Origin of the sequence: Halobacillus sp. Marseille-P3879 (assembly GCF_900240285.1) — a bacterium.
Classification (GTDB): Bacteria; Bacillota; Bacilli; order Bacillales; family Halobacillaceae; genus Halobacillus_A.
In genome coordinates, this window is the sequence record NZ_OESS01000001.1 from 113912 (window position 1) to 229254 (window position 115343).

General features: G+C 42.4%; 116 protein-coding genes and 1 riboswitch (2 of these 117 running past the window's edge). Of the genes, 80 read left to right on the top strand and 36 right to left on the bottom strand.

Annotation, left to right across the window (positions count from 1 at the left end; genetic code table 11):
- Positions 1–207: 207 nt before the first annotated feature.
- Entirely contained in the window at positions 208–393 is a 186-nt protein-coding gene (locus C1A12_RS00675; protein ID WP_101841930.1) for a hypothetical protein, read from the bottom strand.
- Between the two features lie 1059 nt (positions 394–1452).
- On the opposite strand from C1A12_RS00675, the gene C1A12_RS00680 reads away from it, so the two are divergent.
- The 8 genes from C1A12_RS00680 to C1A12_RS00715 all read left to right on the top strand — a co-directional run bounded on the left by C1A12_RS00680 (position 1453) and on the right by C1A12_RS00715 (position 15795).
- Positions 1453–1698, top strand: coding sequence for a TIGR04540 family protein (locus tag C1A12_RS00680; RefSeq protein WP_101841931.1), 246 nt, complete (start codon positions 1453–1455; stop codon positions 1696–1698).
- A 30-nt stretch (positions 1699–1728) separates the two neighbouring features.
- The gene (locus C1A12_RS00685; RefSeq protein ID WP_101841932.1) at positions 1729–4953 is read left to right on the top strand and encodes a helicase-related protein; all 3225 of its coding nucleotides are present in this window, start codon (positions 1729–1731) and stop codon (positions 4951–4953) included.
- 8 nt (positions 4954–4961) lie between these two features.
- Positions 4962–5726, top strand: coding sequence for a DUF4391 domain-containing protein (locus tag C1A12_RS00690; RefSeq protein WP_101841933.1), 765 nt, complete (start codon positions 4962–4964; stop codon positions 5724–5726).
- Entirely contained in the window at positions 5727–7562 is a 1836-nt protein-coding gene (locus C1A12_RS00695) for a site-specific DNA-methyltransferase (protein WP_101841934.1), read from the top strand. It begins immediately after the preceding gene.
- 18 nt (positions 7563–7580) lie between these two features.
- A complete protein-coding gene (locus C1A12_RS00700; RefSeq protein ID WP_101841935.1) occupies positions 7581–10565 on the top strand; it encodes a type III restriction-modification system endonuclease in 2985 nt (994 codons plus the stop codon).
- A gap of 228 nt (positions 10566–10793) precedes the next feature.
- Positions 10794–12803: an ATP-dependent endonuclease gene (locus C1A12_RS00705; RefSeq protein WP_101841936.1), complete on the top strand. Its 2010-nt coding sequence runs from the start codon at positions 10794–10796 to the stop codon at positions 12801–12803.
- 29 nt (positions 12804–12832) lie between these two features.
- Positions 12833–14785, top strand: a complete 1953-nt coding sequence (locus C1A12_RS00710; RefSeq protein WP_101841937.1) for a UvrD-helicase domain-containing protein — start codon at positions 12833–12835, stop codon at positions 14783–14785.
- 290 nt (positions 14786–15075) lie between these two features.
- Positions 15076–15795, top strand: coding sequence for a UTRA domain-containing protein (locus tag C1A12_RS00715; protein WP_101841938.1), 720 nt, complete (start codon positions 15076–15078; stop codon positions 15793–15795).
- Between the two features lie 46 nt (positions 15796–15841).
- On the opposite strand, the gene C1A12_RS00720 is transcribed toward C1A12_RS00715, so the two are convergent.
- Positions 15842–17563 (bottom strand): amylo-alpha-1,6-glucosidase, encoded by a 1722-nt coding sequence (locus C1A12_RS00720; RefSeq protein WP_101841939.1) that lies wholly within the window; start codon positions 17561–17563, stop codon positions 15842–15844.
- A 119-nt stretch (positions 17564–17682) separates the two neighbouring features.
- Between C1A12_RS00720 and C1A12_RS00725 the strand changes: the two genes are divergently transcribed.
- Positions 17683–19101 carry a PTS transporter subunit EIIC gene (locus C1A12_RS00725; protein ID WP_101841940.1) on the top strand — a complete coding sequence of 473 codons (1419 nt, stop codon included), beginning with the start codon at positions 17683–17685 and terminating at the stop codon, positions 19099–19101.
- Between the two features lie 461 nt (positions 19102–19562).
- Entirely contained in the window at positions 19563–21179 is a 1617-nt protein-coding gene (locus tag C1A12_RS00730) for a DUF262 domain-containing protein (RefSeq protein ID WP_101841941.1), read from the top strand.
- Positions 21180–21518: 339 nt separating this feature from the next.
- On the opposite strand, the gene C1A12_RS00740 is transcribed toward C1A12_RS00730, so the two are convergent.
- The 3 genes from C1A12_RS00740 to C1A12_RS00750 form a co-directional block, all read right to left on the bottom strand.
- Complete coding sequence (locus C1A12_RS00740) at positions 21519–23291, bottom strand: glycoside hydrolase family 3 protein (protein WP_101841943.1); 1773 nt, start codon at positions 23289–23291, stop codon at positions 21519–21521.
- A gap of 2 nt (positions 23292–23293) precedes the next feature.
- Positions 23294–24166, bottom strand: coding sequence for an endonuclease/exonuclease/phosphatase family protein (locus C1A12_RS00745; RefSeq protein ID WP_235001497.1), 873 nt, complete (start codon positions 24164–24166; stop codon positions 23294–23296).
- A 371-nt stretch (positions 24167–24537) separates the two neighbouring features.
- On the bottom strand, positions 24538–27243 hold the full coding sequence (locus tag C1A12_RS00750) for a gamma-glutamyltransferase (protein ID WP_101841944.1): 2706 nt from the start codon (positions 27241–27243) through the stop codon (positions 24538–24540).
- Positions 27244–27527: 284 nt separating this feature from the next.
- Here C1A12_RS00750 and C1A12_RS00755 point away from each other — a divergent pair, with 284 nt between their 5' ends.
- The 8 genes from C1A12_RS00755 (at position 27528) to C1A12_RS00790 (ending at position 36503) form a co-directional block, all read left to right on the top strand.
- The gene (locus tag C1A12_RS00755) at positions 27528–27935 is read left to right on the top strand and encodes a hypothetical protein (protein WP_101841945.1); all 408 of its coding nucleotides are present in this window, start codon (positions 27528–27530) and stop codon (positions 27933–27935) included.
- Positions 27936–28292: 357 nt separating this feature from the next.
- Positions 28293–29318 carry a restriction endonuclease gene (locus C1A12_RS00760; RefSeq protein ID WP_101841946.1) on the top strand — a complete coding sequence of 342 codons (1026 nt, stop codon included), beginning with the start codon at positions 28293–28295 and terminating at the stop codon, positions 29316–29318.
- Between the two features lie 137 nt (positions 29319–29455).
- Positions 29456–30514, top strand: a complete 1059-nt coding sequence (locus tag C1A12_RS00765; RefSeq protein ID WP_101841947.1) for a LytTR family transcriptional regulator DNA-binding domain-containing protein — start codon at positions 29456–29458, stop codon at positions 30512–30514.
- 207 nt (positions 30515–30721) lie between these two features.
- On the top strand, positions 30722–31570 hold the full coding sequence (locus C1A12_RS00770) for an ABC transporter ATP-binding protein (protein ID WP_101841948.1): 849 nt from the start codon (positions 30722–30724) through the stop codon (positions 31568–31570).
- Positions 31570–32271: an ABC transporter permease gene (locus C1A12_RS00775; protein WP_101841949.1), complete on the top strand. Its 702-nt coding sequence runs from the start codon at positions 31570–31572 to the stop codon at positions 32269–32271. Before C1A12_RS00770 ends, C1A12_RS00775 begins: the two co-directional genes overlap by 1 nt.
- Positions 32272–32402: 131 nt before the next feature.
- Positions 32403–33047 carry a LytTR family DNA-binding domain-containing protein gene (locus tag C1A12_RS00780; RefSeq protein WP_101841950.1) on the top strand — a complete coding sequence of 215 codons (645 nt, stop codon included), beginning with the start codon at positions 32403–32405 and terminating at the stop codon, positions 33045–33047.
- A gap of 132 nt (positions 33048–33179) precedes the next feature.
- Positions 33180–34694, top strand: a complete 1515-nt coding sequence (locus C1A12_RS00785) for an acetyl-CoA hydrolase/transferase family protein (RefSeq protein WP_101843239.1) — start codon at positions 33180–33182, stop codon at positions 34692–34694.
- A 303-nt stretch (positions 34695–34997) separates the two neighbouring features.
- The gene (locus C1A12_RS00790; RefSeq protein ID WP_101841951.1) at positions 34998–36503 is read left to right on the top strand and encodes a malate:quinone oxidoreductase; all 1506 of its coding nucleotides are present in this window, start codon (positions 34998–35000) and stop codon (positions 36501–36503) included.
- Positions 36504–36551: 48 nt separating this feature from the next.
- Here C1A12_RS00790 and C1A12_RS00795 read toward each other — a convergent pair whose 3' ends face one another.
- A complete protein-coding gene (locus tag C1A12_RS00795; protein WP_101841952.1) occupies positions 36552–37253 on the bottom strand; it encodes a DUF421 domain-containing protein in 702 nt (233 codons plus the stop codon).
- An 85-nt stretch (positions 37254–37338) separates the two neighbouring features.
- Positions 37339–37653, bottom strand: coding sequence for a hypothetical protein (locus tag C1A12_RS20900; protein WP_145997022.1), 315 nt, complete (start codon positions 37651–37653; stop codon positions 37339–37341).
- A 95-nt stretch (positions 37654–37748) separates the two neighbouring features.
- Positions 37749–37854, bottom strand: a riboswitch (SAM riboswitch).
- 233 nt (positions 37855–38087) lie between these two features.
- Between C1A12_RS20900 and C1A12_RS00800 the strand changes: the two genes are divergently transcribed.
- Genes C1A12_RS00800 through dnaB form a run of 3 tightly spaced genes read left to right on the top strand, consistent with a single transcriptional unit; the run spans position 38088 to position 40404 of the window.
- Positions 38088–38828 carry a DnaD domain protein gene (locus C1A12_RS00800; RefSeq protein ID WP_101841953.1) on the top strand — a complete coding sequence of 247 codons (741 nt, stop codon included), beginning with the start codon at positions 38088–38090 and terminating at the stop codon, positions 38826–38828.
- Positions 38825–39151, top strand: a complete 327-nt coding sequence (locus C1A12_RS00805; protein ID WP_101841954.1) for a hypothetical protein — start codon at positions 38825–38827, stop codon at positions 39149–39151. Before C1A12_RS00800 ends, C1A12_RS00805 begins: the two co-directional genes overlap by 4 nt.
- Positions 39148–40404, top strand: a complete 1257-nt coding sequence (dnaB, locus tag C1A12_RS00810) for a replicative DNA helicase (protein WP_101841955.1) — start codon at positions 39148–39150, stop codon at positions 40402–40404. Before C1A12_RS00805 ends, dnaB begins: the two co-directional genes overlap by 4 nt.
- 93 nt (positions 40405–40497) lie before the next feature.
- Here the strand turns inward: dnaB and C1A12_RS00815 are convergent, their stop codons facing one another.
- From C1A12_RS00815 to C1A12_RS00825, 3 genes are all read right to left on the bottom strand, one after another.
- Entirely contained in the window at positions 40498–41856 is a 1359-nt protein-coding gene (locus tag C1A12_RS00815; RefSeq protein ID WP_101841956.1) for a GntP family permease, read from the bottom strand.
- 14 nt (positions 41857–41870) lie between these two features.
- On the bottom strand, positions 41871–42989 hold the full coding sequence (locus tag C1A12_RS00820; protein WP_101841957.1) for a glycerate kinase: 1119 nt from the start codon (positions 42987–42989) through the stop codon (positions 41871–41873).
- Positions 42990–43108: 119 nt separating this feature from the next.
- Positions 43109–44164: a sugar diacid recognition domain-containing protein gene (locus C1A12_RS00825; protein ID WP_101841958.1), complete on the bottom strand. Its 1056-nt coding sequence runs from the start codon at positions 44162–44164 to the stop codon at positions 43109–43111.
- A gap of 152 nt (positions 44165–44316) precedes the next feature.
- Here C1A12_RS00825 and C1A12_RS21470 point away from each other — a divergent pair, with 152 nt between their 5' ends.
- From C1A12_RS21470 to C1A12_RS00850, 6 genes are all read left to right on the top strand, one after another.
- On the top strand, positions 44317–44448 hold the full coding sequence (locus C1A12_RS21470; RefSeq protein ID WP_255408369.1) for a hypothetical protein: 132 nt from the start codon (positions 44317–44319) through the stop codon (positions 44446–44448).
- A 447-nt stretch (positions 44449–44895) separates the two neighbouring features.
- The gene (locus tag C1A12_RS00830; protein ID WP_101841959.1) at positions 44896–45144 is read left to right on the top strand and encodes a hypothetical protein; all 249 of its coding nucleotides are present in this window, start codon (positions 44896–44898) and stop codon (positions 45142–45144) included.
- A 61-nt stretch (positions 45145–45205) separates the two neighbouring features.
- On the top strand, positions 45206–45937 hold the full coding sequence (locus C1A12_RS00835) for an ATP-binding cassette domain-containing protein (RefSeq protein WP_101841960.1): 732 nt from the start codon (positions 45206–45208) through the stop codon (positions 45935–45937).
- Positions 45888–47252 (top strand): hypothetical protein, encoded by a 1365-nt coding sequence (locus tag C1A12_RS00840; protein ID WP_101841961.1) that lies wholly within the window; start codon positions 45888–45890, stop codon positions 47250–47252. The genes C1A12_RS00835 and C1A12_RS00840 overlap by 50 nt, the downstream gene beginning before the upstream one ends.
- The gene (locus C1A12_RS00845) at positions 47239–47514 is read left to right on the top strand and encodes a hypothetical protein (RefSeq protein ID WP_101841962.1); all 276 of its coding nucleotides are present in this window, start codon (positions 47239–47241) and stop codon (positions 47512–47514) included. Before C1A12_RS00840 ends, C1A12_RS00845 begins: the two co-directional genes overlap by 14 nt.
- Before the next feature lie 2 nt (positions 47515–47516).
- On the top strand, positions 47517–47900 hold the full coding sequence (locus C1A12_RS00850) for a metalloprotease family protein (RefSeq protein WP_101841963.1): 384 nt from the start codon (positions 47517–47519) through the stop codon (positions 47898–47900).
- A 47-nt stretch (positions 47901–47947) separates the two neighbouring features.
- Here C1A12_RS00850 and C1A12_RS00855 read toward each other — a convergent pair whose 3' ends face one another.
- The 3 genes from C1A12_RS00855 to C1A12_RS00865 are packed head-to-tail and all read right to left on the bottom strand — an operon-like array spanning position 47948 to position 49373.
- Positions 47948–48298 carry a hypothetical protein gene (locus C1A12_RS00855; RefSeq protein WP_101841964.1) on the bottom strand — a complete coding sequence of 117 codons (351 nt, stop codon included), beginning with the start codon at positions 48296–48298 and terminating at the stop codon, positions 47948–47950.
- Positions 48299–48325: 27 nt separating this feature from the next.
- A complete protein-coding gene (locus tag C1A12_RS00860) occupies positions 48326–48826 on the bottom strand; it encodes a methylated-DNA--[protein]-cysteine S-methyltransferase (RefSeq protein WP_101841965.1) in 501 nt (166 codons plus the stop codon).
- The gene (locus C1A12_RS00865) at positions 48813–49373 is read right to left on the bottom strand and encodes a bifunctional transcriptional activator/DNA repair enzyme AdaA (RefSeq protein WP_101841966.1); all 561 of its coding nucleotides are present in this window, start codon (positions 49371–49373) and stop codon (positions 48813–48815) included. The genes C1A12_RS00860 and C1A12_RS00865 overlap by 14 nt, the downstream gene beginning before the upstream one ends.
- A 124-nt stretch (positions 49374–49497) precedes the next feature.
- Between C1A12_RS00865 and C1A12_RS00870 the strand changes: the two genes are divergently transcribed.
- A complete protein-coding gene (locus C1A12_RS00870; RefSeq protein WP_159462114.1) occupies positions 49498–49653 on the top strand; it encodes a VOC family protein in 156 nt (51 codons plus the stop codon).
- A 228-nt stretch (positions 49654–49881) separates the two neighbouring features.
- The gene (locus C1A12_RS00875; RefSeq protein WP_159462115.1) at positions 49882–50199 is read left to right on the top strand and encodes a DUF3139 domain-containing protein; all 318 of its coding nucleotides are present in this window, start codon (positions 49882–49884) and stop codon (positions 50197–50199) included.
- A 228-nt stretch (positions 50200–50427) separates the two neighbouring features.
- Here the strand turns inward: C1A12_RS00875 and C1A12_RS00880 are convergent, their stop codons facing one another.
- The 5 genes from C1A12_RS00880 to C1A12_RS00900 all read right to left on the bottom strand — a co-directional run bounded on the left by C1A12_RS00880 (position 50428) and on the right by C1A12_RS00900 (position 56363).
- A complete protein-coding gene (locus tag C1A12_RS00880; protein WP_101841969.1) occupies positions 50428–52089 on the bottom strand; it encodes an alpha-glucosidase in 1662 nt (553 codons plus the stop codon).
- 28 nt (positions 52090–52117) lie between these two features.
- Positions 52118–52942 (bottom strand): carbohydrate ABC transporter permease, encoded by an 825-nt coding sequence (locus C1A12_RS00885; protein WP_101841970.1) that lies wholly within the window; start codon positions 52940–52942, stop codon positions 52118–52120.
- Complete coding sequence (locus C1A12_RS00890; RefSeq protein WP_101841971.1) at positions 52942–53802, bottom strand: carbohydrate ABC transporter permease; 861 nt, start codon at positions 53800–53802, stop codon at positions 52942–52944. Before C1A12_RS00890 ends, C1A12_RS00885 begins: the two co-directional genes overlap by 1 nt.
- A gap of 71 nt (positions 53803–53873) precedes the next feature.
- Positions 53874–55145, bottom strand: coding sequence for an ABC transporter substrate-binding protein (locus tag C1A12_RS00895; RefSeq protein ID WP_101841972.1), 1272 nt, complete (start codon positions 55143–55145; stop codon positions 53874–53876).
- 225 nt (positions 55146–55370) lie between these two features.
- Positions 55371–56363 carry a LacI family DNA-binding transcriptional regulator gene (locus tag C1A12_RS00900; protein WP_101841973.1) on the bottom strand — a complete coding sequence of 331 codons (993 nt, stop codon included), beginning with the start codon at positions 56361–56363 and terminating at the stop codon, positions 55371–55373.
- A gap of 203 nt (positions 56364–56566) precedes the next feature.
- Here C1A12_RS00900 and C1A12_RS00905 point away from each other — a divergent pair, with 203 nt between their 5' ends.
- From C1A12_RS00905 to C1A12_RS00935, 7 genes are all read left to right on the top strand, one after another.
- The gene (locus C1A12_RS00905; RefSeq protein ID WP_101841974.1) at positions 56567–56839 is read left to right on the top strand and encodes a hypothetical protein; all 273 of its coding nucleotides are present in this window, start codon (positions 56567–56569) and stop codon (positions 56837–56839) included.
- Between the two features lie 43 nt (positions 56840–56882).
- Entirely contained in the window at positions 56883–57146 is a 264-nt protein-coding gene (locus tag C1A12_RS00910; RefSeq protein WP_101841975.1) for a hypothetical protein, read from the top strand.
- 64 nt (positions 57147–57210) lie between these two features.
- Positions 57211–57585, top strand: coding sequence for a DUF3221 domain-containing protein (locus C1A12_RS21610; protein ID WP_159462116.1), 375 nt, complete (start codon positions 57211–57213; stop codon positions 57583–57585).
- Between the two features lie 97 nt (positions 57586–57682).
- Entirely contained in the window at positions 57683–58105 is a 423-nt protein-coding gene (gene fosM, locus C1A12_RS00920) for a FosM family fosfomycin resistance protein (RefSeq protein ID WP_101843240.1), read from the top strand.
- Between the two features lie 567 nt (positions 58106–58672).
- Positions 58673–60232 carry a BCCT family transporter gene (locus tag C1A12_RS00925; RefSeq protein ID WP_101841977.1) on the top strand — a complete coding sequence of 520 codons (1560 nt, stop codon included), beginning with the start codon at positions 58673–58675 and terminating at the stop codon, positions 60230–60232.
- Positions 60233–60407: 175 nt separating this feature from the next.
- Positions 60408–60623 carry a hypothetical protein gene (locus C1A12_RS00930; RefSeq protein WP_101841978.1) on the top strand — a complete coding sequence of 72 codons (216 nt, stop codon included), beginning with the start codon at positions 60408–60410 and terminating at the stop codon, positions 60621–60623.
- A gap of 133 nt (positions 60624–60756) precedes the next feature.
- Positions 60757–61323: a GNAT family N-acetyltransferase gene (locus C1A12_RS00935; RefSeq protein WP_101841979.1), complete on the top strand. Its 567-nt coding sequence runs from the start codon at positions 60757–60759 to the stop codon at positions 61321–61323.
- Between the two features lie 156 nt (positions 61324–61479).
- Here the strand turns inward: C1A12_RS00935 and C1A12_RS00940 are convergent, their stop codons facing one another.
- Complete coding sequence (locus tag C1A12_RS00940; RefSeq protein ID WP_101841980.1) at positions 61480–62016, bottom strand: DUF2179 domain-containing protein; 537 nt, start codon at positions 62014–62016, stop codon at positions 61480–61482.
- 363 nt (positions 62017–62379) lie between these two features.
- Here C1A12_RS00940 and C1A12_RS00945 point away from each other — a divergent pair, with 363 nt between their 5' ends.
- From C1A12_RS00945 to C1A12_RS00955, 4 genes are all read left to right on the top strand, one after another.
- On the top strand, positions 62380–62823 hold the full coding sequence (locus tag C1A12_RS00945) for a GNAT family N-acetyltransferase (protein WP_101841981.1): 444 nt from the start codon (positions 62380–62382) through the stop codon (positions 62821–62823).
- Between the two features lie 89 nt (positions 62824–62912).
- Complete coding sequence (locus tag C1A12_RS20970) at positions 62913–63062, top strand: hypothetical protein (RefSeq protein WP_159462117.1); 150 nt, start codon at positions 62913–62915, stop codon at positions 63060–63062.
- A 154-nt stretch (positions 63063–63216) separates the two neighbouring features.
- Positions 63217–63660, top strand: coding sequence for a hypothetical protein (locus tag C1A12_RS00950; RefSeq protein WP_101841982.1), 444 nt, complete (start codon positions 63217–63219; stop codon positions 63658–63660).
- 145 nt (positions 63661–63805) lie between these two features.
- Positions 63806–65230 carry an SLC13 family permease gene (locus tag C1A12_RS00955; RefSeq protein WP_101841983.1) on the top strand — a complete coding sequence of 475 codons (1425 nt, stop codon included), beginning with the start codon at positions 63806–63808 and terminating at the stop codon, positions 65228–65230.
- Positions 65231–65542: 312 nt separating this feature from the next.
- Here C1A12_RS00955 and C1A12_RS00960 read toward each other — a convergent pair whose 3' ends face one another.
- Complete coding sequence (locus C1A12_RS00960) at positions 65543–66187, bottom strand: glycosyltransferase (RefSeq protein ID WP_101841984.1); 645 nt, start codon at positions 66185–66187, stop codon at positions 65543–65545.
- A 197-nt stretch (positions 66188–66384) separates the two neighbouring features.
- On the opposite strand from C1A12_RS00960, the gene C1A12_RS00965 reads away from it, so the two are divergent.
- The 5 genes from C1A12_RS00965 to C1A12_RS00985 all read left to right on the top strand — a co-directional run bounded on the left by C1A12_RS00965 (position 66385) and on the right by C1A12_RS00985 (position 70015).
- Positions 66385–66780: a VOC family protein gene (locus tag C1A12_RS00965; protein WP_101841985.1), complete on the top strand. Its 396-nt coding sequence runs from the start codon at positions 66385–66387 to the stop codon at positions 66778–66780.
- A 21-nt stretch (positions 66781–66801) separates the two neighbouring features.
- Positions 66802–67173, top strand: a complete 372-nt coding sequence (locus C1A12_RS00970; protein ID WP_101841986.1) for a VOC family protein — start codon at positions 66802–66804, stop codon at positions 67171–67173.
- 237 nt (positions 67174–67410) lie between these two features.
- A complete protein-coding gene (locus C1A12_RS00975; RefSeq protein WP_101841987.1) occupies positions 67411–67659 on the top strand; it encodes a hypothetical protein in 249 nt (82 codons plus the stop codon).
- 139 nt (positions 67660–67798) lie between these two features.
- Entirely contained in the window at positions 67799–68428 is a 630-nt protein-coding gene (locus C1A12_RS00980) for a LysE family transporter (protein WP_101841988.1), read from the top strand.
- 225 nt (positions 68429–68653) lie between these two features.
- A complete protein-coding gene (locus tag C1A12_RS00985) occupies positions 68654–70015 on the top strand; it encodes an amino acid permease (protein WP_101841989.1) in 1362 nt (453 codons plus the stop codon).
- Between the two features lie 7 nt (positions 70016–70022).
- Here the strand turns inward: C1A12_RS00985 and C1A12_RS00990 are convergent, their stop codons facing one another.
- On the bottom strand, positions 70023–70922 hold the full coding sequence (locus tag C1A12_RS00990; protein WP_101841990.1) for an SDR family oxidoreductase: 900 nt from the start codon (positions 70920–70922) through the stop codon (positions 70023–70025).
- Positions 70923–71326: 404 nt separating this feature from the next.
- Here C1A12_RS00990 and C1A12_RS01000 point away from each other — a divergent pair, with 404 nt between their 5' ends.
- The 4 genes from C1A12_RS01000 (at position 71327) to C1A12_RS01015 (ending at position 74355) form a co-directional block, all read left to right on the top strand.
- The gene (locus C1A12_RS01000) at positions 71327–72037 is read left to right on the top strand and encodes a hypothetical protein (RefSeq protein ID WP_101841992.1); all 711 of its coding nucleotides are present in this window, start codon (positions 71327–71329) and stop codon (positions 72035–72037) included.
- A gap of 117 nt (positions 72038–72154) precedes the next feature.
- Positions 72155–72784 carry a histidine phosphatase family protein gene (locus C1A12_RS01005; RefSeq protein WP_200816533.1) on the top strand — a complete coding sequence of 210 codons (630 nt, stop codon included), beginning with the start codon at positions 72155–72157 and terminating at the stop codon, positions 72782–72784.
- A gap of 104 nt (positions 72785–72888) precedes the next feature.
- The gene (locus C1A12_RS01010; protein ID WP_101841993.1) at positions 72889–73620 is read left to right on the top strand and encodes a GDSL-type esterase/lipase family protein; all 732 of its coding nucleotides are present in this window, start codon (positions 72889–72891) and stop codon (positions 73618–73620) included.
- A gap of 117 nt (positions 73621–73737) precedes the next feature.
- On the top strand, positions 73738–74355 hold the full coding sequence (locus C1A12_RS01015; RefSeq protein ID WP_101841994.1) for a CoA pyrophosphatase: 618 nt from the start codon (positions 73738–73740) through the stop codon (positions 74353–74355).
- 57 nt (positions 74356–74412) lie between these two features.
- Here C1A12_RS01015 and C1A12_RS01020 read toward each other — a convergent pair whose 3' ends face one another.
- The 4 genes from C1A12_RS01020 to C1A12_RS01035 form a co-directional block, all read right to left on the bottom strand.
- Complete coding sequence (locus C1A12_RS01020) at positions 74413–76356, bottom strand: ABC transporter permease (protein WP_101841995.1); 1944 nt, start codon at positions 76354–76356, stop codon at positions 74413–74415.
- On the bottom strand, positions 76346–77107 hold the full coding sequence (locus tag C1A12_RS01025) for an ABC transporter ATP-binding protein (RefSeq protein ID WP_101841996.1): 762 nt from the start codon (positions 77105–77107) through the stop codon (positions 76346–76348). The genes C1A12_RS01020 and C1A12_RS01025 overlap by 11 nt, the downstream gene beginning before the upstream one ends.
- A gap of 100 nt (positions 77108–77207) precedes the next feature.
- A complete protein-coding gene (locus C1A12_RS01030) occupies positions 77208–78215 on the bottom strand; it encodes a sensor histidine kinase (RefSeq protein WP_101841997.1) in 1008 nt (335 codons plus the stop codon).
- Entirely contained in the window at positions 78212–78901 is a 690-nt protein-coding gene (locus C1A12_RS01035; protein WP_101841998.1) for a response regulator transcription factor, read from the bottom strand. Before C1A12_RS01035 ends, C1A12_RS01030 begins: the two co-directional genes overlap by 4 nt.
- Before the next feature lie 174 nt (positions 78902–79075).
- On the opposite strand from C1A12_RS01035, the gene C1A12_RS01040 reads away from it, so the two are divergent.
- Positions 79076–79492 (top strand): thioesterase family protein, encoded by a 417-nt coding sequence (locus C1A12_RS01040; protein ID WP_101841999.1) that lies wholly within the window; start codon positions 79076–79078, stop codon positions 79490–79492.
- 81 nt (positions 79493–79573) lie between these two features.
- Here C1A12_RS01040 and C1A12_RS01045 read toward each other — a convergent pair whose 3' ends face one another.
- Positions 79574–80845 (bottom strand): OFA family MFS transporter, encoded by a 1272-nt coding sequence (locus tag C1A12_RS01045; protein ID WP_101842000.1) that lies wholly within the window; start codon positions 80843–80845, stop codon positions 79574–79576.
- A 196-nt stretch (positions 80846–81041) separates the two neighbouring features.
- On the opposite strand from C1A12_RS01045, the gene C1A12_RS01050 reads away from it, so the two are divergent.
- Positions 81042–82751, top strand: a complete 1710-nt coding sequence (locus C1A12_RS01050; protein WP_101842001.1) for an ABC transporter ATP-binding protein — start codon at positions 81042–81044, stop codon at positions 82749–82751.
- Between the two features lie 401 nt (positions 82752–83152).
- A complete protein-coding gene (locus tag C1A12_RS01055; RefSeq protein ID WP_101842002.1) occupies positions 83153–83635 on the top strand; it encodes a YjdJ family protein in 483 nt (160 codons plus the stop codon).
- Between the two features lie 167 nt (positions 83636–83802).
- Here the strand turns inward: C1A12_RS01055 and C1A12_RS01060 are convergent, their stop codons facing one another.
- The gene (locus tag C1A12_RS01060) at positions 83803–84459 is read right to left on the bottom strand and encodes a permease prefix domain 1-containing protein (RefSeq protein WP_101842003.1); all 657 of its coding nucleotides are present in this window, start codon (positions 84457–84459) and stop codon (positions 83803–83805) included.
- Positions 84443–84802, bottom strand: a complete 360-nt coding sequence (locus C1A12_RS01065; RefSeq protein ID WP_101842004.1) for a PadR family transcriptional regulator — start codon at positions 84800–84802, stop codon at positions 84443–84445. The genes C1A12_RS01060 and C1A12_RS01065 overlap by 17 nt, the downstream gene beginning before the upstream one ends.
- 161 nt (positions 84803–84963) lie before the next feature.
- Here C1A12_RS01065 and C1A12_RS01070 point away from each other — a divergent pair, with 161 nt between their 5' ends.
- Both C1A12_RS01070 and C1A12_RS01075 read left to right on the top strand, forming a co-directional pair.
- Entirely contained in the window at positions 84964–85992 is a 1029-nt protein-coding gene (locus C1A12_RS01070) for a DUF2332 domain-containing protein (protein ID WP_101842005.1), read from the top strand.
- Between the two features lie 77 nt (positions 85993–86069).
- Positions 86070–86600: a GrpB family protein gene (locus C1A12_RS01075; protein WP_235001498.1), complete on the top strand. Its 531-nt coding sequence runs from the start codon at positions 86070–86072 to the stop codon at positions 86598–86600.
- A 52-nt stretch (positions 86601–86652) separates the two neighbouring features.
- On the opposite strand, the gene C1A12_RS01080 is transcribed toward C1A12_RS01075, so the two are convergent.
- Positions 86653–87222 carry a DNA-3-methyladenine glycosylase I gene (locus C1A12_RS01080; RefSeq protein WP_101842006.1) on the bottom strand — a complete coding sequence of 190 codons (570 nt, stop codon included), beginning with the start codon at positions 87220–87222 and terminating at the stop codon, positions 86653–86655.
- Between the two features lie 180 nt (positions 87223–87402).
- Between C1A12_RS01080 and C1A12_RS01085 the strand changes: the two genes are divergently transcribed.
- Positions 87403–87954 (top strand): alpha/beta hydrolase, encoded by a 552-nt coding sequence (locus C1A12_RS01085; RefSeq protein ID WP_101842007.1) that lies wholly within the window; start codon positions 87403–87405, stop codon positions 87952–87954.
- Between the two features lie 340 nt (positions 87955–88294).
- On the opposite strand, the gene bglA is transcribed toward C1A12_RS01085, so the two are convergent.
- Positions 88295–89761, bottom strand: a complete 1467-nt coding sequence (bglA, locus tag C1A12_RS01090) for a 6-phospho-beta-glucosidase BglA (protein WP_101842008.1) — start codon at positions 89759–89761, stop codon at positions 88295–88297.
- A gap of 13 nt (positions 89762–89774) precedes the next feature.
- The gene (locus C1A12_RS01095; RefSeq protein WP_101842009.1) at positions 89775–91685 is read right to left on the bottom strand and encodes a beta-glucoside-specific PTS transporter subunit IIABC; all 1911 of its coding nucleotides are present in this window, start codon (positions 91683–91685) and stop codon (positions 89775–89777) included.
- 174 nt (positions 91686–91859) lie between these two features.
- On the opposite strand from C1A12_RS01095, the gene C1A12_RS01100 reads away from it, so the two are divergent.
- From C1A12_RS01100 to C1A12_RS01170, 15 genes are all read left to right on the top strand, one after another.
- Positions 91860–92570, top strand: a complete 711-nt coding sequence (locus tag C1A12_RS01100; protein WP_101842010.1) for a GntR family transcriptional regulator — start codon at positions 91860–91862, stop codon at positions 92568–92570.
- A gap of 107 nt (positions 92571–92677) precedes the next feature.
- Positions 92678–93118, top strand: a complete 441-nt coding sequence (locus tag C1A12_RS01105) for an RDD family protein (RefSeq protein ID WP_101842011.1) — start codon at positions 92678–92680, stop codon at positions 93116–93118.
- 21 nt (positions 93119–93139) lie between these two features.
- Positions 93140–93334 (top strand): PspC domain-containing protein, encoded by a 195-nt coding sequence (locus C1A12_RS01110; RefSeq protein WP_101842012.1) that lies wholly within the window; start codon positions 93140–93142, stop codon positions 93332–93334.
- Positions 93335–93548: 214 nt separating this feature from the next.
- Entirely contained in the window at positions 93549–93941 is a 393-nt protein-coding gene (locus C1A12_RS01115; protein WP_101842013.1) for a hypothetical protein, read from the top strand.
- A 167-nt stretch (positions 93942–94108) separates the two neighbouring features.
- Positions 94109–94540 carry a hypothetical protein gene (locus tag C1A12_RS01120; protein ID WP_101842014.1) on the top strand — a complete coding sequence of 144 codons (432 nt, stop codon included), beginning with the start codon at positions 94109–94111 and terminating at the stop codon, positions 94538–94540.
- A gap of 168 nt (positions 94541–94708) precedes the next feature.
- The gene (locus tag C1A12_RS01125; RefSeq protein ID WP_101842015.1) at positions 94709–95686 is read left to right on the top strand and encodes a glycerophosphodiester phosphodiesterase family protein; all 978 of its coding nucleotides are present in this window, start codon (positions 94709–94711) and stop codon (positions 95684–95686) included.
- Between the two features lie 106 nt (positions 95687–95792).
- On the top strand, positions 95793–96728 hold the full coding sequence (locus C1A12_RS01130) for an ornithine cyclodeaminase family protein (protein WP_101842016.1): 936 nt from the start codon (positions 95793–95795) through the stop codon (positions 96726–96728).
- Between the two features lie 16 nt (positions 96729–96744).
- Positions 96745–96966, top strand: coding sequence for a hypothetical protein (locus C1A12_RS01135; protein ID WP_101842017.1), 222 nt, complete (start codon positions 96745–96747; stop codon positions 96964–96966).
- Between the two features lie 14 nt (positions 96967–96980).
- A complete protein-coding gene (locus C1A12_RS01140) occupies positions 96981–98414 on the top strand; it encodes a sodium:solute symporter (protein ID WP_101842018.1) in 1434 nt (477 codons plus the stop codon).
- A gap of 5 nt (positions 98415–98419) precedes the next feature.
- On the top strand, positions 98420–99007 hold the full coding sequence (locus C1A12_RS01145) for a hypothetical protein (protein WP_101842019.1): 588 nt from the start codon (positions 98420–98422) through the stop codon (positions 99005–99007).
- A gap of 154 nt (positions 99008–99161) precedes the next feature.
- Positions 99162–100049: a glycerol kinase gene (locus tag C1A12_RS01150; protein ID WP_101842020.1), complete on the top strand. Its 888-nt coding sequence runs from the start codon at positions 99162–99164 to the stop codon at positions 100047–100049.
- Between the two features lie 23 nt (positions 100050–100072).
- Positions 100073–100720: a restriction endonuclease gene (locus C1A12_RS01155; protein WP_101842021.1), complete on the top strand. Its 648-nt coding sequence runs from the start codon at positions 100073–100075 to the stop codon at positions 100718–100720.
- Between the two features lie 266 nt (positions 100721–100986).
- Positions 100987–101643, top strand: a complete 657-nt coding sequence (locus tag C1A12_RS01160; RefSeq protein ID WP_159462118.1) for a sigma-70 family RNA polymerase sigma factor — start codon at positions 100987–100989, stop codon at positions 101641–101643.
- Positions 101644–101666: 23 nt separating this feature from the next.
- Positions 101667–102251, top strand: a complete 585-nt coding sequence (gene clpP, locus C1A12_RS01165) for an ATP-dependent Clp endopeptidase proteolytic subunit ClpP (RefSeq protein ID WP_101842023.1) — start codon at positions 101667–101669, stop codon at positions 102249–102251.
- A gap of 98 nt (positions 102252–102349) precedes the next feature.
- Complete coding sequence (locus tag C1A12_RS01170) at positions 102350–102562, top strand: hypothetical protein (RefSeq protein ID WP_101842024.1); 213 nt, start codon at positions 102350–102352, stop codon at positions 102560–102562.
- Positions 102563–102888: 326 nt separating this feature from the next.
- Here C1A12_RS01170 and C1A12_RS01175 read toward each other — a convergent pair whose 3' ends face one another.
- Positions 102889–103878 carry a LacI family DNA-binding transcriptional regulator gene (locus C1A12_RS01175; RefSeq protein WP_101842025.1) on the bottom strand — a complete coding sequence of 330 codons (990 nt, stop codon included), beginning with the start codon at positions 103876–103878 and terminating at the stop codon, positions 102889–102891.
- A 277-nt stretch (positions 103879–104155) separates the two neighbouring features.
- Here C1A12_RS01175 and C1A12_RS01180 point away from each other — a divergent pair, with 277 nt between their 5' ends.
- From C1A12_RS01180 to C1A12_RS01195, 4 genes are all read left to right on the top strand, one after another.
- A complete protein-coding gene (locus tag C1A12_RS01180) occupies positions 104156–105436 on the top strand; it encodes an ABC transporter substrate-binding protein (RefSeq protein ID WP_101842026.1) in 1281 nt (426 codons plus the stop codon).
- Positions 105437–105575: 139 nt separating this feature from the next.
- Positions 105576–106289, top strand: coding sequence for a sulfite exporter TauE/SafE family protein (locus C1A12_RS01185; protein ID WP_101842027.1), 714 nt, complete (start codon positions 105576–105578; stop codon positions 106287–106289).
- Positions 106290–106302: 13 nt separating this feature from the next.
- Complete coding sequence (locus C1A12_RS01190; protein ID WP_101842028.1) at positions 106303–106854, top strand: GNAT family N-acetyltransferase; 552 nt, start codon at positions 106303–106305, stop codon at positions 106852–106854.
- Between the two features lie 91 nt (positions 106855–106945).
- A complete protein-coding gene (locus C1A12_RS01195; protein ID WP_101842029.1) occupies positions 106946–107845 on the top strand; it encodes a DMT family transporter in 900 nt (299 codons plus the stop codon).
- 35 nt (positions 107846–107880) lie between these two features.
- Here the strand turns inward: C1A12_RS01195 and C1A12_RS01200 are convergent, their stop codons facing one another.
- Both C1A12_RS01200 and C1A12_RS01205 read right to left on the bottom strand, forming a co-directional pair.
- Complete coding sequence (locus tag C1A12_RS01200; RefSeq protein ID WP_101842030.1) at positions 107881–108516, bottom strand: LysE family translocator; 636 nt, start codon at positions 108514–108516, stop codon at positions 107881–107883.
- 55 nt (positions 108517–108571) lie between these two features.
- Positions 108572–108901: a helix-turn-helix transcriptional regulator gene (locus tag C1A12_RS01205; RefSeq protein ID WP_145997023.1), complete on the bottom strand. Its 330-nt coding sequence runs from the start codon at positions 108899–108901 to the stop codon at positions 108572–108574.
- 129 nt (positions 108902–109030) lie between these two features.
- Between C1A12_RS01205 and C1A12_RS01210 the strand changes: the two genes are divergently transcribed.
- From C1A12_RS01210 to C1A12_RS01220, 3 genes are read left to right on the top strand one after another with little or no spacing between them, the layout of a single operon-like run.
- Complete coding sequence (locus tag C1A12_RS01210) at positions 109031–109210, top strand: hypothetical protein (protein WP_101842032.1); 180 nt, start codon at positions 109031–109033, stop codon at positions 109208–109210.
- 35 nt (positions 109211–109245) lie between these two features.
- The gene (locus tag C1A12_RS01215) at positions 109246–109848 is read left to right on the top strand and encodes a bifunctional 2-polyprenyl-6-hydroxyphenol methylase/3-demethylubiquinol 3-O-methyltransferase UbiG (protein WP_235001499.1); all 603 of its coding nucleotides are present in this window, start codon (positions 109246–109248) and stop codon (positions 109846–109848) included.
- Positions 109845–110297, top strand: a complete 453-nt coding sequence (locus C1A12_RS01220) for a hypothetical protein (protein WP_101842034.1) — start codon at positions 109845–109847, stop codon at positions 110295–110297. Before C1A12_RS01215 ends, C1A12_RS01220 begins: the two co-directional genes overlap by 4 nt.
- Positions 110298–110304: 7 nt before the next feature.
- Here the strand turns inward: C1A12_RS01220 and C1A12_RS01225 are convergent, their stop codons facing one another.
- A complete protein-coding gene (locus tag C1A12_RS01225) occupies positions 110305–110958 on the bottom strand; it encodes a YdeI/OmpD-associated family protein (protein WP_101842035.1) in 654 nt (217 codons plus the stop codon).
- A 173-nt stretch (positions 110959–111131) separates the two neighbouring features.
- On the opposite strand from C1A12_RS01225, the gene C1A12_RS01230 reads away from it, so the two are divergent.
- The 3 genes from C1A12_RS01230 to C1A12_RS01240 form a co-directional block, all read left to right on the top strand.
- Positions 111132–112070, top strand: coding sequence for an LCP family protein (locus C1A12_RS01230; protein ID WP_101842036.1), 939 nt, complete (start codon positions 111132–111134; stop codon positions 112068–112070).
- Positions 112071–112340: 270 nt separating this feature from the next.
- Complete coding sequence (locus C1A12_RS01235; protein ID WP_101842037.1) at positions 112341–113027, top strand: DUF3153 domain-containing protein; 687 nt, start codon at positions 112341–112343, stop codon at positions 113025–113027.
- Between the two features lie 395 nt (positions 113028–113422).
- Positions 113423–115343: the 5' portion of a DNA mismatch repair protein gene (locus tag C1A12_RS01240; protein ID WP_101842038.1), read on the top strand. 5 nt of this gene lie beyond the right edge of the window; the window shows 1921 of its 1926 coding nt (coding positions 1–1921); it begins with the start codon at positions 113423–113425; the stop codon falls past the right edge of the window.
- On the bottom strand, positions 115341–115343 hold the 3' end of the coding sequence (locus tag C1A12_RS01245; protein WP_101842039.1) for a hypothetical protein. It continues 186 nt past the right edge of the window; 3 of the gene's 189 nt are visible here — the last part of the coding sequence; the start codon falls outside the window, past its right edge; it ends in the stop codon at positions 115341–115343. The genes C1A12_RS01240 and C1A12_RS01245 overlap by 8 nt on opposite strands.

The following is a 115343-nucleotide window of genomic DNA, read 5'->3' on the forward strand; positions in this document are numbered from 1 at the left end:
GGTAGATTCTTCTTTTGTACAAGGGCAAGTATAGTGGAACTTAAAAGATGTATACCAGAGAAAAAAACAAAGCGGGACTTGAATCAACAAGAGCAAGAAGTCATAAAAGTGGAAGAGCAAAGAAAGATAAAAAGGAAATGGTTTAGACACTCATTATTTAAGATGAGTGTCTTCTTCTATTGGGGGCGCACGACAACAAAAGCTAAATTAATTTGTAAAGAATACTACCACAGGTGCGAAAACAAAAAACAAAAATGCAAAAAATACCATACCATATGTCACTTCAATATTCATGATATCTTGAATTAAACTTTTCTTCATTTCCTTCACTTCTTGGACAAGATTTTTTTTCTTTTTACATTGACGTCTGGTTATTTGATGTGGGTTTTCCATTAACATATTTCTCCTCTCTATTAGTGGGATTTTTATATCATTACCAAGGATAATTCCTAATTATACATTATTTTCATTTGAAAGTACCATTTAAGATTAAATAAATGGTAATGATGACCTACTCGACATGGCACAGCTGAAGAAAGGAGCTCTTGGTACATCCCCACAACGTCCTGAAACCTTATGGCTCCTCCCCGAAGCATCGACACTCGTCTCCAAACCTCAGTATTCACTTCTTTCAACATCTCCTCTAGAAACACAGGGAATGAGGTATTTTTGAGGTGACTTTCATAAAAGGTATGGGATGGAAGCGGCTTACGAAGTGATGTGGTCTAATCAAGTGGGCATAAACTGTGCTTTTGGTATGTGTGATTATTCCTAAACTATACAATTGGTGATGCTATAGTAGGTAAGTAAACGGCAAATGACCTAACTTTTTGATTATGGTCTTTACCTAGGTTTGCTTGTTTTAGAAGTTAAAGATTATATCTTACTCACCGCCTTAATCACGATGAATATATGATTAATAGCAGTACTAATAAGCTAGTAACAGTAATATCTCCTTTAAAACAATCAAGGGATTAACATGTTTCATATTCATGATTTGCTTAAGAAAGACGGAAAGCTAATTAATCAAGAAGGGAAATATCTAGGTAAGTTAAAATTCCCATGTGGTTTTGGAACTGTACTTACACATCTTAGCCAGAAGCAATGAATAAAAGTGCCTGCCCCCTATCTGTTAAAGCGATAAAGCGGTGGGGTAAGGGCCTTTAAAGGTAAGCCGTACACCAAAATAGGGCACTTACGGTCTGATAGGGGCGTTCCTCTCACCACGCAAGTCGTCTCTGTCAAACATAAAAAGACGTCGTTTATCCTTAATGGACAAACAACAGCTTATTCAAAGGGGTGGGGATGAAACGGAAGGGTACCCCTCTTGTTATATAAATGCAGGTACCTAGAGAATTTATATACTATTTTTTCCTTTTCTATTGTGTTACTTCAGTACTATCTATAAAATAAAAAATAAGTATAAAAAAAGTAAGAGTAGGTGACTTCAACGTGGAAGTTAAACTGTTTCAAAGAACACAAAGGGATTTAGCGGCGTCTATTAATCTAGTAATCGATAAATACTGGGAAGATTCTATTAGTGAAGAAGACATGGTTAAGTTGATTAATAAATTGTACATAAATAATGAAGAGAAATTTAAGAGAAATGGAAATTACACAACAGTACTTCGTCAACAGTGTGGGAAAAGAAGGTTATCTGTTGTCAGTAAAGTCCTTCAACCAAAAGAAGTATCGTAAGGGAAACTAATGGCTTAGGAGTTGTAGAAAATGCAAAAAGTATTAGACAACAAAAGCTTGGGATTGATAGGGGATACGTTAAAAGAAGATATTCGTTCAAATTCTAAATTAACTATTATGTCAGCGTACTTCTCCATCTATGCATTTCAAGAGCTAAAAAAGCAATTGTTAAAAGTAGATAGTGTGAAATTGTTATTTACCGAACCTACTTTTACAAATACAAACGAGAAATCAGAAATGCAAATGTTTAGAGAAAAGGGTATTGCAGGATTTGAAGATGAAGCCAAGTTTAGAAATCAGCTCAACCAACATAAAATTGCAAAAGAATGCGCAGAATGGTTGAGAGATAAAGTCGAAGTCAAATCAATGAAACACAGTTCTCCAATGAGTATGATAAACATTTTAAACCCAAGACATAATGACGTGAATTTATTCGGAAGTACTCATTTTACAAGTGGTTACTTAGGTTTCACATATTCTAACGTACCTACTGCCGCCAATTACACAAATGATAATGTAGCGACCGAACAGTACGTTAACTTATTTGAATCTCACTGGAGTGATCCGGTGCATTTAGAAGAGGTGAAAGAAAGCCTATTAGAACACCTAGAAGTATTACATAAAGATCATTCTCCAGAATTCATATACTTTGTAACGCTATATCATATATTCAAAGATTATTTAGACGAGCTTGATGAAGAGGCGATTGTTAAGTCGAAAACGGGCTTCCAGGATACGTCAATATGGAACAAACTTTATAAATTTCAGCGTGATGGCGTACTTGGAGCTATCGATAAATTAGAAAAATATAATGGTTGCATCATTGCAGATAGTGTTGGACTTGGGAAAACCTTTGAAGCACTAGCTGTCATCAAATATTACGAACTAAGAAATGATAGAGTGCTCGTCCTAAGCCCGAAGAAATTACGGGAAAACTGGACAATTTATACACAAAACGATAAAAGAAATCTATTGGCTGATGATCGTTTCAATTATGATGTATTGAATCATACCGATCTAAGTAGGTATCAAGGGATGTCTGCGGATATCAATTTGGAAACGGTGAATTGGAGCAATTATGATTTGATTGTTATAGATGAATCTCATAACTTCCGTAATAATGAAGCACGGAAAGACAGAGAAACAAGATATCAACGTCTGATGAATAAAGTTATTAAATCAGGGGTTAAAACAAAGGTTTTAATGCTTTCAGCTACCCCCTTGAATAATCGAATGAATGATCTGAAAAACCAAATGGCATTTATCACTGAAGGTAAGGATGATGCTTTGGAGAATGCAGGTATTAGTAGTGTTGAATCATCATTGAGAAAAGCACAAGTGGCTTTTAATAAGTGGCTTAAGTTAGGTGATGAGGAACGAAATACCGATAAACTATTGGAGATGTTAAATACAGACTATTTTAAGCTATTAGATTCTCTAACAATTGCAAGATCTAGAAAGCATTTAGAAAAATATTATGACCTTAAAAAGATTGGGAAGTTTCCGAAACGGCTAAAACCGATAAACATTTATCCCCCAATCGATAATAAAAATGAATTTCCATCGATGGAGCAAGTGAATAAAATTATTAACCGATTGAATCTCAGTGCATATGCACCATTAAGGTACTTACTGCCAGAAAAAAGAGCTGAGTATAGCAAGAAATATGACACTGTGGTTAAAGGTTCTACCATATTAACTCAAGCAGATAGAGAAAACAGTCTTATTCATTTAATGAGAGTTAATTTACTTAAAAGAATGGAAAGTTCAATTCATTCTTTTGGTTTAACGGTTTCTAAGTTATTGCAATCAATTGATAACTTATTAGATAAACTTGAGCATTACAAAGACTATTCTGCTCAATCAATGTCTATTTCTGATATTGATTTAGAAGATGATGCATTTGAAGATATGTTGATTGGCGCTAAAGTAAAAGTTCTTATCCAAGACTTAGATCGTATCAAGTGGAAACAAGCTCTAGAAGATGACAAAGAGAATCTTGAAGAAATTTTAAGAGAGGCATTTAAGGTTCAACCTGATCGGGATGAAAAGCTACAAAAGTTGAAAACACTCATTCAAGATAAAGTAAACAATCCTATAAATAATAACAATAAGAAAGTTATAGTATTTACAGCATTTGCAGATACCGCTAAATATCTATATGACAATATTGCGGATTGGTCAAATTCGAACCTTGATGTCCACTCAGCTATTGTTACAGGATCTGGGCAAAATAAGTCGAATATGAAAGGTGTGAGAGCGAAAGACATAAATGGTGTCTTAACGCATTTTTCACCTAACTCAAAAAATAGAGATACCTTATATCCAGATATGAAAGATGAGATTGATATTCTTATTGCTACTGACTGCATCTCAGAAGGGCAAAACCTTCAGGATTGTGATTACTTAATAAACTATGATATTCACTGGAACCCTGTACGAATTGTTCAACGATTCGGACGTATCGATCGTTTAGGTTCAACTAATGAGCAAATACAGTTGGTTAATTTCTGGCCAAATATAGAATTGGACGAGTACATTAATCTGGAAGCTCGTGTCACTGGTAGAATGGCCCTGATGGATGTTTCTGCTACGGGAGAAGAGAATGTAATTGAAGGTAAAAGCGATAATATGAATGATTTAGAATATCGTCGTAAACAATTATTTCAATTACAGGATGAGGTTATTGATTTAGAAGAAATGTCTGGTGGTTTATCTATAACAGATTTAACTCTAAACGACTTTAAAATGGATTTAGTTTCATATATGGAAGAGAATAAGGAACTGATAGAACAAACACCAGCAGGACTACACGCATTAGCTAAGATTAATTCAAATGAGATTGATGGTATAGATCCAGGAATCATATTCTGTTTACGTCAAATTAAAGGCGAAAAGGATATTAAAGAACAAAGTGCTTTGGAACCATATTTTTTAGTCTACATTACAGAGGATCGAAGGATTGAGTTTAGTCATGTGAAAAGCAAGCAAATCCTTGATTTATACAGGCATTTGTCGTTAGGAAAAAACCATGTTTACGACAATCTAGTTGATGTATTTAAAGATGAAACAGATGATTATGAAGATATGGAAAAGTATCAAGCCATGTTAACAAGTGCTATTAATTTTATTGTTGGTAAAAATGAAGAAATGGGAATGGCTTCATTATTTAGTATTGGAGAATCTAGCTTGTCCAATGATTCTTTTCAAGAAGCGGACGATTTTGAGCTCATAACGTATCTCGTAGTTAAGTAGGTGAGAAAATGAGAAAGGAATTGATTGCAAAACTGCAAATGCCTAAAAGGACTGTGTTGAACCGAAACATTCCAAAGAAACAGTTTTACGAACAGGCTGAATTATCCAATCAAGAGAAAGAGCTTATAAAAGATGATATAGAAAGCATTTACTTACTATCAATTTGTCGTCAGGATACATTAAATGTACCTAAATATGTGGAGGAAGATCTACATTACGAGGAGATTTATTGGGTATTTGTATCACTTAAATCAACGAAACGCTTTGAAAAAGTTTGTAAGGCGATACATCGAGCATTTCCAAACCCAGTGGTTCTGGTTTGTTCTAATGCAGGACAAGAAATTGCGGTAAGTACTGGACATAAACGATTGAATCAAAACGTTTCTAGTAAGTCTGTGGTAGAAGAATTAAACTTATCACCTTTTATTGATCCATATAGTCATGATGAAGGAGTAGTCAGGTTTATTGAAAGGTTGAGTTTTCCATCTCTTTCTCATCAAAATTTGTATCTATTCTATGATGATTTGTCAAAAGCGACTGAGGCTAGTCAAATTATAAGTCTCATAGGAAGTTACCCTAGCAAAGAACTAAGTCTTCTTGATTCCACAAGGGTTATTAAAGAGATTAATTTAAATGCAGAAGAATTGTTACGTTTGAAAAAAGAACATGATGACCAAACAGATTTTGGTGAAAAAATGAACACTCATATAAAAGTTAAACAAGAAGAAACAAAAAAAGAAAAACTGATTAACCAGTTGAAGGAGTTGTGTTAAGTGGAAAAACTAGATGGAAAAACATTTAATGTTATTAACGACAATATTGAAAAATTAAAAGAGATATTTCCAGAGGTTATAACCGAGGAGAAAATTGATTTTGAAAAACTTCAACAAGCATTAGGCGAAAACATAGAAAAATCTAAGGAACGCTATGACTTTACATGGAACGGAAAATCTGAGGCGATCAACATGGCCCAAAAACAAACAACTGGGACATTAAGGCCCTGTAAAGAAGAAAGTGTCAATTGGGACACAACTCAAAACCTGTACATTGAAGGGGATAATCTTGAGGTATTAAGGGTACTCCAAAATTCTTATAGAAATAAAGTGAAAATGATTTACATTGACCCACCTTATAATACTGGAAATGATTTTATTTACGAAGACGATTTTAAAAATAATGTAAAAAATTACTTGGAAATGAATTTTGAAAATCTAAAATCAAATGCTGAAACTAGTGGGCGTTATCATACAGATTGGTTGAACTTAATGTATCCTAGACTAAAAATTGCTAGGAACTTATTAAAAGATGATGGGGTCATATTTATGTCTATTGATGATGTAGAGGTAAATAATCTAAAAAAGATTTCCGATGAAATTTTTGGTGAGTCAAATTTCATATCTATAATTACAAGAGAGGCTATAAAAGGTGGATCCCAATCCAGACATATTCGTGTAACACATGATTATATTTTAATATATTGTAAAGATATTAACTCTGTTAATTTAACAGGCATAGAGACTGAGGGAATTAAATTAAACCTTGAAGATGAAAAGGGTAAATATGCTAAAGGAAGAGAATTGAATAAATGGGGAGCTGGTTCTCGAAGAGAAGATTCTCCTAGTATGTGGTTTCCAATACCTGGCCCAAATGGTGAAGAGGTTTATCCTATTAGAAATGATGGATCAGAAGGAAGATGGCGGTTAGGAAAAGCAAAAATGCAAAAGTTAGTAGAGGAAAATGATGTTTTATTTGAAAAAAGAGATAATGGTACGTATATCGCTTATCAAAAGATTCGTGATGATTCTCCAAAAATAAAACAATTTACTACGCTATTTACTGATAAGTATATAAACGCTAGAGGTACTGAAGAGATAAAGTCCTTATTTGAAGTGGAACGAACATTATTTGATTATGCGAAACCAGTTGAATTAATAGAAGATCTTATAACAATGTCGAACTTGAACGAACACGATATTGTACTCGATTTTTTTTCAGGGTCTGCAACCACAGCACAAGCATGTATGAAAAAAAGTTTGGAGGATAATAAAGCTATTAAATATATCCTAGTTCAACTTGATGAGTCAACAGGAGAAAATTCAGAAGCAAGAAAATTAGGGTATAGCTTAATACCCGAAGTCGCAAAGGATCGAATTAGAAAATCCGGGAATAAATTACTTTCTAGTGTGTCTGGAAACGATAATAAATTGGATATCGGGTTTAAAGTGTTTAAATTAGATGAAACAAATTTACATACATGGGACTCGGAGAAGGACAATTTAGAACAAAATCTCATTGAGCTAGTCGAGTCCTTAAAAGATGGTAGAACTCAAGAAGATGTTGTATATGAGGTTCTACTTAAATTTGGTGTAGATTTAACTGTTCCAATTAATGAGAAGGAAATTGCAGATAAGACAGTATATGATGTTGGAATGGGATACTTGTTCATTTGCTTAGAGAAAAACTTAGAATTATACGTAATTGAAGAAATAGCGAAAGTAAAACCTACTCGAGTGGTTTTTTATGATGAAAGTTTTAAAGATGATACTGTACGAACTAACGCCCAACAAATATTAAAACGTTATGGTGTAGAGGATGTTCGTGTTATTTAAAAGGAAGGAGGCGTAATTTTGAAAATTAAGTTTGATGAACAACAATATCAATTAGATGCAATTAATTCCACTGTAAATATATTCGAAGGACAACCTGTTAAAGTATCTAATTTCTCAGTAAGCGCTGAAGAATTTTTAGGTCAAGAACAGACTGAATTAGGTATTGGAAATAAACTTGAGTTATCTGATATAGATCTATTGGAGAATGTTCAAGCTATACAAAAAAGAAATCGTCTGACAAAAAGTCAAGATTTACAAGATCGTAACTTCACGGTCGAAATGGAAACAGGAACTGGTAAGACATATGTTTATACAAGGTCTGTTTTTGAATTAAACCAAAGATATGGTTTTTCGAAATTTGTTATTGTTGTGCCAAGTGTAGCAATACGTGAAGGTGTTTATAAGTCATTTCAAATGACAGAGTCACACTTCAAAGAATTATATCCTAGTCAGCACTGCAATTATTTTATTTATGATTCTTCAAAGTTAGAAAAAGTTCGTGAGTTTGCAACTAGTAGTAATATCGAGGTTATGATTATTAATATTGATGCCTTCAAAAAGAGTTTTGAAGACCCTGAAAAAGAAGACAAGGCTAACCTAATTCACCGCGAACGAGATACGATGAATGGGAAAAAACCAATAGAATTTATACAGGAAACGAATCCAATTGTTATTATTGACGAGCCTCAAAGTGTCGACAACACTGATAAAGCAAAAGAAGCAATTGCATCTTTAAACCCTTTATGTAAATTACGTTATTCAGCAACACACAGGGATACTTATAATTTGATGTATAAATTAGATCCTGTGGCAGCATATGAAGAACGGCTCGTGAAGAAAATTGAAGTATTGTCTGTGAAACCTGAAGATGACTTTAATGATCCTTACATTAAGTTAAAGAATGTTTCGAATAAGAACGGCTATCAAGCCACGTTAGAAATGGATGTTCAACAGAAAAACGGTGTAGTTAAACGTAAAAACATCAAGGTTGATCCGAACAAGCGTAGCGATTTGTATGTCTTATCAGGAGAGAGAGACATATATCAAGGTTATTATGTTGAAGGAATAGATTGTTTACCTGGAAATGAATCTATTGAATTTGAAGGGAAACAACCTCTATACCTTGGAGAAGCCATCGGAGAAATGAATGATGCAGTATTAAAACGTTATCAAATTCGAGAAACAATTCGCGCTCACTTAGATAAAGAACTTCAATTGATGCACAAAGGCATTAAAGTATTAAGTTTATTCTTTATTGATAAAGTAGCCAACTATCGAATTTATAATGATGATGGTACTTGGAGTCACGGATCGTATGCGGAGGTTTTTGAAGAAGAATATCTAAATATGATCAAAAACCAGAAATATCAAACGTTATTTAAAGAAGACAGCCCTATTGCAAATTTTAACGTTTCAGAAGTACATGGTGGTTATTTCTCACAAGACAAAAAAGGTCGCTTTAAAGATAGTAATCTTAAAAAAGATGGAACACTGCGTTCGAATAAAGACGATGAATCGTTCTTTGAGTTAATCATGAAGAAGAAAGAAGAGCTTTTAAGCTTCGATACACCATTGAGATTTATTTTCTCTCACTCTGCTTTGAAAGAAGGTTGGGACAATCCTAATGTCTTTCAAATTTGTACACTAGTTGAAACCAAAGATACGTTAACGAAGCGTCAGAAAATTGGTCGAGGTCTGAGGTTACCTGTTAAGGATGACGGTCGTCGTCATTTTGATGAAAATGATAACGTTCTGACTGTAGTAGCGAATGAATCGTACGAAGAGTTTGCTGATTCACTACAAAAAGAAATGGAATCAGAAACGGGTGTGCGATTTGGATTTATCGAGAAACATACATTTGCACCGATCACTTATACGAATGAAGACAATGAAAAAGAGGCCCTTGGTTCAGATGAGTCCGAGAAAATTTATAATTATTTTGTTGCTCAGAACTATATAGATAGGAAAGGTAAAATCAAAGATTCACTCAAGCAAGATTTAGCTCAAGGAGTTATGGAAATACCAGAGGAATACAGTGTAGTTAAGAAAGATATTGAAGAAACCTTAAAGAGAGCTATCAAGAAGCTACCAGTATTTAATTATGATGATAAAGTTAAAGTCCAACCTGATAAGCAAGTTTTACTTAGTGATGATTTTAAGCAATTATGGAATCGCATTAAGCATAAAACCACTTATTCTGTTGACATTGACACCGAAACACTGATTAAGAAGAGTGTGGAGGAAATTCAAAGACTCCCAAGATTTCGAGCGCGTAAAATAAGGCGTGAAACAGCTAACTTAGACATTACTGAAGCTGGTGTTAAAGGTGAAGGCGGGGGAGTAAGATTCTATGAAGCTGAAGAAGAAACCAGACAACTACCAGACATCTTAAGGTACTTACAAGATCAAACGAATTTAAAGCGCCGTACAATAGTCGATATACTCATTAAGTCTAAACGCTTGGATGATTTTAAGAAAAACCCACAATCATTCATGGAAGAAGTCATGAAAATTATTAATAAAGAAAAACGTAAATTAATCATTGATGGCATCAAGTATGAAAAGATCGGAGACCATGAATACTTTGAGCAATCATTGTTTGAGAGTGAAGAATTGATTGGTTATTTGAAGAAAAATGCAATTGAAGTGGGTGAACACAAATCTGTTTATGATCACATTGTGTATGACTCAAATATAGAAAAAGAGTTTGCTGAGCGGTTAAATAGTGATCCGGATGTTAAGCTCTTTGTTAAATTACCTAGCTTCTTTGTGATAGACACCCCTCTTGGCAACTATAACCCTGATTGGGCTGTTTTAATAGAAAGCGATGGTATAGAGCAGCTATACTTTGTGGTTGAAACTAAAGGAAGTACTGACCAAGAAGACCTGAGGATAGCCGAAAACGGTAAAATTATCTGTGGTCGTAAACATTTTGAAGCACTCGAAGATGGTGTCGAGTATAAACTAGCTAGTACTTATGAAGAGTTAAAACAAGAAGTATAGTCACCTAGATAAACCCCCCTATATCATTTGAAATGAATAGGGGGTTTTAAAAAATTCTTCACGAGCTTGAATACTACAAATAATTTCCATAAGTTACTTAGCTCACAACTTTTATAAAGATGTTTCTTGTTTAGTTCCAATTTAAAAGAGTTTTAATTTCTTGGTAAATATTCATTTGTTTCTACCCCTTTAGTCAAATTTCTTGGATTGAATAGAAGGAGAGTTGTTATGTATTTAAGTAGATTAAAAATATGGAACTATAGAAAATTCAGTCAACACGAAAATAACACTCCTGGGATAATTGTACCTTTCCATAGAAACTTTAATTTACTAGTTGGAGAAAATGATTCTGGTAAGACAGCTATTATTGATGCAATAAAAATAGTATTAGGAACAACAAGCTCTGAATCGATATCTATTGATGAGGATGACTTTTTTATTGATGAGAATGGTAATAGGAGCAGTACCTTTTCTATCGAATGTTTATTTAAAGGATTATCTTCTCGTGAGAAGGGACTTTTTTTGGAATGGCTTACTTTTAATGAAGATGGGAGCTTGGAACTGAGAGTTATCTTGAATGCTGAAAAAACATATGACTTTTCAAAGAAAAAACAAATTATAAATAAAACTATAAAAGCTGGAACTGTCGGAAGTGAAAAGACGTTGGATAATGAAGCGAGAATCCTATTAAACACAACTTATCTAAAGCCTTTGAGAGATGCTGACAATGAATTGAGATCTGGAAGGCAATCTAGATTTGCGCAGATTTTAAAGAATTTGGAGGAGTTTAATCAAGACGATTCCGAAGCTAAGGACAGAGTGGAAAGTGCATTTAACGAGGCAAATGATGTTTTAGAGCAGTTTCTGAAAGAACCAGTTATAGACAAAATGAAGGAGATTGTAAAAGACTTTTTTATAGAAGGTGCTGTAGATAGAGAAGAGTATTTACCAAAAGCAACACCTAAGAAAATGGAACTTTTAGAAATATTACGCAAGCTCGATTTAAGCATTTCTGAACCTTCATCAGGTTTAGGGAGTTCTAATTTATTATTTATTGCTGCAGAGTTATTACTTTTAAACACTAGAGATTTTGGAGCAAACTTAGCACTAATTGAAGAAATAGAATCCCATATTCACCCTCAAGCGCAGCTAAGGCTAATTGAATATTTTACTAATGATCAAGAATTAGGTCAGTACATTTTAACAACACACAGTACAGTCTTGGCTGCCTCTACACACTTAGAGCATATTACATTATTGCATGATAATAAAGCTTTTCCTATGGGGGAAGATTGGACAAAACTTACTTCAGAGGATTATGCATTTCTAGAAAGGTTTTTAGATGCTACGAAGTCAAACTTATTCTTTGCTACAGGTGTAATATTAGTCGAAGGTGATGCAGAAAACCTATTATTGCCTACGTTATCAAGGGCTATTAACAAACCCCTACATAAATATGGAGTTTCAATAGTTAATATTGGAAGCACAGCTTTTAACCGCTATTTACCGATATTTCAAAGATCAGAAAAAAATAGTGAACTTAATATTAATCAACTTACGCTACCTGTTTCGGTAATAACTGATGTCGATATTAAGCCATATGAATATTATGTCGAGGAAACACAAGCTCAAAATGCAATTGTTCTTTCAGAAGAGAAAATAAGTTCTATAAAAGAAACTTTAGAGTTAGAAGACAATTTTGATTTTACTAGTTTAATAGGTATATATGATAAAGAAAGAGACTTTAAAGATAAACTAATGACATATGGGATTGACCCTAATACTTGTATAATCAATTCAATCATTGAAGATATAAAACAAGATTTTAACGAACAAGATATTCAGAACCTAATAGATAGAAAGATTACAAAGTTGAAGGACAAATACAATACAAGTGAAAATGTTTATGTGAGTGTGTCGCCCACTTGGTCGCTAGAACATTGTATCGCAATGAGTAATTTACAACCTTTACTTATGGAATCAATAGTACAAGTTCACTATAAATCAGATCGTTATAGACATATGAAAATAGAAGAATGGAATGACATTGAGGATCATGGGCTCCGTGCTTATAAAATTTATAAATTTATGCTTGATCAAAAGGTATCAAAAGCAATGGTAGCTCAATTTCTAGCTACTAAAATAAATGAAAACATGAGTGAAATTTCGAGTAATATTAGAGATGACAGTTACTTGAATTATATTTTTCAATCAATCTACCACACAACTAATTCTTAACCTAATGATATGCTGAGGTGAATAATATTATGGAGGAGTTCGGAAATGAAGAAATAGCTAAAGTTGAGAAGGTGCTTTTAAAAGGGGGAAACTTTAATGAAGAGCAGTTAGAATTCATTAATTTAATGAGGTCTAGCAACATTTCTGCCTGTCCTGGCTCAGGCAAAACAACATCATTAGTTGCAAAGGTTATCCTTTTGATGAAGAAATTAAAAAATGAAGAAAAGAGTGGTGGCGTATGTGTAATTACGCATACAAATGTAGCTGTGAATGAGATAAACTCTGCTTTAACCAAACTGGGAATGGCATCAATTACATACCCTCATTTTATTGGTACAATCCATGAGTTTTTTAATTATTACATATCAATAAATGCATATGTAAATTACACTTCAAATCCCAGTTCAAAAGTGATTTTCCTTGATGATGATTATTATGATTTGTTCGCTAAAGAGTTTTTAAGAATTCACTCTTGGTGGGATTTTAATCCACCTACATCAATAATAAAGAACTCAAAACTTATAATAAATTCAAACTCAGAATCACCATTGGAATTAGTACCAACTAAAGAAGACCCCGAGTTTTTAGAAAAATTCACAAGGAACTATAATAGGGTTTTAGAGGTTGTCGAACACTTATATAATAATGGGTTTCTGCGTCACTCTGATACTTTTTCTTTAGCTGAGTGGTATTTAGAAAGCTTCGAGGACGATATAACAGATGCTTTGAACAATAGGTTTGATTATGTATTAATTGATGAAGTCCAAGACACGGATGCTATGGCTATACAATTGTTAAATAGATGCTTTCATAACAGTGATACTATTTTTCAAAAAATAGGTGACCCTTACCAATCAATTTACTTTTTTGAGGATGAGTTAGACAATAATGATATTTTTGAAGATAGCAGAGAAATTCTCACTTTACCTAATAGCAATAGGTTTGGAAATAGTATTGCAAGTTTGCTAAACAATGTTATTGATAACAATATAATAGGAAATGATGAGGTTAATTCGCTCGATCCTATTTTAATTCTTTTTTCGAATGAAGTTAGTCAAGATATCCTTAACGTGTATTCGGAGATAATAAACTTCTATGACTATAATAATGCTGAATTCAAAGGAATCAGCAAAGAAGATTATTTAGTTTGTCAACATAAAAATCAAATCATAGCACATTATTATAATGAGATGATCACTCAAAAAAACCTTCCCAAGGTTGAAGGTGTGGGTACAACTTGTTATAAAATGTCTTTAAAGTGGATTAATAAACTTTTAACTTATAAGCTGAATACTAGAGCTCTAGAGGAATTATTAAAAACTAATTCAACATATGAATGGGAAGATTATAAAATCAACCTCGCAAGTTTTATTTCAGATGTCTTGACTGGTAACGAAGACAATGAAGAAATTAGACTAGCAATAGAAGCGGTTATAAATGATTTGCAAAATTTTGTTCTACTAAAAGAGATGAATGAAGAAGAAAAAAGTAGTTTTATTAATTCTTTTATTGTGAATTTAACTAGCATTATTAAACAATTTAGTTCAAACAACAATGAATCCATTAATACATTTAATCATGAGGACTTAGGTACAAGAGTTAGAATTGGTACAATACATTCAGTGAAAGGTGAAACACATAGGTCGACATTATTAGTTGAATCATTTAATCGCTGGGGTAGAGACCTTCCTGAAAAAGATCCACAAATTACTCCTGTAGTCAAATCAATCATTTCAAACCCCGAGGTTGCAGTAGAAGACGCTACAAATCAGATTAGTTATATAGAAAAACAAATATATGTAGCACTTAGTCGCCCAACACATTTAGCAGCATTAGCATTGCCAGTCGAAGAATTCAACACTAATGATATTGAGGTTTTAGAAAATATGGGGTGGCGTGTTCTAAACCTAAATGAATTTAGCTCATACGAGAGTTTTGGTTATAGCTGTAATGATTGGATAAGTGAAAAACTGGGTAGTTAGATTTGAAATTCGATGTAGGGTTATTGCTATTAATAATGGTGAATATAATTTAGAAAATACTCGTAAACCTTCTAATGGAATACGAGTATTTTTGCATAAGTGACGTTATCCCGCTGATAATTTATTTTACCCTAAAAACCGGTACGGTGAACCGTACCATAAATAAACGTAACTGTTAACCAAAAGTGTTTTTACCTCATTTATCCCCACATACCACAGGTTGCAGTTGGACAAGATCTAATTATATGATTATTGTATACGTACGTCAGGTTTACATATAGGAGGCTGTCATGCCTAGAACTAAATTTATGGACATTTACGAAGATCTAAAGGACAAAATCGAACGCCATGTATTTGAGTATCAGCAGCTGATTCCCTCAGAAAATATGCTTGCGAAAGAATATAATTGTTCACGGAACACGGTAAGGCGGGCGATCGCAGAACTTGTTTCTAAGGGGTATCTTCAAACGAAACATGGCAAAGGGGTCCGGGTTATTTATCAGGAATTTAAGCAGAATGAATATATGTTTGGAGAAACGGAAACCTTTAAACAGTTTGCTCAGAGAAACGATAAGCAGCATCGCACAGAGGTTGTCCTTTTTGAAGAAGTCACAGCGGATGAACAAATCCAGGAAATCACTTCAATGCCGCTAGGAACAACGCTTTATCATTTACAGCGGGTGCGTTATCTTGATGGAAACCCGGTGATTATGGATCATAACTATTTTCGGGCCGATGTGGTCAAAGGGTTAACAGTGGAGATTGCTGAAGATTCGATCTATGAATACCTGGAGAAAGAATTAAATCATCGGGTGGTAACGGCGAAGAGGCAGATGATTGTTGAGAAAACAACGCCCCTTGATGAGAAATATCTTAATATGGATGGGTATAATTGTGTGGTTGTCGTGACGAGCTATATTTATAACGAGAACGGCGTTATGTTTGAACGGACACAATCGCGCCATACGCCAGGAAATTTTGTGTTTTTTGATCAAACGCAGCAAAGATAAAAAAAGTGTACGGGAATCCCAAAGGGGGAAACTCGTACACTTTTTTTTATTGTTTCTGTCTAGCCGCTAAATGGATGAATACACTGGAGGCCCATGTATGGGCTAAGTCTCTTAACCCTTCGCCGGTTTCTGCATGGAATACCTCTGCAAATCCGCTTTGTTTACACATTTTCAAAAATTTCTCCGCCACTTCTGCTGCTAATTCATGTTCGCCGCATTCCTCAAAGGCATCAACGAAAAGGAGAGTGGTTGGAGCCCAGATTGGTCCTCTCCAGTAAGCGTCTTCTTCATAAAGGGGACTGTTTAAGGCCTCTGAGGCGATTCCCCAATCCGTTAAATACTTATCGCTGCTGAGTACGTTAATTATATTGTCTCTTGCTTGTTTTGGCAGCTTGTCCGCCAGGATGATAGAGACGAGCGGCAGGATGCTCTGGCTCTCGATAATTTCACCTGTTCTCATGAAACGGGCTACAGGGAGGTCGTCCACGAGGAAATAGTCGCAGAACTTTTCTGTGACTTTCTTCGATTCTTCTTCCCAGTACGCTTTATCCTTTTGTCGATCCAGCTTGTCAGCTACGACGGCAAGCATATCCAAGGATTTAATTAAAAAGGCGGTTAAATCCGGGGAGTCGATCACGTCGGCATTTCGGAATACCGTACTGTTATCCTGTCCTGAATCGTTGCCGTGATGATATTCGCAAATGCTGTCTCCATTGGAATCTTTATAAGTGAAATAGTAGCTGACATGTGCCTGAATTTGGTCATACATCTGTTCTAACTGCTCCGTCGTCAGCTCCATGCGTTCCATCAATTTTAATATAAAAAATCCTTGAATGGGAGGCTTGGAAAAATTCCAGCGGATGGTTGAATCACTGACGGATCCAGGGATTTGCCCTAGTTCGTCCTGATGATCAAAGAGCAGCTGAAACTGGTCCCAGGCGAGCTGGTTGTCAACACCTGCTAGTGCTAAACCATTAAACGCGTTGTCCCAGCTCCATACGCCAGGGAAGTTGCTGTTGGACATATAAACGGCTTTTCTTTTTAGAAGCCCCTCTGCGTTAACCGTACACGTCCAATTGAGATAAGCCGCTTCTCTTAATGTCTGCTCATACTCTTGTGGAACAGACGGCTGTTTTGATAAAAATTTTTCAAAATGGCTCGTGCTCTTCTCAAGTGCTTTTTCAAAGCTGTATTCCCGATCGATCGGTACTGCACCGTTAGTAGGAATATCTTCGATGACACATAAGAAATCGTCACGGTCAGATTCAATCTGGAGGCTGGATAAATTATCGGCTTTATTTGTGCTGCCGGTGGTGTCCATAAAGACATTCTGCTTTAAAGAAACCGATCCTTTTGGAGCAAAAATCATATACTTTGTCAGGTTTTTGTAGCTGTTGACAATGCAATATTCTTCGCCGGGTTTTCCAAGCAGATAATTATATTCAAAGTTGTAAACAGGCTGGGTGTCTAAAGAAAGCCCGACACCTTCCCCGCTTCCTTTTACAAAAATCCTTCGATCATCTTCAAAACAAACTTTAATTTCTCCATTTTCAAAAGAAATGGAAATCTGGAACTCGTCTGCTTGATACTTGTACTCCACGGGTTCTCCATTTTTTGTAGGAATAATCTTCAAAGCATTCTGGTGCTGCTTCGATTTACCTCTAACAGCGTTTACATACAAACCATTTTTTTCGGCCTTCTCGCTTACCTGATAGGTCAGCGCCATATAAGAACCGAAGTGGCTCATAGGGGTCGTAATTATATCCAAATGACAACACTCCTTACTCGAAATATCTTGACAACAATTTATACTGTACTATAATGAACTTGTTTAAACAAGTGGTTCATATCTTTTTCAAAGCGATTAAGGAAGTGGGGGATTTTTTTATGAGTTTTAAAGAAAACGTTACCAAAATTATAGAAAATGTCGGTGGCGCCAGTAACGTAAACAGTGCCACACACTGTGTAACGAGGCTGCGTTTAATGCTTGAAGATGAAAGCGCTGTAGATGTGAAGAAATTAGAAGAAAATGATTTAGTCAAAGGGGTGTTCTCTGCGAGTGGGCAATTTCAAATCATTATCGGCCCCGGCACGGTAGAAAAAGTATACAACGAATTTATGAAACAGACGGGTGCGGATGAAGTCAGTAAAGATGAGATGAAAAAGAAGAATGTGGAAAAGGGGAACCTCCTCCAAAAAGGGGTGCGCATTCTGGCGGATATCTTTATTCCAATCCTGCCGGCAATTGTAGCGGCTGGTTTGCTGCTCGGGTTAAACAACTTATTGGCAAACCCGGGGATCTTTTTTGAAGATCGGTCTTTATTGGATGTTTATACCGGATGGACAGGATTTGCTGAATTTATAGCTGTTGTGGCCAACACCGCCTTCACCTTCCTGCCCGTATTGATTACCTGGTCGGCAGCCAGGAAGTTTAACGGGAGCCCGCTGCTCGGGATCGTGCTTGGCCTGCTGTTAGTCCACCCTGACTTAATGTCCGCTTACGCTTATGCTGAGAACCCAGGAGACGTAGAGTATTGGAACATGTTTGGCTGGGAAGTTGCAAAAATTGGTTATCAGGGACAAGTGCTTCCCGTTATCTTTGCTACATGGCTGTTAGTCTGGGCGGAAAGACATTTGAAGAGCTTTATTCCAGGAAACCTGCAAATGATCTTTGTCGCACCGCTTGCCCTTATTTTTGCAGGCCTGCTGACCTTTATCGTTATTGGACCAATTACGATGACAGGATCGAATTGGATTACAGATGGAATTCTATATCTATTTGAAGTATCTCCAGCATTCGCCGGAGGAGTTTACGGATTTATTTCCGCGCCTCTTGTTATTACAGGTATGCACCACATCTTCCTTGGAGTCAACCTGCAGATGGCCGGATCACTAGGCTACGTTACGCTGTGGCCGGTAAGTGAAACGGCTACACTTGCGCAAGGTGCAGCTACGTTGACGATGTTTTTCCTTCTTAAACACAATGTAAAACTGCGAGGGGTATCGTTAACAGCAACAATATCAGCTTGGCTCGGGGTTACAGAGCCGGCGATTTACGGGATTAACCTGCGTTTTCGTTACCCTTTCATTGCCGTCATGGTCGGGAGCGCACTCGGAAGTGCCTTCATCGCCTTTCAAGGAGTAAAAGCAACTTCAGTGGGAGTAGGGGGAGTTCTCTCCTTCCTGTCTGTCTATCCTGAACACTGGGTTTATTATTTCATCGGGATGGGCATCACGTTCGTGGTTACTGTAGGATTAACGTTGTTCTTCTCTAAAGCTAAAATGTTTCACTCTAAGAGTGAATAGTTATTTGGAAGGGGTTACTACACTACATGAGCCAGGAATAATGGGATAAAAAAGCTTTATGCAGAGACTTTGCTAAGAATAAACCAATGAACTTTACGGAGAAACTCTTCAAAGAGAAGATGAAGAAGCAGAATATAATATAAGTGCTTGGCCCCGCTCTGGTAAAGCGATAACGCGGTGGGGGTCAGGCATTTTTTTAGTTTCAACATATAGTCACTGGTGAAAGTGGTGTTCGAAAAGAAGAGAAAGATTCAGATTAAACCTAGCGGCACTTAAAAGTCAGGTGAAATAAGACATGAGAAGGCCCTAACAAGCATAGACAGATACAGGAGATTACGTATTGACTGAAGAACAGATTTGAGAGATATTCAGGATGAGACATATATTTATAAGACTAAAGCACTTAAGTTATTGATTTATTCAAATTATCGAAAGCTTTGTTTTTAAAGGAGGCAATTAATTTGTATCAACCTGAACCGCAGTCTATCATATTTTCAACTTTAATTAGTGATATAGATAAAGGGATTATAAAGATTCCTCAATTTCAAAGAGACTTTGTGTGGTCTCTAGAACAGTCTGCTAAACTTATTGATAGTATTGTCAAAGGTTTTCCGATAGGCACATTTATCTTATGGGAATCTGATGAAGACCTACGTTCCATTAGAAATATTGGAGGTGCAAACCTTCCGTCTACACCTCCAGGGTCAATGTGTCAGTATGTTTTGGATGGTCAACAAAGAATGACAAGTTTATATGCGAGTCTAAAAGGATTGAAGGTAAATAGAGATAAAAAAGAAGAGGACTTTTCTAAGATTTATATAGACCTCATGGCAGGTTCAGAAGAATCTATAGTGATTACTGATATAAGTGATAGAGATCAGAGTGAATTTGTATCAATACAAAAACTATTATACGGGGGATTTGCTGAATTAGGAGCATATCCTCCATCTTTGCATGATGCTTTGCAAAAATATAAGGATATACTGACAACCTATCGTTTTTCTACTATTTTATTACGTGGTGCTTCTCTGGACGTTGCCACGGAAGTGTTTACCAGATTGAATATAGGGGGGAAAAGTCTGACTGTTTTTGAAATTATGGTAGCAAAAACTTACGATGCAGATAGAGAATTTGACTTAGCGGAAAAATTTGAAGAATTTATTACTGACTTAGAGCAAGTAGGCTATGAAACAATTTCTGCAAGTACAGTTTTACAAACGATCTCAGTGTTATTAAAAGGTGAATGTACCAGAAAAGACATATTAAAACTTGATAAGAAAGCGTTTATAGATATTTGGGAAGAGGCTATAAATTCTATCCATAAAGCCATTGAGTACTTTAGAAATTCCTATAGGATTCCTGTTTCAAAAATATTACCTTATAATGCATTAGTTGTTCCATTTGCTTATTTCTTTTATAGGCATCCCAATAAACCAGTAAATGATATGAAAAAATATTTGGATGATTTCTTCTGGCGAGTCTCTCTTTCAGAAAGGTATTCAAGTTCATTAGAGGGGAAAATTGCTCAGGATATAAAAAGAATTGATCGAATACTAAAAAGTGAATTTCCTAGATACGAGCATCAGTTGGATATCAGTAAAGAATCTATAATAGAGAATGGTGGTTTTAATGCAAATAGAAGCTTTATAAAAGCTATTTTATGTATAATGGCTTACCAGGAACCTAAATCTTTTAGTGATAACTCTATTGTAAGAATAAATAACGACTGGTTAAAGAGAGCCAATAGCAAGAATTATCATCACTTTTTCCCTAAAGCTTATTTAAGAGGAGAAAAGGAAGATTTCTATATTAATCATATTCTTAACATCACCATAGTTGATGACTTTCTCAATAAAAACAGAATTAGAGCTAAAGCGCCTTCTAATTACATGGGTGAGTTCAAAAAAGAGAATAATGAGTTAGATAAAACTATGGAGACCCATTTAATCAATGATTTAGAAGAATTCGGTGTCTGGGAGGATGATTATGACCTATTCTTTGAGAAGAGAGCAGAAGTTTTTAAAGAAGAGTTTAAGAAAAGAACTATAAGTATGAGAAATGTAAAAAGTAAAAGTTAAAATTAGTTGGTTTTTAAGAATGAGTTGAGTTTAAAATCTTATTCAGCCAAGAGAAGCCTAAATGATTTAGTGATTGTATTCCTAATTCATTTAGGCTTAATATTCTAATGGTTTGTAAAGGGAGGAGAAAACACTGTCTAATATAGAGTGGCTATTGCCAGAAGTATCTAAACTTCTGTTTAAAGAGTCTTACCATGAAAATTTTTATAAAAGAGCTCTTCGCTCCTTCTTGTACATGCTCAATGTTATACATAACTGGCTGTTTAAGGAGTTTATGAAGATGGAAAATCTAAAAAATGAACCCTCTCAAGAATTTACTGAGAGGGTTCATTTATTAAATTAGTAGGATAGGCCGTGACCATATTCGTATAACTCTGGGATGGTCACCGGCAGTTTTCCTGCAGGGTTAACTTCTCCGGTCAATACTTTGGCTAATGCTTCTACTGAAATTTCTTCGAATCCGTAGGTCAGAACGTTCGCTTCAATATCAGGGAAAGCCATAATATCATAGGGATTTCTCATAGAAGTAACGATGACCTCCTTGCCTGTGCTTTGCAGCTCTTCCACAAGTCGCTGCTGGGCTTCATTTGTATTAGCTGTATATGCGGTAACGATCACTTTGTCTGCTCCTTCAGCTTGCTCCACTGCATGTTCGATCTCACTGGAAGTGGGACTTGTCCCTGTGGCCAGTAAGCGGGAGTCTACCCCTTCATTGTTCAGCAGATCGGCTAGTAAATCCGGACTTCCTATCGAGGGGCCAGTGATAAACATTTCGTCGTCAGCTTCCAATGGCAATACGTCTTCATTTTTTACAAGTGTAATACTGTCTTCTGTCATTTGGTCCGCTAGGGCCAGGTTTTCTTCCAGCCCAATATTTTGAAGGGCGTCCTCTGAAACACTTGGATCATCAAACAGACCTCGTTTAAATTTCATTTCTAATATACGGAATACGGATTCATCGACTCTTTTCTCTGAGATTTCTCCTTCTTCCACAGCTTCAAGCATAGCGTCGTAGGCTAGAGGTACATTTGGCGGGTTGAGCAGGATATCGGCGCCTGCCTTGAAGGCTTCGACGGGCACTTCTTCCGGCGGAACGACATTCGCTCCTGACATTCCTAAGCTGTCCGTGATGATCACTCCTTCAAAACCCATTTCCTCCCTGAGTAAATCGGTCAGAATAGGCTTGGATAGAGTGGCAGGAAGTCCTGAATCATCCAGGGCCGGTACGACAATATGGGCGGGCATGATGGAGTCGATTCCTGCATCGATAGCGGCTTTAAAAGGTTTTAAATCCACTTCGTGAAGTGTTTCTAAATCATGGTTAATAATAGGCAGACCGTAATGAGAGTCTACGTTTGTATCCCCGTGTCCAGGGAAGTGTTTGGCGGTGGCTGATACATTTTCACTTTGGAATCCAGATACTTGAGCAGAGCCTAGTTCCGCAACTAAATCGGGATTTTCTGAATAGGAACGCACGCCGATGACAGGATTCTCTGGATTAACGTTTACATCTAAATCGGGTGCTAAATCCATGTTGATGCCAAGGCTTTTTTGTTCCATTCCCATGATTTCAGCGGATTGCTTTGCATATTCTGCTGAACGTGTGGCGCCTATGGCCATGTTACCCGGGAATACGGTCGCAGGTTCCGTCACACGGGCTACGACACCGCCTTCCTGATCAGTAGCGATCATTAAAGGAATAGGCATTCTTTGCTCCATGGCGATGTCCTGCAGGCCGTTAGACAGTGATTGAACCTGCTCAAAATCAATCGGGGTGCCGATGTTATCTGTCCAATTAAAGTAAATCACTCCACCTATGTGATATTTTTCAATGGCTTCTTCAAAGTTTTTTGCCCCACGGTTTTGGTTGATATTCGTTTCCTCATAATTCGGGTCCGTGGGGGTTTGTCCATAAACATGGATCATGAATAATTGGCCGATTTTCTCTTCAAGAGTCATGTGCTGGATTTTGCTTTGAATCCATCCTCTTTTTGGTTCTTTGCCTTCCCATCCGGGCTTGCTGCTATCATTCCATGAGGCTTGTGTGACACTAGGAAGTACAAGGAAAAGAATCATTAAGCACATCCATGAACGTAACAAATGCTTTTTCATAGTTAGTCACTTCCTTTTAAGATTTTTCCATTATTTCCGCGCTCTACGGATAAATCTGCAATTACAGGTAAGTGGTCTGAGGCTTCGGATTGGATAAGGTGTGCATCCAGTACTTCGATATCATCAGAAGCATAAATGTGATCAATTCGATTGTTAGGACTAAGGGAAGGATAAGTGTAACCGGGAGTAGTGTTCACAGTGTTCCAGACGTCTGTAAATTTTTCTGAAAGAGGACGGAGTTCATTCGCTTCAGGAGAAGCATTCATGTCTCCCATCAATACTTTAGAGCCTGGCTGTTCTTCAAATATTTGCAGCATATCATCTACTTGCATTTCACGGATGTATGGATCCCCGCGGTAATCTAAGTGTGTGGAATAAAAGGGAATGAGTGATCCTTGAACGTTAATAATCGCTTCTGCAAATCCTGGGGTAAGTTTAGGTTCTGGTGAGGCATCCTGGGTGGAAAGTCTGGTGATTTCTTGATTGGTTTCTTTTAGAATGGGGTACTTGCTCATGATGGCGACGCCGAATTGCTGTCTCGGACCGTTTTCTTCCAGAGGGGCATTATCATAAATCGGAGCAAAGGTGTAGTTCATATCTAGTTGGTCAGCTAATCGGTCCACCACGTTTTCAAATTGGCTGCGCGCGCCCCAGTGAACATCAACCTCCTGTAAAGCGACGACCTCAGCCTGGCTTTCTTTAATAACGTCTGCGATGTGGTCAGGATCGTATTGACCGTCAGCTCCCATCCCTGCCTGAATGTTGTAAGTCATCACACGAACATCTACAGATTTACCATCTTCAGCAGCAACAGGTAAAGCAATTGAAACGAACACGAAAACCACTGCGATAATAAAAAACCAGCGGATTTTCAAATCATCCTCTCCTTTCAAATTATTGTTTTTCTCTCATTAAGCATAATGCAGAAGGTATATAGTTGTCTATACAACAAATTACCTTAATTACCCATCTTATTATTTAAAATGAGTCTCTTTTCCTCTCTTTTTATACTAATGACTAACTTTTGGGCTGAGTATAAGGAACTATTTAAAATAACAATCATAGGAAGGATGATTCTTATGCCAGACTTTTTCAATAACAGCTCCAGAAATGTAAAGAATGGTTAGGATAAAACTCTGCCTAAACGAAAAAACACATGAAACCAGATGTAAGAATCTTGGTTTCATGCGTTTTTTTTATCTTGAGTCTCTGACAATTAATACTTATGCCAGAGCATCTTTCTCTTTTAATTACCTCTCTTATTCTTCCCTGGCACATCATCAGGCGGGCCATTGCCCGGTTTATTGCCGCCTTTTATAGGCTTATCGGATTCTACTACAGCACTTCCGCCGCCTCGTCGTACAGCTTCTGCGGTCGGAGTGACTTTCCCATTTTTATGAAATGCTATGCCGGTCGCTGCACCAATTCCTTGGACCGCTGTTGCAGGAGAGAAACGGTGGCCCATTTCTTCCCATTCATTCTTCATACTTTCAAACTCTTCATTCCAATAATTCACCTCATAATCAGCCCTGCTGTCAAAATTATTCCTCTGGCTGACTCTTGGTTCCGCAAACGCTTCTGGCAGAGGCATATTGAAATCCAGATGGCTCATCATAATCTGTGATACTGTTGTTAAAATAGTATCACTGCCAGGGGCTCCAAGGGTCAGGACGGGCTTTCCTTTTTCCATAACCAAAGTAGGGGACATACTGCTTAACGAACGCATGCCCGGTCTAGGATAGTTAGGGTGGGAAGGATCTTCGGACGGTATACGTCCGTACAAAGCGTTATTTAATAAGAACCCATGATCAGGGACCACCATTCCATTTCCACCAATAGAGACGATCGTCGTTGTATAGCTTGCAATATTTCCATCTTTGTCCGATACAGAAGCGTGGATAGTGGATTCATCTGCTTCTAGTGTTTGTTCAGTGTGCTCTTCTAATCGTTTTTGTTCCTCTTCAATTATTTCTTCTTCTTCCTCAATATTAGTTGATGGATTCGGGGAAGAGTTAAACAGTTGAGCATTTGCTTCTGCTGGCTCTGCAGGTTCCTCTTTGTTTTCCCACTCCTGGACATGAATGTTCTCCATAAAGAAGTCAATATCGGAATTGGACTCAAAATTGATGCCGCTCAGCAAGAGTTTCCCTTCCGAATAAGAAAGTTGATCTTCTTCACTCAATGGGTGTACAGCGAGCCATTCACCTGGTTCTTCTTCGCCTTCTTCCCAAATGCCTACTTTTAAGTTATTGTCCTCTTCTACAAAACGGACATTATGCCACTCTGTGGTCAAAGGAAAATCCAAACGTTTTAGAGTAGTAAAACTTGAATCCTTTGAGCGAAGCAGAACGGCTTCTTCTGTTTCTGTGTTAATTTCTAAGCCATACCCATTTTCAGGAATGGAACTGCCTGATCTCCAAACGTCTCCCTGAAGCCAAATTCTAAGCCGCTGATCATTGCCTATATTTGAAGCTCGAAAGGACATCGTAAGTTCTGGATTTTCAAATGTGTCCATGTTTGCTGTAGCACGTCCGTACGCACTGCCCCTTCCTTCTTTCTTCTGTTTGAGAGAAAGCTTTCCTGTATTATTTTCCAGGACAAGGGAAGCATCATCCGGGCTGCTTTGTGGTCCGGTATCCAGGCGGTGAAACTTTTCTTTGCTCCATAGGTCTCCGTCATTTCCATTGAAATCATAGGAGAAATCCGTTTTTTGAACAGGCTTGCCTGGTTTCCTATTAGGATTCTTTTCGTAAGGCCACGGATTTCCAGGTGCAATTTGCCCGTGGGCGGCTCGGTCATCTTTAATTTGCTGATTTCTTTCCTGGGCAAAGCCTTTCGACAGCAATCCTTGGGTTGGAACATAGGCTTTTTCCGGATCTCCGATATATTCGCGGCGGTCCGCAACAGCAAGCCGCGTTGCTTCCATAAAATAGTGGTACGCTTCGGTTTTAGACATTTTACTAATGTTGTACTGGTCTAGAATGTTAAACGTTTCTCCTATAGTGATGCCGCCGCTTGAAGATGGCGGGACGCCGTAAATATCATACTTTTTATACTCGGAATGCGTAGCATCATAGGTTCTTGTTTCATAATCAGCCAGATCTTGAGGGGTTAGGTTTCCCTCTATGATGGTTTCATCTGTCCAGAGAGAGCTGACATCAGTGAAGTCAGGGTTTTCTACTAGCGGTGGCTGGTTAATAGTCTCTATGATTTCACCCGCTATGTTCCCTTCATAAAAGGCGTTGCTTCCTTCTTCGGCTATGGAACGGTACGTATTGGCAAGGTCCTGATTTTTTAGAATATCTCCTTGTCCAGGCGGGTTGCCTTCTTCATCTAAAAATAGTTCACGGGTGGAAGCGAAAAGCCGAAACCTTTCCACATTTTCTTCTACTTCTCTCACGAAGTTCGCATCGATCTCAAATCCTTCTTCCGCGACCTGGATAGCGGGGGCCAATACCTCTTTTAGAGACATCGTCCCATAAGAATCTAGAGCCTCTTCCCAGTTCTTCACAGTGCCGGGGATGGAAAAGGCAGCTCCACTGGAGATGCGCTGGGCGGAAGGAGCGATCAATCCTGTCTCTTCATCCGTATAGGCTGTCTCATCAAAAGCCTGGGGAGAAATAGAACGACTGTCGATCGCCACTGGATTTTCTTCTCCCTCCATATGTATAAGCATCATGCCGCCCCCGCCAATACCGCCTGAAAACGGGCGGGTCACGCCTTGAACGGCTGCAACTGCTATTGCAGCATCCACCGCATTGCCCCCCTGCTCAAGAATGTGCATACCCGCATGTGAGGCTTCTGGATCCTCAGAGGCCACCGCCCCTCCATAACCAGTCACAGAAGAACCCTGCTCCTTCATCCCTGATGCCTGGCCATGTCCGGGAAGAAAAAAAGCCGAACTCAGCATAAGCACAGCGGCTGAGGATGATATCCATTTTTTATATTTCAATAAACCTTCCTCCTCTTTTTTCTTAATATTCTTACATTTTATAACTAAAATTGAAATATATGAAATAATAAGTAGTGATATATTTATTTGCCGAGCTTATATAAGCCTAAGGTCTTGTGTCTATTGGTCGGGTATTTTGTTTTGAATTTTAGATCTTTATTTTTTATTGATAATAAAGAACTATTTGATTAAGTGGTAAACAGTATTAAAAAATCACTTATTTTAAATTAATTGTGGTAAAAAAGAATTGATTTTTGTATAATAATGGATAAACAGCTAATAAGTTGAATTTACCACTAGGTAAGGATGAAGAAGTAACTAGTTCTGAGAAATTCACAACGAATCTTGTTCTATCTTGGTTAAAGACTGATTTTTCCTTAAAGAGATTAGTTGGTTTGCAACCTAACACCCTATTGGGAGTTTTTCCTTTTGGGAAAAGTAAGGTTTCATATCCATTAAAAAATGTAGCAAGCGTAGGGGTTTCTACAAAATTACATTTGAGAAGACTGGGAGACTCTTTCTTAGGCGGGCTCATACTATTAGCTATCGGTTCATTACCACTTCTCAATAGCTATACTAGTAGGATGATCACCCCAAATAATGCTGGGCATCCGGTTCGAATAGAAATTTCTATATTAGAAAAGGATAAAGTCCAACAGTTTGTGAACAAAGTGATCTCCGATGTAGCATAGGAAAAAACCACTTGGCATCAAGTGGTTTTTTTATTGGGTGAAAGTGCCAGGCTTCGGTCTGCTAAAGTGATAAACGGTAGGAGTGAGGCCGCTTTGTTAAGTACGAAAGAGGGTGGTGCGCAGTAATTAGGAACAACAAGGATATGTGTAAAAGCCTTCGGTTGCCTTATGAAAGCTGACAATTATGAGAAAACCCCATTTGAAAATGATAATTAGAAGCTCTTGAATTGAGAGAAGAAGCGTATTTTGTGATTGAACCTGAAAATATCAAACTCGGATAAGAATTTCTCTGAGGGAACGGAGCACGATAAGTACTTGTGATAAAATGGAAGAAATGATTGAAAGAGGAGGAAACAGATGAGTATATGGTTGTTCCGTGCTGGGAGGCAGGGGGAGTACGAGAACAAGTTTTTAGAGGATAATCGAGTGTATTTGACCTGGGACGATCTAAATACAGATTTATCCATGATCAGCGAAAAGGGAGAGCTTTATCAGGCACTTATTAACCTCTATGATCTTGAAAAAGAAAAAAAGGCGGTAAACTGGGCTTCACAGATCTGGCCGATTGCTCACCGGATGGAAATTGGAGACTGGGTCGTTCTTCCTTCGAAAATGAACCGAACGATACATATTGGGGAGATTACTGGTAATTATCAGTACGAAGAATCAAATGGGAGCCCTTATTATCATTTTCGTGATGTAAGGTGGTTCGCGAAGGATATTCCGCGGGACCGCTTTGACCAGGACTTGTTGTATTCATTTGGCGCCTTTATGACAGTTTGTAAGATCAAACGAAACGATGCGGAGAAAAGAATACGTGAGATGTATCGGAACCACTGGCATATCAAAAAAGACAAAACGATCGAGGATCTGGTTGACGAAAATGAAGACCAGGTTACGTTTGATTTAGATGAGTACATTTATGATCAGATCTCCAAGCGCATCATTCAACGGTTTAAAGGACATAACATGGAGACATTAATTGAAGAATTACTTAAGGCAAAGGGGTTTACCACTTATCGAAGTCCGGAAGGAGCAGATCACGGTGTTGATATCCTGGCTGCCTCTGATACGCTCGGCTTCGGGCATCCGAGAATATGTGTACAGGTGAAAACGTCAGATACTCCTCTTGACCGACCTACATTAGACCAGTTAATTGGTACGATGAGTAACTTTAGTGCAGGTTTTGGTTTACTGGTTTCATGGAGTGGCTTTAAAAATTCTGTAATGAGGGAAGTTCCTAAGCAGTTCTTTAAAGTACGCTTATGGGATTCGAAAACGGTAATCAATGAGCTCTTCAAAAATTATGAGCATTTAAGTGACGAAATAAAAAAAGAGATTCCGATTAAGAGAGTATGGATGTTGGATGAGAGTGATAGCTAAAAGTTATTCCAGGGGTTAAAACCATATCACAGGTTTTAACCCTTCTTTTAATGAAATTTTTAACTCCTCTGTATATAATAACGATGAAAGCTTTATGACGAATCAAAATAAGTAACTCCAGAAAGGAGTAACCAGCCATGTCCCAGAACCCCATTCTCAAAATAGAAAACGTAGGAAAAGTCGAAGCCGATAAAGTATGGTTTCGTCCCTTTCAATTTCAATTAAACCAGGGCGAAGTAGCCGCTATCCAATGCGATCACATAGTGGGCCGGGTATTATTTAATGTGTTAACCGGGGAAGAAGCGGGATCTGGAAGGATGTCTTACTTCGATCAGCCTCACCCTAAAGACTGGAAGCGATATAATCATCGTATTGGGCTGGTGAGTCATGAGGAAGGGGTATATGAGCGCTTGACTCCTTACGAATATCTCCAGTTTTTCCAGCAACTTTACGGTAGAAAAGGCGATATTGATGAGTTATTACATAAAGTAAACATATCAGGTAGTAAGTCTCGTCGGATTAAGCTGCTGAGTTATTCGGAGCGGAAGCGGCTGGCTTTTGTGAAGGCGCTCGTTCATAAGCCGGAGCTGATCATTTTAGAAGAGCCTGATCAGAACATTGATTTAGAAAGCAAGGTGATCTTGCGGAAACTGATCAATGAGCATACGGCCGAGGGCGGCGCGGCTTTAGTGATTACGAGCAATATGGAGAGTGCGGTAATTTTAACGAATGACGTGTATCGTTTGAATGAAGAGGGTTTAAAGAAAATGGATGTGCAGGAGCCTGATGACGTGTTGGTGAACGATAAGCACGATCAGGAAGAGGACAGCCGGCAGGAGCCTGAAACGAGTGCGCATGTCCAATTGGAACGGATTCCGGCGAAAGTGAAAGAGAAGATGATTCTTTTTGAGCCGACGGAGATTGATTATGTGGAAAGCGTAGATGGGACGGTGCAGCTGCATGTTAAAGGCGGGGTGTTTCCGTGTACGATTACGTTACAGGATTTAACGGAGCGGCTCGAGCCGTTTGGCTTCTTTCGCTGCCATCGTTCGTATATCGTGAATCTGCAGAAGGTTCGCGAGGTGATGACGTGGACGAGAAACAGCTACAGCTTAATTCTTGAGGATCATCATAAGAGCAATATACCATTATCGAAAGGAAAGCTCCAGGATTTAAAGCAGGTATTGCGCATGTAATAGAATATTTCCCGGGAAATTTGTCGGGACAAGTCGTTTAATTCACAGCTTATATTCTCCTCTGGCTCTTTGGGATGGTACATTCATAGTTTCATAGCTCCATTCAACCTGTAATTCTCTCTTTTCACGCTTATTTTAATGCTGGGGTGACGAGACCGTTATAAGCTTAAGTCATCCAGTTGCGAAAGCAGAAAAGGGGAAATGAAGATGAATCACATTATTGACGTGGCGAACGTTCGTAAGGAATATGAGGGGAAGAAGGCGTTGGATGATTTGTCGTTCTCGATCCAGACGGGAGAAACGTTTGGCTTCTTAGGACCGAGCGGGTCTGGGAAAACGACGACAATTAAGCTGCTGACGGCTCAGGAGGGGTACCAGGCAGGAAATATTCACGTGTTTGGGGCTCCTGTTGAAAAGTTAAAAGATCCACAGCAGATGAAGCGGATTGGTGTATTAACGGATAATACCGGGTTGTATGAGCGGTTAACGGTCGAAGCGAATTTAAGATTATATTGTAAGTTGTATGATGTATCTTATCAGCGCATCGACGAAGTTCTGGATGAAGTGGGATTGACAGGGGAAGAATCTAAGGCGATCAGCAAGCTCTCCAAAGGGATGAAGCAGCGGGTGACGTTGGCGCGGACGATTCTGCATAAGCCGGAATTGTTGTTTCTGGATGAACCGACGTCAGCCTTAGACCCTGTCAGCACCGAGCGGATTCACAGCATTTTACGGAGGTTAAACGAAGAAGGCACGACGATTTTCTTAACGACTCACGATATGTATGAAGCGGAAAGGATCTGTGATCGTGTCGCTTTTTTAAATAAAGGACACATCCAGCTGCAGGGTCCCCCGCGGGATTTGCGGGTGAGCCATTCCGATTCTTCGATCACGATCTTGTTAAAAGATGGAAGAGAACAGCTCGTCGGCAATGATGAAGAGGGAGCGGAACGCATTGGTGCAGCGATCGCGAGTCAACAGCTCGCTTCGGTGCATTCCAATGAGCCGACCTTAGGTGATATTTTCGCTCGAGTAACAGGAAAGGAGCTGTTCTAATGATATCCGTCAAACGAATTCAAGCAGTGGTTATGAAGGATTACCGGGATCTTCTAAAGAATGCGTATATGCTATCTACGGCTGTCGTCCCGCTGTTCTTTGCTTTCATATTAAGAAGTCAGGGAGAAGAGGTCGAGACAGGGGCCGTCTTTATGCCGATCACGCTTACGATGGTTATCGTGGGGGCATTTATCCAGGCAGCTGTGATTGCCGAAGAAAAAGAGAAGAACACGTTAAGAGGGCTGCTCCTGTCTCCGCTTAATACAGCGGAAATTTTCATTGGAAAAAGTGTACTTTCCGCCGTTGCAAGCATCATTATGATTGTGGCGGTCATCCTGATTGGGAATATTACGATGCCTGATCAGATGCTGCTCACTGCGGCAGTGATGCTCATTAGTCTCACGATTTTTATCAGTATCGGGACGATTCTCGGACTGGTTTCTCGTACGGTAATGGAAACGTCTGTCATCGGTATCCCTGTGTTGTTTATTTTCGGCATGGGCGACATTTTTCAAACGATCATTGACTCCGAATGGCTTCTTAATGTGATGGGTTATCTGCCAGATCAACAATTCGGCGAGCTGCTTCTGCAGTTGAAGAACGGCGAGGCGGTCGGTGACCACTTCCTCGTCTTATCGATATGGGCGGCTGCCAGTGTGTTAGTCACCATCTATATTTTTAAAAAGCGCCGGTTTGATTAATATGGGGTAAGGAGCTGCAGCGGTATCATGGCTGCAGCTCTTTTGTTATTGCGGTTGATTGTAGAACTCCATTTCCCGCTGTTTGTTTACATGAGCTGGCATAGTATACTAGGGGAAGAGGTGGTCAGTTTATGGAAGATATAACCTTTGGATCGCTGCTTGAGACAATAGGTGAATTATTTTCGGATGAAATTTCAATCGCTGTTTCCAATACAAAAGAATATATCTACTATCGGCCAAGTAAGCGGATTGATTTAAAGATCAGCGCCGGAGATCCTGTAAAGGAAGGGACAATTGCGCATAAGGCATTGGCGACGAACCAGAAGGTCTCTGAGTTTATTAACCGTGATGTCTTCGGGGTTCCGTATCACGGCATGGCTGTACCTTTTTTACATAATGGACAGGTGGAGGGCTGTGTGACAGCGATTTACCCGGCTTTAGCGGATGGGAAAGCCGTGGTGACCGTAAAAACGCCCGATGGGTGGATGCCTCTTCCTTATTCAAAAGTGGAGTATTTAGAAAGCAAGGAGAAGAAGACGTACGTGTATTCGGAAGACTTGTCAGGAACGCATAAACATTCTCTGCAGGAATTTGAATATTTGCTTCCGATGGACTCCTTTATTCGGTGTCATCGTTCTTTTATCGTGAATGTGAATCATATTCAGGAGATCTACCCTGATACGCATTCCACCTTTTTGCTTTCTATGGATAATGGCGAGCAGGTCCCTGTGAGTCAGTCCTATTCCAGTTATTTTCGCAAACTGCTGGGCTTCTAGTTTTTGCTGCTTGAGAAGCTTAATTTACTGTTTTATCAGAAAATTCCGTATCCTGTTCTGTAATTCCCTATCCAGGTAAGGATCATTGATAAAATGAAACTTACAACTATTGAGTAGGAAGGGGATTGGATGATGGAGAAAATCATGGAACGAATTAGGGATCCTCGCTTGAGGGACTGTGTGGTTACACCTGAGGAAGCCGCTTCCTGGATTGAGAACGGCATGACCCTCGGCTTAAGCGGGTTTACACGTGCGGGTGATGTGAAAGCGGTACCAGATGCGTTGGTGAACCGCGTAAGGAATGAGGAAGACTTTAAAGTCAATGTGTATACAGGGGCTTCTTTAGGTTCCGATGTAGATAAACTGTTTGCGGAAGCCGGAATTCTAGGAAAAAGACTGCCGTTCCAGGCCGACCCGACGATGCGTAAAGGAATCAACCAGGGGGAGTTTTTATTCGTCGACCAGCATCTCTCCCATACAGCGGAGCATATTAGAGCTGGGGTTATGGATGTCGATATCGCAATTTTGGAAGCGGTTGCAATCACAGAAGACGGATTGGTAGTCCCAACCACTTCGATCGGAAACTCTTTGTCGTTTGCTTTAAATGCCAAGTCAATCATTATTGAGATCAATATGGCTCAATCTACACAGCTGGAAGGCCTGCACGATTTATATGCACCTGGAAAACAGGGGGAGAGAGAACCGATTCCGCTAGTTAAAGCTGATGATTCTATTGGAAAGAAAGGAATTCAAGTTGATGTGGAAAAGGTGAAGGGAGTTGTATTTACCAACCAGCTTGATTCTCCGTCCACCATTGTACCGCCAGATGAAGAAACGGTGGTTATGGCGGAGCATTTAATCGAATTTCTTCAAAAAGAAGTACAGGCAGGGCGGTTAACAGAAAGCCTCGCACCCTTACAATCGGGCATAGGTTCAGTAGCCAATGCGGTGTTACATGGAATGATCGAGTCCGATTTTCAAAATCTAGAAGTGTATTCTGAGGTATTACAGGATGCGGTCTTTGATTTAATGGATGCGGGCAAAGTCCGTTCGGCTTCCTGCTGTTCGATCACGCTTTCCGAGGAAAAAATGAATCACGTGTTCTCTAACTTTGAACACTATCGCGACAAATTAATTATGCGTCCTCAGGAGATTTCCAACCATCCTGAAATCATTCGGCGTCTTGGATTGATTTCGATTAATACGGCTTTGGAATTCGATATTTACGGAAATGTTAATTCCACGCACGTATCCGGGACAAAAATGATCAATGGCATCGGCGGTTCCGGCGATTTTGCCAGAAATGCCCGTCTTGCCATTTTCGTCACAAAATCGATTGCGAAAGACGGTAAGATTTCAAGCATCGTTCCGTTTGTCTCTCACGTCGACCATACGGAACACGACGTCGATGTGGTCGTTACTGAACAAGGGTATGCTGATTTAAGAGGACTGGCGCCTAGGGAAAGGGTGTCTCGGATTATTGAGAATTGTGCCCATCCGTTGTATCGGGAGCAGCTATGGGCCTATTACGAGGAAGCAAAGACAAGAGGCGGGCAGACACCGCATGTTCTAGAAAAAGCGTTCTCCTGGCATCAGACTCTTGCTGAGAAGGGAACTATGCTTGAAGCCGAAGCAGCGACGGTATAAGTTTCAACTGCCCAGGATTTCGTGCATTACCAACGAAGCTGAACTAAATAGATGGAAGCAGAATAAAAACTTCACATTGAGGCAGAAAGAATCATTAATAACACTAGATAAAAATTTAGTTTGGGCTTATGTTCAGACTCTCACTTTTAACCTGGACGTAAATAGTTTATAATTTAATTATCAGACAAGAATGATTTTTTAATTTATAAACCGCTATCACAAATGTAAATTAATAACAGAAAAGGTGTAACTAGTTAATGCCTGCATCTTTTCACCAAATCTTTAAGATGAAGGATGGTAAAGATGAGCAACAGAGAAGCAAATACAGATGTGATTTTAATTGGTGCAGGAATTATGAGTGCTACATTGGGGTCACTGCTGAAGGAATTAGTCCCGGACTGGAATGTGAAATTGTTTGAGAAGCTTGATAGTGCAGGGAAAGAAAGCTCGAACGTATGGAATAACGCAGGTACGGGCCATGCTGCATTGTGCGAGCTGAACTATACGCAGGAACATCCGGACGGTACCATAGATATTACGAAAGCGATTAAAGTAAATGAACAGTTCCAGGTCTCTAAGCAGTTCTGGTCGTACCTTGTGAACAGTCATATGATCCGTAATCCGCAGGAGTTTATCCTGTCCCTGCCTCATATGAGTTTTGTGCAGGGAGAGAAAAATGTTTCGTTTTTACGAAAGCGCTTCGAAAAAATGTCCAGTCATCCGCTGTTTCAGGGCATGGAATTCTCCGATGATCCCGAAAAGCTGAAAGAGTGGATTCCGCTTATGATGGAGAATCGCACCGTCAGCGAACCTATTGCCGCGACTAAGATCGATTCAGGTACGGATGTGAATTTCGGAGAATTAACGCATAAATTGATTAATCATTTAGAGCGCAGTAACAGCCTTGAAATTAACTACAAGCATAGCGTGGAGGATATCACGCGTACAGAAGATGGCTTGTGGGAAGTCAAGGTTCATGACCACGAGAACGAGAAAATCGAATACCATACGGCGAACTTCGTCTTCATCGGCGGCGGTGGCGGCAGTCTGCACCTTCTGCAAAAAACCGGCATTCCGGAATCGAAGAATATCGGCGGTTTCCCGGTAAGCGGGCAGTTCATGGTCTGTAAGAATCAGGAAGTTGTCGAGAAGCATTATGCGAAGGTGTACGGCAAAGCCAAGGTAGGGGCGCCTCCTATGTCTGTGCCGCACCTCGACACACGCCTGATCGACAATAAAACGTCGCTGTTGTTCGGGCCATTTGCCGGCTTCTCGCCGAAGTTCTTAAAAACAGGCTCCCTGTCTGATTTATTAACATCGGTCAAAAAGGATAACTTCGTCACGATGGTCGCAGCAGGCGTGAAAAACGCTTCACTGACCAAATACTTGATTGAACAAGTGATTCAGTCGAAAGAACAGCGCATGGAAGAGTTGCGTGCCTTTATCCCGGACGCGAAAAGCGAGGATTGGGATTTAGTTACGGCTGGACAGCGTGTGCAGGTGATTAAAGATACGAAAGCCGGAAAAGGCGTCCTTCAGTTTGGTACGGAAGTCGTCAGTTCAGAAGACGGCTCGATCGCAGCACTGCTCGGAGCTTCCCCAGGGGCATCGACTGCGGTTTCCGTTATGCTTGAAGTGTTGGAACGATGCTTCCCGCACCATATCAAAGAGTGGGAGCCGAAGATTAAAGACATGATTCCATCTTACGGCGAATCCTTAGCGGAAAATCCGGAGCTGATCCGCGAAGTTCATACAACAACTGACCGGGCACTCCAATTAGAAGATCAAGAATTGGCAGAATCGGTTTAAATCGTAAAGGAAGCCTCGTTTGCTTTAAAAGCAGATGAGGCTTCTTTTTTATTTAACTTTTTCCAACTGGTGGTGTTGATGAGGAATCACCATCAACCCATCGTTCTCTAACCACTCGGCCAGCAGCACATCCTCGATTCGACTAACGCCGTGACTGGTCAATTCCCTTTTCAGCCAATCTCTCTCTTTGTTGATTTCCTCTAAATTCTCCCAGATCAGCTCGCCGTCTTTAATTAAAGTGACGGGCAGATAAACAGGGTGGGGCGGCATATTAAAGTCTTCCAACGTTGTCTTCTGATACTGCGCTTTCTTTAAGACGCTAATCGACCCATTTGATTCGACTAAGGCGAATGCGACTTCACGAATCGAGAATATTTCACTCTGGCGCAGCAAGCCTTGCAGCTGATTAATGTTCATACGGGCTTTGTTAAGTTGTTCAAAGTCGATCTGCCCGTTTCGAATTACTATCGTAGGCTGCCCTTCAAAAAAGTGCCTGAATAAAAGCGATTTTTGTGCGATGTATTCAAATACAAATAATAGACCGCCCCAGATGACTGTCGTGTAGACAATCGAGATCACAGGAATATTTTCATCATAAACGGCATTCCCTAATAATTCGCTTAACACAATCGCGGAAATAAAGTGGAATGGAGTGATTTGATCGATCAGCTTTTTACCGATCACCCGAATTAGGAAAAACAGCAGTAGGAATCCGATGACGAGCTTAATCGATAATTGCAGTATGTCCATTGCCCATCCTCCCCATAAAACTAGTACTCTATTATCTTCTCCACAATTTCAAGAGTCCATACTTTGGATAGGGAGGATTTCTCAGCTATGGATTAACGGTCTGCATGTAGTGATCATCTTTCTTCACGGGAAAACCCTGAGCCTCCAGCTGCCTCCAGAAATAACGGTCAAGCGCATAAGGTCCTTTCTGTTTTAATTCATAGATTCGATGGACGGGAAGGTGAACGTCATAGGAAGTTCCGCTCGCTTCGATAATAAAACGATCCTCTTCTACTTTAAATTCGTAGTCTTCCTCATACTCTTCCAGTACGCTTTGAATCGTTTTCTTAAAGTGACGGGTCAGCCGCTCCGTCGTTCCCTGTTTGGCAATGTAGCCTCTTGCCATTCCGTTTGCATTCATAATCCTCTCTCCTTTCGTTTCAATATACACGTAAAGAGGGGGAGACAAAAAAATCCCCACTTCCAATGAATGAAAGTGGGGATGCCCGACTATTGCATTCATTAGTCCAAAGCGTTGCGCTAGGGCTGGTTGGGGCACCTTGCATGAGGCAGGTTGCCGTGGAGTCGCTGAGCCAGTTCTCTCGTCCACTCTTTATAAATGTATATTGTTACAACTATTGTATTTCGGCTGCTTCCTCTTGTCAAATGAAGCTCGGTTTGAGCGTGCATCAGGAACCAGGAGCGACACTTTCTCCTGAAGACGACTTTGAATAGAAATAACGCTTCGCAAAAATAAAAAAATTTTCACAGGAACGACACCATTCCCTGCGCTCATTTCGATTATAGAAATGCAGGGGTTTTTTTATGCCCTGAATAAAAGGGGGAAAAATGAAAATGAATTATTTAAAAGAGTTAAACGCTTTTCATGATCAAGTGGATATGGATTCACTGTCGCCATCTGCCGCCTTACTTTGGTTTACCTTAATGCAGCTTAACAACAAGACAGGCTGGAAGAAAGAATTTGCGCTCCCGGCTTCGGTCATTTTAGGGAAGTCCAATTTGCCGGAGACGTCTTTTAAACGTGCTCGTAAGGAATTGAAGGAGAAGGGATACATCAAGTATACGTCCCTTGGCCGGAACAAGGCGCCGGTTTACGAGATGATTTCAAGAGTGATTGAACCTCAAGTGAACGAGGAAGCGGTCCCCCATGTGGACGTACAGACGGACCATTTCGTGGATGAACCAACGGTCCCATTATTTAAAAGAAATGAAATGAAAAGAAAAGAGACAGATGATGAAGGCGCGAGCCCTTCCAACCCTCATGAATTCTACCAGCGAAATATCGGCATTTTGAGTCCTTTCATTGCGGAGCGGATTACGCATTGGTGTGAGGAGATGTCGGATGAACTTGTAATCGAATCAATGCAGCGGGCACTGCAGCACAATAAACGTTTTTTTCAGTATTGTGAAGCGATCTTAAACCGCTGGCAGTCGCTTGGGGTGAAATCGCTGCAGGAGGCGCGTTTCGATAAGCTGGAGGGCCGGTCGAGAGTGAGACATAAGGCGGTCACGGGGCAGTCGAAGGAAGAGTTTAATGATATTTTTGAAGAGTTGCGAAGGGAGCGTAACGTATGAATTATGATCAAGCCGTTGAAGTGTTGCAGATGATCCGTGAGTTGTATCCGGGCAAGTTTGAGGTGTCGAAGACGAAGGCCGCGGTTATGATTCCACAGCTTGAGAAGATGGAGTTTGAACCTGTGAAGAAGAAGCTGTCTGAGTATGCAGGACAGTATCCGTTTCCACCCACCCTTGCTGATATTGCGGTGTATCCACCGATTAAGAACCCCTATTTAGAAAAAATGAAAAAATGGGATCAAGAGGCAGAAGAGGTCAGCGACGAAACGAAGCAGCTCCTTCAGGAGAAATTAGATGAATTGATAAGGAAGGTGTCCAAATGATTAAGAATCCAGCCGCTGAACAGTCTGTAATCGGCACTATTTTGCTTGAAGGATCGCTTATGAAGGATGTTACCCTCCTGCCTGAGCATTTTGCGGAGAAGAGGCACGCACTCATTCTTACCGCCATGAAGAACATTCATGAGGCAGATGAGCCGATTAACCTGGTCACCGTCACTACCGAACTAAAGGATAATATAAAAGCCGTTGGAGGGGTCAGCTATTTAAGTGACCTGGCCGGCTCCATTCCCACAACCTCTACCCTCAAACACCACCAGCGCCTCGTTCTCGATGCCTACCGCCACCGTAAAACGAAAGAAGCAGCCATCCACTATGCGAAAAGTCCCAGCGATCAGGCATTTGATGCACTCGTCCGGCATGTGGAAACATTCAGCGGCATGGGAGTGAAAACCGAGGAGCCGACGAAGTATGAGACTCTTGTGGAAATCGCCCGTGATGTTGCTTTCCCGCCTGAAGATGGAATGACTGGGTTTGCAACCGGGTACGCCGAACTCGATCACATGACCGGAGGCACCCAGCGCGGCGATTTGATCATACTCGCAGGACGGCCTTCTATGGGCAAAACGGCTTTTGCCTTAAACCTGGCAGCCCATCATTGTAAGAAGGGAGGGAGTGTCCAGTTGTTCAGCCTTGAAATGGGAACCAAACCACTGCTTCAGCGCTTCATCTCCGCTGAAGCTACAGTGGATGGGCAAAAATGGCGATCGTTTAAATTTTCCGATGCGGACTGTCGTCAGGTGATGGATGCCATCGGTGAAATCGCCCGCTGGCCGCTTGACATTCATCAAACCGAACGAACCATCGGAGACATCCGTTCTAAAGTGAGGGAAGTTGTGCAAAAGGATGAAAACGGAAACCACATGATTATCATTGATTATTTGCAGCTCATGAGCACTGCAGGACGTTACGAGCGCCGTGACCTTGAAATCGGTGCTATGACCCGGGAGTTGAAGCTGCTGGCAGTGGAGCTTAACGTGCCGATCATCCTGTTGTCTCAGCTCTCCCGCGGTGTCGAGCAGCGTAAAGACAGACGCCCACTCATGTCTGATCTGCGTGAATCTGGAAATATCGAGCAGGATGCAGATATGATTGGCTTTTTGTATCGCGATGATTATTACGACTGGCATAAGGATGAGGGAGAGGTAGAATTAATCCTGAGCAAACAGCGAAATGGCCCTGTCGGGAATGTGAAGATGAAGTTTAGAAAGGAATTTGGTCAGTTTGTGGAATTATAGTTAATAGAACACGGGGTAATTCCGCTCCCTTCAATAATAAACTGACCTTGAAAGGAAAAGTCCAGCTCTCTTCTAGAAAGCTGGACTTTTTTCTTATACGAAAATATACCAGAGCACGGATGTCACTGCGATAGCGACAATCCCCTGCAGCAGCGTTCCCATGGTCTGCGCTTTATACGCCTGCGTAATCGACATGCCGCTGAACTCCTTAACGACCCAGAAATAGCTGTCGTTGACGTGAGAGACGACCATCGCTCCGGCTCCTACGGACATAACGACGAGCGCGAGCGGAAGAGCTCCTTCTATGCCGACCTGCGGCAGAAGTGGTGCAACGAGCGTTGATGTAATAACAATGGCCGCGGTGGATGAACCTTGTGCGCTTTTTAACGCGGCGGCGACGATAAACGGGATAAAGATAAACAGCGCTCCTGCGGCGGCATCATTTTGGGCGATGCCTTCAATAATATCAGCGATGTCTGTTGAACTGATCACGGAACCAAACGCGCCGCCGGCTCCAGTGATAAGCAGAATCGGAGCGGCTTCTTTTAAGCTGATGCCGATCCAGTCGTTCATCGTTTCCTTATCGAACTTCGGCAGCAGCGTGAAGGCGCACAGTACTCCCACAAGCAGGGCTGTAACCGGCGAGCCCAGGAACAGGAAGAAGCTGAATACGGCGCCGGACCAGCCGGCAAAGGTGATAATAGAATTAAAGCTGATTAATAGAATAGGGACGAGAATCGGCGCAAACGATTTAAACGCAGACGGCATTTTGCCGAATGAGCGAACGACTTCATCATACGAGTAAGCGGAGTCGTCTTCTCTCTCTTCCACGTGAATCTTTGTGCCTGCTTTCACCGCCCAGATGTACCCGGTAATAATCGTCGGAATGGCGACGATGACACCAATTAGAATTATGGTGCCTAAGTAATTCTCGGCTCCGATGTTTCCCGCGGCGGCAATCGGCCCCGGCGTCGGCGGAACGAGCGTGTGAGTTGCAAACAGGCCGGTGGATAATGCGATCGCCATAGAGGCTACGGTAACTTTTGTTTTGTTCGCAAGCGCTTTCTTTAAGGACGATAGAATGACGTACCCCGAGTCACAGAAGACGGGGATACTGACAATGCTTCCAATTGCACTCATCGCCAGCTGCGGGCGTTTTTCCCCGACCAGCCGCAGGACTACTTCCGCCATTCTCAGTGCGGCTCCTGATTTTTCTAAAATGACACCGATGATCGTTCCGAACACAATGACGAGACCGATGCTTCCCATTAACCCGCCAAATCCGTCATTGACCGTGGTTACGACGTCTTCTAAAGGCATCCCGCTCAGGATTCCGATCGCAAATGCGGCGATCAGCAGGGAAAGAAACGGGTGCAGATTAAACTTCGCCGTGGCAAAAATAACGAATAATACGCCGGCGATAATAACTAGTATAAGTCCAATTCCACTCATGAACAGTTCCTCCTTTATGTGATCATCAGACGGGCAATCTGCCGCGCTGTCTGATAAAGATTATGCTCAGCATGCTCAATGCATTCATCCAGCGAAGACGGCCGCTGTACGATAGAGAAACAGCCTGTAAACAACTCGTTCAGCTGATCTAAGTCCTCGCCGAGACTGCCGGATAAAAGAATGACGGGCTTCGCGTGCAGACGGGCCAGTTCAGCCACGTAGCCCGGGGCTTTTCCGTAGATGGTCTGCTCATCGCTCTGGCCTTCTCCCGTAATGACGAGGTCGGCCTGTTGAATAGCATCTTCTAAATCCACCGCTTCGGCGACAAGCTTGGCTCCTGACTGCAGCTCTGCGCCAATGGCCAGGAAGGCAAACCCTAAGCCGCCGGCCGCTCCGGCTCCCGGTACATCGGCTAATTCTTTGTTCAATTCTTTTTCAACCAATTGACCGTATGTTTTAAGTGCCTGATCATACTCACGTACCTGCTGCTTTGAGGCTCCTTTTTGCGGGCCGTAGACGTGACTTGCGCCGCGTAGACCCGTCAGCGGATTATCCACGTCACAGGCGATACGGATCGTCGCTTCCGCAAGCCGGGTGTCGAGCCCTGAGAAATCGACCTTTTGAACGGTAAAAAGATCTTTCCCGAACATGCCGGCTTCCTTCCCGTCAGCTGTTAAAGCCTTCATGCCGAGCGCCTGCAGCATGCCGAGGCCGCCATCGTTGGTGGAGCTGCCTCCGATCGCAATGATCAAGTCGCGCTCACCCCGGTCTAAAGCATGACGTATCGCTTCACCGATCCCGTAAGTCGTTGTCCGGTCAGGATTTTGTTTTTCCTGCGGAACGAGGGGAAGCCCGGCAATATTTGCTCCTTCAATGACGGCGCGGTGGTCACTGAGACTGATATACCAGCTTTCTGAAGGCTCTCCAAGCGGTCCGGTGCACGAGAGTGAAACCTTTTCGTGCTTAGTGGCCTGCGTCAGCGCCTCAAGCGTTCCTTCTCCGCCGTCGGCCATCGGCTTCATCACAGGCGTAACCTCAGGGTCTGCCGCTTGAAAGGCTTTCCCCATAATTGTAGAAACTTCAATTGAAGACAGACTTCCCTTAAATGAATCAGGGGCACATACAACGTTCATTATCCATCCCTCCAACAATTCGTCTTACCCCCATTTAATAGCAAAGAAAGGCACAAAACAATTGATGAAAAAAACAAAAATGAAACCGTTTACTTGTGCAAATGCACAAATAAACGGCGTTAAAGTGACTCTTTTAATAATATCGTTTTTAAAATGATGGCATCTTTAAAGCGGCGGGGATCGAGCCCTGTTTTTTTGCTGAGCTGATCCAGCCGGTAGATGAGAGTGTTGCGGTGGATGTGCAAGTCATTGGCGGCGACGTTCATTTTCAGATTGTTATCAAAAAAGCAGTGCAGTGTCTCGACGTAGGAATCCTCCAGCTCGTTCAGCCGCAGGACATACTCCGTTGTGATTTCCTCATAAACCGCAGTATCAATATGGTTCATCAATCGTTCGGTTTTTAAAGAGGAGCTGTACACCACTTCTCCATGAACGCCGGCCAGTTCAATCGCTTCGCTGGCCTGTTGATAGGACTGACGCAGGCCATCCAGCGAATAGCCGGGTTCGCCGACTCCGGTCAGCACATCGGCTTCGCTTTCAATCGGCAGCGGCTGATCAGCAGGTAATGCTGCCACCACCGAATGATCTTCGTACGGGAGGACAAATAGGGGGGCCAGATATTCCAGGGACGGACTTAATCTTTCTGCCAGTTCATAGGGGCTGCTTGCCTGGTAAACGACCACCTTCCACTGCTTGTGAATCTCAACCTGAAGGGTATAAATGGCTTCGCGCTCCAGTTCCTGGGTATCGACCTCTGCCGGCTGCAGAAGCTTCTGCAGCCAGTGGTTCCACTGCCGCTCCTGGAAGAAGGCTTCCTTCTGCAGGCGCATTTGATCCAGTGTGATTTCCACCGACCCCTGTGTCATCCGGGCCGCCTGCATCACATCCTCCGGTTTTCCAGTCAACCCCACGACCCCCGCCAGCTCCCCGTGGTGAAAGATCGGCAGGTTCACTCCCGGCTTCACATTAGAAAAATCATCGGCGTTGCCGTTGGTAATGATGTTCGGCTGCTGTGATTCGATCACAGCCTTCGCTCCGCCGTGAAGCTGATGGAGACGCACGGGATCGGTACTCGCCACAATTCTTCCGTGCGGATTCATCAGGTTGATCGGAACGTCGATGTATTTGGATAAGCGGCGGATAATTTCCTGTCCGAGTTTTTCAGTAAGTTCCATGAGGGCGCCTCCTTTTTTGTTCTATCTTAACAGAAACGTTTTGTACGCCACGAAAAAATTTATATAGGTATTCGACACCTCCCACTGTACCGCTTTCGATTAGAGAAGTGCAGAGGTCTGTTATGCCCTCAATTCAAAGGAGGAAAATAATTATGAATGATTTAAAAAACTTAGCTCAAACTCATAGAACCTGCTTGTTAACGTTAGGAACAGCATTTTGGCTTACACTGGAGCAGTCTCCCGACATGGAGCGGAAAAACTCTTCTAAAGTCCAGCTTGAGTGAGAGCTCACGTTTCTTTGTTGTGCAAAGAATAAACCATTTCCGAGAAGCGATGCAGGCATTGACTTTTTAAATGATTTCCAAATTGAAGGCTGGGAAGGAGGACGGGCTGAAGGTTGAGAAGGGGGTATTATTTAAAAGAAAAGAAAATAAAAGAAAGAGCAGGTAGTAACGACTCCTCAACTTTCAAATAAATGGTTGAAGCTGCTTCTGACAGACAAGCAAAATGACCTGGTCGGAAAGAATGACGTCGAGGAAAACGTATGGGCAGTTGGTGGGGTGAAGTTGAGAGACGACAGGGCATCCTTCCTCCTTTTTTATTTTAAGATTAGTCATAAAATACTGTTATTTAGCAAATTTGGAAGATAATGTGTTAATTTTCAGAATAGTATGCTACCGTTTAACTAGAATTATTTTACATTTTGAAGAATAGCTCAAGAGGAGGATAAAATGGTCGTTCTAAATAATATCCAGATTACGTTACTTGGGTGGTTTTACGCTTTAAAAAATCAGCTCGCAGAAAAACATCATGATGTCGTCGAGAACAAATGGATCATTTGGGTTGTAGTGTTAATTGCTGTCATCGGGGGGATTGGCTACGCGTATTACTGTACAAGCAAAGGGTACAGTTTCTCCGGTCAGGTCAGGTGGAACTGGCCTAGAGTGTGGGATATTGGCATAGGCTGTAAACCGAATTAAATTAAACTAAAGAGCTATTCTTCAAAATGCAAATTGACTACTTTACATTAGGATTGAATCTATGATTACTATTTCAGAGCTTCAGAAGTCATATAAAGACAATAGGGTGTTACAGAAGCTGTACATCGAGTTTGACCCCGTCGGCATTGACATCATCGTCGGGATCAACGGATCGGGTAAGACGACGCTCTTAAACTGTATATGTGACATTACCCCGTTTGAGAGCGGATCGATTACAGTCGATTCCATCGACCGAAAAGAAAAACAAGCGAAAGAGAAAATGTATTATATTCCTTCAGACTTTTATCTGCCGGAATATTTATCCGGGAAGGAATACGCTGACTTTGTGTTCTCCAGGTATCCTCATAAAGATCTCAAGCAGTTTAACTTCGTGATTCGATTGTATAATTTAGAATCCGCCTTACATAAAAAGATAAGTGATTACTCCTATGGAATGAAAAAGAAGCTGCAGATTGCAGTCTCCTTAGCACTGGATGTTCAATACGTTTTAGCTGATGAAATCTTTAACGGGCTCGATTATGAAAGCTACCTGCTCACGGAATACTTGATTAATACATTCGCAAACAGCCGTAAATTTATTCTCGTGTCTCATAATATGGATTATATTAAACGGAATACGAGGGCTCGTGTCTATTTACTAAGCGCTGGAAAGATGGATCTGGTTGAAGATGTTTATCAAATTGAGGAAATCGTAATCAATAATGGAGAATTAAAAAAATATTATGATGAAATTGACAGATTCTTATACGATCACAAAGGTTCTATTGAATGAAGTCTTTCACAATATCCTCTCGAACCATATTTTCAAAAAGAAAAGAAATCGATATCTCTTATTGGCTGTCCTGTTTGTGGTTTATGTCGCTTACTATCTCTTAAATTTGTCGCAGTTGAATCAAATCTTTATTACCGAAGAGCAGACGAATGCTTCCCTTCAGAATATGCTGTTTTCCAGTTTAACGAATGTCATCATTATTATCTCGGGGTTTATCTATTTGATTGTGACCATTTCGTTTTCTTTAACGAGCCGTATGCAGTATCAGCTGAAGATTCTGCCGTTTGAACGGGGGAGTATCTGGCTTGGAAGTATATTGTTTAAGTTGCTGTTAGGGTACGTTTCTTTTTTAATCGTTTTCGCTATTATTATCCCTCTACTAAATTTGTTTTATTTTTCGTTAAGTCTTAATTTACTCGTTCTCGTTTACTGTCAGCTGTTGTTTTTCTTCAGCATTTCGTTTTATTATTTGTTTTTTCATGTGATCAGTGTGAAATTGAAGCTGACTGCTTTTAACATCAACCACATTCTATTAGTGGTTTTTCTGTTCTTTTATTTATTTGTTTTTCGGTTTCAAATCGATCAGGTCGTCCGGTCGCTGAACTTTGAACTTACGATTCTGGTGGTGTCGGGCTTCATCGTTCTGCTGGCAGCAGGGACGCTGTTATCTGCCTTACTCATATCCGGGCTTCAGACCGATCGTAGTGAAGACGTCTATTCATCGAGTGATTTTTATTCGATGACGAGAATTCCAATTCCGATGAACCACATGTCCCTTTTATGCTTAGGGATGTTTCGCAATAAATTAACGCTGCGGTTAAGTGGCATCGTACTTCTCTTCTTTCTGCTGTCATGGATCGATACGAGGAGTTTGTATACGGCGATGACTACGCTCGTTTACCTTTATCCCGTCATTTCATTTTCAGCGATCAGGTATTACAGCACGACGATGTCCTACCGTAAGATGAACCCGTTTTTTGCTCTGACAGCCTCTAAAGAGACGCTGATGACGGCTTTAATGAATATCATGATCAACCTTCCCGTAATTATAGCGGCGATTCTATGGTCAGGAGATTACATCAAGACTACTTATTATGCGCTCATTATCTTTGAATCCGCCTTGATGATGGGAATTATCTTTCCAAAAAATAAGAGCTCGGTGAACGAATTTTCCGCTTCCATCCTATGTGTCGTACTGGCCCTCTCTTTATATTTGATTTCGAATCATATGGTTATTTTCCTGGTGATTTTTACGGTATTGTCTTTCATAAAATATTACTTATTAAGGAGGAGCTATTACGTTGAAATTAACTAAGTTTATTTTTATCGGGACGGTCGTCTATCTCGTTCTCTTTTTAATCGATTATCTTGTGACCTTGTTCTCGATCGACGAATCCGGTGAATACAAGTCGACGTTAGGATTGAACATTGATATGACGATGAACGAGGAAGAATTATTCACCAACTTCTCTTTAACCCCTCAGGTATTAATCACTTTTGTGTCATGGCTGCTGATCGTATGCCTGGTCTATTTAGTCGCAAAACGTATAAGCCAAAGAAGAGTGTTTGATAAGTAACGATGGACAATTATGTGATGCTGATCGAGGTGTTATTTTTTCTCTATCTTCTTTTGTTTGTGGTGTTGCTGCTTCATGAGCTGATTCACCTGCTGTTTATCAAACTGTATAAGAAAGAGATCCAGTCGTTCGCCATCTATCCCTGGGGCGGGAAGGTCGTTTATGTGAATGATCGCAGCTATGCTGATATCTTAGTCATTTCAGCTGCGCCCAATCTCTTTCTTCCGATGCTTGGCTTTGTCGTCTTTTACCTGGATGGAGGGCTGTACTCTAACGCCTTTGCCTTCTTTTGTTTGATCAACCTCTGGAACCTGCTTCCGTTTACTTCGGACGGCTCTGCCATCTTGTATAGTGTGATGAATTTAGTCGAACGAAAGAAGGCTTGACGAAAGAAAAGAGTGCACCGGATAAGGCGCACTCTTTAAGATGTTTATTATCTGACACGTTCAATCGTGTAGCTTCCCCGCTCCGTCACCAGCGAAAAACGATCTCCCTCAAACTGATACTGAGTCGAATCCTCCAGCGGAATTTCATACATTGAGGACGGAAGCGGCTGAAGTTCCTGCTCATTCGTCTGTGTAGTGCCCGTGCCGTTTAAATGCAGGGCGTGCATCGGCTCATACTCATCGAGTCTTCTTGTATCGGTTTCATACGAAATATCGTTCAATTGCATAATAATCGAATCCTCATCCTCAAGCTCCTGCTTCGTGATCTTGATCGTCTCGCCACTCCATTGCTGCAGCAGCTGATTAAATTCTTCAACGGTTAATGTTCTTTCGGTCATCTTGATCCCTCCTGCCTATAGAATGGCCTAATGGGGGGAGGAATTATTCAAAAGGGATCCTTCGAGTTTCAACAGTGCTTCTTTCATCCGTAAACCACCTGCATACCCGGTCATCGATTGGTTCTTCCCAATGACGCGATGACACGGAACAACAATCGGAATCGGGTTCAGCCGGTTCGCGTTGCCCACAGCCCGTACCGCTTTTGGACTGCCGATCTTCGCAGCAATGGCAGAGTAGGATTTCGTGTCACCATAGGGGATGGCGTGAACCTGCTTCCACACTTTTTTCTGAAAATCGGTTCCTTCCGGGTTAAAGGGGAAGCTGAATCGGACCCGCTCGCCGTGAAAATATTCTTCGAGCTGTTTTATGATCGGCTGAACCACATTCACCTCAGTTCTTATTTCCTTATGTTTGTTTTGAAACTTTTCCCAGAGCTCGTCGGTTAAGCAGATCCTGACCAGCTCTCCAGATTCACCGGCCACAATTCGCAAACGGCCAATCGGTGAATCGTAATCAGCATAATACATGGTTGTGCTCCTTTCTATACTGCTTCGGTGTCTGACTGGTATGACGTTTAAAGGCCTGATAAAAGCTGGCTGCGTTTTGAAAGCCGACGTGATAACAGATGTAAGTATTGGTATGGCTGGTGTGCCGGAGGAAATGCTTCGCTTGTTCAATCCGGAGCCTTTCCACATACGCATGAGGAGTTGCTGATGTATGAGCTTTAAACACCCGTCCGAGGTGAAACGGACTCACTTGGATATGAATGGCGATCTCATGAATCGATAAGGGCTTCCAATAGTTTTCCTGTAAAAACTGCTTCGTGTTCTCTACCAGCCTGGCGTTCAACTGGTCACCTTTCTGCTGATCAGGACGGCACCGCTTGCACGGACGGAAGTCGTCTGCTTCTGCTTCAGCCGGATCGTTGAAAAAAAGCACATTCTTCCGTTTCGGCGGCTTCGACGGGCATGACGGCCTGCAGAAAATGCCCGTCGTTTTCACGGCATAATAAAACACACCGTCGTATTCCTTATCACACGCAATCACGGCTTTCCATTTCGCTGCATCATCCATCCTCTACACCCTTTCCGAGAACCTTTCTGTCTTTGTTATACCACGAATTGAATGAAGAAACATTTACTTTCTTGCGTTCTAATTGAGAAAAATATGGTAAATTAAGGATAGAGGAGGAATGCTGATGATTGAACGAATTGATACGTTGTGCATGATCGTAAGTGACGCTGAAAAATCCACACGCTGGTATGAAGAGGCGTTAGATTTTAAGGTTGTATTTAAAGGAGAAGGCTACCGTGTCCTGCAGGTAGGCAGATGGAGGCACGCCACTGACGATTGAAGAAGGGCAGGTTCAACCTGTAACGAACCAGACCTATCCGATTTTCTTTTCCACACAGATCACTAAGCTCCATGAGAATCTGCAGAAACAGGGCGTCCGGGTTAGCGATGTACATAACGACGAAGTGAACCAATATTTTAACTTCTATGATCCTGACGGGAATCAGCTGCAGGTCTGTTACTTTGAATAAAATCAGAAAGGTGATGAATTATTAAAAATTTCGTTTTTTTGATCATAGGCTTATGGATAGGAGCGGCGCTGGGGTGGGGGGTTACCAGTTATTTCTCACCCGATTTAAATGAGATGAACGAACTTGAAGATGAAGTAGAGGCTTACCTGCGGGAGGATCAGGGATATGACAGAGATGAGCTGGAAAGTGTAAAGGCGGCCCATAATAAAAAATTCATAGGAAATCCTGCAGAGTACCGGGCGGAAGTCGTATTTACGGATGAACCGAGCCAGGAATACTTTTACTATACAGACGAAAGCGGGGATGTCTACCAAAGCACAGCCACGGAAGGAAAGCATACAGAGACTGAGCTCTAATGTTAAAATATTAGGCAGTTGAATGTTAAATTATAGAAGCTCTTCTTGTTTGAAAGGAGACGGGTAATCAGGAGTACCATGATAGAGGAAGGAGTGTGGAAGGTCAGATTCGAGGTAGAACGTCTTTTACTTAAGAGATAGTGGAGGACATTAACTCACCAATGAGATAATTATCTACTAAAATGAATGAATTGACCCTCCTTTCCCCTAATAAAAGACACTTACCATTTAGATAAGTGTCTCCATTAATCGATAAACCCGCACTTCAAACGGCTGCAGCAGCCCACCTTCCACCGGATCATAGTTACTCAGGCAGATCTCCTCTGCACTTCCCCTAACGGACTCCTCCCTAACAACAGCAGGTTCTTCCGTTAGATTGGCCGTGATAAGAAACGTCTCACCCTCAAAGCTTCGCGAATAGGCAAAGATTTGGTCGTGGTCAGGCAGTTCAAGCTGGTAACTTCCATATACGAGAGTGGGGTGGTCCTTTCGCAGTTGAATTAAGCTTTTGTAAAAATGGAAGATAGAATCCGGTCGTGCCATCGATTCTTCGACATTGAGACTTACGTAATTCGGATTTACATTCATCCATGGATCGCCTGAGGTAAATCCAGCATGAAGATCGGAATTCCACTGCATCGGTGTCCGTGAATTATCGCGTCCGCAGTGCCATATCGATTCCATTACTTCCTCGTGCGCTTTGCCGTTCGCTGTTTCATGGGCGTAGAGATTCTTGGCCGCAACGTCATCATAGTCATCGATCGATGGGAAATGCACGTTGGTCATTCCAATTTCCTGGCCCTGGTAAATAAACGGTGTGCCCTGCATGAGAAAGTAAAACGCAGCTAAACATTTGCTGGAGACGGCATGGTACTGATCATCATTGCCCCAGACGGAAACCGAGCGGGGAAGGTCGTGGTTTTCTAAAAATAAAGCATTCCACCCCGAGCCATCAAGTGCCGTCTGCCATTTAGTGAAAATTTGCTTTAAAGCGTGGATATCTAAGCTTTTTCCAACTTCATTGCTCCACAAATCGGTATGTTCAAATTGAAAAATCATATTGAATTTCCCGTCTTTCTCCCCGACCCACTCGTCGGCTTCCTCAACACTGACACCATTCGCTTCGCCAACGGTCATAATATCGTAGCGGGAAAAGGTTTGCTCATTGAGTTCCTTTAAATACGTCTGAATTCCTGCCTGGTTACGATGGCCTTCAAATGAACAAACGTAGTCCTTCTGCTCCGGGTTCGGAAGGTCAGGAAAACCGGGGGACTTTCTAATATGCGAAATCGCGTCGATGCGGAAACCGTCAATGCCTTTATCAAGCCACCAGTTGACCATCTCGTATAACGCCTCGCGCACGGATTCGTTTTCCCAATTTAAATCGGGTTGCTTTCGGGAAAAAATGTGCATATAATACTCTTCCGTCTCCTCGTCATATTCCCAGGCTGACCCTTCAAAAATGGAGGCCCAATTGTTCGGTTCTTTTCCGTCTTTCCCGGGATGCCAAATGTAAAAGTCGCGGTACGGATTGTTTTTTGACGACCTCGATTCAATAAACCATGGATGTTCATCGGATGTATGATTGATGACTAAATCCATAATCAGCCGCATACCCCGTTTATGAACTTCTTCAAGTAGGTTATCAAAATCTTCCATCGTACCAAACTCCTGCATAATTCCCTGGTAGTTACTGATGTCATATCCGTTATCATCGTTTGGAGATGAATACACCGGGCAAATCCAGATGACATTGATGCCAAGCTCCTGCAAATAATCCAGTTTGGAGGCGATCCCCGGGAGATCACCGATTCCGTCGCCATTTGAGTCCATAAAGCTGCGCGGATAAATCTGATACGCTACCGCTTCTTTCCACCATTTTCTTTCCATTTCCTGACCTCCTGCTTCACTCTATTCATCACTTCACTGCACCTTCAGACACTCCCGCAATGATTTGTTTCTGGGCAAAAAAGTATCCGATGATTACCGGTATGATGGCAATCGTTAAACCTGCTAGTGCCAGGTGCCACTGCTTCGTATACTGACCGAAAAAGAAAAACATCTTCAACGGAATCGTTGCGTTTGCTTCACTTAATACAAGAGATGGAAGCAAATAGTCGTTCCAAATCCAAATCACATTTAAGATCCCAACCGTAACGGATATCGGTTTTAATAAAGGGAAAATGATCCTCCAGAACAATTGGAACCGGTTCGCTCCGTCAATAATTGCAGCTTCATCCATCGACTTCGATACACCTGTCATCGCTCCGTGATATAAAAAGATTGATAAACTGCATCCAAATCCTAAGTACATGAAAATTAAACCGCCGGCGTTCAGCATATCCGCCTGTCCAAACAAAGCGACCAGCGGGATCATGACCGACTGAAACGGAATGAGCATCGCTGCTACAAATACGAAAAACATAACAGCGCTCAGCTTACTCTTATTTCGTGCAAGGGCATAGCCAGCCATGGAGGAAAAAATAATAATAATGCCCACACTTAACCCCGTAATCAATACCGAATTAAACAACGACTTAAGAAACTCAAGATCGATAAATGCTTCAACAAAGTTCCCTGTAATCCACTCTTCTGGTAAACCGAGCACGCCAGTGAAAATATCACGCTTTGTTTTAAAAGCATTCACAATCATCAAGTAAAAAGGGGCGATCCATATGAGGCCTAGCAAGAGACCAAACACTTCAATCGAGATTAAATTCCGCTTTTCATTGTTTTTCTTCATTACATTTCCACCTCTCGTTTTTTGTTGTAGTACACCTGTGTTAACGCAACAACTGAAACGATAAGGAAGAAGATGACCGCTTTCGCTTGAGCGTAAGCCATGTCGTTATCGGAGAACGCCGTATTGACGATGTCCATGGCCACCATCTGCGTTTGACTCGCAGGACCGCCGTTCGTTAATGACAAATTCTGATCATAAATTTTAAAAGACATCGAAAGCGTCAAAAACATGCTGATCGTAAACGCAGGGGCTACAAGAGGGAAAGTAATATTTTTAAAACGCTGAAGAGGGCTCGCTCCGTCGATTTTTGCAGCTTCAATCAAGTCTTTCGGAATATTTTCAAGATAAGCGATGTAAATGATCATAATGTAGCCTGCCATCTGCCAGCAGGTTAGAATAACAATACCCCAAAAACCCGTGTTCGCCGTAGAAAGCCAGCCGTTGAACCCTTCAATTCCCGTGAGGCCGCCGATATCTCCAAATACACTGATGAAAATAAACTGCCAGATGAACCCGAGAATCAAGCCGCCGATTAAATTCGGCATAAAGAAAACAGTACGCAGCAAATTATTCGACTTGATGTTACGGGTGACGATCAATGCAAGCCCAAGCCCAAACAAATTCAACAAAAGAACGACGACAAAAGCAAATTTTGTTGTAAACCACACTGCCTGCATAAATTCATCTTCCTGAAACAAACGGATATAATTCTCCCAGCCAATAAAAGTCTCCGCCCGAAGTCCATTCCAATCCGTAAACGAATACACCAGTCCATAGAGAAAAGGAATGACGACTACAATGCCTAGACCTAATACAACTGGAGTAAGAAACAACCAAAATGAAAGCGTCCGATTACTCATAACAGCCTCCTCGTGTTTGTAAATGCGGAGAGCTAACAACCTAAGCTGTTAGCTCTCATTCTTTTTTGTAATTATTGACGATAGTTTTCCCAGGTGTTGATGGACTTTTCTTCCACCTCGTCCCACGTCATATCTCCACTTAAATACTGCTGAATATAACCACCAATATCTTCGCCCCATGTTCCAGGATAGCCAAGTAGAACCCAGCCGATTGTGTCTCCTTCAGACGCGTATTGATAAATTTCTTGTGACAACGGATCTGCTATTTTTTCCGTTTCGAAGCCTTCATAAGCAGGGATAAATTTTAATTCTTCAAGAACTGCTTCTTTACCGGTTTCAGACGTGTACATAAAGTCAATGAAATCCTTTGATGCCTGCACTTCGTCTTCCCCGCTGTTCTTGTTCACACCCCAGTAGTTCGGAATTCCAACTGGCATTTTTCCTTCGAGCCCTTCGACCGGAATAGGAATAATCCCTATGTTTTCTTCGGCAAATTCAGGATCCATTTGTTCAACCGACGGGTAAATCCAGTTTCCTTGTTGAATGATTGCCACTTCTTCTAAGGAAAAATATTGTTCAACCTGCTGAGAGTAATCCAGCGTCAAGCTTGGCTGAATTGAATAATCATTTTGCAAGTCAATCATTTTTTGAAACTCGCCGCCTTTTTCAAACTCTACACTGTCCGCTTCATAAGCGTTCAAAACTTTTTGATCAAATTCGGGTGCTATAAATACATTCGATAAATGGCTTCCAGGCACCCATTTTTCTTTAGCGGGGAAAGCAAATACGGCTTCCAGTCCCAACTCTTCTTTTTGGCTGTCCAATTCTTCCACGGCACTCTCTAAATCTTCATACGACAGAAGCTCATCAGCATTCACGCCTGCTTCTTCAAATACACGCTTGTTGTAAATCAATCCATACCCTTCCTGGTTAAAAGGGAGACCACGCACTTCCCCGTCTTTTGTTACAGGCTCCAGGCTGCCTTCAAGAGCTGCATCTGCTGAGGCCGTATCTGATAAATCGGCTAAATACTCCTCAAAACTTTCCGATTCGGTCGGGCCGGCGACACTGAAGATTTCCGGTTCATCTCCAGACGCAAGTCGCGTTTTTAACGATCCTGCATAATCATTTCCTCCACCCACACTCGTGATTTCGATATTGACATTCGGATTTTCCTCTTCATATTTTTCAGCAAGTGCTTCGAACTGATCTTTAAATTCGACTTTTCCCTGATAAATTTCCACCGTCACTTGATCGCCTGAACCTTCATCTGAACCCCCGGAGGAAAACGAGCACCCGGCCAACGATAGAGCCACTGCAATTACAATCATCACTTTCTTCATTTACTCTCCACTCCTTTTTTGATGTGATATCGGTTTCACAAATGTGTAAAAAAATATAATCGACATCTTTTTAAATTCTTAACCTCCCTGTACTGATAAAGCTAAACAAGATGTGTATGCACATATATGATATCGGTTTCATATTGGCGTAAAAATAAAACCCGACAACATGTTCTAATTTGAAGTATACGCCAAAATGAAATCGGTTTCAATATTTTTTTGAAATTACGTAGATTTTCTGACAAGGAGTTCCACAGGCAGTTCGATCTGATTATAATCAGTGTCTTTACTGTTCATCAGCGCAATCAGCTGCTCAACCGACTTTTCCCCAAGCTCATTGATCGGCTGGCGGATCGTCGTCAGCTTCGGCTCAATAATTTCAGCAATGGGCTGATCATCGAACCCGATCACCGCGAGATCCTCAGGAATACGCACACCGTTTTCCTTTGCTTCCATAATGACACCTGCCGCGATCTCATCGCTGCCCGTAAAAATAGCAGAAGGGCGTTCGTCCATCGACAGCATCTGTTTCATCACTTTTTTTCCATCATTGATCGTATGCTTATTGATAAAAATCCAGTTTGTCTGAATGCTTAGCCCCGCTTCCGTCAAAGCCTGCTGGTAGCCATGGTTACGGTCTTTATCTTTACCATCATCCGCAAATAAGCCCCCTGTACAATAGGCAATCTTCGTGTGCCCTTTATCAATCAAATGTTTCGTTCCAATATAGGCGCCTTTCGCCTGATCCAGCCGGACAATAGGTGCTTTAGAATGTAACAAGTATTCGTTGCACAATACAATAGGACCGAATTCTGTATAAGGTTGAATAACATCCCAGTCATTTTCGATCGAGGTCATGATCAATCCATCTACCTGGCGATTTTTAAGCAGGTTTAAAAAATACAGTTCTTTATCTTTATTTTCATTACTTTGAAACATCAACACTTGATAATTACTTTTATACGCCTCTTGTTCAATCGAGTTGACCAAATAGGAAAAAAACGGATTTACAATTCTCGGCACAATTACACCAATTGTACTTGTCGTAGACCCTCGTAGTCTTCTAGCTGACGGATTCGGAACGTATCCAAGCTCTTTCATGGCTTGCTCGACTCGTTCTCTTTTTTCTTTCGCTATATATGGATGCTTGTTTATGACTCGAGACACGGTAGCTTTCGATAATCCTGATAATTTCGCGACGTCTGAAATCGTTGGCACGTTCTATCACTCCACTCCACTACACTGGTTTATGAAATCAGTTTCATATTTTTAGTTTAATGAAGTTATGGAGTTAATGCAATGAAATATAGGTATTTTGGTTTTGAAAAGTTATTAAAAACTGCAAGATCGAATGGTGCGTTTTCGTTATAATGAAACGATTTACTGATGAAATCGTATAGTTGATAAGGGAGGGGCGCAACATGAAGAGGTTCTTATTGATTTTGTTATTAATTGTGAATTTACTATACATAGCGGCTGTTTTAACCGGCTATCCCATGAGGTTTTCTTTCGGATGGAATGTAGGTCTGGGTCTCGTGTGGATCGGCTGTTTACTGCTGTCCGGTATTTTTTTAATCAGATCGGGAAGAAAGAGCGGCTATTCTCCGTATTTATCTTTGACGGTGTTTTCCCTGAGCCTGGCTAGTTTAGGGTGGCACGCTTTTATTAATTATTTATTCTTAATTATGGGTTGAATACGCTAACAACATGATTTTTTATAGAAAAGGAGGAGGTAACATGCTTGAAGACATACTATCAATTATCCTTGCAGTATTCTTAGTTATATCAATTGCTTGGACTGTTAGGAAAAGAAAGAAGCTCGGATATAAGGGAATCAAAAGTGCGCTCACACCGATTTGCTTTTATCTAATGGCCATGATTCAGCTGTTTGCCTTCTGGTTTAACTTGCTCGGGATCATCAGCTGGGTCCTGACTATAACTCTGCTGCTTTTGGGTGCTTATTTTACGAAGTATTCGATTCAGCCGAAAGAGGAGTCTTAGTGGGGTAGAGAGAATAAAGGCAAATGACGGAAAACTCTAAATGCGATCTGTGCTATGAATCGGGGTGGAAGTAACTATTAAAAAAACGTTCGCTTTTTCATTCCTACTGATAATATTAATAGCTGGATGTAATACATATGAAGATATCGATGAGATCGGTCGAGAAGTACCTGACGGGGAATATAGGTTTAATGAAGGGTATATATTAGTAAACTCAGATACTTTAGTAGCAGACTCTGATTTTGAAGTCGAACATATTAACCTGGAGATAAAGGGTTTGCAAAAAAAATATGAGTCAATTGTTCTTTTAAGATATGAAGACCCCTCAATGCTCCAAGGGATTAAAAGTGGGGACAAAGTTAAACTTCAATATAGTTTGATATTGGAATCTAACCCACCAAAGGCTACAGTAAGTAAAATAAAAAAATTACTCAAATAACCACCCAATCTGAAAAAGTGGGCCATCCGTATATTATCCAGGCACGAAATACATAGGATGAAACGCTTTGAACGATCCTTTTTACGAGGTGATCAAGATGTCGATCAAAGGACTTAACCATTTGTTGTTTTCAGTTTCCGATTTAGATCAATCCATCGAATTTTATGAAAACGTCTTTGAAGCTCAATTGTTAGTCAGAGGAAAATCCACAGCCTACTTTGATTTAAATGGAATATGGCTTGCTCTTAATGTTGAGAAAGATATCCCTCGTCATGAAATAAACCAATCATACACCCACATCGCTTTTACCATTGAAGAAAAAGATTTTGAAGAGGTGTACGAGAAACTTAAAGCATTGAAAGTAAACATTTTACCAGGCCGACCAAGAGATCAAAGAGACAGGAAGTCGATTTACTTTACGGATCCTGATGGTCATAAGTTTGAATTTCATACAGGCACTTTACGAGATAGATTAAATTACTACAAGCAAGAGAAACCACATATGGAGTTTTTCGATTAAAGGATTGGATCATGATCTGCCTGGTGGCAGGTGCGACAGAGTTAGTGAACTGGCCAACTAAGACTCGTAAAGACTTTACATAACTTTTATCAGGGTCATTTGTTTTAGGTTTCGCCCCTCAAGGAGCGTTTAGTAAGAAAATAGAAAGAAAATCTCTATTGCGATGGTGAGGACATTTGTCCAACACACATCGTATTTTTTTGCTTAAATTTTGTAAAGGTTGTTCTATCTATTTCCGCCGGCGGGGAAGAAACGGTTTTGTAAAATCTGCTTTTCCTTAACCCATTTCACCTGTTTATTTTCGCACAAATCTGCAAAATCCGACATATATCCGAGCATTATTAGTAATAACGGAAGTGAATCCTTCTAAGAAGAATATATAGGACTTAATCTTTAGGAATGCTTGTAAATCGCATGTGATCCGTACAACTGTTATTGGTAGACTATTTAAGTGTGTGCAAAAATAATAAATTTGCTGGATGATTAATTTTATATTTATCTCAAATAGTTGATTGTTAATGTAACTATTAAGGGTGAATAATAACAAAAAGGAGTTATTTATAAAATATGAAAAATGCGTCGGTTGTTTTTTATACTTCGCTGGGAATTCTGTTATTTCTTGTTCTTATGGGTGTATTGATGCCTGAATCGTTAGAGAGTGTCACGAGCAGTGCCCAAAGTTATATTACCAATTCCTTTGGCTGGTATTACTTAGCTTTAGTTTCAGTTTTTGTCATCGTATGTATTTACTTATTGGTAAGTCCCATTGGTAAGATCAAACTTGGCAAACAGGATGACGAGCCTGAGTTTTCACGTCTGACCTGGATCTCCATGCTTTTTAGTGCAGGCATTGGAATCGGTTTAATCTTCTACGGTACGTTTGAACCGCTTAGTCACTATGCGATCAGTTCTCCTACAGGGGAGCTTGGTACTGATCAGGGCATCAAGGATGCGATGAGGTATACATTTTTACACTATGGAATCCATCCATGGGCGGTCTATGGATCTCTCGCCTTAGCTCTAGCTTACTTTAGCTTCAGAAAAGGGGAACTTACTTTAATTAGTAAGACACTACGACCGCTGATCGGCAAACATGCAGATGGTGTAGTTGGTAAGGCTATTGATATTATCGCAGTGATTTCCACGGTCATGGGGGTTGGAACATCACTCGGATTTGGCGCGATCCAAATAAATGGCGGACTATCTTATCTTTTTGGAGCGCCGAGTAATATGACGATGCAAAGCGTGATCATTGTTGCTGTTACTGCCCTGTTTATGATCTCTGCTTTAACTGGTATAGGAAAAGGGATTAAGATCTTAAGTAATCTGAATATGGGTTTTTCCCTCATCCTTTTCTTATTCGTACTGGCTTTTGGATCGACACTTTTCACGTTAAATTTATTTACAGATACGGTCGGCTCCTACTTGCAAAATTTAATCGATATGAGCTTCCGAATTGCACCGCTTAATGAGGAAACTCGGAGCTGGATTAATGGATGGACCATCTTTTACTGGGCATGGTGGATTGCCTGGGCTCCATTTGTCGGTGTATTTATTGCCAGAGTATCGAAGGGAAGAACAATCCGCGAATTTATCGTGTATGTTCTCCTTGCTCCATCACTTATTAGTTTTCTCTGGTTCACGACGTTTGGAAGCGCAGCGATCACCACAGAGTTATCTGGTCTGATGTCCATATCTTCTCTATCTCCAGAAGAATCCCTGTTTGGTGTATTAGAAGGTTATCCGCTTGGCATGGCCTTCTCGATTTTAGCAATCGTTATTATTGTGACATTCTTTGTGACATCCGCGGATTCCGGTACGTTTGTTTTAGGCATGATGACGACCAATGGATCTCAAAATCCTAGCAGGCAGATTAAGGTGATCTGGGGAATTTTCCTTTCCCTTACTGCACTCGCACTGCTTTATTCCGGTGGTTTACAAGCTCTGCAGAACACGATGATCATTGCCGCTCTTCCGTTTTCCGTTATTATGGCGATGATGGTAGTGAGTTTGCTTAAAGCTTTACAGCGGGAAGCTAAAGAGCTGGGGATTGGTCAACTTAGAGACACGGTAAACAAAACATCGGCGAATAATCGAACGAAAAATCCAAATAAAGAAGCTATGTAAAAAAGGAAGTCTTGTGTCCACCTGAGGGAGACAAGACTTCTTTTTATGTATAACGCGCATGACAGTCTGGGGAAGCTCAGCTGGTTCGTGAATTTCCTTATAATATTTAAATTAGTGAAACTCTACATAAACAATTTCGTATGAAAGATATAGAGTAGGTAGGAGGGGATTCTTTATGAGTAAAGAAAAGAGGGGTAAGGTAAGTGATGCAAAGCTTCATTATTTAATTGCGGTAGCAGCCCTGGTTTCCTGGTTGTTACACTTTGCCGCAAATCTTGATTTCTATGATAGAGAAAAATTGTATTCAGGGATCACTTTTATTTGTATTGCCGTCCCTTTATATGCCGCCTGCGTTTTCCTATATCACTATTTTAATAACAATCATACATAAGCAGGAAGTAGTATAGACCGTATAACCGAGTCTTCAAATTAAGGGAAAAAACCTGTTCCCACGTCTTATCTTTTGCACCAGACTGAATATAACTGTAAAGAAGGAGAAATGTTTATAGAGGAGGGTGAGAAAAATGGTATACCTAGGGCAGAAGCCAATTATCATGGGAGAGAAAGTTATTCTAAGACCTTTTAAAAATGAGGACTTCTCTTATATTGAGGAATGTTTAAAAGATTCCGAAGTAATAAAACTCACAGGAAGCACCTCAGATTTTGATCAGGATTCAGTTCACCATTGGTACAATACAAGAAATGAACAAACTGACCGCTTAGACCTTGCTATTGTGGATCAGTCCCAGCACATCTTAGTGGGAGAAGTGGTCATCAATTTATATGACGGGAAAAGCAACAGTATGAATTTTAGAATACTTATTGGGCCAAGAGGGAGAAACCGTGGTTTAGGAACGGAAGCATCCCGGCTTATTATTGATTATGTATTTAAAATCACTAAACTCAATTATTTAACTTTGAGTGTTTATGACTTCAATCCAAGAGCTGTAAACGTGTATAAAAATCTTGGGTTTGCTGAAGAAAGCGTAGAAGAAAATGAGTTAGAGTTCGAGGGAGAATGGATAGACTCTATAAATATGAAATTGACAAGAGAAGATTGGCTGCAAAAACAGAAGGGATTTTCAACTTAAAAAAACGAGGGATGTTATTTAGAAACCATCCGAAGGTGTCTTGAAATTAAATCTTTCCTTTTATTGGAGGCCATCCGGGCTTTAGTAAACAAGCAGGCCTGTGAAAGTGTAAGCAGGCCTGCCAACGGTCATTCAGACGTTCACTGTATTAGTTTTCTAATTTGATGATTTTCTTTTCTTTGTTTTTTTCATCGCTTTTAACAGGTATCCTCCCTTAAACTTACGCGGTTCATAGGAAATGATAAAAGCATTTGGATCATATTCTTCGATTGTACTCATTACGTTTTCCTCCAGGCTTCTTTTTGTCAAAATCTGAAGCTGATAACGGACACCATCTCTCCCCATTCCTTCAAAGACAGTTACGCCGTATCCATTGTTCCGAAGAGTGGAAACCAGTTCATCATTACTATTTAGTAAGTTAACCGTAAGAGTGGTATATCCTAATGCCAATTTATTTTCAATATAGTTTCCTAAAAAGATTCCTGCTGCAAAACCGAGGGCATAAACAAGCATCTCTGGAATACTCTGCTCGCCACTTAGAACAATAGATAACCCAAATACATAAATTAACGCTTCAATAAATCCAAAAATAGAAGCAAGTATGCTCATATTCTTAACCACAAAAATAATTCGAAGAGATAACGTTGGCACTAATATAATTTGTAATATAAAAATTAAAAGGATGTTAGACATTGATTTAAACCCTTTCTAAAAATAAGTATTATTAATGATTTATCTTCAAATTACCAAAAATGAGAAATTAATGGAAGGCTCCTGCCTCGGCAAGGTGGGAAGTGGTCGAATGGTTATAGCTCTCCTTATTTCTATTCTATGAAGAAGTGATTAATATGTATTCAAACTGAAGCACCAGCAGGGGATTTTACTTTATAATTAGTTAGTATAGCTGATCATCATGAAAGTGAGGGAATTAAATTAGTTGTATAATTAACCTCAACTTGTTTGTTTCGCCTATTGGCGCGATAATGAATAAGTTCGATGGCTTTCGTTGGCTGAAGCAAAGTGGTTTGAAATATATATCAATTTGGAGGGAATTTAATGGAAATCTATCAAGCTACAATTGAAGATTTAGAAGGCGTGTCTGAATTATTTAATTTATATCGAGTGTTTTATGAACAAGCATCAGATGTAGAAGGTGCAGCAGCTTACATAAAAAATCGCCTGGAAAATAAGGATTCTGTAATATTTTTTGTGAAGGACAACCAGGAGTATGTTGGTTTTACGCAGCTATATCCCACATTCTCATCCATCTCTATGAAAAAAGCATGGATATTAAATGATCTATATGTAGAGGCAGGTGCGAGAAACCAGGGAATAGGGGAGCAGCTCTTACGTAAGGTAAAGGAATACGCTATGGAGACAGGTGCTCATAGTATCAGCCTGAGTACCGCACCAGATAATTTCTCTGCTCAAAGGCTCTATGAAAAAAATGGTTACGTGCGTGACTCTCAATTTTTTCATTATGAACTAACAGTAGATTAATAGATTTTCATTTCAAAATAAAAGTTTAGCGATCCGGTGTAGTTAAAGAAGAAATTAGTTGCTCATACGAAGGTTTCAGGAGGATAAAAATGGCCCTGATATTTATCATTTCATTTGTATTAATAATCTATCTTAGCTTTAAAGTAAGTTATATTGAAAAGCTGCTAAAACAGCAGCAGGCTGATCATGAAGAGGTTAAATCTCTTTTAAAAGTAAGCCTCAACAAATCTAATAAGTGAGGGTGACCCTCTTCATTTAAGCCGCTTGCCGGTTTTATGCAGATAAAAACCCACAAACGTAAACATCAACGTTTACGTTTGTGGGTTTAGAAATACATATTAAGGATGAGCAGTAAGCCGCCGATTATAAATATATAAAGATGGGGGGTTATCTATGAAAGACAAGCTTATTTCTCTTGTTGCAGCTAACATACTTTTAGGGATCATCATTTACTGGATTTCCTATGTTCCCGCTTCTCAACGGAATGAGGGCACGTATTTTTTTGGGTTTGGCGAGATCGTTACGCTGGTCATCATCTATGCAGGACCGGCTTATCTATTAGCCGGCTTACCGTGTTCATACATAATTGAAAAATATACGAAGCGGAAAAATGGGGTGAAGGGCTATTTCCTGCGGCTTGGGCTTTATTCAGCAGCAGGCTTAGCGACCGGTTTGTTTTACTCGCTTATTGTATTTCGGGAAATGCCTGTCCTCATTGAAGGGGGGATCATTTTTTTAGGTTTGAGCTTAATAGCCTCAACTGTTTATTATCATATCCTGCTGGTGGTTACGTGTAGAAGTAATAGGCGGGAGAATCAATTGAGGAACATCATGTAAGCTGCTTTTTCATAAGAGGGGGGAGTCTTTTTAACTAGTAAAATCTTATGATTACTTTTCCTGGATGAAGTGCTAAAGTTGAAATTGTTGTATTTTTCTATCAACTCATGAAATCGATTTCAAAGACATCTAAGGAGGAACGCATATGGAGTTTAGACAAAGATTCGGACTGGTTCTTGGTCCTTTGCTGTTTGCTATTCTGTTCTTTATCCCGGCTATTACAGGGCTTGAGAGCGAGCCGAGGGCCGTTCTGGCGGTCACAGCCTGGGTTGCGACCTGGTGGATCACCGAAGCGATGCCGATTCCGGCGACATCGCTGCTGCCGATCTTCCTGCTACCAATTACAGGTGGGACGGATCAGGGTACGGCGTCAATGGCGTACGCAGACCCGATTGTGTTCATGTATATGGGTGGTTTTACCATTGCCCTTGCGATTCAGAAGTGGGACTTACATAAAAGGATTGCAATGACGATTATTTCGTTCGTCGGCACCGGCAGCCATCGGATGATTCTTGGTGTAATCATTGCGACGGCCGGACTGTCGATGTGGATTTCGAATGCGGCGACAGCGCTTATGATGCTTCCCATCGCGCTGGCGTTAATTGCAGAAGTAAAGGAGAAGAATTTCTTCGATGAGCCTTCCCTGCACCGTTTCGCCAAGGGGCTTCTGCTATCAGTTGCTTACGCCGCCTCAATCGGCGGGCTTGCGACAATTATCGGTTCTGTGCCGAACGCGGCATTCGTAGCCGTTGCGGCCAACAATCTCGATCGTACGGTTTCTTTTTTTGACTGGTTTATCTTCGGGTTTCCGTTGACGATTATATTGTTAGTCGGGCTGTATTTCTACCTGACAAAAATACAATTTAAGGTGAAAACCCAAAAAGACATTTCTACGGATTTTGCGAAAAATCAATTGAAGGATCTTGGACCGATGTCCTATGAGGAAAAAGCGGTGCTCACGGTATTCAGTGTGGTGGGTGCGCTCTGGATGACGAGCGGCTTTATTCCTGAAGACTATAGGCTTTCTGATACTTCAATCTCTATGATTGGTGCCGTCTCTATGTTCCTTTTCCCGGCCAGGCAGGCAAAAGGCGGGCTTATGGTCTGGGAGGATATGAAAGAGCTGCCGTGGGGACTGTTGTTGTTGTTCGGGGGCGGACTTTCTCTTGCCGCTGGATTTGAATCCTCGAATTTAACGGAATGGATTGGGGATCAGCTGCAGGGTCTTGAAGTACTGCCGTTCCTGCTTATCTTAATCACCCTTGCGACGATCGTGCTCTTCATGACGGAAATCATGTCCAATACGGCTGTTTCCAACATGCTGATCCCGATCAGTATTGGCCTTGCGCTCGGTATCGGAGCAGATCCGTATGCGATCATGGGGGTTGTGGCATTAACCGCTTCCTGTGCATTTATGCTGCCCATCTCGACGCCCCCGAACGCTGCTGTGTTCAGTTCGGATTATTTAACGATTGACGATATGGTGAAAGCCGGATTCTGGATGAACGTTCTGTCGATTATTGTGATTGTGCTGTTCGTTTATCTCTGGCAGCCGGTGGTATTGAATTAATACGAGGTGAAAGCTCTCCTTAACGGGGAGCTTTTATTTTTGGAAAAAGACTTCATTGTGAGAATGAGCGGGTTTCCATCAAGCAGGAAGAAATAGGGGGGACCTCACGGGAGAAGTGAGGTCCTGGTGGTCATTATTCTACTGCTCCTCACTAAATTGGTTAGAAAAGTGAGAAGAAAGGTCACCTCAAATTGTAGTACACTTATACTTTAATGTAAACACGCTTTAAATAATTAAAGTATTAATCTCTTTACTTATGGACCTGTAAAGTCCTTTGAAAAAGCTTCAGCTCGAGGCTGAAGCTTTTCGAAATTATTGCTTGAATTTATCTGGAAACTGTTTCACAACACCTTCCGAGATGGCATCCGACATTAAGATGATATGAGTAACCCCTTCATCAATCGCAACGATTCTTTCATCCCATTCTTTTTCTAAGCTAGCGGCTAAGTCATCGGCTACTAATTCCAAATGTTCATGCAGCATGTTTAATAATTCATCCTTATTTAAATGAGGGTTGGCCTCACTAAGGAAAGACGCTATATCATCAGCATTTCTATACCATTCTTCGTTGAGCTGACCCACCAGATCCTGCTCCCCGTTCTTAGCCGCATCTACAATCTTGCCGGCAATAACGATATGTTCCTTAAGCAGATCCGTAAGTTTACTCCCGGCTTCCTCTCCGTATATCGGCTTCACCGCATTACCGATATCCTCCTGATTTCTTAGAAGCCTCTCCAGCACTTGCTCTTGATCCTCCGCACCTGCAGTGGTTGCACTTGTAATATAATTGCTTGTCCACAATACATGATCAATCCAAAGCCTTCTGAACTCATTTTCGAATTCTACTGCTGCCGGACTCATGAATTGTTCCTCTGCTTCACTATTGGCACTAACAACGCCAGGTAACAGACTTACGAGAAATAATACAGTTAACACCGTACACAAATGTTTTTTCATTAAAATTTACTCCTTCCAAATTAAAAAGTCATTCCTATTATTGCTGCGTTAATTTTTTTCATTCGTCCAAAAACCGTACGTACCTTTTAATGACGGAAATCACCAATCGGGGATTTGACGAAAAAATAAAGAAGGAGTATGAAGCTATTGGTAGAATCTAGATAATGATAGCAAAAGTCTAAAAACAGGAGGTCATCATGGGCAGATTAGTTCATTTTGAGATTCACGTGGATGACATGGAACGTGCAAAGACGTTTTACGGAGAGGTATTTGGATGGACATTTGAAGATTGGAGCGATTATGCGGGCATGCCTTATTTCGGTGCCGTGACGGGCGATGAAAAGGAGATGGGAATTAACGGGGCGTTAATGCAGCGTCAAAGTGCTCCTCCCGAACTAAACCAGCCTTTGAATGCTTTTGCTTGTACGATGGGGGTGGATGATTTCGATTCTGCTGAATCGAAAATTATTGATAATGGAGGCAAGGTTGCCATGCCAAAATATGCGCTGCCCGGGATGGCCTGGCAGGGATATTTTATGGATACGGAAGGAAATCTCTTTGGTGTTCACCAGCCGGATGAAAACGCAAAGTAGTCGGCGAAAGGGAGGAATGAGATGAAACTTGGTGCATTTTCTATAAGTTTAAGTGTAAAAGACATTCACAAATCAAAAGCATTTTATGAAAAGTTAGGGTTTGATGCCCTTGGGGGAGATCCTGCCCAAAATTGGCTCATTATGAAAAATGAAAACTGTGTGATCGGGCTGTTTCAAGGAATGTTCGAGAAAAATATCCTCACCTTCAATCCTGGATGGAACCAAAATGCCGAAAATATTGATTCGTTCACCGATGTTCGGGAACTCCAAAAGCAGCTGAAAGAAAACGGTATTAACATTTTGGCTGAGGCGGATGAAACGAGCGAAGGACCCGAAAGTCTAACCATTGAAGACCCGGATGGAAACCCTATTCTAATTGATCAACACAGGTGACGTTAAAGCGCTATTTTTTTTGTTAGGTCGTTATCCCTAAGCGTTAAGTCGTTATCTTCCAACGTTACGTCGCTATCTTCCGACGTTAAGGCATTATCCTCCGCCGTTAAGGCGCTATCCATATACTTAAAGAATCGTTCTCCTGGCCGCGGCGACCCTGTTGCACGAATAAATTAAGGGAAATCATCTAACTCTACAAAAGAACGTGCAAAAAAGGATAGGATGGAGGATCGTCACATGAAGATAGACAATATGGAGGCCGTCATGGAAAACCTTAACGATGCCCACCAGGCTGTTCAAAGAGCTCAAGCGGATCCAAATGGCTATACGGAGGCGCAGCAGCATGTAAAACAAGCGGAAGAAATGCTTAGTGAAGCAAGGCGTAATCCAAACATCAACAACGCAGCCAATACATTAGAATGGAAACGTGCAGCCGATTTACTACGTATGATCGAAGAGACGAGTCAGGCGATCAGCCGGCGCTAAACACACATTGCTGATAAAGCAACGTGTGTTTTTTTGTCTCATTCGGGGATTCCGCGCTGCAAACACTCTCAATTGTGATAATCTCTGAGCTGTGGAATAGATATAGTACAAGCCCTCATAAAAGTAAGGAGTGAAAATATTGGGAGTGTTTTTGAGCTATATTTTTCTTGGGTTATCTTTAGCCGCCCCTCTCGGACCAATCAACGCCGCACAGATTAATCACGGGATCAAAAATGGATTTTTCCATTCATGGTTAATCGGGCTGGGCTCCATCGTGGCTGAAATTTTCTTCATTCTTGCTGTTTTTTTTGGTGTCGTCCATTTCCTGGAAACTTCTTTTATGAAGACGTTTCTTTGGTCGTTTGGCTCTTTTGTATTGTTCTATACAGGCATTGAGAGCATTACAAGTTCTCAAAAGCTTGAACTGAGCGAAGACCGCACAAAGGATTCATTAAGGAAAACATTTACCACAGGATTCCTCATCTCCATTAGTAATCCCCTTTCGATTTTGTTCTGGCTCGGTATTTATGGTTCGGTATTAGCGAATACGATTGATAAATATGATAATGCTCATCTTCTCCTCTATGGCGGTGCCATTTTAATCGGTGTGATGGCATGGGATATCACGATGGCCTCGGTTTCCAGTGGATTCCGTAAGTTCTTAACGGAACGAACGTTAAAAAGAATTGCTGTTGTGACGGGAGTATCTTTACTCGGCTTCGCAGTCTACTTCGGTTATCAAGCCATCCGGCTGATTTTTCACCTTTAAATATGTGCCTTCGATTGAAATAGTAAAGGCAGCACGAATACATAAAGTTCCAATTGGAGGGTCGAGCTATCAGGTTCAAGGCTCACTAGCGGGTCCAGCTGTACGTCGGTTGGGCTCTTTTTTATATATCAGGAATATAATTGGTCGTTAAAACAAATAAATAAAGTGGATTTTAAAAGGTGCGACCTTGCCGCTAATCATGTTTTCGCATAAAGGAGAAAGATTATGAAGTGTTCGACCACGAATAACCAGACGTCAAACTCTGAATCTAAGGGGAATTTAAAATGGTGGCAGCTCTCTTTAGTCGGAGTAGGGTGCACGATTGGAACAGGTTATTTTTTAGGTTCAAGTATCGGAATCGGCCTGACAGGACCTTCCATTGTCTTTTCCTTCCTATTGGCAGCGATCGGTACGTATATTGTTTTTAATTTATTGGCCAAAATGACAGCAAAAGATCCTCAAGAGGGATCCTTTTGTTATTATTCAGGCAAAGCCTTCGGACGCTGGGCGAGGTTCAGCTGCGGGTGGAATTACTGGTGTTCCAATATCCTCATTATGGGAAGCCAGCTCATCGCCTTATCCATTTTGACGCAACTGTGGCTGCCTAACGTTCCTTTATGGATATTTGCAGCGGGGTATGCTGTCCTTTCCATTTTTGTAGTTTTCTTAGGCACAAAAAGTTTTGATAAAGTCGAAGATATACTGGCTGTCATTAAAACAGCAGCGATCATTATGTTTATCCTGTTAGGAGCGGCCGCTTTATTAGGGTGGGTATCAGGGGGACCGCAGGAGAAGCCGGATTTTCCCAACACCGGGAAGGAGCTTTTCCCAGAAGGATTCCCGGGGTTCTGGGCCTCGCTGATCTATGCTTTCTATGCGTTCGGGGGCATTGAAGTTATAGGGCTTATGGCAATCCGTCTGAAAAAGAAAGAAGAAGCTCCAAAAGCCGGATCGATTATGTTGTTGCTGCTTGCCGTCATTTATATCTTGTCTTTAGGGCTGGCGGTGACGATGGTTTCCTTCCATGCTTTTGACCCTAATGAAAGTCCTTTTGTTACGGCATTAGACGATTATAATCTTTCTTTTTTCCCTCACGTTTTTAACGCAGCCATCATCATTGCCGGTTTTTCTACGATGACGGCTGCATTGTTCGGGGTGACGACCCTGCTTGTCACCATTGCGAAAGATGGAGATGCTCCAGCTGTATTTTCTAAAAAAATAAAATTCAAAGAACTCCCTTTAGCTGCTTTAGGACTTGGAACAGCGGGTTTGCTTGCCTCCGTAATCACGGCTTTACTTGTTCCTGAAAAAATATATGAATACATCACGACGGCTGCCGGCATTTTACTTTTATACAACTGGTCTTTTATTATCCTGTCTGCTTTCCGTGTGCTTGGCAAGGAAAAAATGATAAGCAGAATATTCTCGATCGGAGGCTTAGTGTTACTTTTGGCTGCAGTGAGTGGGACGTTAGTGGACAAAAGTGTGCGTCCCGGTTTTTTTATTAGTTTGTTATTAATTGTAATCATTGGCGGAGTTACAGTCTGGATGAGCAGAAGATGGAAGAAATCGAATCAACCAGGTTAAACCATGATTACGATCCGACAAATTCACCACCATTAATATGGATGGTCTGCCCGGTTATATAAGACCCGTCACTTGAAGCCAGCAACACATAGACAGGCGCTAGTTCGTACGGGTGGCCAGCACGTTTCATTGGAACGTCGCTTCCAAAAGTTTTGACCATATCCGGTGTAAAAGAAGCCGGAATAAGTGGCGTCCAAATGGGACCAGGAGCCACCGCGTTGACCCGAATTCCCTGGTCGACTAGATTGTTGGCAAGAGCACGTGTAAAGCTGACGATCGCTCCTTTCGTCGTCGTATAATCAATTAAGTCTTTTCTCCCGATATAAGCATTAATTGAAGTGGTGTTGATGATGCTTCCTCCTGCTTTCATATGAGGGACTGCAGCCTTCGTCATGTAAAAAAACGGGTGGATGTTTGTGGCAAAGGTGGTGTGCCACTGTTCATCACTAATATCTGTGAATCGATTCTGGATAAATTGAACAGCTAAATTATTAACAAGAATATCGATTCGGCCGAACATCTCAAGAGTGTAAGAGATCACAAAACTGCAGTGTGCATTACTACGAAGGTCTCCTGGAAGTAATACGCAACGCTGCCCTAGCTGCTCAACAGCCTGCTTGGTTTCCTCCGCATCTTCATGTTCATCAAAATACGCCAGAACCAGATCGGCTCCTTCCTTCGCAAACGCAACAGCTACTGCCCTGCCAATACCACTATCCCCACCGCTTATGACGGCTACCTGGTTGTTCATTTTTCCAGTCCCGATATAGTTAGGGTTATCATAAATAGGGCGGGGAACCATTAAATATTCCATGCCTGGCTGTCTAGTCTGCTCCTGGGGAGGAAACGTATAATTGATTTCTTTACATTTTATATCTGAACCATAGGGGGAGGGCTTTGAATCCATGGGAACACCTCTTTATTCGTTTATCCTGTAATGTATTCGCATGGGGAAATATCGTTAACGTCGCAGCAGTGGCCGGCTTCCTGTTTAAAAGCAGGAAAAACTCTATAAATTGCGCCTTTTGTAGCAGAATAAGGGGGAGAACGTCCAACCATCGTAGGGGGGAGCAGGTGGAGGGCATTCTTGTGTGAAGGGTGTTTAAGGCGTCACTTGGTAATATCCCCCCCCATATCGGTTATATGGATCTAGGAAACAATGGAAGATACGCGATATGAACAAGCGATATACTGAAGAGACAAGCGCTAGGGTAAGGAAAAAGACTCATACTTTTGTGCATATCGCGATACGCTACGGCTTGCAAAATCGTCGAAAAACCTTCATATTTAAAGTAAAGGAGGTTCGACAGCTTGCGACACGATATTCAACCGAATGAACGAGCTTATACGACAAAAGAAGCGGCAGAAGCAGTAGGGATCGCTACGCCTACAGTACGGAAATATGGTCAGGTTTTAGAACGCAATGGTTATGAGTTTTTCAAGGATGGGGATCGTCGTATCTTTGTGCGAACCGATATCGAAGCGCTTAAAGCGATACGCGATACGGAGAATCCGATTGATGTCACAGCTAAGTTCCTGGCAGAACAGCAAAAGGACCGGCTGGAAACGTCAAACGAAACCGATATATCGCTTACCGATACATACGAACAGTCGATACAGGATCCAGAGCAATTACGAAGCTTCTTAAAGGTAATTGCCAACGAATTGGCTGCCTCCAGGGAAATGAATGTTCAATTGACCAATGATATGGCCGAGTTGAAAACCACAGTTTCCCGCCTCCAGCAGGATCACCACGTCATCAGTTCCGGAGTAGGTAATTTTTCCAAAAAAACTCACACGAGAATCGAGCAGTTATCCTCTCAGCAGCAAAAACATTATGAAGAGCTGCTTGAGAAAGAAAAGGAAAGAAGCGAATCTCTCCGTCAGGAACTGCACCACCTGCGCGAGGAGCAGAAAAAGGAATGGCAGGCCCAAAATGAGTTCAACAAGCGTCTCGAGGAGTCGGTCCAGCAAAAGCCTCAAGGCGGGTTGGGGAAATTGTTTGCTATGTTTCGTAAATAAATAACCTTCTCTCTATCCCTTAGCGATCTAAGGGGTTTTATTTTTATTGCTTTAAACACGCGTTTCGGTGCCCTTCATAAACTAATGCCAACATGCTTAAAAAGGAGAGAAGTTTAGTTGCGTTATGAAGAACATCTCACGTGTCCTCCGCGGCCCTCACTTCATCACTATCCAACCAGCCAAAGTTGGAGCTGCGGTATTGTAGACTGCCGACAGTCACTTCTATCCTCGCTTAGAGAAGGCGGGTATATTTTATACGTCAGGCATGCCGAAGCTACTGCAGGCGAAGATACACCCATGCTTAATTTTTCCGATTGTTCCACACAGCGAAATCTTTCTAATACAGGAAGGAACCAGGCTGCAGCCTACGGTCAAACCCTTCGCAGGCTGCGCATACCGGTTTCCCTGCCTGTTTTCGCCAGTCCATTTTGCAGAAGCAGAGAGACGGCTTTTCTAGCTTTTAGTGAAGAAAATGTGTACACAGACCCTTTTTGGTTCCATGTTTACTTACTAAGTGCCGACTTATCTGATTATGAAAAAGCCTCGATCATAAATTCATTAACGAGCAGGCTGGAGCTGCCCCCTCCCGAAGGCACCAATACTGTCATTATTGCGCATAGTTTCCCGGAAGGAGTAGGACTGGGACCTATAAGCAATATGGGTACCGTCGTTGTAAAGCCGCTTGGGGAAGGGAATGGATTTGAAGTAACTGGACGTCTATCCCTGCAGGAGTTTATGAACCTATGAGGTGACTGAGGGGAAAATCTATCAAACTCTCAGTTGCTTTTTATAAACAGGCTTTGGTATGATAGTATTGATCGTTATAACGAATGAACGGAGATGAATAACAAATGAAAAAGGTAGCTGTTTTCATACTTGTTGTTGTGTTCTTTGCATCAATCCCGTTAACTGCTTCTGCCAAAGGACCTGTGAAGAAAGAGATGGACTATGTCGCTCTTGGAGATTCACTCGCAGCCGGAATTACGCCGTACAATGAGAGCGGAACAGGATATCCGGATTATTTTGTTGAGCGTTTAAGACAGTCCCAGTACACCGTCGACTATAGTAATTTTGCCTTTCCAGGTGATACATCTACAGACCTGACATTCGTTCTTAATAAAGATCGTGTTCAGGCTGATATTGAAGAAGCCGAGTTTGTCACCATCAATATAGGAGCGAATGATCTGCTAAAACTCTTAAACTTAGAAACCCAGGAATATCCTTCAGAAAGTGAAGTTTTTACGGCTCTTTCCACACTGGGTCAGAATCTAAATGATGTGCTTACGACAATAGAGGAGCTTAACCCGCAGGCAAAAGTCTATATCATGGGATATTACAACCCGTTTCCTTACCAGCCGCAGGAGCTCCAGCCTCAGCTTGAATCACTCCTTGACTCTTTAAATCAGGTGATCGAGTCTGCAACAGACAGATTCGGCCATACGTACGTGCCGACCGAAGAATTGATTGAACGAAAGTACAAAACCTATCTGCCTAATCCTTCGAACATCCACTTGAGTGAAGCGGGTTATCAGGAGATCGCTAAAGAGTTCTGGAAGAAGCTCGATAAAAGCAAAAATAAGTGAGCAGAAGTGGACCAGGTGAGGGTCCGCTTTTTCTTTTCGCCATAAGCTATATTCTGTAAAGACTCTGTACATCCTCGTATAATAGAAGAATGAATAGTAGGAAGAGAAGGTGACGGTATGAAGAGAGAAGCCATTGAGAATAAAATGAAAAACCATAAGCCTTCTATAATCGGCCAGAAGCAAATTACGAACTATTCGATTCTCCTTCCTCTAATGGAAAAAGAAGGGGAGCTTCATTTAGTGTTTGAAGTTCGTTCGCTCCAGATGAGAAGGCAGCCGGGGGAAATATGTTTTCCAGGTGGTAAAGTGGATCGTCAGGATCGTCAGGTGCTGGATGCGGCTGTGCGGGAAGCGAAAGAGGAGCTTGGCATCACAGGTCATGACATTGAAAAGGTTTACCCATTTGATTACATGGTTTCCCCTTTTGGGATGATCGTTCACACTTACGTAGGTTTCCTTAATTGCCCGGAGGACAGGATTTCCCCTAATCCGGCGGAGGTGGAAGAAGTGTTCACTGTTCCGCTTTCTTTTTTTCAAGAAAATGAACCGGATATTCACTATGTCAACTTTGACGTGATTCCTGATGAAGGGTTTCCTTTTGAATTGATTGCTAATGGAAGGGATTATGAATGGCAGACGCGTAAAATGGAAGAATTTTTCTATCAATATGAAGACAAAGTAATTTGGGGACTGACCGCGCGCGTTTTGCACGCATTTATTGAGTCTTTGGATTAAGATGTTTCACGTGAAACATAGAAAATCTCCAGCAATACCGCTGGAGATTTTTCCCTTTTATAAAGCTTGCTTTATTACTTTTTTATAATAAAACACCGACAGCAGTCCAAAGATCGAGTAAAGGGCGGTGTACACTCCCATGACGATAAACATTGGTGTCCACATTTCCGTTCCGAATAAAAACCAGCCTGATTGGACAGCGAAGCAGCTGTGCAGAAGTCCAATCATAAGCGGGATGCCAAAGTTAAACAGCTGCTTGCCTTGAATCCCTTTTAGCAAGTCGCCTCGGGTATATCCGAGCTTGCGTAAAATGGTATAGTTCGGTTGTTCTTCATCTCCTTCATCCATCTGCTTAAAGTAAAGAATACAGCCGGAGGTGATTAAGAATGTTAAACCGAGGAAGCCTACGATGAACATAATCAATCCCATGTTCTGTTTCTGCATCTGATAGGTCGCATACTGAGAGGAGTTACCAGGTGTTTCGCTCAATTGCATACTTTGAAAAAGTTGATCTGCTTCTTCTGCAGACGTTTCCTCATTCAGTGTCAGGCCAACGAATGTATTGGATTCCCGCTGAATGTCGGGATCCGCATCGCTTGCGACCGTATCAAATACGCTGTCATCTACAACAGCAGTCGGGAGACCAGTTGTAATAAAAGTAGGAAGGACATCGACCTTCTCTGTCCCTAAGTAGGATTGATTGATTTCTTCGTTTTCACTGCGTATTGTGATTTTGCCGGAATCGGCTAGATTCATCATACGATGGAGCGCGTCATTATAACCGGCGAACCGGGTTTCCTTTTCACTGACGTCGATTTCTTCCACACTCTCGTCACTAACTACAGCCATGGTCGTCCAGCTGCCATCCATATTTAAATCTTCGGTACTGACACCAACAATCTCTTCAATATAAACTTCAGCTTGAACAAACTCTGTCGTTTCTTCATTGTATTCAATGCCGTGTTCACGGAGTTCGTCACCAAACGCAGCGGCATCTTCTGTACTAACAAAGGTAAAATCATCAGGAGATTCTCCTTCTGCTGTCTTTCCTGCCGAATAATAAGAAATATAGCTTAACGACAAAAGCCCGATTGCAAGAGCTGATACCGTCGTGATAATAGTAAGCAGTAATGCATTTGATTTCATCCGAAACATAATGGACGAGAGCGAAAGGACTTCATTGATTGATAAGTAGCCGTCTTTCTTTTTGCGGATCAAGTTGGCCACAAACCGCACGGAGCCTTTATAAAAGAAGTACGTACCAATAATGACGGATCCTAGAATGAAGATCATCGCCATAAACAAGCTGTTCATCGACGTGAAATTCCCGTTAAACAGCTTCGAAGAGACATAGTAGCCTGTTAAGATCAAGGCAATGCCAAACACACCCATAATAATTTCGAATACAGATAACTTTTTCACACGGCTTTCTGTTTTTTGTTTCACGTGAAACAATGCCAGAATGGTCTGCCGCTTTACGAATACGTAATTGAGCAGCATGATCAGAATATAAATCGCCGCAAAGACCACCAGCGTCTGGAGGAGTGCTTCGGGAGAGAAGTTCAGGCTGGCGACGTTGTCAACACCGGTCACTTTAAACACAATCATCGTCACTAATTTGGAGATAGAGAATCCCAATAAGATGCCGATGATGAGGGATCCGAAATATATAAACAGGTTTTCGACGCTCAACATGTAAAAAATGCGCTGTTTAGTCATCCCGATGAGTTGAAATAAGCCGATTTCTTTACTTCGTCTTTTAATGAATAAATTATTCGCGTAGATGAGGAAGACTGCAACAATCGAAATGAGCATAATCGAAGCAGCTCGCAGGGCAGCTGCCCCTTTGATCGTTCCTGTTGCTTCATCCATGGACGGATCATACTGCAGCGTTACAAAGGAAAAATAAAGCGCTACGCTGAACACCAGGGCAAACACGTACAAATAATAGTTGGCGATGTTCTTTTTCATATTGCGAAAGATAAGCTGATTAATGCTCATACTGCACCCCGCCTAAGACTCCCTGTGTTTTCATGATGTCCTTTAAGAAGGTCTGCCGCGACTGGTCCCCTTTATTCAACTGTGTATAAATGTGACCGTCTTTAATGAAGACGACCCGGCTGCTGTAGCTTGCGGCAACAGGATCGTGGGACACCATCACTATGGTAGCCTCGCGCTTATCGTTTAAATCACTTAATTTGCCAAGCAAACCAGAAGCTGCTTTAGAATCAAGCGCTCCTGTTGGTTCATCAGCGAAAATAATACTCGGCTCGTGGATGAACGCACGAGCTGCCGATGTCCGCTGTTTCTGTCCGCCTGAGATTTCATTAGGATATTTATGGGCAATATCCTCGATACCGAGCTCGTTTGCGACAGTCTTGAATTTCGCATTGGCTTCCTTCTTCGAGGCTTTCGTTATCGAGAGGGGCAGGAGGATATTCTCTTTCACCGTCAGTGTATCAAGCAGATTATATTCCTGAAAAATAAACCCTAGGTGCTGCTTTCTGAATTCGGCGAGCTGCTTTTCCTTCTGTGTCGTAAGTTCTTTTCCTTCGATTTTAATCGTTCCCTGGCTGACTCGATCAATGGTTGACAGCACGTTAAGCAGCGTCGTCTTTCCCGAGCCGGACGCCCCCATAATTGTCAAAAATTCTCCTTTGCCGATGCTTACATCAATGCCTGTTAATACGTCCTGCTTCGTGAATTTATTTCCATAGCTCTTATAAATTTTTTCAGCTTCTAATATATTCATTGTCATACCCCCGTTCACTTGATATCCCTATTGTATAAGCTCTTCCTGCTTTAAGTCCTTTCATTCGTCGAACAAAAAAGAAAAGCGAGTGACACTTTTGTCACACGCCTTGAATCTCGATGAATTCGTTTGCTTTGGGGAAGGTGAGGGTGAAGGTTGAGCCGTGTGCGAGCTTCGATTGAACGTCCATACTGATCTGTAAGGGGGACGCTGCTTTTTTCGCCAGGTACAGACCCATGCCGGTTGCTGCATGATCTTCATGCTTAGTCGTAGAGGTAAAGCCTTTATCGAAAATACGCGGAAGGTCACGTGCGTTAATTCCGCGTCCGCTGTCCGTAATGCTGAGCGTCGCTTGTTCGTTTTCCTTGCTGCTTGAGATCATGATTTCCGAGCCTTCCTCACTATATTTTACAGCGTTCGTCAGCAGCTGGCGGAGGATAAAGCCAAGCCATTTGGCGTCACTAAGTACGGTGGTCTCCGTAAGGTCCACGTCAAAACCGACCCCTTTTTGCAGGCACCATGAACGTAAGGTGTTAATTTCGCTGAAAAGAAGCGGCTCAAGCTCCACTTTTTCTACATATAAGTCATTCTCAATAAACGGCATCCGTTTCTGATGCAGCTGCTGGTCCAGCAGTAAATGAACGCGCAGCCATTCGTGTTTAAGCTGAGATTTCAGCTTTTGATCGTTAATCCGGTCGATGATGAGATCCATCGCTGTCAGCGGTGTTTTTACTTCATGAATCCAGGAGAGAAGTTCATCTTTTTCCTGCTCAAGCTGAATGGTGTGGGCGGTGGACTGTGCCTTGAGCTGCTCGATCGGCTGGGTGATGTTTTCTTCTACAATGAATTCGAACGGCCGATCGGGGTCAGGGATGGTCGTTAAGTCCAGGTTGTGGTCGCGTTCCGCCAGTTCTTTAAAAAACTTCGTCTCCCGGTGATAGCGGAAAACGAGAAATAGTACAAAGATGACGGAAGAGAGGAGAATGTAATATAAGATCGCCCGATACGGAATCGTCGTGTCGAGATAGGCAATGAATAAGGCAACCAGCTGGAGGGTAAGAAACAGAAGAATCCAGCTGCGCCTTTCTTTTAAATATATTCCAATCATCGGCTCACCTGATCAACAGCTATGTATCCCTGGCCGACCTTTGTTTCAATCGCGTCCCCAAGCTTTAAATCGACCAGCTTCTTCCGCAGGCGGTTAACGTTGACGGTCAGGGTATTATCGCTGACAAACCGCTGGTCATCCCACAGCCGATTCATCAAATCCTCCCGGCTGACGATCTGGTTCTTCCGTTCAATTAACAACCGCAAAATGAACATTTCATTCTTTGTCAATTCAATGGCGCCATGGTCATTCGTCACGCGGCTGCGCTCAAAATCGATAGTTGCCCCCAGCCACGTCTTAAGCTCCGGTGCTTCGGCGCTATAGTTATACACCCGGCGCAAAATCGCCTGGATCTTCGCGATTAGGACATCAAAGTGAAACGGTTTTTGAACAAAATCATCCGCCCCGAGATTCATCGACATCACCATATCTGTCGGGTGGTCGCGTGAGGATAGGAAAATAATCGGCACATTTGAATGCTGGCGGATCATCCGGCACCAGTGAAAGCCATCAAACTTCGGGAGCTGAATATCTATAATGACGAGGTCGGGCTCGACTGCTGTGAAAGTTTCCATAACACGCTGGAAATTATCGATGCCTGTGACCTCATATTCCCACTGTGCCAGCCGGTCTCTCATTTCATTAAACAACGATACATCGTCTTCAATTAGTAATAGGGTAAACAATGAACTCACCACGCTTTCTATATGGAAATTATAGCAAATTTATGGGGAAGACGTCGGGGAAGTTGTGTGAAAAAATTATGGAAAATATTCAGCCCTTTCGGTTACAATCAAGTAAACGCTGTCAATCTATTATCAAGGCTTAAATTAACGAGCCTTCAATAAAGGAATGAGCCTATGTATAAAACTATAATTGACCCTCGTGTCTCTGAAACGGATGGTGTCGGGCATATTAATAACACAGTCGTACCGGTATGGCTTGAAGCGGGGCGCAATCCGCTGTTTAAGCTGTTCACTCCCGATCATAACTTTGATAATTGGAAAATGATCATCATTAATATGAATATTGATTTTAAAAGCCAAATCTATTTTGGCTATGAAGTGGAGATCTATACGTGGGTGGAGAAGATCGGCAATACGAGTCTTGTGTTATATGAGGAAGTATGGCAAAGCGATACGCTATGCGCTTCAGGGCATACCACGTACGTGAATTTCAATGTGGAAAAGCAGGCATCTGAGAAGATTCCAGACGATATAAGAAGCGATTTAAAAGCGCACCTTAGAGGCGTATCGTCCAGCGATACAACCGCATGAGTATACCAGCGAAAAATCTGCGTTTTCGCTTCAGACAAAAACTCCGGCTATCATCCAGCCGGAGTTTTTCTATTTTCTATATTAATAGTTTACCGCATCTGTCTCCTCTTTGCGTTCGTATGCTTTTTCAATCCGCTTAATATCAAGCTTCATGAGAATTGAGACGATCAGCGAGAGTGTAATTAACCCGAGAAATACGTAAAACACAGCGGTATACCCGTCTGTTCTTTCTCTAATTTGTGAGACAAGCATCGGGCCGAAGACGCCTCCTAAGGACCACGTGGTTAGGAGATAGCCGTGAATAGAACCGAGCTGTTTCGTGCCAAATAAGTCGCCGATAAATGCTGGCAGGTTTGAGAAGCCTCCGCCATAACAGCTGACCACAAGCAGGATTAAAATCTGGAAGATGATCGCGTTTGTCGTAATCGGCAGTGTAAAGAAAGCGACGGTTTGAATGATAAAGAAAATCAGGAATACATTGGGTCGTCCAATGTAGTCGGAAGCGGCAGCCCAGCCAATTCTTCCTCCACCGTTAAAGATCCCCATGATCCCGACCATTGTTGCTGCTGCCGCTGCGGATAAGCCGACGACTTCCTGAGCCATAGGCGAAGCGACTGATATCATCATAATCCCGGCGGTTGTATTAATCAGCATCATGATCCAAAGCAGCCAGAATCGGCGGGTTTTCACAGCTTCTTTTGAGGTAAGCTGCTGTAAGTCTTTTTTGAATACTTTTTTTCCGGAGGCCATGTCCTTTTTCATTCCAGCAGGCATCCAGCCTTCCGGGGGCGGCGCGATGTATGAAGCGCCTAACGTAATAAACACAAAATAGGTTAATCCCAGGATATAAAATGTATTGGCAATCCCAACAGTACTCATGAGGCTGGCGGCTAATGGAGCGGTAATAAGCGCCCCTGTTCCAAAGCCGAGAACGGCCAGTCCTGTAGCTAAACCACGCCGGTCAGGGAACCATTTCACCAGGGTGGATACGGGTGAGATGTAGCCGATTCCAAGCCCGAGGCCGCTTGCCAGTCCATACGTAAGCAGGAATAAGATGAGGGAATCCACAGCAATGGCCACTCCAGCACCTGCTTGTCCTACTCCGAACAGAACAGCTGATACCATCGCTGACTTCCTCGGACCGCTTTTTTCAACGAATTTTCCGAATAAGGCCGCTGAAGATCCGGCCAGCGCCATCATAATTGTAAAGGCGATCGTTACTTGAGTCGGGGTCCATCCCATCTGTTCACTGACGGGAGTGGTGTAGACGCTGTAAGCATATGCGCCCCCGATGGATAGGTGAATGGCAATGGCTGATAAAGCGATCAGCCATCTGTTTTTTGTGGTGTTCATGTACGTCCTCCTCTGTTCCTTATAGTGTAAGCGCATACAAAAAGGATACATGGAATGAGTGGTAAAATCAAACTTTTTAGAATAATTTAAACAATCTGTAAAATGACTGATAAGGATAAATTAAATTGTGAAATCCCGCTGAGAGCCGTATAATTGAAAATGGATTTCAATTGTAAAATGAAGAGGGGTTTCATGGGTGTTAGCACGATTTTTTTCTTACTATAAACCATACAAATGGTTGTTTATACTAGATTTCAGCTGCGCGGTGCTGGTCGGGATCTTAGAACTGGCCTTTCCGCTTGCGGTGAATTATGTCATTGATAAGCTGCTGCCGCGCGAGAATTGGACGATCATTATCATCGCCTGTATCGGGCTGCTGCTTGTCTATCTCATCAATACCGGGCTTCATTACGTGGTCACTTACTGGGGGCATAAGCTTGGCATCAACATTGAGACGGATATGCGGCAGAAGCTTTTTACCCATATGCAGAAGTTGTCGTTCGGCTATTACGATAACAGCAAAACCGGTCACAGCATTTCGCGGCTGACCAAGGATTTAGAGGAAATCGGCGAAGTGGCTCACCACGGACCGGAGGACATGTTTGTTGCTTTTATGACGCTGATCGGCTCGTTCGTTATCATGCTGACGATCAACTGGAAGCTGGCTGTTCTTTCCTTTATCGTTATTCCGCTGCTTATTGTACTCGCCATCTATTTTAATAAAAAAATGACGGTTACGTTCCGTCGCATGTTCCATAATGTCGCAGAGATCAACTCGCGGGTAGAAGACAGCATCGGAGGAATCCGGGTGGTTCAGGCGTTTGCCAACGAAAAGCATGAACAGAGCAAATTCCAGGAGAACAACGAGCATTACCGTACGACAAAGCTTCAGTCTTATAGAATTATGGCACAGAACGTTACCGCCAACTATGTGCTGATGAGAATGGTGACGCTGTTTACACTGCTGTTTGGAACCTATTTTGTCATTGCCGGCGAGCTGACTTACGGTGAATTTGTTGCGTTTATCCTGCTTGCGAATATTCTCATTGGACCGATTCAAAAAATTAACGCCGTGATTGAAAGCTATCCTAAAGGGATTGCCGGTTTTAAGCGGTATACCGAGATCATGGACACAGCTCCTGAGATTAAAGATAAAGACGACGCGGTTCATCGAGAACTGCGTGGTGCGATCGATTACCGGGACGTCACGTTTGGCTACGAAGGGCTTGCTCCTGTACTGGATCACATCAGCCTCTCCATTGATCCCGGAGAAACAGTCGCCTTCGTCGGTCCTTCGGGCGCTGGAAAAACGACCCTGTGCAGTCTGCTGCCGCGCTTTTACGAAATACAAGACGGTGCGATCGCTGTTGACGGTACCGACATCCGCGATATTAAGCTCGATTCCCTGCGCAGCCAGATCGGAATCGTACAGCAGGATGTCTTCCTTTTCTCAGGAACGATTCGTGAAAACATCGCCTACGGGAACTTAAAGGCGACGGATGAAGAAATAATGCAAGCTTCGATTCGAGCACGACTCGATGAATTTATCGCCAGTCAGCCGCAAGGGCTCGACACCGTCATCGGAGAAAGAGGTGTGAAGCTCTCTGGAGGACAGAAGCAGCGCTTATCCATCGCCCGCATGTTTTTGAAAAATCCGCCGATTTTAATTCTGGATGAAGCGACGTCGGCTCTTGATACCGAAACGGAAATTGCGATCCAGCAATCTCTTGAAGAGCTGACAGAAGGGCGCACCACGCTCGTTATTGCCCACCGGCTTGCGACGATTAAAAACGCCGACCGGATCATGGTGGTTACAAAAGAGGGAATTGCGGAGCAGGGTAATCATGAAGAACTGCTGCAATCTGAAGGGATTTACAGCCGGCTGCATGCCGCACAATTTAATTAATCGATCATTGAGTGATTCTTTTCAATTACGAATATGAATAACAACAAATAGACTAGTGATACCGAGAGAGGATGACACCCTGCCACAGCAGCAGGAGGAAATTTGTGTGAATGTGAAGCGGGTGTTTGACTGGGTGCATTCTTGTATAGAAAGAGAAGTGACCATTACCGCCGGGGACCTTGCGTTTACTTTGTAATTTTAACTAGCCGGCAAACCTGAAATAGCAAGAAAATAAAAGAGCGGAGACACACTCTTCGCTCTTCTTTATAATGGTCGACTTTACATATTTTCAATTTATTGTAAGTTCTCGTGCCTTTTTGTGATAAGGTGGACGTAGACATACATACCTGCATGAGTGCTGAAGTAAAAGGAAGGCGCAATAGCAAAAAGGAGGTGGGACAATGTATAAGTTTTTAACTCAAATCGGTATTTCATTCTTTTTATTGATTTTCGCAGCTTTTGCCTCCTGGTACGAGGGGAGTGCGATTTTAGAAAATCCCTGGGAATGGAAATACTCAACGCCTTTCTCGGAGCTTTTTTATGGAGAAGTTCACAGCCAGGCTCACATTTCTCAACTTGACTATTTTGTATATGCAGCAAAATTCCAACCCGCTTTTCCGATCTTGATGGTAGTCAGTAGTATTTATATCATTCTATTGATTGGAAATTCCTTATTTAGAGACCGTCTAAAAACGTTAACTCTATATCTATGTTTCTGGGGAGCATCGTTTATATCTCTCAGTTTACTTATTAATCATTCTCCTACAACAGGAGGAAAAATCTTCACATTCATTTTTTTAATAAGCGGAATTTGGTGTTGTGCTAAAGCTGCGTATGTTTCTTATAAGACCAGAGGGAAACTGTCCCATCATATTGTTCATTAGTTGGAATTCAGCACGATGATGACTTATGATAATAAAAGAGAAGTGCTGCAACACTTCTCTTTACCTCTTATCCAGAGGACTCACTTTAAATGGGCCACTTTGTATCTTCGTTGATAGGGTGGTTCTTTTTTTATACTATTTAGGAATCCTATCATATACCCACCTCGTTATTTTCTTCTACTTGTCTGCTGCGTAAATAAAAGAGTCAGCCACAACCCAAGTCCGATAATGAAGAATACCATAAACGAACTGATGGCAATGAATACTTCTCCGGTGGCTAAGCCTGACGTAAAAGCGACAAAGAGACTGAATAAAATGATGCCGATCGCTAACGCATAAAGCAGCGCTCTTCCTTTTCTCATGGCGTAATACTTTCTTGTCTCTCTCGTCAGCAGGCTGTAAGTTACCAGTGCTCCTCCAGCCACGACGAAAATGGCAGGCCCGGTTACAGCTACACCGGGGAGACCCATGAAGTACAGCATCGCAGTAGTTAAGGCTCCGAAAACGATGACTAAGATTCCGACGATTAATCCTGCAGCTGATACTCTTGAGGCCATCGATGTGTAGATCTCTTTTTTCGTTTGGTCTTCACCATGGCGGCGCATATCTTCTTTAAGCCCGGTTAAGTCTCCCATCGAATGGGTTGCTTGTTTAAAGGCTTCATCTTCTGATTTTCCTTCTTTTTCGAAATCGCGGGCTTTTTCTTTGAGATTGACAGTTAGTTCTTCTTTTAGTTCATAAAGCTGCTGACTTTCGCCCACCCCGGAGAATTCCTGATCAAGGTAGGTTTTCACTTTTTTATCCAGGTTATTCTGACGTTTCATTCGAGTCGTTCCCTCCTTTAATTAATTTGTTTAGAATTTCTTTTGCAAACTCCCAATCTCTTTGGTTCTGAGCGAAGCGTTCTCTGCCTGTATCCGTAATTTGATAATATTTGCGGCGGCCTCCCTGGGTTTCATCGCCCCAATATGAAGCAATGTAGCCGTCTTTTTCGAGACGACGAAAGGCTGTGTAAAGGGTTGCTTCTTTCAGTTCATATTGACCGTTACTTAATTCGAGGATCTTTTTATAAATCTCATAACCATAACTATCGTGCTGCTGGAGAATGTTCAGCACAATAGTATCGGTGTGTCCGCGGATCAAGTCATTGGAGATTTTCTTTTCCAACGCTTCCCCACCTCCTTTATTACAATATATAGCACATTACTTTGTCTGTCAAAGTAATTTATTAAGAATAGTAATTATGAGGCTGTAGAAACCCGTTTACATAAATTTGGAAATGGACTAAAGTTATAGATAACAGCGCTGACGGTAAAGGAGAAAAAGCAATGAATAGTCAATGGATAGCAGAAAGGTTCCACCATTTCGCTTCTTTTGAGTGTGAAGGTTCCAGCGAGCTTTATAAAAACTTGTCCTTACATATTGCGAAGGATGATCCATTACGGCAACTGTGTTTACATGCGAGGGAAGACCAGCCGATTCCAAATTTACTCTTTGGAGCGGTTCATTATTTATTGCTCCAGGGTACAGATCATGAATTAAAAGAGTACTATCCAAGCTTAAGGAATGGGAGCAGGAGGGAGAAGGACCCTTTTCCACTGTTTAAAGATTTTTGCAGTGAATACAGGGATAAAATAATGTCCATCCTTCAAACCAGACGTGTGCAGACCAATGAAGTACGTCGTTGCGCTTACCTGTATCCTGTCTTCTGTTACATCTACCAGCAAACCAATAAGCCTCTTTCGCTTATAGAAATTGGAACGAGTGCAGGCCTGCAGCTGTTATGGGACCAGTACGCTTATTCGTACGGAACTGACAGCCTTTATGGCAGCAAGCATTCTTTTGTTCATCTAACCTCTCACGTACGACACGGTGAATTATCACATGATTTACTGTCTACCCATCCGCCAGTCAACGATCGGTTAGGCATTGATTTACACTTAAGCGACCTCACCTGTGAAGAGGATTATTTATGGTTAAAAGCTCTCATCTGGCCGGAACACAAGGAAAGACGAAGAAACTTTGAAAATGCAGTAAAGCAATTAAAGTTAAATCCTCCTCCTCTAATAGAAGGAGATGGAGCATCCTTATTACTGAAAGCAGCTGAGGGGACTCCTGCAGATACGACGATTTGTCTCTTTCATACTCATGTGGCTAATCAGATGCCAACGTCTGTTAGAAGCGAGTTCATTCAAAACGTTCATAAAATAGGCAGTTATCGAGATATCTTTCATGTTTACAACAATATAGAGGATAGGAAGCTTCACGTGGATTCGATCATAAACGGAAAGGTAACGAAGCGGACTGTCGGTGAGACCGATGGGCATGGAAGCTGGTTTGATTGGAGTTTGTCCTGATTTACAACGTAAAATCAGCTGGTTCTGGAGGGGTGGAATAAGCAGATAAAATAAGGGATACAAGGAGACGATTTTCAATGGTGAATCGTACAATGAACATAACTGTGAAAGACTATGATGAAAACTGGATCGAATTATTTAAAATAGAAGCAAGAGAAATTAAAGATATATTCAAAGATGAGCTCGTTGACATTCATCATATCGGTAGTACAGCAGTCCCCCATCTAAAAGCTAAATCGATCATCGATATCATGCCAATAGTAAAGGATATAGCCGCTGTTGATAATTTTAATGACGAAATGATGGAAAGGGGTTATGAGGCGCTTGGAGAGTTTGGGGTGAAAGGAAGAAGATACTTCCGAAAAGGTGGAGAAAACAGGACTCATCAGGTACATATTTTTCAATACGATAATAACTTTGAGATCGAACGCCATCTTGCTGTTCGAGATTATCTTCGATCCCATAAGGAAGATGCAATTGAATATGGCCGGTTGAAGGAACAACTTGCTCTGCAGTTTCCTAAGAATATTGAAGGCTATAGTAATGGTAAACATGATTTTGTCCAGAACCTGCAGCGAAAAGCACTGGAATGGAAAAGGAGGGAGTGAATCACTGATCACAAGCCCTCTCGTTGAAGCAGCTTGAAAAGGGGCATCAGCCTTAACGATGATCGGTATGATAGGGACAGGTTATGAGATGATCATCAATAACACCAATGGCCTGCAAAAAGGAATAGATCGTTACAGGACCGACAAACTTAAAGCCGCGTTTCTTTAAGTCTTTGCTTACTTGTACGGAAAGCTCGTCTTGAGCCGGTATCTGTGATGACTGCTGCCGGTGGTTAATGATAGGGTGATGGTCGGTAAACTGCCAGAAGTACGCTGACAGACTGCCGAACTCTTCCTGTATTTTGAGCGCAGCCAATGCATTGGACTTTACGGCTTTTATTTTCTGAGGGTGACGGACGACTTCCCCTTTCTCCCGGATGGCTTCAAGATCAGATTCTGATAAAGCGGCACACCGGTCGAGATCAAAGTGGTGAAAAGCTCTGCGATAGCCTTCCCGCTTATTTAAAATCGTTCTCCACGATAAGCCTGCCTGAGCTCCTTCTAAATTCAGCATTTCAAATAAATAAGTGTCGTCATGGCTGGGCCGTCCCCATTCTGTGTTATGATAGTGCGTCATATTTGGATCGGATTGCGCCCATGGACAGATTTCATTTTCCGTCATTTTCTATTATCCCCTTTTTTTATTCTTGAATTTCTTCTTATCTTATACCTCTTCTGTCACATCAACAAGTAAATCTGTAATAAAAACATGAAGCGCCCGTAATAATTATGAGATTATCAAAACATAGAGGAGAATAGTTGATCAGTTTAAGAGGTTCCCTATCTAAAGGAGGAGATTATTGTGAAGAAACACGTTTTGTTTATTCATAGCGCAGGCCCCCAGGAACACAATGAAGGCAGCAGTAACCTAATCACCTGCTTGCAAAAGTCTCTTCCCGAGAAGTACAAGTTCTCAGCACCCGCTATGCCTCAGCCGGAAAACCCGAACTATCAAAGCTGGAAGGATACGGTAAAAAAAGAATTCAGCGAGATAGAAGACGAAGTGATTCTGATCGGGCATTCCCTTGGAGGCTCTGTACTGCTGAAATATCTCTCGGAAGAATCGTGCGGCTTGTCGATCACAGGGTTATTTTTACTTGGTTCTCCTTACTGGGGTCTGGATTCAAATTGGCAGTTTGAAGAATTTGCACTCTCAGAAGATTTTGCTGCAAGACTTCCTCGCCGACTGCAAATTTTCCTTTACCACAGTCTTGATGATAATGTTGTTCCTTTTTCGCATTTTGAACACTATGTGCAGAAGCTTCCGGATGCGCAGACGCGAAGGTTTGAGGACTACGGGCATTTATTTAAGGAAGGCGTCCCTGAGCTTTTATGTGACATTAAATCTTTGTGAAACTATAAGTATTTGGAGGGCGGGCGGAATTCTGTTTTCCATAAAAGAGGGACGGGGACATAAGTAACACAGTGATGTCAAAAAACGAACATTCATATAAACGCAGATGATTAGCGTAGTTAAAATGCGAAGACTCCTGTGGGAACAGCACGAGCCGAAGATCCCGCAGGAAAGCGATCTTTGCTTTCTGAGGAAGCTTAAGGCCGTGCCCACTTAAAAGCGAAGCGTTTTGACGGAGCGATGGTGTGAATTCTCTTTAACATAAATAATCCGAACTGATTTCAACAAAATTGTTCGGATTATTTTATGCTTTATTCAGTTTTGTCCCAACCTCTTTAGATTAATTGGTTTTTGCTTTGGTTTTATAGGATAGCTCCTCGCCATTCGTTTGAATAACCTGCTTATACCATTCAAATGAATCCTTCTTGGAGCGCTTCATGGATCCGTTCCCTTCATTATCACGGTCGACGTGAATCATGCCGTAGCGTTTTTTCATTTCACCGGTTGTGAAGGAGACGATGTCGATGATGCCCCACGGTGTGTAGCCCATTAAGTCGACTCCATCATACGTGACGGCTTTTTCAAGGGCTTCAATGTGTGACTTTAAATACTCAATTCGCGATTCGTCATGAATGGCTCCGTCTTCTTCTACCGTATCTACAGCGCCAAATCCATTTTCCACGATAAACATTGGAATCTGGTAACGGTCGTAAAAGCGGTTGAGCGTATAGCGCAGGCCGGTTGGGTCGATCGCCCAGCCCCAGTCGCTCGATTGAATGTACGGGTTCTCTACACCATTTGGCAGCCCGCCGTTGACGATATCTCCGCTGTTATCTTGTTCTACGTCACTTTTTACTGTCGTTGACATGTAATAGCTGAACCCAAGGTAATCAACGGTGCCGTTACGTAAAATTTCCTCATCACCGTCTTCGAAGGGAATGTGGTAGCCTTCACGCTCAAACTCTTTTAACGCATAGCTTGGGTAATACCCGCGTACGTGCACGTCAGGGAAGAAGTAGCGCTGTCTCATCATTTCTTCAGCCAGCATGACATCTTCAGGGTTGGAGGAGTAAGGGTAGATCGGCACGTGCGATACCATAGCTCCAATCTGCAAATCCGGGTTGATTTCTTTTCCTTTTGCAACGGCTAAGGCGCTGGCCAGTAATTCGTGGTGGCCGGCCTGGTACATGATTTCTTTGGCATTTTCTCCTTCTTTTACGGTAACCCCGGAGTTCGTCCATAGAAAAATCGGGTTGCTAACGTCCATTTTGTTGTTGATTTCATTAAACGTCATCCAGTATTTCACTTTGTCTTTGTAGCGGTCGAAGCAGACTTCTGCAAATTTAGCGAAGTAGTCGACCACTTTGCGGCTGCGGAATCCGCCGTATTCTCTTGCTAAGTGAAGCGGCATTTCAAAGTGGGAGAGTGTAATTACAGGCTCGATATTATGCTTGAGTAATTCGTCAAACACGTCATCGTAGAATTGCAGGCCTTCCTCGTTCGGCTCTGTTTCGTCCCCTTTAGGAAAAATCCGGCTCCATCCGATGGACGTGCGCAGGCATTTCAATCCCATCTCGGCAAATAACGCGATGTCTTCCTTGTAATGATGGTAGAAATCGATGGCTTCATGATTTGGATAAAATTCATTTTCCTCAATGTTTTTCGTGATTTTTCTCGGCACGCCGTGAGCCCCTGCAGTCATGACGTCAACGACACTCGGTCCTTTGCCGCCTTTGTTCCATCCACCTTCGAATTGGTGAGCAGCTAACGCACCGCCCCATAAAAAATCTTTTGGCATTTGTGTCATATTTAATTCCTCCTTATTTTACGACTGTCATTAGTTTTTGATTGAATGTGCTTTGCTTAAGGTCTTCAATGATCACTTCTTCATATGCCCCTGCATTCGTAATGATGACCGGGGTGATCGTTTCCAGCCCTTGACTCTGAATGGCTTCTTCATCAAATTCGACTAGGATTTCTCCTTTTTTAAATACAGCTCCGTCTTCTACATGTAAGTTGAAAGGACTTCCGGCTAATTTGACCGTATCGATTCCGATATGCACGAGTAATTCGATTCCAGTTTCGGAGCGTAAGCCGATCGCATGCTTGGTTGGTGCGATCATAACGACGGTGCCGTCAAACGGCGCATACAGTTTGTTTTCCGTCGGCTTGATGGCGACACCTTTACCCATCGCTCCTGAACTGAATACTTCGTCAGGCACATCGGAAAGTGGAATTACATTACCACTGAAGGGAGAATCCACGATTTCTTCATTGTTTTTCTGACCTTCCTCTGGAGAGCTCCCTCCGGGCTGTCCCTGTTCCTCAACTAACGCTTCACTGCCGGCTTGTTTCGCTGTATCTTCTCCAAAACCGAAAACTTGGATAAGCACAACAGGCAGGACAATGGCGATAAGAGAGCCGATAATAATGCCCCACACAGACATCGGGTAGGCACTGTCTATGCCATTAACCATCGTCAGTGGACCAGGAAGGCCAGCATAGGCAAAATAATAAGGGTTAAAAAAGCTTGCCGTAATGGCGCCCACGGCCCCTGATATACAGCCAAAGATAAACGGTTTCTTAAATCTCAGGTTAACCCCGTAAATCGCGGGTTCCGTAATACCGAAAATACCAGTCACTCCGGCGGACACTCCGACTTTTTTAACTTCCTGGCTTTTCGCCTTGAGAATGACACCAAGCACGGCACCAATTTGGGCGATAACAGCTATCGTCTGATACGCCTGGAACGAGTCACGGCCGTATAAGTCGAAGTTGGCCAGCACCATTGGTGTAATGCCCCAGTGCACTCCGAAAATAACGAGCACCTGCCAGAAGGCCCCAATAATCGCACCGGCTAAAGCTGGCGCATTTTCCGCTAAGAAATTGTAGCCGTCTGCAATTCCGTTGGCACCTAAAGTGGAAAGCGGGCCGATCAGCAGAATCGTTAACGGTACCATAACGATCATACAGATGAATGGTACGAATAGCGGACGTACGACTTCGTTCATGTTTTTATTCAGGAATTTCTCAAGATAGGATAAGAGCCAAACTAAGAAAAGCGGCGGCAGTACAGAAGAGGTATACACCGTCTCTGATAATGCAATGCCGAGGAATGAAATCGTTTCTCCTGATGCAATCTGGTCAGCCATTTCTGTCCATGTCGGACTCACTAAAGCGGCACTACAGGCAACGGCAATGTACGTATTGGCCTTAAAATGCTTCGCTGCCGTCATTGCAATAAATATCGGTAAAAAAGTAAACGGCGCCCATGAAATAAAACTTAATACCTCATAAGTTCCTGTTGCTTCAAATTCTTCAAATAACAAATTAATCAAAATTAACGAGCCCTGCAAAATACCAGCTGCGGCTAGAATATAAATAAATGGTGCGAAAACAGCTGACATCGTGGCGATGACACGGTTGACGACGGTCCCTTTATTTTCACTTTGGTCGTCATCGGAAGTATCCATGTTGACGAGACTGGCGAATTCCTCATAAACCTCACCAACATGCTGACCAATGACTACCTGGAACTGTCCATTGTTCTCGACGACAGTAATCACTCCAGGCAACGCCGAGACTTGTTCCTTTGCCTGCGGATTAGACCGCTTAAGCACCAAACGAAGTCTCGTCGCACAACGGGAGACCTTAATTATATTCTCTTCGCCGCCGACCGCCTCTAGTATATCTCTTGCAAGCTTAGGGTAATCTCTCACTTTTTCTGCCAAAATAAAACCCTCCTTTTTTGATGTGTTATACGCTTACATTATAATTGTACCGATACAATTTATCAATACCCAAACAAAATAATTAGCAATTACTAAAAATAGTGAATGAGCCGAAGGAACGTTTGTGCTATAATTCTGGTAATGTAAGGACAAAAAAGGTAAAGAGGAATGTTTATGCTAAAGTATCAGCAAATTGCAGTCGACATCGAAAAGTACATTGAAGATAACGCCCTCCAGCAAGGAGAGAAACTCCCTGTCCTTGAGAAGCTGATGGCCCAATTTGATGTGAGTAAAAGCACGATTACGAAATCCCTTGATCTATTGGAAAGAAAAGGGGTCGTGTTCCAGGTGAGGGGCAGCGGTATTTTTGTCAGAAGACAAAACAGGGAGGGGTACATCAGTCTGCTCTCAAATCAGGGGTTTAAGAAAGATCTTGAAGAGTTTAACGTTACGTCAGAGGTGCTCGAGTTAACGCCATGTAAACCAACCGAAGAAGCGGCTCAGAATCTCAATATCAATCTTGATAACGATGTTTACTATGTGAAGCGCATTCGCTATATTAACGGAGAGACGCTCTGCTTAGAAGAATCCTATTACAATAAAACGATTATTCCTTATCTGAACAGAGAGATCGCCACTGAATCGATTTTTAATTACATTCAAGAGGGACTCGGATTGAAGATTGGTTTTTCAGATATTTATCTTCACGTGGACAAGCTGAATGATGAGGAAGCTCAGTATTTAGGCCTGGAAGAGGGAGACCCCAAGCTTTTCATGGAAAGTATTTTTCATTTAACGAACGGACAGCCGTTTGACTTCTCCAAAGTCACGTATAACTTTAAACAATCCCAGTTCTTTCTTCAGGCGAACAGTCATTTATTATAAAATAGAAAGCTTGATTTCCACGTTAAGAAATCAAGCTTTTAATATTCTGGTGAAACAAATCCTGCTTTGAGCCGTAATATAAGTATGGAAAGAAAGGAGTTTTTTTTATGGGCGTTCATAATCCAGCAGGCTTCTGGAATAGACTGGGAGCAAGAATCGTAGACGGAATTTTATTATCTATTGTACTTGGAACCATTACCTTAGTAATTCACGGGCATTTTTTCTATGATGGGTACAGTGCTGTTGATTTAATTGGGTATGTTTATGCCATTGTGCTGCCTGTCGTCTGGTATGGGTACACTATAGGGAGAAAAGTAATCGGGATCCGCATCGTACGAATGGACGGTCAAAACGTGGGATTTGGCACGATGTTGTTAAGAGAACTCGTAGGAACACTTGTTTATGTGGTTACGCTTGGGATCGGGCTGATCGTAAGTGCATTTATGGTAGGGACGAGAGAAGACAAACGCGCGATTCACGATTTCATTGCCGGCACCTACGTCACCCACGACCGGCCGCCGGAAGAGACCGAGGCCGCAGCAAAATAAGTAAAGCAGGGGGCATCTATGATGAAAAAGTTATACCGATCCACTAAGAATACTCAATTTGCAGGTGTGTTAGGTGGTATTGGCGAATTATACAGCATCGATGTCTCTTTACTTCGCATTCTTACAGTCGTTTCAGGTTTTTTCACAGGGGGAATGGTCTGGCTGATATATATTATTGCCGCAGTCGTGATGCCGACGGACAAGGAACTGGAGTAGAGGTGTTTCTCTCCCCACAGAAGGAAAAAAGTGGGGAGGTGGCGCCTTACAGGGGAAGATAACACCCTAACGCTGGGGGATAACGCCATAACGACGGGAGATAACGCCTTAACGGGGAAAGATAACGCCCTAACAAAGGAAATAGTGTCCTAACGGCAAAACATTCAACCCTAACCCCTCAGCACTACAATTGTGAACAGGAAGTTGGCTGAATATGAAGAGAAATACGATAATCTATGCATTGAGCGGCCTGGCTGCAGTCGGTGCGATTGTCATCGTTATAGAGATGAACACATCGTGGGAGCCTCCTTATTTTTTTCCATTCTTGATTGGGTATGTGGTACTCCTGCTTGGCTCTGCGTTATACATATTGATTCTGTTTCTTCTCTCCATAATGAAAATAAACCGCGCTGAATTGGGCAGAAGACTATTAAAATTTATTGGTCTTTTTATAATCTTCTCTCTAGGCAGTCTTGTTCTGGATGAGTTCTTTAAAAGTGACGGGCCGAGGGTGAACTATGGGCTGGCCCTCGGAATGGCGTTCAGCTTCAGTTTTTTTGATTTAATTCTATCTGACCAGAAGGAAAGGACCGATTATGAAATATAGTGTCTTAATCATTCCTGCGTAGTTTCTATCGGGTTGTACAGGGACTACACGCTTTGCTGGCAGCGGAAGTAGTGTTGAGTTTTTGACTGATTTTTGAAATAATTGACAGTATCAAATAAGCTAAAGGAGTGCTTACCATTCCAAAGCTGCGTTGGACGCTATTAGCTATGTTCGTGAGTGCAGGGGTCATAGGCTGCAGTACGGTTGGAGACACATCCTCAGCCGAAGAAGAGCAGGAAAGCGGATCTCAAGATATGAGTGTAACCTTTGAATCGGGAGCTTACACAATGGTCGGAATTGAGGACAAGGCTGGTTTTATTAACGGTAGTACCGAGCTGCCGGTGAACACCCCCAATAAATACATGTGGCATGTATGGGGAGAGGACGTGGAAGGCCGGTCGTTTACAGTAACCGGCAAGAATCTCGACACCGGGGAGGAGGAAACCCTGGTCGATAGTGAACTAGCGGGTCCTAACAACGAGGCAGATGCCCACGCTCCTTCGATCATGACATTTCCAAGTGCAGGGGAATGGGAGCTTATCGTTTATGTAGGAGACAACCAATTTGAAACGATGAGGATCACAGTGGCGGATTCATAGATGGCACGCAGAGAAGCAGTCCAAGACAGGGCTGCTTTTTTCTGACTATAAATTTTTAAGCCGGTTATTAGAAATGGTGTTAGCCATAAGGGTGGGCATCGATCTTCTTTTTTTCTTCTTATGATAGAATAAGTTGATGGTAGTCGCCTTATTGGAGGTCTATGAAAAGTGAAACGATTTTGGAAGATCGCAGGAATAGTGGCTGCAGTGCTGACAGGGTTCATTTTTATAAATAACAGTTCACTCTTTGTGAAGAGCGAAGAAGCAGAGCCAACGCTGCTGGCCCATAGAGGAATGGCGCAGACGTTTCCTATGGAAGATCTGGAAAATGATACGTGTACGGCAGAAAGGATTTATGAGCCGGAACATCCGTATATTGAGAATACGATTCCCTCAATGGAAGCAGCATTTAAAGCAGGAGCTGATCTTGTAGAATTTGATATTCACCCGACAAGTGACGGTCAGTTTGCTGTTTTTCATGATTGGACGCTTGACTGCCGCACAGATGGGACAGGCGTAACGAGAGAGCACAGTATGGAAGAGCTGAAACAGCTTGATGTCGGATATGGATACACGGCAGATGAGGGAGAAACGTTCCCTTTTCGCGGTGAAGGGTACGGGTTGATGCCATCACTGGATGAAGTGCTCGCTCATTTTCCAGATGAGGAATTTCTCATTCACGTAAAAAGCGATGACCCGGAGGAAGGTAAGCAGCTTGCCGAATATCTTTCAGAACTGCCTGAAGATCGGATGAGCTCCCTGGCCGTGTATGGGGGCGATCAGCCTATACAAGCATTGAAGAACGAACTTCCTGAATTGAGGGTCATGTCGATGGACACATTGAAAAGCTGTATGATCCGATATATAGCCATCGGCTGGACAGGACATGTCCCGGAAGCATGTGAAAACTCGCAAATTCATATGCCTGAAAAATATGCGTCCTGGATGTGGGGATGGCCGGAGAAGTTTCAAGCTCGAATGGCAGACGCGGATGCCCGTCTCATCCTCGTAGCTGGAGACGGGGAATGGTCGGAAGGGTTTGATCATGAAGAAGACATAGAAAGGCTTCCTGACCAATACAGCGGAGGGTTATGGACGAACCGGATTGATCTCGTTGCTCCTTTAATAAAAGAAGAGGAAAGGTAAGACAGCACGAATGCAGGACGTGCTGTCTTTTTTATTTGTTTCATTATTTCAACAAATCTGAAAATTGTGTTAGTATAGCTTTAATATTAGAGAAGGAGGGCTTTCAATGAACGTATTATCGGCAGAAAAAGTAAACGACCTTCTAACAATGGATGAGACGATCCGCTCCATTGAACAATTCTATTTAGATGAGGGCCAGGGCAGCGTGATCATGCCCGACCGCATGCATATCGAGGATGGCAATAATACAAGTCTGTTGATGCCTTCTTATTACGGAGACTATTACGCGACAAAGCTCGTGGGGGTGGCACCGGACAACACGTCACTTGGCAAGCCGACCATTCACGGATTGATGGTGTTGTACAGCAGACAGACGATGGAACCCCTTTTAATGTGTGACGCGATGCCGATTACGGCACTTCGGACGGGAGCGCTTGGCGGACTTGGCATGAAATATTTAGCGAAAGAGGATGCTGCTTCGCTTGGCATTATTGGCACGGGGACGCAAGGGTGGAGTCATCTGCAGGCGGCCAGTACGGTCCGTTCCATTCAATCGGTAAAAGTGTACAACCGCAGCCAGGACAAGGTCGCGGCTTTTATTGAACGGGCCAAAGCAACTTTTCCAACCCTACATATTGAACTAGCTTCCCCGGAAGAGATTGTCCGCAATTCTGACATTATTGTCACGACCACTACCTCAGAAAAACCTGTGCTTCCTGAACTTGACGCTGAGAGCTATAAAGGCAAGCAGATTGTCGGTGTCGGCTCCTTCCGCCCGGCGATGCAGGAAATTCCCGACAGCGTTCTGACCGACGCCGACGAAGTGTATGTGGATGCCCCGAGTGCCTTTCGGGAGTCAGGCGATATGATTCGTGCGCAGGAGCTCGGCGTTGACCCGGAACAAACGCTGTCGCTTCAAGAGATCATTGAACGCAATCACCGCCCGCAGAATCCGGAGGAGCAATCGATCATTTTTAAATCCGTAGGGGCGGCGATTTTTGACTTGATCGTAACGAAAGCTTTATATGAAAAAATCCGTTAAGAAAGGGTGAGTCCGTATGAAGGAAGTGACGAAATCGAAATGGAAGGACCCCGGCATTATCATGGTTATTGCGCTCGTCTTCATCTCATCCATCGTGTGGATCTGGTGGCCGACGGATGTATACTGGATGGGCATCTCTTTGGCCGGGTGGCTCATGTTCTTCTGCTTTTTCATCTGGCTGCTGTTAACTTTCATCTACGTTATTTGGATTGAAAAAATTGAAAAACGATCGAACTAAAGGAGTTGTAGACGATGAAAGGAATGGAAACTTCCATATTAGCATTCTACTTAATTTTCATGACACTCATCGGTATTTATTTTGCCAGGAGAGCCCACTCCTCTGAGGATGATTATTGGACAGCTGGACGTAATATTAATAGTTTCGTAGGTTCCTTTGCTTTATTCGCAGCCGTGGCCAGCTCAAGCTCTCTGATGGGTGCGGTCGGGTCAGGAGTGGCGCTTGGTCTTCCGTTCTTATTTGCGTATGGGTTCGGAGCGGTTGCCATTCCGTCGTTCGCGCTCTTCCTGATCGCGGGACAGATCCGACGATCCGGGGTAAAAACGATGCCGGAATTTTTCAAAATCCGCTTTGGCCGGCCGGTTCAAATTGTGGCTGCTGTGATCGTCGTTCTCAGCATGACGTTCTATATGGTCCCGCAGCTAACCGCCTCCGGATTAATAGGCTCTTACGTGCTCGGCATTGAGTATACAACTGCCGTTATTTTTCTCGGAATCGGATTTACGCTCTATGCTGCGCTTGGTGGAATGTGGGCGATTACATATACCGACTTGATTCAAGGGGCAGTGATGGTCATTGGGATGCTCGTCTTATCGATCATCATTCTTATGGATCACGAAGGCGTAGGGACGCTGATTCAGGATGCGCTTGCTGTCGATCCTGCCTTCGGTGAAGTGACCCAGCCGTGGATGTCCTACTTTGGCTTGTTTCTCGCCTTCCTGTGGTTTGGAGTCGTTTCCCCCTCAGCGGTGATGCGGAACTTCGCTTCCCGCGATGCTAAAACCGCCAGAAGATCTGCGCTCGGAGCATGTATCCTCTATTTATGTGTGTTTATTTTCGGAGCGATCATTGCTTCAGCGGGGGCGAGTTTAGACATCATTGACACCCTCAATAATCAGGATATGATTTTTATTTCCGTAATCGAACACTACATGCCGCCGATTCTTGCGGGGATTATGCTAGCGGGCCTTTTAGCGGCAATTATGTCCTCTGCTGACGCCATGCTGCTTGCGGTATCTGCAGGCGTCGCCCATGACCTGTATAAAGGCTATATAAATAAAAATGCTTCAGAAAAATCAGTGACCCGGATTGGCTTCGTTGTGATGATTCTGGCAAGCCTCGTCGGCATCTATTTTGCCATCGATCCTCCGCAGCTGATTGCGATCATGGTCGGATGGGTGAGCGGTGCCATGCTGTCTGCATTCGGCTTCCCGCTTGTCCTCGGCATCTGGTGGAAGCGAGCCAACATGGCCGGGGCTTTAGCCGGTATGATCGGCGGCTCAATCGCTTTTATTATTATGGCTGCCCTTCCATTCGCCCTCGTGGCCGAACCTATCGTTGCAGCACCAGTCTCAGCCATTCTCGTGATTGTCGTCAGCCTGATGACCGCACCGCCATCTGAAGCGATGCAGCGCGAAGTAGACCGTTACCATACTCACAAAGGATGAAACCAATGGAACCAGTGAAACAAACTACGCTCCGCCTAATTGGGACGGGCGAAGGTATTCAAGAAGAAGATCTGCCGAAAGCGATTTATAAAATGCTTGGCGTCCAGGCAAAAATGAATCGCACCATTGATACCCATTACATTAAACAGCATATCAAGGTGGCCAAGCGTTTTTACCATCCCTTATGGGTCGCCAAACTGCTCGTCATCGCGGACCGTAAACCTTTTCCCCCAAGGAAAAAGCCCAACATGGTATTCGTCGACGCCGTATCCGGCTACCGCGGTCTCTTTCCAAGTATTCCGCCGATGAATGAAACCCAGGTGGAACGAGCAGAAGCTGCCACCCCGCAGATAACAAAGCAGCAGGTCGAACAAAAGTACATTATCGATGTGCAGCAGAACCAGATTAACCGCAGTTATGTGTTGAAAAAACCCCGTTACCATCTAGAAGACGTATTCCTCACCTATCTGCCGCTGTGGGAGGTGGAAGTCGACTCGGCCTATCTCTCAAAAACGTTTGTGATCAACGCCAATACTGGTGATTCCGAGGAGTATATGAGCGGGTTGTGGGGAAGCGGGGAGCTGTTGTTGTAAAATGTGAGTATCCTGCCCCTTTATAGAAGGGACAGGGTACTTTTTTATTAAGTAGTTAAGTGATTATTAGTATATTTATTATCATCTCTCTGTAAAAATCTATAGATCGAGTACGATATTACATATATAACTAATTTTTACAGGAGGGAGAAAAGTGAAAAGTAATCAAAAAGTAAAATATATATCAACTACTGCACTTTCGAAAGAATTAAAGCTAGGAGTAAAAGAGGTATTTAAAATCCTCCTCGACCATAAACTAATTGATCGAGCTAATGAGAACTGGGTTTTAACCCAGAAAGGAAAAGAAGCAGGGGGGACAGTTAAGAAACATCCTAAAGCAGGTGAATACATAGCTTGGATAGAAACTATTAAAACAGACCCTATATTTTTAATAAAAGAGGAGAAATTGATTAATGCTACAGCTTTAAGTAATCATTTTAGAATTTCTAGGTTTAAAATGAATCCAATCTTGTCGGAGCTAGGGTTTCTTGAAAAAGGAGTTAAAGGATGGAAGTTAACGAACTTAGGGAAAACCGTCGGAGGTAAACAATTTGAGCATGAAAAAACAGGCGTTCCTTATGTGAACTGGCCAGAAACCATCCTGACTAATAAACGCCTTGTTGAAACAATGGAAGAACTTCAAGGCAAAGAAAAAGAAAAGGAGAACTCTGAGACCAAAACTCTTGAATTCAGGGGAAAGTTTGAAGCTAAACATAGAACAGCTGATGGACATTATGTGCGTTCGCGGGCAGAAATGCTAATAGATAATTGGTTATATATGTCTGAAATTGTACACGCATACGAAAGAAAACTACCTGTAGAGGAAGACGTTTACACTGATTTTTATTTGCCTATTGGAAAAGTATATATTGAATACTGGGGCCTTGAAAATGACCCCAAATATGCAGAAAGAAAACAACAGAAGTTGAAGGTCTATAATAAGTATGGGTTTAATTTAATAGAATTACACGATGCTGATATTCAAAACTTAGACGACATCTTACCTAAAAAATTATTAAAGTTTGGCATTCAAGCGTATTAATAAAGTGAAGGTGAGGTTATATAATGAATGAAAAGGTCTCTGACGTAGTCACGGGCGCTTTTGTGCTGGTTAATTTATATGTGTATTGGATGGTTTTTAAAAGCACGAATGTTTATTGGTTGTTCGGAATAATAGTTGCAACTATTTTATTAAGAATTATAGTTCAGTATATACTGCACAAAAAGAAAAAAAGAACAAAGAAAGAATCATCTAGAAATAAAAAATATGGTAAAGGTTCCACATTTAACCGTTTAAGGGAAGATGGAATTATTATGAAAGCTCCATTAGAGGAATTATCCTGGAGGGAATTTGAAAGATTGTGCTTCTTGTATTTTAAGGCAAAAGGTTTTCGTCCAAAAGAGACGTCTAAAGGAGCGGATGGCGGAGTTGATCTAATTATTTATAATAAGAAAGATGGGGGTCATGAAGCTGTACAAATAAAGCATTACATAGCTTCAAATAATCAAATCACTGTTAAAGAAATAAGAGAAATCAATTCTGCAAAAAGAAACCATAAGTGTATATTTGCTAAATTTATTACCACGTCACATTTTACGAATGATGCATTACGAGAAGCGGATAACTATAAGGTGAATTGCCATAGTATTGAATGGGTGAGAAAAAATATAGATAAATGGAGAAAAATGCAAGCAGAAAAAATCTCAGTGTAAATTATTTTGGAGTAAAAAGCCGTGCTAACTCTAAACAGTACAGTATTGGTTAGTCAAAACTATAAGGGAAACCCTCTTTCACTTTTTGAATAAATCAAGCCGGTCGACTACATGTTTTTCTAACATTTGGCGCATTATATCTAAAACTTCCACTTCTTTTCTTACACTACCGCTCAAATTTACACTAACAAAAAAATTTTCCTTACCCGTATCTTTTTTCAGCCTATATCCGTTATAGAGGTGAGAGGACTAAAGGAGGGATGATGGTGGAAAACAGGTGGAATCGGGAGCAGCCTCAACCCGAATCTTTTGAAGAAACCAGGGAGAAGCTTCATCGTTATTGTCTTTTTCTCACAAAGGATCAGTGGGATGGAGAAGACCTTGCTCAGGAAGCTATCCTGAAAGCAGTGAACAAGTATGGAAAGGAAGGCGATTTTACACCAGCGCTGCTTAAGAAAATCGCCTACCATTTGTGGATTGATCACGTTCGGAAATATGAGAAGGAATTCGTAGGTTATCCAGCTTCAATAGAAAAGGAAGCAGAAAGCCAAAAAGAAGCAGATGAAGAGCTTGTTGAGAAATTACTCAGCCATCTTACGCCGAAGCAGCTAATTTCCTTCGTTCTGAAAGAGGCCTTTCAGTATAAGATTTCAGAGATAGCCGATCATTTACACATGTCCGAACCAGCGGTGAAAGCATTATTAAATAGAGCGCGTACGAGGTTGAAAGTACTGGCGCATGTGGAGAAACCTGAAATCTTATGGACAGCAGAGGACCATGAAAGAGTGAGCCAGATCCTGATGAACGCTTTAACCGAACAAGATCCTGCCATACTTATTCAGTCCATCCCGGTTCTGATCCCGTCATCCCAACGCACCCGACAACCCTATTGTGCTTCACCTGTCCTCTCAATGGCTGCATAACCAATTGACGGGGAGGAAGAAAAATGAATACGATTCCGTACGTAGTGGAACAAACGACTAAAGGCGAGCGTTCCTACGATATTTACTCACGGTTGTTAAAGGACCGGATTGTCATGGTCAGTGAAGAAATCAATGATCATATGGCCAACAGTATCGTAGCCCAGCTGTTGTTCTTAGCAGCTGATGATGCAGATAAAGACATTTCCTTGTACATCAATAGTCCGGGAGGGTCCACGTCAGCGGGCTTCTCAATCTTAGATACGATGCAGTATATTAAGCCGGATGTTCAGACGATTTGTACCGGAATGGCTGCGTCTTTTGGAGCGATGATTTTACTAGCAGGCGCAAAAGGAAAGCGCTTTGCGTTACCGAACAGTGAAATCATGATCCACCAGCCCCTGGGCGGTGCCAGAGGGCAGGCGACAGATTTAGAGATCTCCGCCAAACGGATCATCAAGCTGCGACAGCATATTAATGAAATTATCGCAGAAAAGACAGGTCAGCCGATTAAAAAGGTTGCGGAAGACACGGATCGTGATTACTTTATGAGTGCTTTGGAAGCGAAAGACTATGGAATCGTGGACGACATAATCGCAAATAAAAAATAAAAGCAAAAAAAGGAGCCGGGCATCCGCTCCTTTTTTGCTTTTATGTTCTATAATTATCTTTATAAGTAAAATTCTTACATCTACTAAAGGAGGCCCCCATGGAAGTATTTATCATTAGCCTATTTACGTACCTTTTGATTTATCTGATAGTCTATCGTTTGATCCAATTATTTAACATGGCTTATAAAAAAGAAGAGATTAGCGCTAGTAAATTCAAGGTCTTTGTGTTGGCTTCCATCACAACAGGCTTTCTCATTGCAACCAGCCTTCCACTACTTTACCAATCAATTTGGAATGGACTCACGGGGTAAAAATATAACCAGTGTATCCCTTCGCAAAACATAACTCTTTTTTCGCTTGTTTAAGGGAGCGATAATGTAAGCAAACCCTGACATAAATCCACCCATCGCGAGACCAATAACCACCGCCCAGCGGGGTTCGGCGCCTGGCAGAAGTATACTCATTATCCAGGCTGTAAATGCAAATACAATCGATGTGACCAGTCCACATTAGCATCTTTTCTTCACGCCCCATCTCCTGCCGCACTCAGGTTACTGACGTCTATTCCTTCTGGCTGAGGTTAAAAAACCTGTCCGGAATGTAAAAGCCAGCCTTACAGGTGTAGTAAGGCTGGTTTTTACGTCGTTTCCCCTTCCACAAGACGTACATCAAGCACCGTATTTCTCGGTATCTCTTTTCCTTCCTGCTCTATTTGATCAATCAGCGACGAGCATAAATTTTTTCCGATGGCATCGATCGGCTGTTTGATGGTTGTCAGCCGGGGGTGCTGCAGCATCCGTGTAAAGCTGTGGTTGTCGTAGCCGATAATTTTAAGCTGCTCTGGCACGTTGATGCCATGCTCTTTGGCATAGGTGTAGAGCGCATAGGCCATAATGTCGTTGCTGCAGAAGACTCCATCATATTCTGTCAGCATGGCTGAAATTTTTTCTTCGATGAAGGCCCAATTATCCTGAAAGGTGGCTTTAACGTGGGCGCCTTCCATGTAATCCCATGACACCCCTTGCTTCATGCAGGTCAGCTGCGAGGCGTCATTTCTGCGGTTTGCGAGCAGCTCGTATTGTAACGGACCAGAAATGTGAAGGATTTTTTTGCAGCCTTTATCAATGAGATGTTGGGTAGCCAGCTCTCCGCCTCTGTAGTTATCTCCAGCTACGTAAGGAATCTCAGGAGAGAGAATACGGTCGAAGGAAACGATCGGCATGCCGACATTTCGATAGGCCTCCACCTCGAGTGTATGACTGCACATAATAATGCCGTCCACACGATTCTGGCGCAGCATGCTGATATAGTTAAGTTCTTTTTCCTTATCCTGAAGGGAGCTGCAGAGAAGCAGCTTATAATTTTTTTCACTCGCATAGGTTTCGATCCAGTGGATTAATTCTGAGAAAAGCGGGTGACTGAGATCGGGAACAATAACCCCGATCACATGAGACTGGCTCTTCAGCAGGGCCCGTGCGATTTGGTTTGGCTGGTAGTCGAGCTGCTTCATCGCGTCTTCTACTTTCAAACGGGTTTCCTTCCCTATATATCCTCTGTTGTTTAGTACTCTGGAAACGGTGGTTACGGACACTCCTGACAATTTAGCTACATCTTTAATACTGACCATCTTTTTTCTCTCCTATCTAATAAATCCCGTACAGCTTGTGCTTTTTTATTATAACAGACTTATTCACGCAAATATATGTTAATCGTTTTCATAAAGATAAGATCAATATATGGGTTGATTACTTATAGATTACATCCGCAATTATATGAAAACGATTGACATAAAAATAACACAAGATATAATGAGTTTATAAAAGCGATTACATCATCCGGAGATGGACCGCGCCAATCATTTAAATATCGGTGTAGGAAGATTTACTATTTGAGAGGGGTATTACATGAGTAAGAAGAGAATTCTTAGTTCATTATTTGCCGGTAGTTTGTTGTTAGCAGGATGTTCCTTTTCCTCGGGAAGTTCAGGTTCTTCTGATGAAGATCAAATTACGATTGAGGTTTTTCAGGGAAAAGTAGAATTTAACGACCAGTTTGAGGAATTGGCGGAAGTTTATGAAGAAGAGAATCCAGGGGTGGATATTAAAATTACGAGCGTCGGCGGTGGGTCCGATTACGCGGCTTCCCTGAAGTCTAAGTTCTCTTCAGGGGACGAGCCTGAAATCTTCAGCATTGCCGGCCCTACAGAGGCAGAGCAGTATGAAGATTATTTAGCGGACATGTCGGATACCGAAGCAGCAGATCTTGCGATTGAAGGCAGTCTGGATGGGGTAACAGTAGACGGTAAAGTCCAGGGGCTCCCTTTTAACCAGGAAGGATACGGTCTAATCTATAACAAAGAAGTGTTCAGTGAAGCAGGAATTGACGCTGAAGAGATTACAACTTATGAAGATTTAGAAAGTGCTGTCGAAGAGCTGGATGCCCAGAAGAACGATCTTGGCATCGAGGAAGTCTTTGCCTTCCCTGCGAAAGAGCAGTGGGTACCGGGTAATCATCTGTCGAATGCCTTCTTAGCTCCAGAGTTTGATCAAAACGTGTTAGACGCCTTTAACGCGGATACGGTCAGCTTTGAAAAAGGAGAAGAGCTGAAGCGGATGGTAGATTTGCAGAATGAATATTCCATTCAGCCTACGTTGAGTTTAGATTACTCTCAGCAGGTGGAAGAGTACTTTTCTCTAGGGGAAGCAGCCATCATTCAGCAGGGCAACTGGATTTACCCTTCTGTTGAACAAATGGATCCTGAATTTGCCGAGAACAATATGGGGATCCTTCCGATTCCGGTTGAAGGCCATGAAGGCAAGCTTCCTGTCGGGATACCGAACTACTGGGGAGTTAACAGCAATAGTGAGGATGAAGTCGTTCAGGCTTCGAAGGATTTCATCGACTGGATCTATACATCTGAGGAAGGAAAAGACGCTGTAATTAACGACTTTAACTTCATACCAGCCTATGAAGGCTTTGATACGGCTGAAATCTCAGATCCTGTCTCTAAAGAAATCTATGAATACTCGCAGAATGAAGATACGATTGGATGGGTGTTCCTAGGCTACCCGGGCAGCTGGGGCGACGATCTGGGAGCGAACATTCAGCAGTATTTAAGTGACGATATGACGTGGGAGGAAGTAGAAGAAGATTCCATTGCAGATTGGGAGAAAGCAAGACAATAGCGAGAAAGAGACCTGTTCCCTGGCTGGGGAGCAGGTCTCTTTTATAGGTTTGTTTGTTAAAATTATACAGCAGTCATTTGTAAATGGAAGTTCTATGTTAAGATGAGAAAGAGCTTAATGAGAAAAGGTCGGAGTTAAAGTGGATATTGGACTGTTTATCATAATTATTATAGCTGCATCAGTACTTCAGACGAGCACAGGGTTTGGCTTCTCCATTTTGGCCACGCCTTTTTTATTGCTGTTGTTTGAACCGAGAGAAGCCATTCAAATCAATTTGATCTTATCACTGCTGATTTCTGTAGTGTTCATCCGCAAAATTTATCAGGACGTCGATTTCGGTATCGTCAAACGCTTCACGATCGGAAGCATTGCTGGCCTGCCGCTAGGAATTGCCGTGTTTTTATGGGCGGATATTGCCAGGCTCAAGCTTGGGGTCAGTTTCATTATTTTACTGCTGACGGTGCTTCTGATTTTAAAGTTCCGTATGGCACAGAAGAAAAGTCGTGACATTGGAGTCGGCGGGCTCTCCGGCCTGTTAACGACGAGCATCGGTATGCCGGGACCGCCGCTTCTGCTTTACTTTTCTGGAACGGACACGATGAAAGAAAAGCTGCGGGCGACGACGCTTGCTTTCTATCTGTTTATCTATTTAGTAAGCCTGGTAATTCAAGTGACGTTCGCAGGGACGAACGCGACCGTTTGGATATGGAGCGGTGTGGGCCTGCCGCTTGTAGGTGCCGGTATGTATGCCGGCCAGCTGTTATTTCGATTAATCAATCCGCTGCTTTTTCGAGTTTTTACCTACTGCATCTTACTGTTTACAGGAATCTATTTGCTGGCGGAGAACCTTTAGAGAGGGGAAAACGATGATAAAAGGAAAAAAGATTTATATCCGACCATTTGAAGAAGAGGATGCACCGGCTTTATTACACTTGCAAAGCAAAAACCGTTCGTTTTTTGAGCGGTTTTCGATGGAGCGGAAGGATCACTATTATACGGTCGAAACCCAAAGAGAAAAAATTAAGCAGTTTATTGAGGAAGCCAAGCAGGACCGGCAGTACAACTTTGGCATCTATACATACGAGCACGATGCACTTATTGGAACAATCAATCTTTTTCAAGTTCAGCGCGGTCCGCTGCAGAGCGCCTTTATCGGCTATTTCCTCGATCAAGCCCATAACGGAAGAGGGTTTATGACGGAAGCGGTCAAACTGGTGGTGAAGTATGGATTTGAATTCCTGCAGCTGCACCGGATTGAAGCGGGTGTGATGCCGCATAACATTGGTTCCATGCGCGTTCTTGAGAAAGCCGGTTTTCATAAAGAAGGGATTGCGAAGCAGAACGTAAAGATTAATGGGAAATGGGAAGATCATCAAGTGCTTGCGCGAATCAACCCTGCGGATTTAATAAATACCTGAATATCCTTGTTTTTATCAAGTAGCCCCCTTATGATGGGGGAAAGTTACTTTTGTTCGCTAATGTATAAAAGCATGTAAGGGGGAGATTAGCGTGAACGCAAAAGCAATGACATTGGCCTTAACAACTATCCTTATTTGGGGTTCGACTTTTGCAGCGATTCGAGCCAGCCTCCACGGTGGGTACACGGCAGGACACCTTGTGCTCGTCCGTTACCTGGTTGCTTCAGCAGTGTTTTTGTTGCTTGCCTTGTGGCCTGGCATTCGTTTTCGGATCCCTCGTAAAGAGGATCTGCTGAAGATTTGTCTGCTCGGCTGGACGGGAATCAGCTTATACCATATTGGAGTGACCTTCGGAGAAAAAACGGTTTCAGCAGGTACGGCCGGTATGCTGATCGGTTCTGCTCCTATATTTACGGCATTAATTGCTGTTTTGTTTCTGCGCGAGCGGCTAGGACTCCCGGGGTGGCTCGGCTTGAGTGTGGGGTTTATAGGGATCATTTTGATTACCGTTGGCTCTTCAGGGGAAGCTTTTGCGATCTCAGAAGGAGCCCTGCTCGTTTTAATGGCGGCTGTAGCTACATCGGTTTTTTTCGTGTTTCAAAAACCATTGTTTGCCCGCTACCGCCCCCTTGAGCTCACTGCCTACTTTACCTGGGTCGGTACGCTTCCCTTCCTGTTCTTCTCACCGGGCGTATGGGACTCGGTAGCTGGTGCGACACTTGAAGCAAACCTGTCAGCTTTATACGTCGGAATCTTTCCAGCAGGAGTGGCATATGTGACGTGGGCCACGGCGCTCTCTCTAGGGAATGCAAGCAGCGTATCAAGCACGATGTACTTAGAACCTGTAGTTGCAATCTTCGTCGCCTGGATGTGGCTGCAGGAATGGCCGAGCACGCTTTCCCTAATTGGTGGAGGAGTCGCCATTCTTGGGGTCGTCGTCGTTAATGGATTTGGCAGAAAGAAGGAAATGCCTTTAAGAAAGACGGCTTAACGGAGGAAAAGAGTTCAGGAGTCCTGAACTCTTTTTTAAATGACTTCTGTAATAAATTGAAAGAAAAAAAACACGCTGTAACCTAACAAGGCCATCCCGCTTAGAAACAATACGCCCTGCCGTCGTTTTCTAGTTAACCACCGTTCTCCTGCGTGCAATAAAACAGCCAGCAGTGCAAACCAGACGAGAGCTCCCCCGATCACAGCCAAAGGATAGCTAAGGTTGAGACCATGTGACGAATCCATAATCGGGGTTAACAACCCCATCCACCATAGGACCGTGAACGGGTTGAACGTCGTAATCGCAGCACCCGTCCAGAATGCTTTTAAGAAATGTTTCTTTGGAAGGTTTTGTGACTGTCCATTTACTGTTGCGGTTACGCCTTGTACGGTTTTCATTTCTTTAAAAATACCCAAGGATACATAAAAGAGGATAAGCCCTCCAAACAACCAGAGCATGGTAATGACGAGCGAGTTTTCGTTGATTAAAGGCATCAGCCATAACAAAACAGCCGCCAGTACTACCGCGTCGCCAAACACAGCCCCCGCCCCTACGGTCAATGACGAGACAAATCCATACTTTGTTCCGTGTTTAATCTCTTCCCCATTGCTTGGACAGGTCGGAGAGGAGGCAAAGCCTATAAGGAATCCACTTATGAGTAGTTGAAACATTCGTGTCCCTCCTTAATTCTACATTTCGAAAATATTCGAATTGTTAACTAAAAAATTATTTTCCCTCCTTAATTTGTTTAAAAAAATCGATCAGCCCTTCTACCGAGCTTGGTTCTACCCAGCATTCAATGTTCTTTCCTTTGCGCTCCATTCGAATAAGCTTAGCATGGCGGAGTTCCTTTAGGTGGTGAGAAACCGTCGAAGGTACGATGCCCAGCCCTTCTCCTAATTCTCCTACCGTCATTCGCATCTCTTTCTCTGTGCTCAATTCTCCTGGATAGCAATTTTTCGCCAGATAAAGAAAAATATTTAACCGGTGAGGATTGGATAAAGCCTTAAATCTTTCACTATACGCGTCCAAGTTAACATCATTATAGTTCGACATATTTCGAATTATAAATAAAAATGCTGTAGAAGTCAACTTATTGTTTCACGTGAAACAATAACATAAAGTTTTATTTTCTTATAGGCACGTTATACACTAGAGGAAGCAGCCAGGACGGGAGGGAACGTATTGTCAAAGAGATTAATTATTTTATTCATAATTGTTTTTACAATAGGGTGTGTGATCGATTATATCCGATTTGAGAGTGTAAGCTGGGTGATGAACCTGATTCAGGCTTTCTTTTTCACGCTTGTTTACAGCATAATGCTAAGGTTATTCGGCATCACTAGACACAAGCCTAAGGACTGACAGGCCAACACTATAATAATAAGGAGTTGAAGATGGTGTCAGAGAATCATTGGGACGACCGATTTGATGCATCTGGATTTTTATATGGGAAGAAGGTTAATGAGTTTGTCCACGAGCATGCCGGACGACTCCCGGCTCAAGCAAGGATCGCTTGCTTTGCAGAAGGGGAAGGACGGAATGCAGTGTACCTGGCTGGTCTTGGCCATGAGGTGACTGCGTATGACCAATCGCAGGTCGGTCTTGATAAAATGGGAAAACTTGCGCGTGAACAGGGGGTTCAGGTAACGCCTGTAAAGCAGGATTTAACGAAGCATCGTGTCAGCGAATCTAGTAATGATGCAGCAGTGATGGTATTTGGCCATGTACCAAAAAAGGACCAGCCCTTTTTAATGGAAAATATCCTCGGGTCTGTGAAAACGAGCGGACTGGTCATCGTAGAGGTTTATTCAGAGGAGCAGCTGGATTATCGAACGGGCGGACCTCCATCAGAAGAATTATTGTATACCCCGACTGATATGCTCCACTGGCTAAAGGGATGGAAGATACTCCATTTCTATTATGGGGAAGCCGTCCGTCATGAGGGAGAGAAGCATACCGGTCTTGGGCATGTCATTCAAGTGTTGGCGCGGAAACCTTGAGGTTTACCATCAAACAGGCTGTCGGGTTCGGGAATGAATTTCATTATTACACAAGGAATGGGGAACGAGATGCAGCGTATGTGGAAAAAGGAGGAGGAAGAAAGGCACCATTTTACATCTTCTCTTCAAACCGTGAGAAACTTGGCACAGTCCAGAACGTCTCACGGCTGGCAATTCAATTGAATGTACAACAAGCGGACGGCAGAAAGTCTGCTGTTATAAAAGGCGATCAATTCGGAAATCAGATGGAAGTAGTTGGGGCTGAGGGACAGCTCATTGGTCGGTTTAATAAAAAAAGGCTGCCTGAGCAAATCAACGAGTGGACAGCCTCTGGTGATCAATATGAAGTTGATGTCGTACGTTCGGAGCTTCCAAACGAAGTCATGCTTGTTCCTCCAGTGATTTTTCATGTTCTGTTCTTTGGGGATACACAGGTTCCAAAGGCTTAACCGGTGCTTACTTCTTCTGTTGTCTGTACAGGTCCAACGACTTATACCCTTGTGATAACACTTCAATCATTTGCTGCTGCCGTTTTTCACGGGTCTTTTCCTGCTTGGCTGAAAAAATCTGGCGTGCCCAGTCTTTCTGATATCCAGGAGTAAGGTTCTCATAGAAAGTTAATTCCTCAGGGTGTTGAAGTAGCAGTTCTTTGACATCCTTTACCCGTTCTTCATAATCAGCGACACATTGACTGGCTGCGGTTGACTTGGCTGCTGCTTTCTTTTTTTGCCGCTTGAGTCCGACCACGGTGAATGTATCGTCCATACTTACCATCCGCGAAAATTTCACATCACTTCCCTTTAAATAGCCGCCTTCCTCAACTTGTAAGGCTGGAAAAATATCATCCCTATGAATGTAAGTGTCATAACGTTTATTTCCCTTTTTCGGATAGGCGAAAAAGAGATAGCCGTTCTCTAAGAGGAGGTTGTTCTGAATGATATGATCGGCATGGTTGTGCATTTCTTCCGTCGTTTCGGTAAAAATAAAAATAGCATCATGCTCGTCGGACAGGGTATGTCCGTAGGTTGAAAAAACATTGTAATCATTCGGTTCGTTAAGCACAACTACGTTCGAATAGCGGTTAAGCTTTAATTTATCGATAATTGTCATGGAAAGACTCCTTTATACAGGTGAGATAGTAAAATTATAACAGATTTTAAGAGGCCGACCGATTAGGCAGCGCTCGATAATATAATTTTTCACTGACATTGTCTTACAGTTTTCGCCAAATTACGCTATAATGAATAGATGAGAAAACAAGACCTTGGGGGTACATAATACGAATGAATAGAAGAGAAAGAAAGAAAAGACAGAGGAAAAAAGGTCGCTGGTGGAAGGTTCTCCTTTTTGTAATGGCCTTGTTTATTGTTGGAGGCAGTGCAGTCGTATATTCGATTTATCAAAATGTAAAGAGCACAGTCGATCAGGATGTACATGAATCTGTAGACTCAATCGACAATGAGGTAACGAAGAAAAAGGTAGAAGATCAGGAACCGCTGAACATCCTATTGCTCGGAGTGGATGAACGTGAGAACGATCGTGGACGTGCGGATACCATGATCGTGATGACCCTTGATCCCGATAATGAGAAAATGCAGATGGTGAGCATCCCAAGAGATACACGTACGGACATTATTGGGCATGGCACAGTAGATAAGATTAATCACTCCTATGCGTTTGGCGGCAGTGATATGGCGGTAGATACGGTAGAGAATTTCCTGGATATTGAGATTGACTATTACTCCCGTGTAAACATGGAAGGCTTGCAGCAGCTCGTGAATGCGGTAGATGGCGTAACGATTGACAACGAGTTTGCATTTACCAACGGAAGCTACTCGTTCCCTGAAGGCGAGCAGCATTTGGACGGCCGTGAAGCCCTTGCTTACGTGAGAATGCGTAAGGACGATCCTCAGGGAGATGCCGGACGTAATGAAAGGCAGCGTCAAGTGATTGAAGGCGTGATCAGAGAAGGAGCCAGTTTCAGCGGCGTAAATAAGTTCAATGATATCCTTGAGGTACTGGGTGATAATGTCAGCACTAACATGACTTTCTCTGATATGAGAAAGCTTGCAACTGATTACCGGGCGGCACGTAAAAATGTAGACACATATCAGGTCGAAGGCGATGGCACGTACATTGGAGAAGTATGGTACTTGCTCGTTCCGGACAGAGAAGTGCAGAAGGTCCACCAAATGATTAATGATTATGCAGAAACATCTTAAGCTAAAGCCGGTTCTTTAATAGGAGCCGGCCTTTTTCCGTTGATGGGAGTGAATTGTCATTTTTAATAAATATGGTAGTATTTTACTTATCGGTGAATTAAAAGAGGCAAAGGACCATCCTCACATTTTCAGGCATCGTTTTACCTGTTGGTGGAGCATCTGTTCTTTTTATTAGAAAACAAAAATACATATTAGAGATGATTATCATCTATTCCAATGTTCAATTGTCTGATTAATTCCAATGACATAATCGGGCTGAGGGAGGTACATATGAATAGAAAAATTATAATGGTTATGGCAGTCCTTGTTTTGTCCATAACAGGATGCGTAAAAGGTGATTTTGCCGTGAAAATTAATAAAGATGGAAGCGGCGTTAATACAATTACGGTTGGTGTAGAGGAATCCACTTTAGGGCAGTTCGGCGGAGGCGACGGACTGCTGGAAGACACTAGTGCCGATCTTGAAACTCAAGGATACACCGTGGAGTCCCTTGATGAAGAAGGGTACATCGGAGTGAGAGCAACGAAGGAATTCGAAGATGCCGGGGAAATGGACTTTATTCCGGAAACCGATGCTTTAGACCAGGAAGCGGTTGATACATCAGCGGCCGAGGATGATATTGATCTGAATGTTGAGGAAGGCTTCTTTACAGATACTTATCACCTGGAGGGTACAGTTGACCTTAGCGGAACCTTTGATCTGGGCGGGGTTGAGGAGATGATTGCCAGCCAGATGGACCTTACGTTTACGCTTGGCCTCCCGATCAAAGCAGCCGATCATAATGCTGACGAGGAAGACGGGCGTATGCTGACGTGGGCTATAAATCCAACGGGCAGCAATGATATTATGGTTGAAGCGAATGTACCTAATGTGAGGAATATTATAATTGTGGGGGCATTGGCCCTTCTCCTCATTGGAGCTGGAGTTTTTCTGTTCCTGCGTAAGAAAAAGAGTTAAGAGGGAGCCTGTGTCTGCGGACATGGGTTTTTAATTTTATTGACAAATCGTAGGATCCTGGCGTATAAATAAAGCATACCATTCTGCAAATATGGTATCGATAAGGAGATAGTTTTATGAGTGTGGCTGTTCTTAACTAATACGTAATCGTATAATCCTTGCTCGTTCAAAAAACACCTGATCGCCAGGTGCTCTTTGTGTTGAACGAAAGCAGGGGTAGTTAAGAACAGGCATACCCGGAGATCAAAGGGAGAACTATGACGCGCCTGTCGTAGTTCTTTTTTTTATCTTTAAACTGCAGAATGGTTGGAAGATCAGCCACAGCAGGGAGGAGTGTATCCGCCTGCTGTGGCTTTTTTGTATGTAAAATTCATAAAATGAAGGAGATTTTCCCATTGAATAAACAAGCAATTCATAAATTAGGGTTTGATCAGATCGTGAAAGAGATCAGCTTTTATGCGTTAACGAATAAAGGAAAACAAACGATTCAGGCATTGGAACCTATCACAGAGCGGCGGCAGATTGAACGGTCTTTTCAGGAGATTAAAGAAGCGGTCGAAGTCTTGAAGTTAAATGCAAGTGTACCGATTTATTCGCTTGATTCCGTCACTCGATCTTTAGAGGAAGGTGAAAAAGGAAGGTATATCCGCGTAGGAGCCCTCAGCCGAATGATTGAATTCCTCGATCACTGCCGTAAGCTGAAAAGGTTTATGGATGATAAAGGATATGCGGCACCGACGATCTCTGTTTACGTCGATTCCCTGGAGGATCTATCAGACCTTGAGGAAGAACTGCGCCGCTGTTTAAAGAATGGTCAGATTGATGACTTTGCATCCAAAGCGCTGCTTAAGCTTCGCAGAGATCTGCAGCAGGAGCAGACGAAGTTGAGAAACCGGGCGCAGGAGCTTTTAAAAAAACGTACTTCGGTCTTGCAGGAGCAGATGATTGTTGAGAAAAATGGAAGGCTCACCTTACCGGTTAAAAGAGAGAACCGGCAGAAGGTGAAAGGGGCCGTGATAGACCAGTCTTCCTCAGGAACGACCCTTTTTGTCGAGCCTGAGGAGCTTGGGGAGCGGCAGGCGGCCATCGAGCAGTTGAAGCTGTCAGAGCAGCACGAAGTCGAGCAGATTATGTACTATTTAACCGGACTTGTCCTTGAGCATAAGCCGGCGATCCAAATCGCGATTGACGTTATGCATCAGTATGATGTGATTTTTGCCAAAGGGAAATATGCCATGGAGATCAATGCCCATCCCCCTCAGCTGAATGAAGAAAATGTCATATCGCTGATCGATGCACGGCATCCGCAGCTAGGGCGAGAAGCGGTACCTTTAACGATTACCATGACGGAAGAGGATCAGGCTTTAATGATTACAGGACCGAATACCGGCGGAAAAACGGTTACGCTGAAAACGACAGGACTGCTGACCATGATGGCACAGGCCGGTTTATGGATTCCGGCAAGTCCCGAATCCAACGTAATGATCTATGACGATATCTTTTGTGATATTGGCGACGGGCAGAGTATCGAAGCCAACTTAAGTACGTTCAGCTCCAGGCTCGTCAATATTATTGACATACTCCGAAAAGCGGGGCCAAACACACTTGCTTTAATCGATGAGATTGGGTCAGGAACAGAGCCAAATGAAGGAATGGGTCTGGCGCAGGCGGTTTTAGAGCAGCTTGTCGAGAAAAAAGCGAAGCTGATGGTCACGACACACTTTACAGAAATGAAAGAGCTGGCCAATCAGCGGGATGATTTTATTAATGGTTCAATGTCATTTGATCTAAACACACTGCAGCCAACATATCGGCTTGTAATTGGCGAAGCAGGAGAAAGTCAGGCCTTTCAAATCGCATTAAAGCTAGGTCTGCACCCCTCGATTATTGAGCGGGCCCATGAAGTTTCCTATCATGAGAAGCAGAAATATGAAGCGGACGAAGCGGTTGTAAACAGCCTTGAAATGAAGCAGCAGGTCATCGTGAACCATAGTGGGAAAAAGAAGGTCAAAGCCAAAAGAGAAAAGACTGCCGCCTATTTCAACATGGGGGATAACGTGAAGGTAAAAGCTACAGGAGAAACCGCGATTGTTTATAAAGGTCCGGATGAGAATGGCGATTATATCGTTCAGCAAAAAGGAGAAAAGCTGAGAATCAACCATAAGCGTTTACAGCTCTATATCCGGGCAGAGGAGCTGTACCCGGCAGATTACGATTTTGATATTATTTTCAAATCGAAAGAGCACCGCAAAATAACAAAGCAGCTTGATCGCAAGCATGTGGAAGGATTGACAATTGAAGAAGAGGACCATTTTA

Coding starts and splice junctions, on each gene's coding strand:
- C1A12_RS00675 (WP_101841930.1), bottom strand. CDS start 393: ATGGAAAACCCACATCAAATAACCAGACGTCAATGTAAAAAGAAAAAA.
- C1A12_RS00685 (WP_101841932.1), top strand. CDS start 1,729: ATGCAAAAAGTATTAGACAACAAAAGCTTGGGATTGATAGGGGATACG.
- C1A12_RS00690 (WP_101841933.1), top strand. CDS start 4,962: ATGAGAAAGGAATTGATTGCAAAACTGCAAATGCCTAAAAGGACTGTG.
- C1A12_RS00705 (WP_101841936.1), top strand. CDS start 10,794: ATGTATTTAAGTAGATTAAAAATATGGAACTATAGAAAATTCAGTCAA.
- C1A12_RS00710 (WP_101841937.1), top strand. CDS start 12,833: ATGGAGGAGTTCGGAAATGAAGAAATAGCTAAAGTTGAGAAGGTGCTT.
- C1A12_RS00715 (WP_101841938.1), top strand. CDS start 15,076: ATGCCTAGAACTAAATTTATGGACATTTACGAAGATCTAAAGGACAAA.
- C1A12_RS00725 (WP_101841940.1), top strand. CDS start 17,683: ATGAGTTTTAAAGAAAACGTTACCAAAATTATAGAAAATGTCGGTGGC.
- C1A12_RS00740 (WP_101841943.1), bottom strand. CDS start 23,291: ATGAAAAAGCATTTGTTACGTTCATGGATGTGCTTAATGATTCTTTTC.
- C1A12_RS00760 (WP_101841946.1), top strand. CDS start 28,293: ATGAGTATATGGTTGTTCCGTGCTGGGAGGCAGGGGGAGTACGAGAAC.
- C1A12_RS00765 (WP_101841947.1), top strand. CDS start 29,456: ATGTCCCAGAACCCCATTCTCAAAATAGAAAACGTAGGAAAAGTCGAA.
- C1A12_RS00770 (WP_101841948.1), top strand. CDS start 30,722: ATGAATCACATTATTGACGTGGCGAACGTTCGTAAGGAATATGAGGGG.
- C1A12_RS00775 (WP_101841949.1), top strand. CDS start 31,570: ATGATATCCGTCAAACGAATTCAAGCAGTGGTTATGAAGGATTACCGG.
- C1A12_RS00780 (WP_101841950.1), top strand. CDS start 32,403: ATGGAAGATATAACCTTTGGATCGCTGCTTGAGACAATAGGTGAATTA.
- C1A12_RS00785 (WP_101843239.1), top strand. CDS start 33,180: ATGGAGAAAATCATGGAACGAATTAGGGATCCTCGCTTGAGGGACTGT.
- C1A12_RS00790 (WP_101841951.1), top strand. CDS start 34,998: ATGAGCAACAGAGAAGCAAATACAGATGTGATTTTAATTGGTGCAGGA.
- C1A12_RS00795 (WP_101841952.1), bottom strand. CDS start 37,253: ATGGACATACTGCAATTATCGATTAAGCTCGTCATCGGATTCCTACTG.
- C1A12_RS20900 (WP_145997022.1), bottom strand. CDS start 37,653: ATGAATGCAAACGGAATGGCAAGAGGCTACATTGCCAAACAGGGAACG.
- C1A12_RS00800 (WP_101841953.1), top strand. CDS start 38,088: ATGAATTATTTAAAAGAGTTAAACGCTTTTCATGATCAAGTGGATATG.
- C1A12_RS00805 (WP_101841954.1), top strand. CDS start 38,825: ATGAATTATGATCAAGCCGTTGAAGTGTTGCAGATGATCCGTGAGTTG.
- dnaB (WP_101841955.1), top strand. CDS start 39,148: ATGATTAAGAATCCAGCCGCTGAACAGTCTGTAATCGGCACTATTTTG.
- C1A12_RS00815 (WP_101841956.1), bottom strand. CDS start 41,856: ATGAGTGGAATTGGACTTATACTAGTTATTATCGCCGGCGTATTATTC.
- C1A12_RS00820 (WP_101841957.1), bottom strand. CDS start 42,989: ATGAACGTTGTATGTGCCCCTGATTCATTTAAGGGAAGTCTGTCTTCA.
- C1A12_RS00825 (WP_101841958.1), bottom strand. CDS start 44,164: ATGGAACTTACTGAAAAACTCGGACAGGAAATTATCCGCCGCTTATCC.
- C1A12_RS21470 (WP_255408369.1), top strand. CDS start 44,317: ATGAATGATTTAAAAAACTTAGCTCAAACTCATAGAACCTGCTTGTTA.
- C1A12_RS00830 (WP_101841959.1), top strand. CDS start 44,896: ATGGTCGTTCTAAATAATATCCAGATTACGTTACTTGGGTGGTTTTAC.
- C1A12_RS00835 (WP_101841960.1), top strand. CDS start 45,206: ATGATTACTATTTCAGAGCTTCAGAAGTCATATAAAGACAATAGGGTG.
- C1A12_RS00840 (WP_101841961.1), top strand. CDS start 45,888: ATGATGAAATTGACAGATTCTTATACGATCACAAAGGTTCTATTGAAT.
- C1A12_RS00850 (WP_101841963.1), top strand. CDS start 47,517: ATGGACAATTATGTGATGCTGATCGAGGTGTTATTTTTTCTCTATCTT.
- C1A12_RS00855 (WP_101841964.1), bottom strand. CDS start 48,298: ATGACCGAAAGAACATTAACCGTTGAAGAATTTAATCAGCTGCTGCAG.
- C1A12_RS00860 (WP_101841965.1), bottom strand. CDS start 48,826: ATGTATTATGCTGATTACGATTCACCGATTGGCCGTTTGCGAATTGTG.
- C1A12_RS00865 (WP_101841966.1), bottom strand. CDS start 49,373: ATGGATGATGCAGCGAAATGGAAAGCCGTGATTGCGTGTGATAAGGAA.
- C1A12_RS00870 (WP_159462114.1), top strand. CDS start 49,498: ATGATTGAACGAATTGATACGTTGTGCATGATCGTAAGTGACGCTGAA.
- C1A12_RS00880 (WP_101841969.1), bottom strand. CDS start 52,089: ATGGAAAGAAAATGGTGGAAAGAAGCGGTAGCGTATCAGATTTATCCG.
- C1A12_RS00885 (WP_101841970.1), bottom strand. CDS start 52,942: ATGAAGAAAAACAATGAAAAGCGGAATTTAATCTCGATTGAAGTGTTT.
- C1A12_RS00890 (WP_101841971.1), bottom strand. CDS start 53,802: ATGAGTAATCGGACGCTTTCATTTTGGTTGTTTCTTACTCCAGTTGTA.
- C1A12_RS00895 (WP_101841972.1), bottom strand. CDS start 55,145: ATGAAGAAAGTGATGATTGTAATTGCAGTGGCTCTATCGTTGGCCGGG.
- C1A12_RS00905 (WP_101841974.1), top strand. CDS start 56,567: ATGAAGAGGTTCTTATTGATTTTGTTATTAATTGTGAATTTACTATAC.
- C1A12_RS00910 (WP_101841975.1), top strand. CDS start 56,883: ATGCTTGAAGACATACTATCAATTATCCTTGCAGTATTCTTAGTTATA.
- fosM (WP_101843240.1), top strand. CDS start 57,683: ATGTCGATCAAAGGACTTAACCATTTGTTGTTTTCAGTTTCCGATTTA.
- C1A12_RS00925 (WP_101841977.1), top strand. CDS start 58,673: ATGAAAAATGCGTCGGTTGTTTTTTATACTTCGCTGGGAATTCTGTTA.
- C1A12_RS00930 (WP_101841978.1), top strand. CDS start 60,408: ATGAGTAAAGAAAAGAGGGGTAAGGTAAGTGATGCAAAGCTTCATTAT.
- C1A12_RS00935 (WP_101841979.1), top strand. CDS start 60,757: ATGGTATACCTAGGGCAGAAGCCAATTATCATGGGAGAGAAAGTTATT.
- C1A12_RS00940 (WP_101841980.1), bottom strand. CDS start 62,016: ATGTCTAACATCCTTTTAATTTTTATATTACAAATTATATTAGTGCCA.
- C1A12_RS00945 (WP_101841981.1), top strand. CDS start 62,380: ATGGAAATCTATCAAGCTACAATTGAAGATTTAGAAGGCGTGTCTGAA.
- C1A12_RS20970 (WP_159462117.1), top strand. CDS start 62,913: ATGGCCCTGATATTTATCATTTCATTTGTATTAATAATCTATCTTAGC.
- C1A12_RS00950 (WP_101841982.1), top strand. CDS start 63,217: ATGAAAGACAAGCTTATTTCTCTTGTTGCAGCTAACATACTTTTAGGG.
- C1A12_RS00955 (WP_101841983.1), top strand. CDS start 63,806: ATGGAGTTTAGACAAAGATTCGGACTGGTTCTTGGTCCTTTGCTGTTT.
- C1A12_RS00960 (WP_101841984.1), bottom strand. CDS start 66,187: ATGAAAAAACATTTGTGTACGGTGTTAACTGTATTATTTCTCGTAAGT.
- C1A12_RS00965 (WP_101841985.1), top strand. CDS start 66,385: ATGGGCAGATTAGTTCATTTTGAGATTCACGTGGATGACATGGAACGT.
- C1A12_RS00970 (WP_101841986.1), top strand. CDS start 66,802: ATGAAACTTGGTGCATTTTCTATAAGTTTAAGTGTAAAAGACATTCAC.
- C1A12_RS00975 (WP_101841987.1), top strand. CDS start 67,411: ATGAAGATAGACAATATGGAGGCCGTCATGGAAAACCTTAACGATGCC.
- C1A12_RS00985 (WP_101841989.1), top strand. CDS start 68,654: ATGAAGTGTTCGACCACGAATAACCAGACGTCAAACTCTGAATCTAAG.
- C1A12_RS00990 (WP_101841990.1), bottom strand. CDS start 70,922: ATGGATTCAAAGCCCTCCCCCTATGGTTCAGATATAAAATGTAAAGAA.
- C1A12_RS01010 (WP_101841993.1), top strand. CDS start 72,889: ATGAAAAAGGTAGCTGTTTTCATACTTGTTGTTGTGTTCTTTGCATCA.
- C1A12_RS01015 (WP_101841994.1), top strand. CDS start 73,738: ATGAAGAGAGAAGCCATTGAGAATAAAATGAAAAACCATAAGCCTTCT.
- C1A12_RS01020 (WP_101841995.1), bottom strand. CDS start 76,356: ATGAGCATTAATCAGCTTATCTTTCGCAATATGAAAAAGAACATCGCC.
- C1A12_RS01025 (WP_101841996.1), bottom strand. CDS start 77,107: ATGAATATATTAGAAGCTGAAAAAATTTATAAGAGCTATGGAAATAAA.
- C1A12_RS01030 (WP_101841997.1), bottom strand. CDS start 78,215: ATGATTGGAATATATTTAAAAGAAAGGCGCAGCTGGATTCTTCTGTTT.
- C1A12_RS01040 (WP_101841999.1), top strand. CDS start 79,076: ATGTATAAAACTATAATTGACCCTCGTGTCTCTGAAACGGATGGTGTC.
- C1A12_RS01045 (WP_101842000.1), bottom strand. CDS start 80,845: ATGAACACCACAAAAAACAGATGGCTGATCGCTTTATCAGCCATTGCC.
- C1A12_RS01055 (WP_101842002.1), top strand. CDS start 83,153: ATGTATAAGTTTTTAACTCAAATCGGTATTTCATTCTTTTTATTGATT.
- C1A12_RS01060 (WP_101842003.1), bottom strand. CDS start 84,459: ATGAAACGTCAGAATAACCTGGATAAAAAAGTGAAAACCTACCTTGAT.
- C1A12_RS01070 (WP_101842005.1), top strand. CDS start 84,964: ATGAATAGTCAATGGATAGCAGAAAGGTTCCACCATTTCGCTTCTTTT.
- C1A12_RS01075 (WP_235001498.1), top strand. CDS start 86,070: ATGGTGAATCGTACAATGAACATAACTGTGAAAGACTATGATGAAAAC.
- C1A12_RS01080 (WP_101842006.1), bottom strand. CDS start 87,222: ATGACGGAAAATGAAATCTGTCCATGGGCGCAATCCGATCCAAATATG.
- bglA (WP_101842008.1), bottom strand. CDS start 89,761: ATGACACAAATGCCAAAAGATTTTTTATGGGGCGGTGCGTTAGCTGCT.
- C1A12_RS01100 (WP_101842010.1), top strand. CDS start 91,860: ATGCTAAAGTATCAGCAAATTGCAGTCGACATCGAAAAGTACATTGAA.
- C1A12_RS01105 (WP_101842011.1), top strand. CDS start 92,678: ATGGGCGTTCATAATCCAGCAGGCTTCTGGAATAGACTGGGAGCAAGA.
- C1A12_RS01110 (WP_101842012.1), top strand. CDS start 93,140: ATGAAAAAGTTATACCGATCCACTAAGAATACTCAATTTGCAGGTGTG.
- C1A12_RS01115 (WP_101842013.1), top strand. CDS start 93,549: ATGAAGAGAAATACGATAATCTATGCATTGAGCGGCCTGGCTGCAGTC.
- C1A12_RS01120 (WP_101842014.1), top strand. CDS start 94,109: ATGTTCGTGAGTGCAGGGGTCATAGGCTGCAGTACGGTTGGAGACACA.
- C1A12_RS01130 (WP_101842016.1), top strand. CDS start 95,793: ATGAACGTATTATCGGCAGAAAAAGTAAACGACCTTCTAACAATGGAT.
- C1A12_RS01135 (WP_101842017.1), top strand. CDS start 96,745: ATGAAGGAAGTGACGAAATCGAAATGGAAGGACCCCGGCATTATCATG.
- C1A12_RS01140 (WP_101842018.1), top strand. CDS start 96,981: ATGAAAGGAATGGAAACTTCCATATTAGCATTCTACTTAATTTTCATG.
- C1A12_RS01145 (WP_101842019.1), top strand. CDS start 98,420: ATGGAACCAGTGAAACAAACTACGCTCCGCCTAATTGGGACGGGCGAA.
- C1A12_RS01155 (WP_101842021.1), top strand. CDS start 100,073: ATGAATGAAAAGGTCTCTGACGTAGTCACGGGCGCTTTTGTGCTGGTT.
- clpP (WP_101842023.1), top strand. CDS start 101,667: ATGAATACGATTCCGTACGTAGTGGAACAAACGACTAAAGGCGAGCGT.
- C1A12_RS01170 (WP_101842024.1), top strand. CDS start 102,350: ATGGAAGTATTTATCATTAGCCTATTTACGTACCTTTTGATTTATCTG.
- C1A12_RS01175 (WP_101842025.1), bottom strand. CDS start 103,878: ATGGTCAGTATTAAAGATGTAGCTAAATTGTCAGGAGTGTCCGTAACC.
- C1A12_RS01180 (WP_101842026.1), top strand. CDS start 104,156: ATGAGTAAGAAGAGAATTCTTAGTTCATTATTTGCCGGTAGTTTGTTG.
- C1A12_RS01190 (WP_101842028.1), top strand. CDS start 106,303: ATGATAAAAGGAAAAAAGATTTATATCCGACCATTTGAAGAAGAGGAT.
- C1A12_RS01200 (WP_101842030.1), bottom strand. CDS start 108,516: ATGTTTCAACTACTCATAAGTGGATTCCTTATAGGCTTTGCCTCCTCT.
- C1A12_RS01205 (WP_145997023.1), bottom strand. CDS start 108,901: ATGTCGAACTATAATGATGTTAACTTGGACGCGTATAGTGAAAGATTT.
- C1A12_RS01225 (WP_101842035.1), bottom strand. CDS start 110,958: ATGACAATTATCGATAAATTAAAGCTTAACCGCTATTCGAACGTAGTT.
- C1A12_RS01230 (WP_101842036.1), top strand. CDS start 111,132: ATGAATAGAAGAGAAAGAAAGAAAAGACAGAGGAAAAAAGGTCGCTGG.
- C1A12_RS01235 (WP_101842037.1), top strand. CDS start 112,341: ATGAATAGAAAAATTATAATGGTTATGGCAGTCCTTGTTTTGTCCATA.